At 37.4% G+C, this 92216-nt stretch carries 85 protein-coding genes, 5 pseudogenes and 2 riboswitches; of the genes and pseudogenes, 24 read left to right on the forward strand and 66 right to left on the reverse strand.

Annotated elements, in window-relative coordinates:
* A pseudogene (locus tag H131_RS25055) lies at positions 1-272 on the forward strand (hypothetical protein); the annotation flags it as partial.
* 132 nt (positions 273-404) lie between these two features.
* Here H131_RS25055 and H131_RS19505 read toward each other — a convergent pair.
* Together H131_RS19505 and H131_RS19510 are read right to left on the reverse strand one after the other, a co-directional pair.
* Positions 405-3011: a cation-translocating P-type ATPase gene (locus tag H131_RS19505; protein WP_010860846.1), complete on the reverse strand. Its 2607-nt coding sequence runs from the start codon at positions 3009-3011 to the stop codon at positions 405-407.
* Between the two features lie 590 nt (positions 3012-3601).
* Positions 3602-4099, reverse strand: a complete 498-nt coding sequence (locus H131_RS19510; protein WP_010860847.1) for an SRPBCC family protein — start codon at positions 4097-4099, stop codon at positions 3602-3604.
* 397 nt (positions 4100-4496) lie between these two features.
* Here H131_RS19510 and H131_RS19515 point away from each other — a divergent pair, with 397 nt between their 5' ends.
* Both H131_RS19515 and H131_RS19520 read left to right on the forward strand, forming a co-directional pair.
* Positions 4497-5111 (forward strand): cupin domain-containing protein, encoded by a 615-nt coding sequence (locus tag H131_RS19515; protein WP_010860848.1) that lies wholly within the window; start codon positions 4497-4499, stop codon positions 5109-5111.
* A 402-nt stretch (positions 5112-5513) separates the two neighbouring features.
* On the forward strand, positions 5514-6008 hold the full coding sequence (locus H131_RS19520; RefSeq protein ID WP_010860849.1) for a DUF3231 family protein: 495 nt from the start codon (positions 5514-5516) through the stop codon (positions 6006-6008).
* Positions 6009-6272: 264 nt separating this feature from the next.
* On the opposite strand, the gene H131_RS19525 is transcribed toward H131_RS19520, so the two are convergent.
* The 3 genes and pseudogenes from H131_RS19525 to H131_RS19530 all read right to left on the reverse strand — a co-directional run bounded on the left by H131_RS19525 (position 6273) and on the right by H131_RS19530 (position 8389).
* On the reverse strand, positions 6273-6554 hold the full coding sequence (locus H131_RS19525) for a hypothetical protein (RefSeq protein WP_010860850.1): 282 nt from the start codon (positions 6552-6554) through the stop codon (positions 6273-6275).
* 291 nt (positions 6555-6845) lie between these two features.
* Positions 6846-7002, reverse strand: a pseudogene (locus H131_RS25975) (IS5/IS1182 family transposase); the annotation flags it as partial.
* 217 nt (positions 7003-7219) lie between these two features.
* Positions 7220-8389 carry an MFS transporter gene (locus tag H131_RS19530; RefSeq protein ID WP_010860851.1) on the reverse strand — a complete coding sequence of 390 codons (1170 nt, stop codon included), beginning with the start codon at positions 8387-8389 and terminating at the stop codon, positions 7220-7222.
* A 64-nt stretch (positions 8390-8453) separates the two neighbouring features.
* Positions 8454-8553, reverse strand: a riboswitch (purine riboswitch).
* Between the two features lie 181 nt (positions 8554-8734).
* On the opposite strand from H131_RS19530, the gene H131_RS19535 reads away from it, so the two are divergent.
* Positions 8735-8941: a hypothetical protein gene (locus H131_RS19535; RefSeq protein WP_010860852.1), complete on the forward strand. Its 207-nt coding sequence runs from the start codon at positions 8735-8737 to the stop codon at positions 8939-8941.
* 140 nt (positions 8942-9081) lie between these two features.
* Here H131_RS19535 and lepB read toward each other — a convergent pair whose 3' ends face one another.
* The 6 genes from lepB to dacB form a co-directional block, all read right to left on the reverse strand.
* Complete coding sequence (gene lepB, locus H131_RS19540; protein WP_010860853.1) at positions 9082-9639, reverse strand: signal peptidase I; 558 nt, start codon at positions 9637-9639, stop codon at positions 9082-9084.
* Positions 9640-10058: 419 nt separating this feature from the next.
* Positions 10059-10169 carry a hypothetical protein gene (locus H131_RS19545; protein WP_010860854.1) on the reverse strand — a complete coding sequence of 37 codons (111 nt, stop codon included), beginning with the start codon at positions 10167-10169 and terminating at the stop codon, positions 10059-10061.
* Positions 10170-10502: 333 nt separating this feature from the next.
* Positions 10503-11432: an LCP family glycopolymer transferase gene (locus H131_RS19550; RefSeq protein ID WP_010860855.1), complete on the reverse strand. Its 930-nt coding sequence runs from the start codon at positions 11430-11432 to the stop codon at positions 10503-10505.
* Positions 11433-11681: 249 nt separating this feature from the next.
* Entirely contained in the window at positions 11682-12116 is a 435-nt protein-coding gene (locus tag H131_RS19555) for a MarR family winged helix-turn-helix transcriptional regulator (protein WP_010860856.1), read from the reverse strand.
* A gap of 28 nt (positions 12117-12144) precedes the next feature.
* Positions 12145-12867, reverse strand: a complete 723-nt coding sequence (locus H131_RS19560; protein WP_010860857.1) for an SDR family NAD(P)-dependent oxidoreductase — start codon at positions 12865-12867, stop codon at positions 12145-12147.
* Between the two features lie 91 nt (positions 12868-12958).
* The gene (gene dacB, locus H131_RS19565) at positions 12959-14392 is read right to left on the reverse strand and encodes a D-alanyl-D-alanine carboxypeptidase/D-alanyl-D-alanine endopeptidase (RefSeq protein ID WP_010860858.1); all 1434 of its coding nucleotides are present in this window, start codon (positions 14390-14392) and stop codon (positions 12959-12961) included.
* A gap of 249 nt (positions 14393-14641) precedes the next feature.
* Between dacB and H131_RS19570 the strand changes: the two genes are divergently transcribed.
* A complete protein-coding gene (locus H131_RS19570; protein WP_010860859.1) occupies positions 14642-15019 on the forward strand; it encodes a hypothetical protein in 378 nt (125 codons plus the stop codon).
* A gap of 39 nt (positions 15020-15058) precedes the next feature.
* On the opposite strand, the gene H131_RS19575 is transcribed toward H131_RS19570, so the two are convergent.
* Positions 15059-16795, reverse strand: a complete 1737-nt coding sequence (locus H131_RS19575; protein ID WP_010860860.1) for an ABC transporter ATP-binding protein — start codon at positions 16793-16795, stop codon at positions 15059-15061.
* Positions 16792-18534 carry an ABC transporter ATP-binding protein gene (locus H131_RS19580; protein ID WP_010860861.1) on the reverse strand — a complete coding sequence of 581 codons (1743 nt, stop codon included), beginning with the start codon at positions 18532-18534 and terminating at the stop codon, positions 16792-16794. Before H131_RS19580 ends, H131_RS19575 begins: the two co-directional genes overlap by 4 nt.
* Positions 18535-19077: 543 nt before the next feature.
* Here H131_RS19580 and crcB point away from each other — a divergent pair.
* The 6 genes from crcB to thiD all read left to right on the forward strand — a co-directional run bounded on the left by crcB (position 19078) and on the right by thiD (position 23283).
* Positions 19078-19440: a fluoride efflux transporter CrcB gene (gene crcB / locus H131_RS19585; protein WP_010860862.1), complete on the forward strand. Its 363-nt coding sequence runs from the start codon at positions 19078-19080 to the stop codon at positions 19438-19440.
* Positions 19437-19766, forward strand: coding sequence for a fluoride efflux transporter FluC (locus tag H131_RS19590; protein WP_010860863.1), 330 nt, complete (start codon positions 19437-19439; stop codon positions 19764-19766). Before crcB ends, H131_RS19590 begins: the two co-directional genes overlap by 4 nt.
* Positions 19767-19799: 33 nt before the next feature.
* Entirely contained in the window at positions 19800-20156 is a 357-nt protein-coding gene (locus H131_RS19595) for a hypothetical protein (protein ID WP_230491910.1), read from the forward strand.
* Between the two features lie 275 nt (positions 20157-20431).
* Positions 20432-20581 carry a hypothetical protein gene (locus tag H131_RS24675; RefSeq protein ID WP_155242503.1) on the forward strand — a complete coding sequence of 50 codons (150 nt, stop codon included), beginning with the start codon at positions 20432-20434 and terminating at the stop codon, positions 20579-20581.
* 652 nt (positions 20582-21233) lie between these two features.
* Positions 21234-22460: a putative hydroxymethylpyrimidine transporter CytX gene (gene cytX / locus H131_RS19600; RefSeq protein WP_010860865.1), complete on the forward strand. Its 1227-nt coding sequence runs from the start codon at positions 21234-21236 to the stop codon at positions 22458-22460.
* 1 nt (position 22461) lies between these two features.
* A complete protein-coding gene (gene thiD / locus H131_RS19605; protein ID WP_010860866.1) occupies positions 22462-23283 on the forward strand; it encodes a bifunctional hydroxymethylpyrimidine kinase/phosphomethylpyrimidine kinase in 822 nt (273 codons plus the stop codon).
* 64 nt (positions 23284-23347) lie between these two features.
* On the opposite strand, the gene H131_RS19610 is transcribed toward thiD, so the two are convergent.
* Positions 23348-24409 (reverse strand): suppressor of fused domain protein, encoded by a 1062-nt coding sequence (locus H131_RS19610; RefSeq protein ID WP_010860867.1) that lies wholly within the window; start codon positions 24407-24409, stop codon positions 23348-23350.
* 471 nt (positions 24410-24880) lie between these two features.
* On the opposite strand from H131_RS19610, the gene H131_RS19615 reads away from it, so the two are divergent.
* Positions 24881-25567 carry an ArsR/SmtB family transcription factor gene (locus H131_RS19615; RefSeq protein ID WP_010860868.1) on the forward strand — a complete coding sequence of 229 codons (687 nt, stop codon included), beginning with the start codon at positions 24881-24883 and terminating at the stop codon, positions 25565-25567.
* A 29-nt stretch (positions 25568-25596) separates the two neighbouring features.
* Here the strand turns inward: H131_RS19615 and H131_RS19620 are convergent, their stop codons facing one another.
* The 11 genes and pseudogenes from H131_RS19620 to H131_RS19670 all read right to left on the reverse strand — a co-directional run bounded on the left by H131_RS19620 (position 25597) and on the right by H131_RS19670 (position 36733).
* Entirely contained in the window at positions 25597-26490 is an 894-nt protein-coding gene (locus H131_RS19620) for a DMT family transporter (protein WP_010860869.1), read from the reverse strand.
* 292 nt (positions 26491-26782) lie between these two features.
* Positions 26783-28087 carry an MFS transporter gene (locus H131_RS19625; RefSeq protein ID WP_010860870.1) on the reverse strand — a complete coding sequence of 435 codons (1305 nt, stop codon included), beginning with the start codon at positions 28085-28087 and terminating at the stop codon, positions 26783-26785.
* 629 nt (positions 28088-28716) lie between these two features.
* Positions 28717-29904 carry an MFS transporter gene (locus H131_RS19630; protein WP_010860871.1) on the reverse strand — a complete coding sequence of 396 codons (1188 nt, stop codon included), beginning with the start codon at positions 29902-29904 and terminating at the stop codon, positions 28717-28719.
* A gap of 230 nt (positions 29905-30134) precedes the next feature.
* Complete coding sequence (locus tag H131_RS25060; RefSeq protein ID WP_036132071.1) at positions 30135-30314, reverse strand: hypothetical protein; 180 nt, start codon at positions 30312-30314, stop codon at positions 30135-30137.
* Positions 30315-30598: 284 nt separating this feature from the next.
* On the reverse strand, positions 30599-31468 hold the full coding sequence (locus H131_RS19640) for a metal ABC transporter permease (protein WP_010860872.1): 870 nt from the start codon (positions 31466-31468) through the stop codon (positions 30599-30601).
* Positions 31465-32337, reverse strand: a complete 873-nt coding sequence (locus H131_RS19645; RefSeq protein WP_010860873.1) for a metal ABC transporter permease — start codon at positions 32335-32337, stop codon at positions 31465-31467. The genes H131_RS19640 and H131_RS19645 overlap by 4 nt, the downstream gene beginning before the upstream one ends.
* A gap of 11 nt (positions 32338-32348) precedes the next feature.
* Complete coding sequence (locus H131_RS19650; protein WP_010860874.1) at positions 32349-33077, reverse strand: metal ABC transporter ATP-binding protein; 729 nt, start codon at positions 33075-33077, stop codon at positions 32349-32351.
* A gap of 8 nt (positions 33078-33085) precedes the next feature.
* Positions 33086-34003, reverse strand: a complete 918-nt coding sequence (locus H131_RS19655; RefSeq protein ID WP_010860875.1) for a metal ABC transporter solute-binding protein, Zn/Mn family — start codon at positions 34001-34003, stop codon at positions 33086-33088.
* Between the two features lie 701 nt (positions 34004-34704).
* Positions 34705-35553: a DUF2935 domain-containing protein gene (locus H131_RS19660; RefSeq protein ID WP_010860876.1), complete on the reverse strand. Its 849-nt coding sequence runs from the start codon at positions 35551-35553 to the stop codon at positions 34705-34707.
* A gap of 148 nt (positions 35554-35701) precedes the next feature.
* Positions 35702-36207, reverse strand: a pseudogene (locus tag H131_RS19665) (DUF3916 domain-containing protein).
* A gap of 151 nt (positions 36208-36358) precedes the next feature.
* The gene (locus H131_RS19670) at positions 36359-36733 is read right to left on the reverse strand and encodes a PH domain-containing protein (protein ID WP_010860877.1); all 375 of its coding nucleotides are present in this window, start codon (positions 36731-36733) and stop codon (positions 36359-36361) included.
* A 376-nt stretch (positions 36734-37109) separates the two neighbouring features.
* Between H131_RS19670 and H131_RS19675 the strand changes: the two genes are divergently transcribed.
* Both H131_RS19675 and H131_RS19680 read left to right on the forward strand, forming a co-directional pair.
* Positions 37110-38135, forward strand: coding sequence for an S-layer homology domain-containing protein (locus H131_RS19675; protein WP_010860878.1), 1026 nt, complete (start codon positions 37110-37112; stop codon positions 38133-38135).
* 384 nt (positions 38136-38519) lie between these two features.
* The gene (locus H131_RS19680; protein ID WP_010860879.1) at positions 38520-39572 is read left to right on the forward strand and encodes an NAD(P)/FAD-dependent oxidoreductase; all 1053 of its coding nucleotides are present in this window, start codon (positions 38520-38522) and stop codon (positions 39570-39572) included.
* Between the two features lie 79 nt (positions 39573-39651).
* Here the strand turns inward: H131_RS19680 and H131_RS19685 are convergent, their stop codons facing one another.
* Positions 39652-40539 carry a LysR family transcriptional regulator gene (locus H131_RS19685; RefSeq protein ID WP_036132117.1) on the reverse strand — a complete coding sequence of 296 codons (888 nt, stop codon included), beginning with the start codon at positions 40537-40539 and terminating at the stop codon, positions 39652-39654.
* 114 nt (positions 40540-40653) lie between these two features.
* On the opposite strand from H131_RS19685, the gene H131_RS19690 reads away from it, so the two are divergent.
* A complete protein-coding gene (locus tag H131_RS19690) occupies positions 40654-41211 on the forward strand; it encodes a flavodoxin family protein (RefSeq protein WP_010860881.1) in 558 nt (185 codons plus the stop codon).
* Between the two features lie 425 nt (positions 41212-41636).
* On the forward strand, positions 41637-42062 hold the full coding sequence (locus tag H131_RS19695; protein ID WP_036132091.1) for a HEAT repeat domain-containing protein: 426 nt from the start codon (positions 41637-41639) through the stop codon (positions 42060-42062).
* Between the two features lie 92 nt (positions 42063-42154).
* Here the strand turns inward: H131_RS19695 and H131_RS19700 are convergent, their stop codons facing one another.
* The 7 genes from H131_RS19700 to H131_RS19730 all read right to left on the reverse strand — a co-directional run bounded on the left by H131_RS19700 (position 42155) and on the right by H131_RS19730 (position 49351).
* A complete protein-coding gene (locus H131_RS19700) occupies positions 42155-43060 on the reverse strand; it encodes an LPXTG cell wall anchor domain-containing protein (RefSeq protein ID WP_036132093.1) in 906 nt (301 codons plus the stop codon).
* A gap of 80 nt (positions 43061-43140) precedes the next feature.
* Complete coding sequence (locus H131_RS19705; protein ID WP_010860884.1) at positions 43141-44823, reverse strand: methyl-accepting chemotaxis protein; 1683 nt, start codon at positions 44821-44823, stop codon at positions 43141-43143.
* Between the two features lie 595 nt (positions 44824-45418).
* Positions 45419-45856 (reverse strand): hypothetical protein, encoded by a 438-nt coding sequence (locus tag H131_RS19710; protein ID WP_010860885.1) that lies wholly within the window; start codon positions 45854-45856, stop codon positions 45419-45421.
* A 74-nt stretch (positions 45857-45930) separates the two neighbouring features.
* Positions 45931-47493: a YndJ family protein gene (locus H131_RS19715; protein WP_010860886.1), complete on the reverse strand. Its 1563-nt coding sequence runs from the start codon at positions 47491-47493 to the stop codon at positions 45931-45933.
* A complete protein-coding gene (locus H131_RS19720; RefSeq protein WP_010860887.1) occupies positions 47462-48073 on the reverse strand; it encodes a DUF4166 domain-containing protein in 612 nt (203 codons plus the stop codon). The genes H131_RS19715 and H131_RS19720 overlap by 32 nt, the downstream gene beginning before the upstream one ends.
* The gene (locus tag H131_RS25565; protein WP_010860888.1) at positions 48070-49128 is read right to left on the reverse strand and encodes a DoxX-like family protein; all 1059 of its coding nucleotides are present in this window, start codon (positions 49126-49128) and stop codon (positions 48070-48072) included. The genes H131_RS19720 and H131_RS25565 overlap by 4 nt, the downstream gene beginning before the upstream one ends.
* Before the next feature lie 22 nt (positions 49129-49150).
* The gene (locus H131_RS19730; protein ID WP_010860889.1) at positions 49151-49351 is read right to left on the reverse strand and encodes a hypothetical protein; all 201 of its coding nucleotides are present in this window, start codon (positions 49349-49351) and stop codon (positions 49151-49153) included.
* 323 nt (positions 49352-49674) lie between these two features.
* Here H131_RS19730 and H131_RS19735 point away from each other — a divergent pair, with 323 nt between their 5' ends.
* From H131_RS19735 to H131_RS19750, 4 genes are read left to right on the forward strand one after another with little or no spacing between them, the layout of a single operon-like run.
* On the forward strand, positions 49675-50211 hold the full coding sequence (locus H131_RS19735; RefSeq protein WP_010860890.1) for a sigma-70 family RNA polymerase sigma factor: 537 nt from the start codon (positions 49675-49677) through the stop codon (positions 50209-50211).
* 52 nt (positions 50212-50263) lie between these two features.
* Positions 50264-50992, forward strand: coding sequence for an ABC transporter ATP-binding protein (locus H131_RS19740; RefSeq protein WP_036132120.1), 729 nt, complete (start codon positions 50264-50266; stop codon positions 50990-50992).
* Entirely contained in the window at positions 50993-51640 is a 648-nt protein-coding gene (locus H131_RS19745; protein ID WP_036132097.1) for an ABC transporter permease, read from the forward strand. It abuts the gene before it with no gap.
* 21 nt (positions 51641-51661) lie between these two features.
* On the forward strand, positions 51662-53461 hold the full coding sequence (locus tag H131_RS19750) for an ABC transporter permease (protein ID WP_036132098.1): 1800 nt from the start codon (positions 51662-51664) through the stop codon (positions 53459-53461).
* Between the two features lie 132 nt (positions 53462-53593).
* On the opposite strand, the gene H131_RS19755 is transcribed toward H131_RS19750, so the two are convergent.
* The 6 genes from H131_RS19755 to H131_RS19780 all read right to left on the reverse strand — a co-directional run bounded on the left by H131_RS19755 (position 53594) and on the right by H131_RS19780 (position 58842).
* Positions 53594-54118, reverse strand: a complete 525-nt coding sequence (locus H131_RS19755) for a tubby C-terminal domain-like protein (protein WP_010860892.1) — start codon at positions 54116-54118, stop codon at positions 53594-53596.
* 136 nt (positions 54119-54254) lie between these two features.
* Positions 54255-55358 (reverse strand): DUF4179 domain-containing protein, encoded by a 1104-nt coding sequence (locus tag H131_RS19760; RefSeq protein WP_010860893.1) that lies wholly within the window; start codon positions 55356-55358, stop codon positions 54255-54257.
* Positions 55342-55884 carry a sigma-70 family RNA polymerase sigma factor gene (locus tag H131_RS19765; RefSeq protein ID WP_010860894.1) on the reverse strand — a complete coding sequence of 181 codons (543 nt, stop codon included), beginning with the start codon at positions 55882-55884 and terminating at the stop codon, positions 55342-55344. The genes H131_RS19760 and H131_RS19765 overlap by 17 nt, the downstream gene beginning before the upstream one ends.
* Positions 55885-56060: 176 nt before the next feature.
* On the reverse strand, positions 56061-56777 hold the full coding sequence (locus H131_RS19770; protein ID WP_010860895.1) for a toast rack family protein: 717 nt from the start codon (positions 56775-56777) through the stop codon (positions 56061-56063).
* A 362-nt stretch (positions 56778-57139) separates the two neighbouring features.
* Positions 57140-57535 (reverse strand): SRPBCC family protein, encoded by a 396-nt coding sequence (locus H131_RS19775; RefSeq protein WP_010860896.1) that lies wholly within the window; start codon positions 57533-57535, stop codon positions 57140-57142.
* A 110-nt stretch (positions 57536-57645) separates the two neighbouring features.
* Positions 57646-58842 (reverse strand): MFS transporter, encoded by a 1197-nt coding sequence (locus H131_RS19780; RefSeq protein ID WP_010860897.1) that lies wholly within the window; start codon positions 58840-58842, stop codon positions 57646-57648.
* 151 nt (positions 58843-58993) lie between these two features.
* On the opposite strand from H131_RS19780, the gene H131_RS19785 reads away from it, so the two are divergent.
* Positions 58994-59869 carry a LysR family transcriptional regulator gene (locus H131_RS19785; protein WP_010860898.1) on the forward strand — a complete coding sequence of 292 codons (876 nt, stop codon included), beginning with the start codon at positions 58994-58996 and terminating at the stop codon, positions 59867-59869.
* A gap of 139 nt (positions 59870-60008) precedes the next feature.
* Here H131_RS19785 and H131_RS19790 read toward each other — a convergent pair whose 3' ends face one another.
* The 22 genes and pseudogenes from H131_RS19790 to H131_RS25985 all read right to left on the reverse strand — a co-directional run.
* On the reverse strand, positions 60009-61004 hold the full coding sequence (locus H131_RS19790; protein ID WP_010860899.1) for a sensor histidine kinase: 996 nt from the start codon (positions 61002-61004) through the stop codon (positions 60009-60011).
* Positions 61001-61672, reverse strand: coding sequence for a response regulator transcription factor (locus H131_RS19795; protein WP_010860900.1), 672 nt, complete (start codon positions 61670-61672; stop codon positions 61001-61003). Before H131_RS19795 ends, H131_RS19790 begins: the two co-directional genes overlap by 4 nt.
* On the reverse strand, positions 61672-62670 hold the full coding sequence (locus H131_RS19800; protein ID WP_010860901.1) for an alpha/beta hydrolase: 999 nt from the start codon (positions 62668-62670) through the stop codon (positions 61672-61674). Before H131_RS19800 ends, H131_RS19795 begins: the two co-directional genes overlap by 1 nt.
* A gap of 541 nt (positions 62671-63211) precedes the next feature.
* Positions 63212-65026, reverse strand: coding sequence for an ABC transporter ATP-binding protein (locus tag H131_RS19805; RefSeq protein WP_010860902.1), 1815 nt, complete (start codon positions 65024-65026; stop codon positions 63212-63214).
* Positions 65023-66756: an ABC transporter ATP-binding protein gene (locus tag H131_RS19810; RefSeq protein ID WP_010860903.1), complete on the reverse strand. Its 1734-nt coding sequence runs from the start codon at positions 66754-66756 to the stop codon at positions 65023-65025. Before H131_RS19810 ends, H131_RS19805 begins: the two co-directional genes overlap by 4 nt.
* 264 nt (positions 66757-67020) lie before the next feature.
* Positions 67021-68061, reverse strand: a complete 1041-nt coding sequence (locus H131_RS19815; protein ID WP_010860904.1) for a ribonucleotide-diphosphate reductase subunit beta — start codon at positions 68059-68061, stop codon at positions 67021-67023.
* Positions 68062-68073: 12 nt separating this feature from the next.
* Positions 68074-70287 carry a ribonucleoside-diphosphate reductase subunit alpha gene (locus H131_RS19820; protein WP_010860905.1) on the reverse strand — a complete coding sequence of 738 codons (2214 nt, stop codon included), beginning with the start codon at positions 70285-70287 and terminating at the stop codon, positions 68074-68076.
* A gap of 162 nt (positions 70288-70449) precedes the next feature.
* Positions 70450-70637: riboswitch (cobalamin riboswitch) on the reverse strand.
* Positions 70638-70743: 106 nt separating this feature from the next.
* The gene (locus H131_RS19825) at positions 70744-71430 is read right to left on the reverse strand and encodes a hypothetical protein (protein WP_010860906.1); all 687 of its coding nucleotides are present in this window, start codon (positions 71428-71430) and stop codon (positions 70744-70746) included.
* Positions 71427-71921: an ECF transporter S component gene (locus H131_RS19830; RefSeq protein ID WP_010860907.1), complete on the reverse strand. Its 495-nt coding sequence runs from the start codon at positions 71919-71921 to the stop codon at positions 71427-71429. The genes H131_RS19825 and H131_RS19830 overlap by 4 nt, the downstream gene beginning before the upstream one ends.
* A gap of 92 nt (positions 71922-72013) precedes the next feature.
* On the reverse strand, positions 72014-72406 hold the full coding sequence (locus H131_RS19835) for a bifunctional adenosylcobinamide kinase/adenosylcobinamide-phosphate guanylyltransferase (protein ID WP_010860908.1): 393 nt from the start codon (positions 72404-72406) through the stop codon (positions 72014-72016).
* Positions 72358-72954, reverse strand: a complete 597-nt coding sequence (locus H131_RS19840) for a histidine phosphatase family protein (RefSeq protein WP_010860909.1) — start codon at positions 72952-72954, stop codon at positions 72358-72360. Before H131_RS19840 ends, H131_RS19835 begins: the two co-directional genes overlap by 49 nt.
* A complete protein-coding gene (cobS, locus tag H131_RS19845; protein ID WP_010860910.1) occupies positions 72927-73703 on the reverse strand; it encodes an adenosylcobinamide-GDP ribazoletransferase in 777 nt (258 codons plus the stop codon). The genes H131_RS19840 and cobS overlap by 28 nt, the downstream gene beginning before the upstream one ends.
* Positions 73704-73764: 61 nt before the next feature.
* Entirely contained in the window at positions 73765-74340 is a 576-nt protein-coding gene (locus H131_RS19850; RefSeq protein ID WP_036132102.1) for a bifunctional adenosylcobinamide kinase/adenosylcobinamide-phosphate guanylyltransferase, read from the reverse strand.
* Positions 74341-74353: 13 nt separating this feature from the next.
* Entirely contained in the window at positions 74354-74962 is a 609-nt protein-coding gene (locus H131_RS19855) for a histidine phosphatase family protein (RefSeq protein WP_010860912.1), read from the reverse strand.
* 5 nt (positions 74963-74967) lie between these two features.
* A complete protein-coding gene (locus H131_RS19860) occupies positions 74968-76053 on the reverse strand; it encodes a pyridoxal phosphate-dependent aminotransferase (protein ID WP_010860913.1) in 1086 nt (361 codons plus the stop codon).
* Complete coding sequence (cbiB, locus tag H131_RS19865; RefSeq protein WP_010860914.1) at positions 76040-76996, reverse strand: adenosylcobinamide-phosphate synthase CbiB; 957 nt, start codon at positions 76994-76996, stop codon at positions 76040-76042. Before cbiB ends, H131_RS19860 begins: the two co-directional genes overlap by 14 nt.
* The gene (locus H131_RS19870; protein ID WP_010860915.1) at positions 76993-77676 is read right to left on the reverse strand and encodes an adenosylcobinamide amidohydrolase; all 684 of its coding nucleotides are present in this window, start codon (positions 77674-77676) and stop codon (positions 76993-76995) included. The genes cbiB and H131_RS19870 overlap by 4 nt, the downstream gene beginning before the upstream one ends.
* 284 nt (positions 77677-77960) lie before the next feature.
* Entirely contained in the window at positions 77961-78143 is a 183-nt protein-coding gene (locus tag H131_RS19875) for a hypothetical protein (RefSeq protein WP_010860916.1), read from the reverse strand.
* Positions 78144-78244: 101 nt separating this feature from the next.
* The gene (locus tag H131_RS19880) at positions 78245-79603 is read right to left on the reverse strand and encodes an aspartate kinase (protein WP_010860917.1); all 1359 of its coding nucleotides are present in this window, start codon (positions 79601-79603) and stop codon (positions 78245-78247) included.
* 657 nt (positions 79604-80260) lie between these two features.
* A complete protein-coding gene (locus H131_RS23215; RefSeq protein WP_010860918.1) occupies positions 80261-81010 on the reverse strand; it encodes a nuclease-related domain-containing protein in 750 nt (249 codons plus the stop codon).
* A 747-nt stretch (positions 81011-81757) separates the two neighbouring features.
* On the reverse strand, positions 81758-82105 hold the full coding sequence (locus H131_RS25980; protein WP_329600457.1) for a topoisomerase C-terminal repeat-containing protein: 348 nt from the start codon (positions 82103-82105) through the stop codon (positions 81758-81760).
* Positions 82088-82438: pseudogene (locus H131_RS25985) on the reverse strand (DNA topoisomerase); the annotation flags it as partial. The pseudogene H131_RS25985 and the gene H131_RS25980, both read right to left, overlap by 18 nt.
* Positions 82439-82638: 200 nt before the next feature.
* Here H131_RS25985 and H131_RS19895 point away from each other — a divergent pair.
* The gene (locus tag H131_RS19895) at positions 82639-84813 is read left to right on the forward strand and encodes a DNA topoisomerase III (protein WP_010860920.1); all 2175 of its coding nucleotides are present in this window, start codon (positions 82639-82641) and stop codon (positions 84811-84813) included.
* Between the two features lie 366 nt (positions 84814-85179).
* Here the strand turns inward: H131_RS19895 and H131_RS19900 are convergent, their stop codons facing one another.
* From H131_RS19900 to H131_RS25570, 3 genes are all read right to left on the reverse strand, one after another.
* Positions 85180-86151, reverse strand: coding sequence for an anti sigma factor C-terminal domain-containing protein (locus H131_RS19900; RefSeq protein ID WP_010860921.1), 972 nt, complete (start codon positions 86149-86151; stop codon positions 85180-85182).
* Positions 86135-86647 (reverse strand): RNA polymerase sigma factor, encoded by a 513-nt coding sequence (locus H131_RS19905; protein ID WP_010860922.1) that lies wholly within the window; start codon positions 86645-86647, stop codon positions 86135-86137. Before H131_RS19905 ends, H131_RS19900 begins: the two co-directional genes overlap by 17 nt.
* Before the next feature lie 485 nt (positions 86648-87132).
* Positions 87133-87525, reverse strand: a complete 393-nt coding sequence (locus tag H131_RS25570; protein ID WP_010860923.1) for a hypothetical protein — start codon at positions 87523-87525, stop codon at positions 87133-87135.
* 1109 nt (positions 87526-88634) lie between these two features.
* Between H131_RS25570 and H131_RS19915 the strand changes: the two are divergent.
* Positions 88635-88976 (forward strand): annotated as a pseudogene (locus H131_RS19915) (hypothetical protein); the annotation flags it as partial.
* Between the two features lie 560 nt (positions 88977-89536).
* Here H131_RS19915 and H131_RS19920 read toward each other — a convergent pair.
* Together H131_RS19920 and H131_RS19925 are read right to left on the reverse strand one after the other, a co-directional pair.
* Positions 89537-90694, reverse strand: a complete 1158-nt coding sequence (locus H131_RS19920) for an acyltransferase family protein (protein WP_230491911.1) — start codon at positions 90692-90694, stop codon at positions 89537-89539.
* A gap of 1 nt (position 90695) precedes the next feature.
* The gene (locus H131_RS19925; RefSeq protein WP_010860926.1) at positions 90696-91364 is read right to left on the reverse strand and encodes a GDSL-type esterase/lipase family protein; all 669 of its coding nucleotides are present in this window, start codon (positions 91362-91364) and stop codon (positions 90696-90698) included.
* Positions 91365-91552: 188 nt separating this feature from the next.
* Between H131_RS19925 and H131_RS19930 the strand changes: the two genes are divergently transcribed.
* The gene (locus H131_RS19930; RefSeq protein ID WP_010860927.1) at positions 91553-92104 is read left to right on the forward strand and encodes an N-acetylmuramoyl-L-alanine amidase family protein; all 552 of its coding nucleotides are present in this window, start codon (positions 91553-91555) and stop codon (positions 92102-92104) included.
* Positions 92105-92216: the final 112 nt, after the last annotated feature.

Below are 92216 nucleotides of genomic sequence, written 5' to 3' on the forward strand. Positions count from 1 at the left end.
ACGACAAATGTGAGTGCAAACATGATGAAAAACATAAAGATCATGACTGTAAAGGTTGCGTTTGTAATCTATTAAAACGCTTTGAGCCAGGAACTTTAGTTGACGTCCTATTAGCAGGCGGCGGTAGTTTCCTTTATGTTTATTTCTTAGCCTTAGACCCGAAAAATTGTTGTGCGTACTTCCTTGAAGTAGGAGACGCTGCTGCAGCTACGCCAATTGTCATCGACTGTCAAAAAATCGCCGCTATTATCAAAAGAAATTCTGTGGCGTAACTTTTACTGGGTCTCTTCCCCTATGGAAGAGGCTTTTTAATATTAATATCCCTCAATAGTGTCCTAAACAGCAAAAAGATCACTCATAATGTAAACAATGAGTGACTTTTTATAAAATGCTTTGAAATGGCATTATTTACTTCTCACAAACAGCAGTTTAACCCACTGATTAACTAAAAATGGCATGCAGGACAAGCTATAAATTAAACCTAATTGTGCGCCACTTAATGTTGCCACCTCGAACATACCCGTAAACGATGGAACAAATAATACTAAATGTAGACTTAAAAATCCTATTAAAAATGCTAGCCACGTATATTTATTAGAAAATACACCAATTGTGAAGAGCGATTCTTTCGATCGGGAGTTAAAGCCATGTACTAATCTTGACAAACATAAGGTTGTAAAGGCCATTGTGGTTGCCGTTAGAGTATCTCCGGTTGACAAACCTATGCGAAAAGCAATAATTGTAGAGATAGCAATTAATAATCCTTCAAGCATCACTTGGGTAGTAAAAGCTTTATTCAGTAATGGTGTGTGAATATTTCTAGGCTTGTCCTTCATTGTCTTTTTATTGTGAGGCTCTAAACCGATTGCAATCGCTGGCAAACTATCAGTAAGCAAGTTAATAAATAATAGATGCACGGGTGCAAAGGGAACTGGCAAGCCTAATACCGTAGCATATAATACAACAAAAATTGCACCTGCATTGCCTGATAATAAGAATAGAATGGCGTTTTTAATGTTCGTATAAAGGCTTCTCCCATTCGAAATAGCCTTGACAATTGTTGAAAAATTATCATCCGTTAAGATCATTGAGGATGCATCTTTCGCTACCTCAGTACCGGTAATTCCCATTGCCACACCGATATCAGCTTGTTTTAAAGCAGGACCATCATTGACCCCATCTCCGGTCATAGCAACTACATTTCCTTTTTCCTGCCAAGCTTTAACGATGCGAATTTTCTGCTCCGGTGTTACTCGTGCGTAGACAGAGAGAGCTGGAACCAATTCTTGTAGTTGCCGATCCGTTAAACCTTCAATTTCATATCCTTCGATTGCTTCTGAAGGGTCTTTTAATATACCAATTTGTTTAGCAATAGCAGTTGCTGTTATTTTATGGTCACCAGTAATCATAACTGGTTTAATACCAGCTTTTATGCAACTTTCAACAGCAGCTTTTGATTCTTTCCTCGGAGGATCCATCATCGCCGTTAATCCAACGAAAATTAAATCTCTTTCATGTTCTACATTAAGCGTTTGACTTGCCTTCATCTCCTTGTAAGCAATTGCTAATACCCTTAAACCATTCATAGAAAAGTTACGATTCACTTCTTCAATTTTTTTACGCTGTTCTTCTGTAATATCAATACTTCCTTTAGCCGTTTCGATTTTTACAATTTTAGATAGTAGAACATCTAATGCTCCCTTAGTAATCATAATATTTTTCTGATCGATATGATGCACTGTACTCATTAGCTTTCTGTCTGAATCAAAAGGAAGTTCTGCCACTCTTGGATAGTGCTCTCTTAGCATTAACTCGTCAAAACCGTACTGCTTCCCTAATTTCACGAGTGCAATTTCAGTGGGGTCTCCTATTTCTTTCTGATCACTTCCCAAGGCGTTATTACATAACAATGCTTTTACAATAAGTTTTTTCTGCATCGCATTTTCTGTATGTAGTTGATCATGCGGTATGACTTTTTGATCAACATATACTTGTTGAACAATCATTTTATTTTCAGTTAAAGTTCCTGTTTTATCTGAACAAATAACAGAAACACTTCCCAGACTTTCAACAGCATAAAGCTTTCGTATGATGGCATTTTCTTTCGCCATTTTTTGTGTCCCAAAAGCCAGTACGATGGTAACAATTGAACTTAATGCTTCTGGAATTGCCGCCACTGCAAGTGAAACTGCAAACATAAATGATTCTACTAACTCCCGTCCTCGAATAAGGTCAATCGTAAAAATGACGACACAAATCATCGTAATACCTAATGCTAATTTTTCACCAAATTGATCTAGACTCACTTGTAGAGGTGTTTTTTTCTCTTTTGCCGTATCCAATAAGTTTGCAATTTTCCCTATTTCTGTTTCCATCCCAATAGCTGTGACAATTACAGTGCCACGTCCATTCGTAACAAAACAACCGGTGAAAACCATATTTTTTTTATCAGCGATGGTTATTTGATGTTCTTTAATGGGCGCTGTACTTTTCGCTACAGCTAATGACTCACCTGTCAACGAACTTTCATTTATATGCAAATTATGACTTTCTAATAATCTGCCATCAGCATTGATATAATCTCCAGCCTCTAAAAAAAGAATATCACCAACCACAATGTCCTTTGATGAAATCTCTACTATCTGATTATTTCGCATCACTTTTGCAACTGGAGAGGTCAAAGCTTTTAGATTGTCCAAAGACTGTTCTGCCTTGACATGCTGTATTGTGCCCAAGATTGCATTTAAAAAAACGACAATCATAATGACAATAGTACTTTCTACTTCACCTAATAGTAATGAGATAACAGCAGCAACAATTAAAATAATGACTAATAAATCTTTAAACTGTCCGAAGAAAACCGCGAATGTACTTATTTTTTTTCCTTCCGCCAATTTATTATACCCGTATACTTCTTGTCGCTTTTGGACGTCTTCATCACTCAATCCTTGATTTGTTACGTTCAACTGTGCCATGACTTCATCTGATAAATGTTGATGATATTGTGCCATTTGATTCCCCTTCCAGTGTGTAATTACTAGACCATCGTGCTCATTAAAAAGAAACTGCACTATTTTACCTACTTACTATAGTGTCTCTCATATCCTATAAAGACTGTCAAAACAAAAGGGAGATAGAGGAAACGGAATATTTATTTATGTTCTAGTAGTAAACATATCTTTATCCTGCATATACAATTTGATAGCTTACATTTCTTTTGTTATAGCCCTCCATGTGGTTCTCCATCTCCGTAATACTCAATATTATTCCTTGTTGTATTCCAGTATGATAATAATTGATATAGAAATTAAATTATTTGTTAGATTAGTGAGAATATAATATAGACTCGCCATAACGAAAGAATTATCAAGCTTTTTTAGAGCACTTCACGGGGACACTTTATACTAGGAATTGCGTTTATACAAAAAATATGGCTTGTCATAGTCAAAGACTACAACAAACCACCGTTTATATTCTCTTAAGGTTACTTCAATAACCATAAGAGAACTTTTGCACATTTAACTATCTCTTGTTGGGATAAAAAAAGAGCTTGCAATCAAAAAAACCGCTCTCATTTGCTTTTACCGATACTGGGAAACAGTTACCCTTTATAGCTAACTTCCCCAGTCTCGACTAATTCCTTAAGTCCCATAAACATTAAATTCCAACCATGTTCAGTTCCATCGTGATACTCTCCAAGTGCTATTTCAATATCAGCTTTAGTCCAATTTTCATCATGAGGTACGTAGATAACTTGTGAAAATGTCATTTTACAACCTTGCTGAAGTTTTGTTAGTTCCACTGTAATGGTATCTTGTGATTCACTAAACTGTGGCATTTTGAACGTAAATACTAATTTCACTGGAGGATCTATTTCTAAATACTCACCTATCGCGCGATAATCTTTACCATCTCGTCGATCAATCATTTCCCATTTGCCGCCCACTTGTGGATTATTTTGCGCGACAATATTTGTCTCTTCTAATGTAAAAAACCATTTCCTCATCATCTCAGGATGCAGCCATGCATCAAATACTCTTTCAGGTACTACATCAAAAATTCTTGTCATTGTTAAAGTAGTTGTTGAATAATTGTTCATCCTATTGCTCCCTTTCAATAGTTTTCAAGCATAACAAAATGGTTACTGCAAAATTGCTCATAAAGTGCAACTATGCGCGTTCTTCCAGCGACATCATACGAACAATATCACTTCTTATTGAATATGCCAAAGTGTAGATGATATTATTAGCATGTTTAACCTATAATTGATGCCTTACTCTTATTCAACTGAATTAGTGATATTAGTCATCTTGAACTGTTCACTCATCCATTCACACACCAATCATCCTATACGATAACGTAACCTACACAAATGAAATGGGCATTCGTTTATTGCTATAAAAGCTCTATACATATCCTGTACTAGTGATGAACATCTAAATCATTCGGAAAGGATGTAAATTATTAGTTCGAATATTGATTACACTTCACCATCGATGCAGTTCACATTTGATGTAAATAAAAGTCCTCTATTTAAAAAGGACAATCAGAATTTTATCAACATTCTAGGCGTTGAACAGTTAAATACACTTGAAAATGTATCGTTACTAGATATTTTTCTTAGTACAAATAATGTAGTTGAGCCACATTATCATCAAAATGCTGGGGAACTTGTCTATTGTGTCTCCGGGGCTGCAACTGTCTCAATACTTAATCCATTCACAAAGCAAATTCAAAACTACCCCATTCGACCAGGTCAAGTTGCGAATGTACCACAAGGCTGGTGGCACTATGAAATTGCTACAACTGATAATACACATTTACTTGCCATTTTTGACGCTCCAACACCAGAAGTAATTTTAGGTTCAGATATTTTGAAATTTACGCCAGCTAATGTAATGGCACACACTTATTGTTTAGACGAAAATCAGTGGAAGAAAACAATCGCTCCCGTTGTACCGTCAACATATATTGGCCCTGCTAATAATTGTCACCGAAATCAGAATCCGACTTCTACACCCCAAACCAACCCTTATATAAATACCTATCAACAGCAAATGAATCCTTATCACTACCCATATCCATACGGTAATCCATATGGGTCACAATAATGCTCTCCGCTGTAGCTTCTAGCTTTGCTACAGCTTTTTGAGAGCAACTACATATAAAAATGATAGTGTTTGGCTAAGTAACCGACTATATTATCAATCGAATTTAAACATTTTATACACCACAAAAAATACCGATTATTTAATGCCAACGTATGTATTAGGAGATTTACAACACAATATTGCATATTTTATTTCTTAGATATCCTTGCATTGTTACTGATAAACGTAATAAGCAAAAATAGTAGCATAACAACTTAAAAATAAAAAGAAGTTTCAATCGCGCTTCGCACTATTTCCACACCCAAAATAATCCTTTTTTAAAAAAAGTTGAATAAAATATATTTTTATAGCCCATCCTATTCTCATATAAAAAAACTATAATATGAATTAGGAAGTGTAACTATGGCTTATTTCAAAAAAAATCTAACATCTCTATCATTACGTTTTAATGAGTTATTTACAATATGGACACATCTCAGTTTAAACAATGGCTATATAGCTGCGAATCACTCGTTTTACAAGTATGCTTTGGATAAAGATTTGAGAGCGATCCTTGTGGAATTTATTGAAGTCTTGAAAGATGACAACAAGCAACTAGAACATTTATTAACAGAAAATAACATAGCTATTCCTCCTATGCCCTGTGAAAATCTTACGATGCAACTCAGGGATATTCGAGGCGGTAAAAAAGTGAATGATACAGAAATTAGTGCCGTTTTATCCATGAATATTGCTTCTGCATTAATTGCATCTACCCATGCGATGGAAACGTCTACTCAGGTTAATTTAACTAGGTTGTTTGGTCAAATTCATATGAAGAATGCCATACTGGGTGCAAAGCTAATACAACTTAGCAAAGATAAAGGTTGGTTGCCTGTTCCTTCTGCTATATCGTAATGCTAACCATCCGTCCTAACTCAAATAGATCTTAGAACTTTCAGTCGTGTCTTTTTTCGAGACGCGGCTTGTTCTGGTTAGCGTTACTTCCCGAGGTCATTTCAATTCATTGAGCAAAACTAGTACAATGCTAGCTTTATTCTTCAGTCCCGCAAGTACCAGACCGATAAATATCAGAACTTTAGCCTTTTATTCTGACAATGCTCTAAAGAAAAAAGACTACCTAAAGGCAGCCCTATTACATATATTGGTGATATTATTTTTTTATTTATCTCTGTTTGTTACTAATAAATAATCGAGCGCACTCATTCTAGTAAGCTTGTGTGTAAATTTTATGGCAGCTGCTTTTGAATCAAATGTAAAGTTTTGGAGTTCGTCTGTTGGTATATATTGATCAGCGATTTTTCGTTTCAGTTTTCGTACAGATAAAATGTGTGAGTCCTCCTCGTATAAGATAACAGCACCAACGTTTCGATAAAGCGTTTGGTCAATCGTCGCAACAATTTGCACATTTAATCCATCAAATTCAGTTAAATCTACCTGCATTTATTTACCAGCCTCCCTCTATCTTTACATTCGATTCCCATCTAAAAGAATCCTTCTTTCCAATATAAAAACGGAGGTAACTCTCATTTGTCCCTATCAATTTTTTAGAAAAGGGAATTCTAACTCTATTTGTGTTAATGGCTTTCCGCATTCATCAAAAGAACTATTGACTTGTGCTAGTATGCAATGATAAACCAATAAACTTAAACTTCTAAATTAATGAGAAGTCACAAATTAACGATAGAAGTACGTTACGAACACCCATTTTTTTTACATTTTCGGACATTACTATGTCCAACGCATACCATGCTTTTCTGTCGCATCCACAATTACGTTCAATCGTTTCTTTTCGACGTGAGTAGATTTGTTTCATGTCACTTTAATGACGTAAATGATCGGATTCTTCCACATTATGCGCCCAAATAGGACGTTCAATAATTTTCCGATGTCAGCATTTCTAATGGATTTGGTTCACTATTACTATTTCTCGTCATTTTATCCATCACCTCAATCATTTATAGATGACACTAGTTGATTGGAGCGCAGGCGGCGACTTCTGCGGGAAAAGCATGAGCGAAAAGGCCCCGCAGGCGCGTAGCGACGAGGAGACTGAAGTCATGCCCGCGAAAAGCGTCCGTCGTACCGGAAATCAACGGCATCATAAATTAATGAGAAGTCGGATTTTCTTGTGATAGTGGCGCTCTTTTCAAAGAAAAAACTGCAGTCCCTAAAGCACATAAAACTAAGACAGCACCAAATCTTGCTAATTCCATAACAGAACCAGTCATCGCAAACAGCGCTCCACCAACTGCTGAGCCGATTGATATACCGATTTGTAAAGCCGCAGTATTTAAGCTCTGTTGAATATCAGATGTTTTAGGGTCCGTTTGAATTAAATAGTTTTGTAAAGGCGGCGTAAGAGCCCAACTTAGTGCTCCCCACAAAACTGTGACGATCAGAAAGAGCGGGAAAGCCACAATTGTATAAGGAATTGAAAATAGTACAATTGCGAATGACGAAATAACAATTACAATAGCCTTACCAGAACCTAAATTGTCACTTAACCAACCACCAATAGCATTGCCACTTACTGACGCTATCCCAAATATTAGATAACAAATGCTAATCCATGATGAATCCAAATGAAATGCTTCTACTAAAAATGGCGTGAAGTAAGCATAGAGCATGTAATGACCCGCCAGCATAAATAGAGTCGTTAAATGCGCACTCGATATTTTTAAATTGGCTAATGATTTTATTTGAACTTTTAATGGCGTAACCTCTACAACCGGCATTTTTTCTAGCAGTAAAAAAATCAGTATCATTGAAACACTTGAAAGTAGTGCTATCCCTAAGAAAACAGCACGCCAGCCAAATGCTTCTGTCACAAATATCCCCATCGGAACACCTATTACAAGTGAGGAACTTACACCGATAAAAATAAGTCCTAATGCTTTTGCGCGATGTCTTGGCTCTACAATTTTTGTTGTAATTGTGAGAGATAGAACAATCACCAATGCTGTACTCATTGCTGTTACAATTCTAGCAATCATTACTGTTAAAAATGTAGCACTAAAGTAAGTCATAATATTACCTAAAGTAAATACAAATAAGGCAATCAGATACAGGCGTTTCCTTTCTACTTTTGCCGTTAATGACAAAAGTACAGGAGCAGAAATTGCATACACTAACGCAAAAATAGTAATAAGCTGTCCTGCTGTCGCTAATGATACATTTAAATCATCGGCAATATGGGGTAGTATCCCACCTACAATTAACTCCACTAATCCGACTGCAAAAGTAGTAGCAGCCAGTATAAAAACTCTCCAATTCATCAAATCAACCCTTCTATTGCTTCCATCTTGTACGGGTCAATTTATAAAAAAATCCTGACTACAAAAATGAAAGCATAATTTTTGTAGTCAGGATTTTATGGTTCCTGGTAGAGACCCTCAATCCATATTATTGAGGTTATACATATCAAATTATTTTACTTTAGCTATATTAGCATATTGTATTTTTTCTTACAACATTTTTTATAACGCAATTCTTACTTCACTTTCATCTCCCTGTTTGTTCCTGCTTTTTCATTCAAAGGTCTTTTTTTCTAATATTGCTTATAATTTTCAGCATTTGACCATAGATAGTAATATATAACGTTTTAATAGGGAGGTGGTTGTTTGCGTATAGTAGGTTTAGTATGCTATTTTTTAGGACTGTTTTACGGTGTGGAGCCAGCACTAGAGGAATTTACGGCAGATGAACCATCTAGTCAATTTTCTGATGTGGACAAACAACAAACCCCAATTAAAGAAACGGTTGAAAATGCCAAAGTTTGCGCTCATTATCCAACTTATACAGTTTGTAAAGCTTTACCTGAAAAGTAAATGAGCTAGCAAAAAGAGGCCTACTCAAGATACTATCTGAGTGGACCTCTTTATTAAAAGACGAATTATTTAGATCTATTAATTTGAATGACCATTCAAAAGTCATACGGTTACTTTTTTAGGAACTGCTGGTCCCAAAGTTATTTACCACCAATATGAAAATGTTTGAATGGGTAGACAGTTACTTTTGATTCGCCATATACTGCATCTTTAGAAATCAAACCGTAATGACGGCTATCATAACTTTTTAAGCGATTATCACCGAGCACAAAATACATACCTTCAGGCACTTTGTTCTCATCGACTAGTCCCTCTAAAGTAAAATTCTCCGTAATACGTAATTGATTAGGATCATCTGTTTGACGATTGACATAATCTTCTTTATAAGCTTTACCATTAACATATAAAACATCGTCTTTCATTTCTACTGTATCCCCAGGTAGTCCAATTACACGCTTTATGTATAATTCGTCCTCAGTTGGCGATTGGAAGACAATTTGATCAAAGCGTTCAATTTTACTTATTTTACTGACAATGATAATATCCTTATCCTCGTATGTTGGGTACATTGAAGCACCTTGTACTTTAATGGGGGCAAATAAAAATTGTTTACAACCCAATACGACAAGTGCTGTAATTACAATAATTTTAATGTAGGATAGTACTTCTTTTTTAAAACTCGTTTTTTCTTCTTGCATACTCATTCCCCGATACTGTTTTCTTCTAGTATAGCATTTTCTATAGTTTAGTGACGCTTTTCAGCCCAAAATGTTTCTTTTTCATAAAAAATAGAAGTATCTATATGAAACCGTTGCTTTCCGCTACAGCGGACGCTTTTCGCGGCATGGCTTCTGCGGGGCCTTTTCGCTCATGCTTTTCCCGCAGAAGTCGCCGCTTACGCTCCAACCAACTCGTGTACGTAAAGCTAGGCGATCAAGTATGGATCCTTTTGTTCCAGTTAAAATAACGTTTATTCAATATGTATTTGGTATTCATTCTATGCGTCAGACGATTACGTCATTTAATGAACATCACAGAAAAAATCAAAAGATTTCGGAATGCTAGTCATTCCCGAAACCTTTTGTCTTCTTATTTTTCATTTTATTATGTTAGAAAATTATGAATGGTTACTTTGCGTAGCAGAGTGATGCTGTTCATTAAACAAATCTACTGCTAATACAATACCGATAGGCAATGCGATTGCCAATAAAATGGTACCTATCATCATTACTATCACTCCCTTAACCATCTGATAATTGTATTATACACCAAATTTTCTGATATTTCAAACGAAACAAAAAAATCATTCAACTAGGCACGCATCCTACCTGAATGATTTTTTTATTACATGAAAATTTTTAGACAAAGTAGTTGTAAATTTCGCATAGCTGATTTGATTGGACTTTTTCGTACCTTGCGTTTAGGTATATAGCCTTGCATGCAGTTATTTAGAGCTGTATACCTAAGCACCTGGGTCCTCCCATTCATGAATCTCCCTCCCCCATGATCAACATTTTTACAGCTAATTTTATTTGTCAAACAACATTCTTTGTAATGAATATTATTGTAAATGTGTTTTTAATTCCGTTTGGATTTGTTGTAACTCCGTTTCATCTGGTATAAAATACCATATCTGATTAATTTTCTTGCCTGAGCCTTCTTCAAATGATAATTGGTCAATTCCACTATTCATTTTTTTATATATACCTTGCAATTGAATTAGATCCTTTACGCTAAAATTCATGCGGACATTTTCTCCAACAACATCAAGCATATCTGTCGCCTTTAAAAGCACTGACGGCGTCGACGCTTTTTTCATAACCGCTTCGATAATTTGTCGTTGACGAATTTGACGACCAAAATCACCACGCGGATCTTCATAACGTATACGTGAAAAAATAAGTGCCTCATCACCATTTAAAGTTACTTCTCCCTTAGGGTAATGATAGGAGTCATAGGTCAAATCCATATCATTTTGTATCGTTACGCCTCCAAGCGTATCAATAATTTGTAAGAAGCCCTCCATATTGATAAATACATAATAATCGAGTTGAATATCCAAAAAATCCTCAACTGTATCCATTGCCATTGGTACACCACCAAATGCATAGGCATGATTAATTTTATCTACTGAGTCATGACCAATAATCTCTGTACGTGTATCACGTGGAATACTGAGCATTTTCATCGTTTGCTTTTCGGGGTTGACTGTGATAACAATCATCGTATCGGAACGACCGCTATCATTTTCTCGTTCATCCACGCCAAGCATAAGCACAGAAAAAGGTTCCTTTTTTGTTATTGTCTTTTGTTCTTTTTCTACAGTATTTGTTTCAAGAAGTGGTGTATTAATTTTATTCATTGTTTTCTGGACAGTATAATAAGCAGTACCTATAAAAACGAAAAATATTACCAGTAAACTACCTAAAATCCATAACATAACTTTTTTCTTACTTTTCTTTTCCTTTGAACGCTTCATTTTTTTTTCCATACTTAAGTCCTCTCTTGCTTTTAACAAATTCTCTCTTCTTTTTGACGTTTTAGGTTGGAAAAAAGTTCATTTAGTCTATTTATATGCATATTGGACGAAAAAAAGACGTACACTAGTATTTACTAAATATACGTAAATATATTCATTCACACTCATATCAGCAATAATGTTTGTCATTTCCATACCTGTTTATTTTGCACAGTAAGAAACCGTCTCAAAAATGATTTGACACGGCTTCCTTGTAAATAACTATAGTTTTTTTTCTTGCAGACCTTGCACTAGCTTTTCTTGAATCAGCAAATATTGTGCAATTTCTTCCTCATTCAATACCTCAAAAAGCTGGATAAAGACTTCCTTGCCAATCGATTGAGCTTTCACTAAAGCTTTTTCACCTTCATCAGTAATCATTAATCGTATCGTCCGACGATCGGCTTGATCATATAGTCTTTCTGCTAAACCAAGTTTTACTAATTTCTCTGCAATACTGGTCATAGCGCCTTTTGTATAGCCTATTGTTTCCGCTAATTCTGCTTGCTTTTGCGGTCCCTTTGAATGCAACTCGTTTAACACTAAAATCGGCGAAATACCTAACGGATACGGAAAAGCTTTCGTAAATCGTATAATATTTGCATTATTCATCTGTTCAATCATATGAATGAGTTTAAAAATACTTGTCTGTTCCAAAAAAATCCTCCTCGAACATCCGAGAATATTAATGAAGCATAATAGAACCACCATCAACCATAAATGTTTGGCCAGTGATATATTGAGAGTCTTCTGATGCTAAAAATACGGCAACACGACCGATATCTTGTTCCACATCACCAAAGCGTCCCATTGGAATTTTATTTTTTACTGCTTCATAGTATTCCGGTTGTGCTTTTGCCCATGCTTGTACACCTGGTGAATTTGCAATTGGGCTAATTAAGTTTACATTAATACCGAAACGTCCCCATTCATTTGCCGCTACACGTGAAAGACCGCGAATGGCTTCTTTTGCAGCAGCGTATGCTCCTTGCGTTTCATGACCAGCAAGCCCAGCACCAGATGCAAAATTAATAATATTTCCTTTCGACTCTTTCAAATGAGGTAAGGCCGCTTGCATTAAATAAAATAAATCAGCCTGTGTTGTTTCTTCGATTGTTACTTGTTTCGATGCATGTGCATTATTAACTAATACATCTAGTTTACCGTATTTTGCTACAACTGTATCGATAATTTTTGGTAGATGCTCATGCTCCGTTAAATTCGCTTGTAAAAACATGGATTTTGGAGAAATTTGTTGCAGCTCTTTTTCCATTGCTTTACCTGTTTCTTCATTCAAGTCAATTATTATAACGATTGCGCCCACTTTTACCATCGCCTTGGCCATACCACTACCAATACCACCTGCACCACCAGTAATAATAACAACTTTATCTTGTAATTTACCCATAGATAAACATTTCCTTATTAGTTAATTCGCAATTAGTTTAACACCAAACTAATTACTGTTAAACTAAATTACTCACCAACTGGGATACCTATTACATTTCATTTGCTATTTGTTTAACAATTTCGTCGATCGTTGGAATCGCTGATGTTTTATTGGCTTGAGTCAAAATACTAAATATATACCATTTACCGCTTTTACCTTGCACATATCCACTTAAAGCATAGGTACCTGTTATATAGCCCGTTTTGGCTGAGACACTATAGCCCTTTAAGCGGTTTTCCAATGTTGCCCCAACAAGCTGTCCTTTTCTACCTGCGTGAGGCAATCCATCTAAATATGAAAAGTACCAAGGTTTACTGCGAACTTTATATAATAATAAGCTTTCTTGCATACTACTTACTCGGTTCTGGCTGTTTAAACCTGAGCCATCTTCAAAATACCATTGATCCATATTGAGGCCACTGTCAATGCCATATGTGCGAATCGCTTGTATCCCAGCATCCCAACTTCCCTCACTACGTATTTCTCTTCCGATTTGCTTAGTAAGCATTTCACCCATACCATTAATACTAAGTTTTAAGAAACGAAAATTAATGTCTTTTAATGGCATTGAATAGGAAACACCGACACGTTGCGCATTATCTGGCACTTGCCCAACTTCGAGCGGCATTTTTTGTATGCCCTTCGCCATTAACTTTTCCCGAAACACATCGAGTGTATACAAAGTAGGATTATAAACTGTTACATATGTACTTTTCTCCGTCCCTGCTGGTAAATTTCCTGTTACCACTATGCGGTCTGTACCGTATTCTCGTGTGATATTGACCGTATTTTTAGAGCCCTTTTTAACAATTTTTGTTTGGTTAACAATGGGAATCGTACTTGCATACGGAGCAAGCTGAACACTTGCCGCCGTCCCAACCCTTGAGCCAGCCACTTTTACTTGCACAGTTGCAATATCATATTGACTATTCGGCGAAATCGTTAAGGCGGAAATACGTGATGCATAGGACAAAGGTTCATCTTGTGGCACAATACCTTTAGATAAACGATCAGCATCAAACCATGCATCATCGGCAATTAAATTTCCTGTTATCTTCGTGACACCCATTTTTTTTAGCCCATTGGCAAAGGATTCTAGGTGGACAGGTAAAAGCGTAGGATCTCCTCCGCCCTGCAAATAAATATTCCCATGTAAAACATCGCCTTCTATGTGGCCATCTATATAGGCCTTTGTTGCAAAGCGATAGTCTGGTCCAAGTAAATCTAATGCTGCCGCACTCACTAATAATTTATGTGTAGATGCAGGTCGAATCATTTTTTCACCGTTTTTACTGTATAGAACATTTCCACTATCCATTTCTCGTACCGTAATACTGTAGTCATTCGTTTTCCAATTTTTTGCAATGACATTATCAATCTTTGTCTTCATCGTTTGCTCACTTGCCCATGCTTCTTCAAGAAACGTTATCTGGAAGCAACATAGCACAACAACAATGCTAAAAATAATTGTGCTCTTTTTCATAAACCCTCCTAAATTAAAAGTAAAGCCATTTTGTCTGTCGTATTGCTTTCATCTATTTATAACTAGATAAAGGTAAACGGCAATTCCTACTTTTCACGCTTTTATTTTACGGAAAAATTTAGCATTTTACAATGTTTCGCCAAATAGCTTATCGGTCTCTTTACGTAAGAATGGCAGGTCATGTTTTTCATTCGACAAGAATAGACTGTATCAGCTTGCTAAAATCTTTCGGTAAAGGAGTTGGTAACATTGGGTGCAAGATGGATAAAAGTTTCGGTGTTGTATTTCGCGATTGCTCTGGCTTTTGGACTGTTTATGCATTATACAATTCAACTTCAATGGAAAACGACACATGCCCATATTAGTGTCTTAGGTTGGCTATCAACGGTATCCATCGGTTTAATCTATTCCATTTATAAAGAAGCTGCTGAGACAGCACTCGCTAAAGCACAATTTTGGTTTTATAATATCGGTTTGCCCTTCCTATTGTTAGGTATGATGATGGTTTATTTAGATGTACCTCACTGGTTATTAGAATTTTGCGTATCTGGCGGTGGTATTGTTGTTGCTTTTTCCGCCGTGTTATTTATGGTGAACATCTTCAAACATGTAAAATGCACTTCTTAATGTAAAAGCCCCACATTGTCAACAATGTGGGGCCTTTCTCTATGAATTCAATGAGTTTGCTTGCATCTGATACATTTTTTCATAAATACCACCAAGTTCCAACAGTTCATCATGCGTGCCTCGTTCAACAATTTCTCCACGTTCTAGCACAAGAATGCGGTCCGCGTTTTTAATCGTTGAAAGACGATGCGCAATAATAAAAGTTGTACGTCCTTTTTTCAATACATCCATGGCATGCTGAATGATTTCTTCTGTTTCCGTATCAATATTAGAAGTAGCTTCATCTAATATTAAAATGGCCGGATCAAAGGCTAATGCACGCGCGAAGGAAATTAGCTGACGCTGCCCTGAAGATAATGTACTGCCCTTTTCAATCACCGGTTCATCATAGCCTTTTGGTAAGTTTGCTAATACGCGTTCTCCACCAACAGCATTTAAGGAAGCCTCCATTTTTTCATGTGAGATTTTTGGATTATTCAAGCTCACATTGGAAGCAATCGTTCCTGTAAATAAATAAGGATCCTGTAGCACAATGCCCATATGTTCACGCATCGTTTGACGAGGAACTGCAGTGATATCAACACCATCAATGGTAATCTTTCCTTTAGATGGATCGTAGAAGCGGAATAATAAGTTCATAATTGAACTTTTACCGGACCCTGTATGCCCGACTAAAGCGATTGTTTCCCCTTGATGTGCCTCAAATGATAAGTTTTTCAAAACATATTCATCATTTTTATAGGCAAAGGATACATCTTCAAAGACAACATTTCCTTTATATCTAGGTAAACTTTCTTCAGATACTGGCTCTCCGTTTATATCTAACACCTCGAACACACGCTTCCCTGCAACGAGTGAGCGTTCAAGCTGTGAAAATTGATTGACGATATTTGTAATCGGATTAAATAATTTTGTTAAATAATCTACAAAGGCATACAATGTACCCGCAGAAATAACTTCCATTGTCGTAATCGATTGTGTCCCAAAATAGAAAATGAATATGGTAAACATGATCAGTCTTAAAGTATTTACAAGATTAAAGGAAGTCGCCGAGTCGAGGAATAAGAGTTTGCGCCCGTAGGCATAATGCTCATTATTCATGTCGTCAAATTCCTTCGTCATTTGCTGTTCACGGCGGAATGCCTGAATAATAGTCATCCCCTGAATCGATTCATTGATCATTGCGTTAATGTCTGCAATTTTCGTACGAATAACATCATTATACTTGGAAGCAAACTTTCGATATAAAATCATCCACACATAAATAATTGGTACCATAATTAATGCGATTAATGCCATCCTCCAATTTAAAATGACAAGTGCGATATACACGCCAATTATTGATATGAAGCTTGTCACAAAATTTGAGAGCACCTGCACATATAAATTACGCACAGCTTCTGTATCATTCGTTACACGTGCTACAATTTTCCCGGCCGGCAAATTATCAAAATATTGAATTGGTAATGTTTGAATATGCTCAAATACGTCCTTACGTAATTTTTGCACGACACGGTTGGCACCTATCTGCAAATAAATATACATAAAATAACGTAAAATAGCTGCTGCTACTGCCAAGATGAAATAAAGTATTAACAGCCAAGTAATAGGCTTGATCTCAAGCTGACCGATTGTCATATAATTGTCAATTATATGTTTTGCAATAAATGGTCCAACAAGCTCAGTAAAAACGGCAATAGTTAAGAAAAATAGCCCAAGAAGTATTGGTTTTTTAAAATACATGGCATAGTTTGTTAAACGTTTACTCGTACTCATGAGGCACCTCCTTCAAGCTGCTGACGGTCGAATTGTTCTTTATACCAGCCTTGTTGTGAAAGGAGTTGATCATGTGTTCCTTGCTCTACAACTTGCCCTTCATCGAGCACAATGATAAGATCCGCGTGCTGAATTCCTGACAAACGATGTGTTGTAATAATCGTCGTTTTATTTTGTCGTTCCCGTTGAATGTTTTCAATAATTTTCGCCTCTGTTTTGGCGTCTACAGCCGAAAGCGAATCATCCAATATTAAAATTTCGGGGTCCTTAATCAATGCACGAGCGATGGACACCCGTTGCTTTTGACCACCAGAAAGCGATACACCCTTTTCACCAACTAGCGTCTCAAGACCCATCGATAAGTTGGCTAAATCCTTTTCGAAATAAGCTGCATGGATCGCTTTTTGTAATTCCGCCTTTGTTGCGTCTTCTTTACCAAACAATATATTTTCACGAATCGTTCGTGAGAATAAAACATGATCTTGCGGTACATAGCCAATCCAATCGAGTAATTGTTCCTTTGTTTGTGCCGTAATATCTACACCATCAATGGACAATTGTCCCTCTCCAATTGGATACTCTCTCAGCAATTGTCGTAGGAACGTCGTCTTCCCTGCACCAGTTTTACCAACAATGCCAAGTGTTTCGCCCTTTTTCAATGACAGCGAAATTTGCTGAAGATTTTTCACCTGACTCATTGGGTATTGGAAAGATAAATCAGCAAAGCCAATCGAATGCGGTGTCGTAACAGCTTTTGGGTTCTCAGTATTTTGAACATCCGCTTCGTAACTTAATGTTTCCTGCACTCGATCGAGAGAGGCATTCCCTTGTTGCATTACGTTAATAAGTTCGCCAATAGCAAAAATTGGCCAAACTGCTAGACCAAGATAAACATTAAACGTCACTAGCTGCCCAACTGTCATTGCCTCGGTTGCTACTAAATGCGCACCATAGCCAAGTGCGACAACATAACTAATACCGGTTCCGACCTTTGTAATTGGACCAAATAAAGCGTTTATTTTCGCTGTATGCATATTTTTTTCATAAACGATTTCACTCATCGCGCCAAAGTCCGCTTCGTCCTTTTTTTCCTGCACGTATGCACGTACTACTCGAACGCCCGCCACCGATTCCAATACACTATCGTTTAACTCGCCAAAGGCATCCTGCGCTTTCATATAACGCTCATGTACAATCTTCCCTAAATACTGAATAAGAATAGCCATAATTGGTACAGGCAACATGGCAAAAAACGTTAGTTTCCACGAAATCATATAGCCCATCGCAAAAATAATAAAGCCCATATAAATCGTCGAGTCAATTAGCGTCATAATACCAAAGCCCGCTGTAAGCGACACTGCATTTAAATCATTTGTTGCACGTGCCATTAAATCACCCGTGCGATTTTTTTCATAAAAGGTTGGTGTCATACGCAAAAAGTGTTGCATAAGATTGCGTCGCAAAATTTTCTCTAAGTTAATGGCACCTTCAAATAGTCGGAATTGCCACACAAAATTCAGCACATACCCCCCGACAATAATGCCAATGAAAATCAATATATATTTTGTTAAAATAGCTGTCGTCATTTCACCGACTGTTAAAATATCAATAATTGAGCCTAGTAAATACGGCGGAATAACTTCTAATCCACTGGCAACCATCAATAGCACAACCGCTACAGTGTATTGTTTCCAGTATTGTTTAAAAAACCAACTTAATTTACTTAAAACATCGAACATACGTTACAACCTTCTTTCTTCCGTTACTGTTGAGTTTTACTACCCACTATCTAGCAATTCCTTATTAAAAATCATCTTACATGTCGTGCTTCTCATACTACATACACTCCTTTTTTATTTTCACTACAACCTTTTTTGCAATAAAAAAGACACATACCCCTAAAAAGAGCATGCGTCTCTAGTAAAAGGTAAGGTGTGACCCATACCTTTCATTGCAATATAAATTTACAATGTTAGACATGGACAATGTATGCAGCTGTGCTTTGGTATAATGCTGGTAAAATCATCATTGTCATGCCCTCCTTTGTTCGTTTTGTTATAGTGTTCTTGAAGATTATCATACAATTGAAATAATTGTCAACAATCTGACTGTTATTATTTGTGTTTTCCAGGAAATAATTAACGCTTTAAAGTAATAAATCACTAAATTCAAAAGTGTAATTTGTCTCTTCAAATCACGAAAAAAATAACCGGCTAGCACAATGTTCATAAATTTCTTCCCATGATACACTCTAGTATATATCTTGTAAGGAGACTTTGACTTTGAAATCAATTTTAGCAGTTGGCATTGGCGGCTTTTGCGGAGCTATTTGTCGTTATACTATCGGTCTTTTCATACCGCATACTGGCAGCTTTCCATTGGCAACACTCAGTATAAATCTAGTTGGTTGTTTATGTTTAGCTTGGCTTTTTACAACCTTTGCAAATCGCACGCCACTTATATTGGGCATAGGTACAGGCTTTTTAGGGGCATTCACTACCTTCTCAACATTTTCTGTGGAAACACTTGTACTCTTAGAAAATAATGAGTGGATGACAGCCGTTAGCTATAGTTTATTGAGTGTTATCGGTGGCTTATTGTGTGCCATGATTGGGGCCCGGCTAGCAAGGAGGCGTATAAAATGATTCTTGTAGGGATAGGCGGCTTTTTCGGTGCACTTACAAGATTTTACTTAGGAAAATGGATTGGCAGTTCCTATCCATGGGCAACTTTTTTTATTAATGTAACTGGCGCTTTTGCACTCGGTCTGTTATTTGCACTACATCCCAGTGCTTGGCTTTGGCAACTTTGTGGTATTGGCTTTTTAGGTGCCTACACTACATTTTCAACATTTGGATTTGAGGCCTTACAGCTCATTGAGAGGAAAAAAAGTTGGCAAGCGCTCGGCTACATTTGTAGTACAGTATTATTTGGATTGCTCTTTGCAGCACTTGGTCTGTTAGTTGCGTAAAAGCCTTCCAACTATACATCATTTAATTTTGAGGTGATTTTTTTGACACAACCAACGATAGAGCAATTACAAGCACTAGAAACTGACATTGAACATACCTTAAACACATTAATTGAACTTGAATTGGAAGAAGCTTATCCTGAAATGACTACACGCTTTGCGCAACTCCTAGCACAAGTTCAAGCCGCTCATTTGATTGATTTTAAGCTTGATGTTCTTGTTAATCCTGTATCATTTGCTACAGAAACTCGTATTCTCCTTGAAAGTTTAATGGAGGCAAAAGCCAGACCACATAAAAGGCACCGACTATTAACGCATCGCATGATATTGAAAATTTGGTTGCGTAAAAATCAGCGTTTTATGAATGAATTTTTACCACAAATGTTTTAGGCGCCTTGCGTACTATTTACAGCAATAGTTTAAATTCTACAGGAATAGCTTTTTTTCAATTGTGACTGGTTGTTTTGAATTAGTAATGTCAGTAATTTTAGCATAAAGGCGAGTACCAAATTCCGTGCTTTACTAAATACTTCCCTCATATTATTTAGTAACTTTAACTTTTTTCATAAATACTAATTTTTCAGCAACAAAACCTGTACATTTACCTCTCAATCCCACACCTCTTTCCATTGGCTGAATAAAATATGAGGAAGGGAGGTGTTTTTATGCAACATTGTAGTTCCTGTTGTCCAACAGGAAGAATTAAGTGTACAAGATTTGGACCTTTTGTTGCTATTCCTATCGCATGTATTAGACAAAACGGCGGTGGTGGTGGTGGCGGCAATAACGGCGGCGGCGGTGGCGGTAATAATTAGGTATGCTTTGTTTTTATAACCGCTACAACCAAGGCTTGTAAGGAGTGAATAATTGCTAACGCCTTTTTCCTGAATACATGCCATTATTCTCAAGGTTTTGCTTAATATATTTGATTAATCCGAACCTTCACTCCTTATAGCAATAGGGAATAATTTAAAATTTTATCCATATTTCCTATAACACACACTAACAGGAAGCTTCCACCACTTTCGGCGTTCCGACTTATACTTTTAGACTAAAGCTACTAAATAATAATTTTTACAAATCGATTTAATTCATCCAATTATTCACCATCTAATTGGATAATAATTTTATATCGTTCAATTGTTTTTGTTTCTATAGCATGGAATAATTTGCGAACATTTTTATGTACTATTATGAGATGCTTACTACCTTAAACTTATTTCTTTTCTCCTCCTTTCATGGCCCCATCATATCTTGTGTACGCCACAATTTGAACTTCAATTAAATATAAAAAGAGCAGCTATGACTACCTCACCTCCAACAATATGAAACACAAAAGAAAGCTTTTCTTGTGTTTCCCCTTTTATTGCCGAACTGACCTTATAAAAACATCACATTCTGACTATTTCAAAACAACCAGAAATATTATTACAATAAAAATTATTCAACTTAATCAGGGGGTATATTTTGCAATCTACATATAATACTTCAACAGTTAGCCAGTTTTTCCTGTGGTTTGGTGCTTCCATTTCTTTAGCGGAAATCGTAACTGGTTCGCTGATCGCGCCACTTGGCATGACTAAGGGCTTACAGGCCATTTTGATTGGGCATGTCATTGGTGCTATAATTTTATTACTTGCTGCCTGGATTAGTGCCAATAGTCGATTAACAGCACTTGAGGCAACAAGGATTTCCTTTGGCACCTATGGCTCTTATGTTTTAACCATTTTAAATATGCTACAGCTTGTCGGTTGGGCATCTGTGATGATCGCCACTGGCTCCCTTGCCTTAAATGGTATGTCAAAAATCTTATTTGGTTTTGATTTGTTACCTATTTGGGCGCTGGCAATCGGTGGGATTTTATTGCTTTGGATTTTTTTCGGACTCAAAAATGTCTCTAAGCTTAATATTGTCGCAGTATCGGTTTTATTTTTATTTACTTTATTATTAGCTTATGTGATTTTTGGTAGAAGTGGACAGGGCATCGGCTCAGTCGATACTTTACAAGCAATTTCTTTTAGCTCAGCCGTTGAATTAAGTGCTGTTATGTCATTGTCGTGGTTACCACTTATTGGTGATTATACACGCCATGTAAAAAATAAGCGTTCGGGTACAGTCATGAGTATTGTCGGCTACGCGATTGGGAGTACATTTATGTTTATTATTGGACTCGGTGGAAGTCTGTATGTTGGTTCATCAGACATTAGTGAAATTATGATGGCAAGCGGGCTAGGCATTATCGCACTAGGTCTTGTATTGCTATCAACTGTTGTCACAACGTATTTAGATTCTTACTCGGTAGGTGTAAATTTTAAAAACATCGTGCCTTCCATTAATGAACGTTATGTATCTATACTTTTTACTGTTGTTGCTGTCATCATTGCGATTCTAGCAAGCGTCGCAGCCTATGAGTCCTTTTTATACTTTATAGGCTCTGTCTTTGCACCACTATATGGAATTTTGTTTGCAGACTATTATTTATTAAAACGCCGAAACATCGAGGCAAATAACAAGTGGAGCACAGGTGCGATGGGACTTTGGCTAACAGGAGTTATCGTTTACCATGTTTCACTCTCGTTTACGGTGCCACTCGGCCATACATTATGGGTGTTAGTCGGTTCGTTTATCATTCGTTATGTAGCGGTGATCACTTGCCGTGCGTTGACAGCTCAAAAAGAAGGGAAGTACATTTAACATGAAGAAAGCATGTACTATTGCTGGTTCTGCTGCTCGTGGTGGCGCTGGTATTCAAGCAGATTTAAAAACATTTCAGGAGCTGAGTGTTTACGGTACATCTACTATTACTGCATTTGTGGCGACACATCCTGAAACAAAACAAGGTGTTTTTACACAACCCTTGGAAATTATTGAAGCACAACTACATACAATCCACTCTCAAATTGGCATTGATGCCTTAAAAACTGGGATGCTATTCACAAAAGACATCATAGAACTGGTGGCAGATTGGCTACCAACAGCTAATGTCAAAAATATCGTTATTGATCCAGTGATGTTTGGTAAGGTAGGAACGGCACTCATGGAGAAAGGTGCAATGTCTTCATTAAAAGACTACCTGTTACCACAAGCGACAATCATTACACCCAATATGCCTGAGGCAGAATATTTACTTGGCGGTAGCCAGCTGACTACTGTGGCTGATTTACAGGATGCTGCACGTGACTTATACCAACTCGGTTCTCAGCATGTATTGGTTAAAGGTGGACGTTTAGATGGTCCCGCAATAGATGTACTGTACGATGGTACGCAGATGCTTACACTTGAAGTACCAAGAGTGGATACTATTCATACAAACGGTGCTGGATGCTCGTACTCCGCTGCAATTACAGCTGGCTTAGCTCAAGAACTATCTATTGAAGATGCTGTGATCCAAGCAAAAAAATTCGTCACTGCAGGCATTCGCCGCGCTATTCCATTCGAAGCAGTTGCTGGCGCGATTGACCACCGTGCGTTTAAAGAAGTGGGTGAAAATGGCATCATCATTGAAAGAGTGGAATGATAAGAAAAGAACAGCCGTGTTATACGGCTGTTCTTTTCTCAACTATTTAATTTATACATCACGGTTAACCGATAACCTTAACAACATTTCCTTCGTTATCCGTAATATTGGTCTTAATAATTTGAATGGTAATCCCTTTTAAAGTAGAGATTTCAAAAACATCTTCCTTAGGTAGTAACCTAGTGCTGAACTCTGAAGCTGTCACATTATCTAGAACAAAACGAATTTCATCATCTCCAGGAATACATGCTGGTTTATCTCCCGGTTCAAATACAACTCGGACATCAGATCCTACAAGGCTAAGTGTTTTACCTTTCATGATACGACCACGGAGCATTTTTCCAATAATTTCTGCTTGCTTTGCCCCCAACTGGAGTGTGGCTGGTTTCTTATTCAGCCAACTTTTTTTACTAGGAGCCCAGGCTAACTGACTAACAAATAAAAAACCAGTGTTTGAACCTTCTTGTGCCATTCCCTGGTGCACCTCTTCGGAAACTACTGGAATCCGCAGAAATGAATCGCGCTCTATATCTGTAATGTAAGACGGCATATACTGTAAACATGTGGTAAGAACCCCTATAGTATTCCATGTCTGCATAGCTTCAAGTTCATCACCAGTGATTCCAACCATTTGTAAAAATTGTACCCGCCCATTCGTTGTATTTATTGGAGCCGCATCAGCATCATTGACAAAGGCAAGTGCGGTCAACTCGGTATCGGATTCAAGACAAATAGGGCCGTTTGCATCCAAATAATCGCCCTCTCTAAAAACATTGCCACTGTTAAAAACATATCTAGCCATATTTTGCAACAAATTTAGTGCCCAGGCTGGTGGTTCTTCCTCTCCTATGTTTCGGACCAAGCGAAACGTCAATTCAAATCCATATCCACTGTCCTCAGCATTATCAGATTCCTTATCATAGAGCTCCGAAAAGCCATACGTTACAAAATGCCAATGCGGATTTGGTGTATCGACCTTATAGGCACTAATCCCATCTAATGGATCTTGCCCACCAAGTGCATAAGAAATGAGCGTTCCATAATGCTTCGGCTCCTGCTCCCCGTAAATTGTCTCCATTACCTTATCAATAGCATCCCAGCCAGTTGTATTATCTATTTCGTTCAACAACAATTTCCTCCCTCTTGTCCCGCATTAACGGTCAGTAAGACGTCCACCTCAAATGGTCAACTAACATTCCGTGGGATGAAGAAATTCCCACAGATTGAAGTATCACTTTATCCTCATAACGTCACTTTTTGGCTTTTTCCAATCGTCCATCGTTAAATAAACAGACGTTGCGGTTTACCAAAATATGTTTATTAAAAAGAATAAAGCTTTCTGGTACAATTTTCAATTATGATTGTGCGTCAGTCCTTTAAAAACTTCTTTCTACCTTATATATTAGTTTATTTGTCCTAAACTTCTCTAGCGTTATACAGTTCAAATGATAGCTTATTAAGCAAACATAGTATTCTCTTAGTAAGACTTAGTCGTCAAATAAGAGTATCCTTCATTAATTACCCATTCTCTGATTATTGTAAACAATAAATACTTTCACTATAATCGAAATATGGCATGCAGAAAGGGCTGGTACACATGAGTATTAATCCAAATATGGCAGAAGTCGCTTCCCTGATTGGTGAAGCTTCAAGAGCAACCATTTTAACTAGTTTAATGGATGGGCGTTTTCATACAGCGAGCGAACTGGCCTTTATGGCTGGCATTAAGCCACAAACAGCTAGTTTTCATCTCGCTAAATTAGTAGAAGGTAATCTCGTTAAAGTTGAAAAACAAGGTCGTCATCGCTATTTTCAGCTCGCCAATGAAGAGATTGCGCAGTTTTTAGAAACCTTTCTAACGATTTCCCCTCCCCCTGAAGTACGATCTTTAAAACAATCGAGTCAAGTAAAGTTACTACAAGATGCTAGAACTTGCTACGATCATTTAGCAGGAAAATTAGGCGTACAGTTGACTGAATCAATGATCCACTTAGGTTATTTAGAAAAAAACGAAAAAGAATTTGTCGTAACTTCCGAAGGAGAACAATTCTTTACGGATTTTGGTATTGATTTAAAAGAGCTAACAAGAAAACGTCGCTCATTTTCTCATGTATGTCTAGATTGGAGTGAACGTCGTCATCATTTAGCTGGAGCACTTGGCTATGGACTACTTACACGTTTTTTAGAATTGGAATGGATTACGCGTGTACCGTCAATTCGAGCGATTAAAGTGACTGAAAAAGGAAAAATGGGCTTTAAACACATTTTTCAAATAGAGTTATAAATGAATAGCCTCGAATAGAGTCCAAGTAACTATTTGAGGTTATTCTTTAGTTTTTTATAATAATTTTGGGTTGTAAAATTACGATTGACGAGATATATCCCAACAACTATAAACAGACCGCCAACTAGTAATGACGAATTTAATGGTTCATCTAATATTAACCAGCCTGTTAATACGCCAAAAAATGGCGCTAAAAACAAATAAGCACTTGTTTTCCCCGGATCACTTTTTTGTAAAAGATAGTACCAACCAGCAAATTGAACGATTGATGACAGGATGCTCAACCATAATAAAATCGTTATAGAATAACTATTGACTATAAAAAATGGCTCTTCCAGTAGAAAACTGCCCAGTAAAAGCAGTAACCCACCAAAAAGCATTTGATAGGCTGATAACACCCATGTATCAAACAACACGCCCCATTTTTTAGCTAATAACGTGGCGATTGCCCAAAAAACAGCAGAAAGAATACCGAAAATAATGCCAATTTTAAAGTCAATTTGAGCACCCATGGTAATAATTACACCTACTAAACCTACTACTACACCTCCCCATTGATAGAAGCGATAGCGAGCTTGTGCAAACACTGTTGCCAATACAACTACAAGCAATGGATTCGTGAACGTCAATATAGATGATTCACTTGCAGTAATTGTTCGTAAACTCAAGAAAATACAGCCCATAACCCCAGTAGTTTGAAATGCACCAATTATCAGAATTTTAAGCCAATTACCTGTCGTTGTTGGATGTGGTCTTTTTAACAAAATAACGATGGTAGACATGATAACCCCAGCCAGTACGAAACGTATGGCAGCTAATAACAACGGGGACGAATAAGGTAAACCCAGTTTTACTATGGCAAAAGAAGAACCCATTAAAAATGTTGTTAACAGTAATAACGCTATAAACTTAAAAGTATTCATATTTTATTCCCCTATCAAGATATTTACAAACTATGTCAATTATAAATAACGAATATTACAGCTACTATCGAAGTATGGAATACACCCAGGGTACAATTTGAATTGGTATGAAAAAGCTCTTTGTTAGAATTTCAAACGAACCCCTATTAAGGATTTGCGTCAATGTAAAAAAAGCTATCTCCATATACAGATTTAACTCTGTATATATGGAAATAGCTTCTTCATGCAATAATAGATTTCCTAATCCCCCTAAGTGACTTCTACCATTTAAAGCCACTATCATTCAATAACACTAGGATTGAATAGATTGTAAGCCTTGATTTTTCGCTTTAAATCGCGCCCACATGACTAATGGCACGAAAAGTAATGCTAAATACGTGCCAATTGAGCCTAAAAAGGCATAACTAGAGTAAGCCACAATGACACCTGATAATAAGCTGCCCGCAGATCCTCCTAGCGCAACCCATACGTCTATTGAGCCTTGAATTTTTGCACGGTTGTGAATAGTCGTCGAGTCGATAATAATGGCAGTTCCACTAATCAAACCGAAATTCCAGCCTAATCCCAATAGTACAAGCGCTACCGTTAGCCATAATAAGGAATCCCCTGGAGCAAAAGCCGCTACTAAACCAGCTGTAGCTAATATAATACCTGAGCCAATCACTACAAATGTTCGGCCAATCTTATCTACTAATAAGCCTGTACCTAAAGATGGCAAATACATCGCTGCAACATGTAAGCCGATAACCATGCCAATAGCACTTAAATTACTACCATGTCCTTGCATATGGATGGGCGTCATGGTCATAATAGCCACCATTATTACATGTGACAGTACCAATACAAGGGTTCCAACAAAAATACCGATGCGATTAATTTTATTATTCACCGCTATAGTCGTTTCAGTTAATTTATGTTGCTGCTTTTGCTGTTCGAAAGCAATGGCCTTCGCTACTAATAATGGGTCAGGCCGCAAAAATATGAATAATGTGAGACCTGCTAAAATATAAGCTACCGCAGCCAGGATGAAAGGTCCAGCCAATGCTGGCATATTCAATGCTATTGCAACCTTGCCCATAGGCGTCACTAAATTTGGTCCAGCCACTGCACCGAATGTTGTGGCTACCATCGCAATACTTGTTGCTGTAGCTCGCTGTTTGTCATTTGCTAAATCTGTTCCTGCATAACGTGCCTGTAAATTTGTCGAAGTACCTGCACCATACACAAAAAGCGCTAAAAAAAGCAACACAATACTATTTAAATTGGCAGCGATTATTACACCAATAGCACCGATACCCCCTGTGATAAAACCAAAAGACAAACCGTAACGTCTGCCATAACGTTGTGAAAGCTGACCTACAATAAATGCTGCAAGTGCTGAACCAAGGGTAAACAATGCAGAAGGTAAACCAGCAACGCTTGCCGAGCCTAACATGTCTTTTGCAAGTAGCGCACCAACAGTAATACCTGCTGCAAGTCCAGCGCCGCCAAATATTTGAGACATTAACACAATGAATAATGTGCGCTTATATAACTTTTGCTGTGCTTGTGTTGAATGAATGTACTGCTCACTGGCTAATGCATTGTTATTTTTCATAAAAACCTCCTCTGTATCCTGGTCCAACAGGTGCCTTCAAACACTTTGACAAAGAGAAAAGTATTAGAGGCCGTTCTAGCACATGTCAGTACCGTTTATTTCAAGTAAAAACCGGTGGAGGATAAAGAATACCACCACCAGTTAAAATACTTTCCATACCTAACTAGGTATAGAATAATTACACTCGTTGTTGATTTACTCTCCACATCTATACCGCTTGTTTGAAATTGACCGGTGAAAAATACGTGCAGCCCACTTATTGTTCGTTAACATATAGTAACGTAATTGTTCTTCTGTACGACTTCAACGATCCTGTAGGTCAAAGCGTAGATACGCGCTAACATTCCCGGTATAATTGCAAGAATTGTTGCACCCAATAAAATAACTAATGCTACTATTAATGTTCCGTTTATACTAGTGACAATTATGTATAGAATGATTGACAATAGCATGATACAACTAAGTAACAGCCACACAAAATGCTGTAGCGGCTGTTACCGTCTAGGTTGATGATTGGCTAATTGAATTTCCACCCCACTTATACCCATACATGCATACAAAATGGACGGTGAAGAAGCGGTTTGCAATCTAAGTGGTAGCTACCCTGCTCTGACTCATAAAAATACCACTTACTGTACTTGCATTATGACATTCTTTTTCTTTGAAAATAGTAAAAAAGAAAATGTTAAACTTAAACTAATAATCCCGAAAACAAGGCCCATTCCACTTAAACCAATTAAATCAAGCATCATACCCGTAGATAATAGAACTACTTGAAAGACCACTGAATCGATCATATTGCGGAATGAAAAGAAACGTCCATGATACTCTTTGGGTACCTGATTTTGAAAAATCACCATTGTTGTTGGGAAAAAACAGCCTACAGAAAAACCAAATACGGCAAATGTCAATAAGGCTAGGAAGGCTACATCTGCAAATAAAAACATTAGCTCCATTGCCCCAATAACAAATGCAAGCGCAAATAATAATGTCCCAATTTTCACCCGATCTGAAATAAATCTTAGTCCTGCTGCGCCTAACATAAAGCCGATGCCTTCAACCGTATATAATAACCCAGAAATAGTCGTTGACCCATGAATTTCTGATATTTTCATAATGACTAAATTAAAGGAGCCTAAAAATAGTGTTGGTATTAACATTAATACAAGTGTCATTAACACAACAGGGTGCTCTTTTAGCATCGGCAATACTTCCTTAAAGCCACCTTGTTCCTTATCCTTGATAGACTGATTTACTGTTTCATCTAATTGTAAGCAATTTGTAATGAAAAACATGATGATATACACAATCAGCGAAATAATGTAGAGCCATTTCAATTCAAAATAACTTAACATTAATCCTGCTGCCGCCGTTCCGACAATTCTAGAAACTGTCCGAGCATTCATTTGCCATGCATTCAATGTGAGTAAATCTTTGTTGTTAACAACCATTGGAATAATCGATTGTAAAGCAGGCATATAAAACGCTGCTGCTATTTGCAATGTAATGAGAAAAATAATCATCCAAATGACCGAATTTGTATAAAGTGCTGCAAACATAAAAAGTACACTTGCGATGCGTCCTATACTCGCCCACTGTATAACTGTTTTTTTCTTTGTTTGGTCAATAATACGTCCTGCAAGTGGACCTACTATAAAGCCTGCTAAAACACCGATAGAAATAATTATTGACTTATAAAAATCAGAATGCACAACCTCCTGCATAAAAGCGAGATTTCCTATAATCCCAGCCCACAAGCCAAGACCTACTACAAATTCACCTAATAAAATTATCCATACATTTCGATTACGCCACATGCTGTTTCTCCTTGTTGTTTACAGTCAAATTTAATAACACTCATCGTATCAAAATTCTAATTAATCGTACATAGCAAACTTACAATACTTGTCTATTTTTCTGCTAGAATAAAATACAAAGTAGAAAACATTAGCGATTTCAAGATGTCTTTCAATTTAACTATGTATCGTTTATAGAAAAAAACTACTATTAATATGAGCAAAATATAATATATTTCTTACTGGCCTTATTAGCTCTTTGGAATTGCATCAAAATCAGCCAAGTAAATCGTTGCATGTGGATGATTTGGCAATACGAGTTGTTGTTTTGGTGTAGGCAAATGCTGAGATTGTAACCACCCTTTCATATGCTGAAAATCTTCGTCATCAATTTTATAAGCTCTGTGGCGAATGGAGGATGATGTAGTCACTTTCCCATAGACCTAGCCAATTTTCTCCTTTTACTATCCCCAAAAAGCTCAATCCTTTTATAACACTCAGTCGACTTCTACCGGTTAATGTGCTGCGTTTAAACCTTTTATCAGAGTACTAACTACTATTTTTAAAATATACTGTTCATTGCGGAATAAAAAATCATGCAAAAGTTTGAATATGAAGAAAAATTTTACCTACTTTTGCTTTTTAATTGTTTATGATAGTCACTCAACAAAAAGACATCGTTTGATCAAATAATCAAACGATGTCTTGTCGTGTTTTACATACCTTCTAATTTACTTACGAGGGTCTTCCTTCTACGTTCGATGATTTTTTGACTCAATAAAGTGCAAACAAATAATAGACCGACTGTCGCCGCCATCATACCCGCAATGGATGTATCCCAATACTTCGCTAAATAATAACCAACAATGGCGGCCGCAGCACCAAATAGCATACTAAAAATGAACATTTGTTTAATCGTTTTACTAAATAAATAGGCGGTTGCAGCAGGTCCTATTAACATTGCGACAACTAATATCGCACCAACGCTATCAAATGCCGCCACGGTAGTAAATGAAATTGAGGTCATAAAACCATAATGTAGGAACACAACTGGAATCCCTATAGAAGCAGCATATACCGGATCAAAAGTGGAGAGCTTCATTTCTTTAAAGAATAATAGTAAGAATCCGATATTAATGATTAACACAAGCAACAACATCCACACGGCTTTCGGCATTGAGATAGAAAACAAGGTCCATCGATCCCAAGGAACAAATGCAATTTCGCCCATTAACACATGCTCCACATCTAAGTGAACATTTCCTGCAAACAAGGTAATGAGTAGTACACCAGCAGCAAACAATGACGTGAAAACCACGCCAATCGCTGCGTCTTCCTGAATACCAGATGAATGCAGTAATTGAACTAAATACGCTGTTAATATCCCTGCTATTGCAGCGCCAATCAGCATCCAAAAGCCATTTAATGTCTGTGTAATAATATAGGCCATCACAATACCGAATAATACGGTATGACTAATCGCATCCGCTATCATCGACATTTTTCGTAATATCAGAAAAACGCCAGCTATGCCGCATGTAATACCTACTAAAAGTCCTGTTAACACTACCCAAAATTCAATCACCCTAAATCACCTTGCTTTCGGAACTGCATTTTCCTACGATATTTATTGATTTGCCCAGATGGACTAATTAAATAAGACAGAAAGAAAATGGTCGCTGCTACTAATACAATAATCGGACCCGTTGATAAACCTGTCCGTATGGAACTGATAAAAGTTCCCGTAATACCTGAAATACCACCAATAGCTGCGCTGAGCATAAGCATTGAACTCAACTTATTGGTCCAAAGCTTAGCGCTAGCAGCTGGAATGATTAATAACGCTGACATTAAAATAACACCTACAGCCTGAATCCCAGTTACAATCGTCATAACAATGAGCACGGTTAATATTGCTTTTAGCGCTTCAATCGGTAGCCCTATTCCCTTTGCATAGACAGGATCAAAGATTAGGAGCTTCCATTCCTTATAGAGCAGTAGGCTAACCAGTATGATAATCGTGGCACTTAGAAACAACCACAGTAAATCAGATTTTGTCATTGTCGCTGCTTTACCGAAAATAAAATTATTAAGTCCACTTTGATTTCCTATTGGGCTACGATTGACGATTGTTAAAAATACGACACCTACGCCGAAAAATACAGTTAATACTAAACCAATGGCTGCATCTGCTTTCATTTTGGAAAATGACACAATCCACTGTATACAATAAACAGATAATGCAGATGTAATTGCGGCACCGATCATCAAAATCGGTAGCTCTTTTTGTCCTGTTAGTAAAAACGCAAGAGCTATACCTGGCAATGCAGCATGTGCTGCTGCATCGCCAACTAAACTTTGTTTTTGAAGGAAGGAGAAGGTGCCAGTAATCCCAGCTGCAATTCCCAGTAACATTGTCCCTACTAGTACCCAAAGCAAGTTACCACTTAACATATTCTCCCCCCTCACATGTCTTGCATCATGAATAATCTTCCACCATACGTTTTTTGTAGTTGTTGTGGTGTGAAAACTTCTTCTGTTGCACCTGATGCTAATATCGTTTTATTTAGTAGAATTGTAAAATCAAAATACTCTTTCACAGTTTGTAAATCGTGATGTACAACAAAAATACTTTTGCCCTGTGCTTTTAAATTTTTCAAAATATCTATAATCGTTTTCTCTGTTGCCGCATCTACCCCCGCGAAAGGCTCATCTAAAAAATACACATCTGCATTTTGAGCAAGTGCTCTTGCTAAGAAGACCCGCTGTTGTTGCCCTCCCGACAATTGACCGATGGAACGCTCAGCAAAATCTTGCATTCCTACACTGGCAAGTGCTTGCTGTGCCAATAACTTATCTTGTTTAGAAGGTCTTTTGAATAAACCCGTATGTCCATACCGTCCCATTAACACAATGTCTAATGCATTCGTTGGAAAATCCCAATCGACTGCATTACGTTGAGGAACGTACCCCACAACTAAACTTTTCGGCTCAAATAGTTGCCCAAGAATTTCAACTTTACCAACCTTATTTGGTAATTGATTTAATATGGCCTTTAAAAAGGTTGATTTCCCCGCACCATTTGGGCCAATGATGGCAGAAAGGCGACCTGTTGGTACTGTAACATTTGCGTTATCTAATACTGTTTTCTTATCATAAGCGACCGATAAATTTTCAACTGTTAATGCGTTCATTTTTCCACCTACTTCAGTGCATCGACAATTGTGTCGATGTTATGTTGATACATCCCAATGTATGTGCCTTCTTTAGTGCCTTCAGCACCCATCGCATCAGAGAATAACTCTCCGCCAATCACAATGTCGTGACCTTGCTGTTTTGCACCTTCAATAACAGCATTCATTGCTTTGTCAGATACACTTGATTCTACAAAAATAGCCTTAATATTGTTGTCTACTAAGAAGTTCACCATTTCCTGCACATCTTTCACACCATATTCAGAATCTGTACTAAGCCCTTGCAAGCCTCGCACGTCAAATCCTTGACTAGCTCCGAAATAATTGAATGCATCGTGGGCCGTTACTAAAATACGTTGATCTTCTGGAATATCACTTACACGATCTTTGGCATATGTTTGTAATTCCTCTAATTCTTTTAAGTAGGCCGCTTCGTTTGTTTCGAAGTCAGCTTTGTATTGCGGATACTCTTCTACAAGAGTATCGCCTATCGCCACAACAACCTGTTTCCACAGCTCAATGTTAAACCATATATGTGGATCATGTAGCATAGCGTCATTATCACTTGCCAGTAGATGCTTCTCATCCAATTTCTCACCAACGGCAAGCACCGTTTTGTCTTTTGCCATTTGCTCAAAAATATCGAGCATTTGTCCCTCTAAGTGTAGGCCGTTATAAAAAATGACCTCTGCCTTATCTAATTTTGTTAAATCACTTTGCGTTGCCTTGTATAGATGTGGATCTACTCCCGGCCCCATCAAAGCTGAAACGGATAAATGGTCGCCACTTATTTCTTTAATGGCATCAGCAATTTGCCCTGTTGTGGCAACAACAACTCCTTCTTTTTCCTCTTCAGTAGCATTACTTTGTGCGCTGCATCCGAAAAGTAATAATGATAAACCTAGTACACTTAAAAAACGTTTCATGCTTTTACCTCTTCCTATCTCTATTTATTTAATAATGTATTTCTTCAGAAGCTGGCGCCAGCTCATCCAAAAGACCATTATAGAAATCCCAGCCCCGACTGAATGAGTCGTTTTCCACAATATCGTTAAAATCACTAGTATCCCTAGTGGAAGGAACGTTGATTTGACATCATCTAATTCTTTCATTCACTCACTCTTCTTTCTCAAACGATATTTTGTTTCCTTTAGGAAAAATATATGCTTAATCGAAAGAATAATCAACCTTTTTCTAAAAATATTTTTTTATTTTTATAGTGATGTACATACAAACCGCATTATATTGGCGTATATTTCATTAGCTAATACACATTTTTATTCACTTGATGTACGACGACTACGAACACAAAAATAAGGGCTTGTACTCAGTTATAGGTCGTACTATTTAGAAAAGATGTGAGTTGGAAAATTGTGCTTGGAAGTAAGGAGGATAACATTTCACACTATATTGTGGCATTTAAATTTCAAGGGTAATCACAGAAATTACTGAATTAAAAAAAGCCTAATTTCTCGTAAATTAATCGAGAATTTAGGCTTTGGCGTTTATTTCAAAGCGTACATAAGTTAGAAAAAATAAAGCATAAATATACACGTATATCATGACTTACGTTTCTATAAAAACTTCACTCGTTCTTCCATATTATCATTATTAATTGTTACATACTTTAACTTGGAAAGGCCGTTTTTCCAGTAAGATGTGCTTCAAACAAGTCGATAATTTCAAGAAAATGTTCCGCTTCACGGAAAACATGGTCTGCTAATAACGGATGAATAATGCTTTTTATCTTGCATTCTTCGATTAGATCGCGCGCAGTTTTCTTAAAATCACGGAGAGACACTACAGAAACACGATTTTGATCAAGGAATTGGTCTAATAGTGGCACTGTCTGTGATTGCGGTTTCATGCTTTCTAAATCTCTCGCTTGAAAAAGTAATTCATCAAAATCATTGCTAAACTCTCTTGCCATATCAACAAGTTTTCTTTCAGAAGGATCAAGAAGGTGCCCTATAAATTTTGCATGATCGGCCATGATTCTTAGATAAAAAACATTCTCTTTGATGATTTCATCAGCAAGGGGCTTCAGCTTTCCTTCGTTTAATTCAATTAATCGTTTTCTAAAATAATTGGCCTCACGACTAGTATGATCAACTAATAAGGGAAAATTATTCGCTCCTGGCAGCTGACAAGTGAGTATTAACCCTAACACTTTCCGTTTAAAAGCAAATATATTTGTCGCGGCTATTTGAACTTCTGTGTTAAATCTTCGCATTTGTTCTGGATCGGTTTGGTTGGTCAATTGATGAGATTGTTGTTCAATCTTTTCGAACAAATAATAATATTGATTTGCTTCATTTATTAATTGTGTATCTTCGCATCTAAACCCTAATCGAAGGAATAGCGAATGTTCTTTCATAATCCTTGACCAAAACCGAATTTCTTCTAAAGAACGAGCAACAAACATGGATGGTGTAGAACGATTATTAGCATCTGGTACCTCTTCATTCCATTGCATCAGTTAGACTCCCCCTAAAATAAGCTCTTACTCCAACATATTCTCAGTGAAGTTGTCTTTATGTCTTAACAATAGGCACTGTTAAACAATAAAGGGTATTTTTTTGATTAGAAAAAGGACATACAACGATTGTGATATTCCCTATCGTTTATTTTAATTCCCCTATAAACCAAATTTCCCCTTCATAGTGGCATCCATCTTCATCAGAAATCACTTCTTTAAATCTTGATGTTTGCAATTCATTAGTAACATGTAATCCCCATTCTCTTTGAATATTTCTATCATCTGATAATCGAAACCACTTTTGATCGTCGTCATTCCTGTAAAAGAAATTTTTAAAATGGGCATCCCCTTTAAATACAATAATTTGCGAACCCCACAAATCTGGTAAATTAACTGCAACCACTACTTGATATTTTTCTTTGTCATCTGGTTTCATTTCAATTAACTGTTTCTATTCACTAGTGTTTGAATGCATAGTCGTTTAATTTTTTCAGGTGTTTTGTTAGAGTTTATAAAGTCTTGAGCAACTGGTAGGTGCAGATGCCAATAACCATTGTAAAATTCTGTTGGAAACACCAAAGTATGTTCTTCAATTCCATTAATCATGTTATTAGATTTACGTTTAATGCCACGAACTTTTTTATCCCTCATACTATTTCTCCTTTATATTTAGTGTTACGTAAATGTTCTTAGCTCTTCCTATGTAACAGCAAGATTCATAGATTTAGTCTAACAATGTTTGCTGCATCTCGAAGAACTTGACAAAAATACCCACTTCCTAAAAGAAGTGGGCACAAGTTTTTTATTTTAGTACATATTCAGCTAAAACGCTTTGGACTTTATAAATATTGAGCGTTTTATTAAACTTTTTTTGCACTAAGCCACCCGCTGAAAGCCAAATTTTCAGCTTTGCATCTAGATCAAAATTCCCTGCTGTCTCAATTGAGAAATGTACAATATTTTTATATGGTATCGAATGGTATTCCACTTTCTTACCTGTCACGCCCTGTTTATCAATTAAAATCAGCCGTTTATTGGTGAAAACAAATAAGTCACGAATTAACTTATATGCATGTTCCACTTGTTCAGAATTCGTTAATAATTCTTTAATCTCACTTTCAACCTCAGCGACATTTGTTTCAGAAGCATTCCCCATCAAGCCATTTAAAAAGCCCATTATCCCACCGCCATCCTTTTTCATACAATTATACCATTTATTCAGCAGAGTAAAAGTATGGAGCGGTATGCTATTCACAGTAAAAAAGTTAAGAACCATTAAGTCAAATTTCACCGATGCAACGTTTAGATCGAGCCGAAGAAGTGGCAAAAACCGCGTTATCCATGGCTAGTGACAACTCAACTTCCATGACTGGTGTATTTTATATTTACTTCATCTCACAATTGTACATACCAATCGTTAAGGAGATATCTTGTAACATCTATTGTTGAGCTGTACAATGCTGTGAAACTCTAAATATTCTCTATAAAAATTTGCAGTTTCCACCCACATCCTGCAAACTAAGTATAATACTAGTTAGAGAGGAAGAATGATAATGAAACAATTAGTATGCCTGATATTACTGTCAGTACTTGTTGTCGGGGGCGGCTATACAGTAGACGCAGCTAGTTTTAAAGATGTGCCGGAAGAGCATTTTGCTTATGAAGCAATTATGTGGGCGGAGGAATATGCCATTATCGATGGCTACGCAGATGGGACATTCAAGCCAAATTTAACGATTACCGAGCAACAATTTGCAAAACTACTTGCAAATTACTATGAGCTTGAAACACCCTACGATGAGTTAAATAAACAGACGCCTTCTGCAAACTGGTCAGATGAATATTACGATCGTCTTGCCAGCTATGGTGTGCCACTCAACGGTTATTTTGATAATACTATTCGAGCAGCCGCTGTGAAGCGTGGCGTAGTGGCACAAGCAATTACTCATATAGCGAACGGTAAACATGGGTTAGACGCATCCATTCAATTTTTACTCGATTCTTACATTTCCACTGGGCAAAATCCTCAATATGAAAATCGTAACTTGCAAAAGTTTTTTGGCGTGTCCAACAATATGACACGTGCCCAAGTCGTTACATTGCTACACCGTATGGATTCGAGAAATTTATATGAAATCTCTGAGGATGCGCAAGAAATTCATCTAAATGCAAGCAATGCTTCTTTAAATACACTTGCAAAAATTGGACAAAATCAGCTTGATAAAACAATGCAACAAACGACACCTGCCAAAAGTGCATGGGAAGGCATTTATACCTATTACTATAAATGGGGCAAAGGAGCGACTGATTACAACCGCCGTGATGCCATCATTTCAAACGCCACAAGTAAGAGCTTCTACATCTCACTGACAGCCAATGATGGACAAGAATCTGGTCGTGTAGATGGGACAGCGACCATTACCTCTAGTTCAAAAGCTGTTATGAACAAATCCACAAATGGCAACCGTTGCGTGCTAGAATTTGAGCGACTCAATAATGCTCTTAAAATAACAGAAGTAGACTGTATAGCTGAGCATGATGAAGGTACAAACTTTTCAGGGACATTGAAAAAACAATGACACGTGACTTTGTCCCAGCTCGATGCTAAAGAGAACATCATGACGCCTATTTAAAAAACAACGGTTGCGTCACTGTATTGGTAGTAAATTTATCGTCATGCAAGTCTAAAAGTGCGAAATGGATTAAATTATCCATTCGCACTTTTTTTTGAAAACGACTATCAAATGCTCCGTGTAAAGCTATCGCATTACTTCTCTTAAAATTTCACATTTCAATTTACATGAAATACGTCAATAAACATACAATTTCCCCCTATTTCATGATCAATTTAATTTATATTTACTTTAACACTTGTAATGTTGTCCAAATTACTATATTTTAGTATTAATCATTACTAATTGAAAATGATAATCAATGAGAATAAACTAATTAGGAGATATGCTATGAATAACATTTATGATGTAACAATAATTGGTGGCGGCCCTAGTGGACTATATAGTGCTTTTTATGCAGGACTTCGTGATTTAAAAACAAAAATAATCGAATACAAATCCGTACTTGGCGGAAAAATTCACGTCTATCCTGAAAAGTTAATTTGGGATATTGGCGCTTTACCAGCAACACCTGCTCAAAAGGTTATTGATAATTTAGTAGAACAAGGTCTGACATTTGACCCTACTGTTTGTTTAAATACAAAAGTTGATATCGTTTCGAAGGAAGATGATATTTTCATCATTACAACGAGTACAGGTGAAAAACATTATTCAAAAAATGTCATTGTTGCTGTTGGTGGAGGAATTATTAGTCCTATTAAGCTCGACTTAGAAGGTGCAGAAAAATTCGAAGTTTCCAATCTTCATTACACAATTCGTGGCATCGAACGCTTCAAGGATAAATCTTTATTAATTTCTGGTGGTGGTAACTCTGCTATCGACTGGGCATGTGACTTACTAGATATTGCAAAAGACATTACGATTATTTATCGCGGAGAAGAAATCTCTGCTCATGAAGCACAAGTGAAAAAGTTACAAGCGTATGGCATACCTATCATTACACAAACGTCTATTAAAACATTGGTAGCGAACGAAGAAAAAACAAAAATCAAAAGAGTCATTATCGAAAACAAGGGTACAAATGAAACAGCAACGCTTGTTATAGATGAAGTATTGATTAATCATGGCTATGACCGAGATCAATCCTTCTCCTTCGATCACGCTATTCAGCCTGAACGCGATGGAATTCGCAATTACTTTTTACAAACAAATACTGGCTGTCAAACAACGATTGAAGGATTATATGCAGTTGGAGATATTGCACAATACGATGGAAAAATCCATTTAATTGCTGGCGCATTTCAAGATGCCGTTAACGCAGTAAATAGCATTAAACTAACGATTGAGCCTGAAGCCAATAAAATGGCGACCGTTTCTTCACACAATGATGTATTTGCATCGAGAAACCGCGCGATTATTAATGATACATTACTAAAAGTTTAACTATCCAACTAAAAAAGGCAGCTTGAGATATAACGAAAGCTGCCTTTTTGCTTGCGTTCATTTAAAACCAGACAACTCTTTAAAGTTCCTTATACCTGTCAATAGCAATCTCTATAAAATCAGCAAGATACGGGGATATATGTTTATCTTTATGCCAAGCAATATCGGTAAAAATCGCCGCTAAATTCAGCGTTGTGGGCAATTCCTTTAAGCGTTTGTTCTCTAACTCCTTCTCCACCACCATTTTTGGTAAGAATGTGATGCCTAAGCCTGCCATTACGCATTGCTTGATGGCTTCAATACTAGCAAATTCAATCAATTGCGCTGGATAGACCCCTTCTTGTTGCAAGTGAGATTCCAATTGATTTCGGTAAGAACAGCCATTTTCAGTTAACAACATCGTTGCATCTGAAAAGTGTTGGGCAGATAATGCACTTTTTTGCAGGACAGTAGATGGTGCACTTATAAACACTAGTTGCTCTTGAATGAGTCGTTCACGATGTAGCATAGGTGTGTCCTTGTACGTATCGGTAATGAAAGCGACATCTAAGTTTCCCGACTGTAATAAGTCTTTTGCAATTTCAGTCGTATGCACAGGTTTAAAAATAATTTTCACTTGCGGATGGCGTTGTTGAAATAATTGCAAAATGCTTGGCAGGCGATACACACATTGACTTTCCTGAGCACCTATTGTTAATACTGCATGTGTATGCTCGCTGGATAATGCTCTTTTCATTTCAGTACCTAGTTCCAGCATTTTCTGGGCATACTGTTGTAGTCTGCTCCCCTCTTCCGTGAGTGTAATTCGCTTACCAAGACGCTCAAATAACACTGTTCCTAGCTCTTCTTCTAATGATTTAATCTGAGCGGTGATACTGGACTGCGCGTAACCTAATTGCTGAGCAGTTTGTGTAAAGCTTAAAGTTTTCGAAGCGGTTAGGAATGTTTGTAACTGTTTAATATCCATCGCCTTCACCTCTAAATCGTTTTTTTCGATACATTCCATCGAAACATTCAGCTTTCTCGATAGTAAAAGAAAGTATACACTATTTATAATGTGAAAAATAGAGGAGGAAATCATATGAATATCACTGCTTTTATCGGCAGCTCAAGACCATACAGCAATAGTGAAAAACTTACCGACTATGTATTAGAGGGCGTTGCGCATCAAAAGTTATTTATAAAGGATTTAAACATTCAGCCAATCGATGATTTACGCCATTCTGCACAAGGCTTTCAATTTGTGGATGATGATTACGACCAGATTATCCATGCACTTATGACAAGTGACATCGTGCTCTTTGCGACGCCAATATATTGGTACAGCATGTCCGGCATCATGAAAAATATGGTAGACCGACTGAGTCACGCTATCCGAGATGAACGCTTTCCACAGTTAAAAGAGAAATTGCTGACAACACAAGCAATAGTCCTTGCTGTTGGTGGCGATGATCCGAAAATAAAGGGATTGCCAATGATTCAACAATTCCACTATATCTTTAACTTTTTAAATATGCCCTTCTCGTCTTATATTCTTGGAGAAGCAAACAAACCTGGTGAGATTGCCAATGACGAACAGGCTGTTGCACAAGCAGCACTTTTAAACAAGCAGCTAAAAACAATGACAAGTAGAATTTGAATATAGCTAGTCACTAAGACATTTCTACAGAAAATAATACACCACAATGTCTGTACGATTTTATCACCGTATCATTGAATGATTGCTTTCTGGGTCAGTTCCTATATAATTATTCTATGTGAGTAAATTTGATATAGATTTTTCCATATTAATTATAAGAATGATATTTTATCATCAATCATCGTATAGGATAGATTATTTCCGCCGGTAGCAGTGGGATTGCACTACTGACGTGCTTTTTCGCCAATTGCACCGTCAAGAACCGATGGAATCTACAGTTGCGCCGATAGAATACCGATTCTCGCTTATATTTCTTTAATATTGGTTCTATTTTGAAGGCAATTAGCTCATTATAAATAAAGAACACGAAATAAAGGCGCATTCTGTTACAAGGAATTATGTCCGTTACAACAAAGGAGCACATTATGAAAATGCAAACTGAGTTACCAGAAAACTACCAAGATTTAAAAAAGGCTGCCAACTACACTTCAAGCTGGCGTGAGCGCTTGGCTGCTGTGCAAACACTAAGTAGCTATAAACATGAACAAGTTATTGACTTACTACACAATCGTGTGAAGGCAGATACTGTGTTTGCTGTACAGCAAGCGGCATATGAAGCATTAACGAAATTTGGTGAGGATGTCAAACAGCCTACCCGCCGTAAATTCGAGCTTATCAAAGGTGCGGAAAAAGTATTTGTGCGCGTAAAGAAAAGTTTACCCGCAGATCATACATTGTCAGACTTCGCGGATAAGCTAAAGCGTACACGTCTAGATGTCTACGATGCCTACGAAGGTGATCAAGGTGAAAACTTCCTACCATGGCTAGAAGCGAAATGGCAAACTATCTAAGTAAGGAAATATAGCTACACATTTTGTATGAAAAAACCAGCAATTAGTACGATTTCCTCGTAAATTGCTGGTTTTTTATATGCCTATGTTGATTATTTTTTTCGTTTCCACAACACAATGCCTATAATAACGGCCAGTAAAGCAACAATGGCAACAATCCATATAGTGTTGGAGCTTGAGGATGCTGTGTCAGCCGCTTCGCTCGATTGCTGTTGTTCTCTTGGCGTAGCGTTTGGAACTTGTTCTTTTGTTTCTTCTGTCGCTGCCTGTGTAGTCGTTCCAAGTTGAATGTATTGTAACGTTGGCGTAGACGTATTCGTTGTCTGTGCATCATGACCATGATGATGACCGCCGCTTGTCGTCAAAATGGACTTTTCTAATTTTTGACCAACCCAGCTTTTTGCCTCAGTGGAATCTGCAAAAATTCGTGGATGACCTGAAAGCATATATGTTTCACCATCAATTACTAGACCTGTTTCATCCCCTGTTACAACATCTTCCACTGTACCAGTAGGGCCATATGAAAATCCACCCATCTGTAGCAACGTGTGACCACCCATATCGACATCTAGGTTTTCTGTTAAAAAGGCAATATACGCTTCTTTTGTTAACGTTGCTTCCGGTTTTTCTAATTCTAGTTTATTATGATATAATGCAATATTGATTTCTTTATACGTTATATCTCCATCTAGTGAAGATACATACTCCTCGTTTTTTGCTGCTTGTGCCAGTTCATCAACTGTTGAACCTTCAAGACCGAAGAAAGCGCCTACCCAGCCAGCAAAATCCTTACGTGATAAATTTTCTGTTGGATTTAATGCCATATCTGCACCATTATAGCCAAGGAGCCCAGTACTATGGAGTACCATGATTTCCTGTAAATCTGGCGTTGTAGCAGGAACATCCGTATAAAGCATACTCTTATCCATTGTATGCGCATAAGCCACTGGAGAAAGGAGCAGTGTACTCATCAGTATCATTAGTATATATTTCCTCAAAATTATCCCACCTTCCAATCCAATAGTATACATCCTAAATGTGTTGGAAGTATGAAATTCGCTAGGTTAAATTCATACGGTTATAATTTAAATTTACTAATTTGTCCGTTTAAATTTTCTGCCATTTCCGCTAAATGAACTGAACTATTTTTTATCTCATCCATCGAGCTTGCTGCTTGTTCAATTGTAGCAGATGTTTCTTGAATGCCGGCAGCAGATTGTTCAGAAACAGCTGCGATTTCGTCGACAGACTTATGGATGTTGAGGGTATTTTGTACGACTTGCTCTAATTTTGAAGACATCGTTACGATGCTTGTTGACATCGAGTAAACTGCATCAGCAATATGGTTAAATGTTTCATTTGTAGAAGCGATTTGCGTTGTTCCTTTTTCAACTTCTCCGTATCCACTTTCGAGTGATGTTGTAACAATTACCGAGTCGTATTGGATCTTTTCAACGATGCTTGTTATATCATCCACAGATACAGATACTTGTTCCGCAAGCTTACGCACCTCATCAGCTACAACCGCAAACCCTTTGCCTTGCTCACCCGCACGTGCTGCTTCAATAGCCGCATTGAGTGCCAATAAGTTCGTTTGAGCTGCAATATCATGAATGACAGCTACAAGTTTAGAGATTTCCTGTGTTTGTTTACTTAAATTATCCACTTTATTGACTGCATCTTTAACAATGTGATCAATCGTTGTCATTTGTTGTGTGGAGGCATCCATTAACTCCTTACCTTCTTTAGTTAAGTGCATCACTTCTTGTGAATATTGATTGACTTCCTTACTGCTCCTATTGACGTCTGTCACCTGTGTAGTAAATTCTGTCATGGTTGTCGCAACATCGGAAGCATTACTTGCCTGAATCTCAGTACCGCTTGCAATTTCTGTTACGGTGTCTACAATTTGCTCCGTTCCACCCTTAACCTCTGTAGCGGATTGCATCAATTCCTCACTATGAGCTGCAACATCATTTGACACAGTTTGTATATGTTTCAATAGACGGTTCAATATTTCGGACATCGTATTTGTTGCTGTCGTCAGCTGCCCTACCTCATCTCTTGTTGTTACATCGAGCTTCGGTTCACTCAAATCTCCTTCAGTTATTCGTTGCATACGTTTTGTCAAGATGATGATTGGTTTTGAAATCCTTCTCGCACTAAGTAATGCCGTAAAGATTGCAATTACAACAATAGCTATACCAACGATCACACTTGTTAATTGCTTTCTCTCGCCTGCTGTAATCATATCTGTGCCAACAGTATTAATAGATTGTTTACGTTGTTCTGCCAAGCCTTCATAGCCTTCACGAATTTCAGTAGCTGTAGCATCCATCGCAGCTAAATTTTTCGTTGCCAACTCGACATTGCCCTGATCGTATGTATCAAAAACATCTTTTTGAACATAGCTACTCCATTCTTTCGCCAGTTCCGAAAACTTCTGAAATTCATTTGATTGAGAAATCGCTAAACGTTTCTTCTCATTGTCAAGTGCCCGTTCCACGTTATGCGTGTAAATATCTTTATATTTTTCTTCTCCAGATAATACATACCCCCTAGCAGCTGCAATTCTTACTGCAATTGTTGAGGCTAGTTCGTAATCTGTAATTAATAATTGTAATTCTTCATCAACAATTTGTTCTGTTGCTGTGTTATTTTGAGAAATAGCGGATACATTGTAAGCAATATATACAACAATGACTGCTACTACAATACTAAATGCAAAAATGATTCTCGTGCTAATGGACTTAAAATTCATTTGTCAATTCCCCTTATTTTTCCGGATAATTTTCGAATTACTCCTTATAAATCTACCTAAACATTGTGTCAGACAAATCATCCCTATCATGAAAAAACATTATTTAACGATATCATTCGACTCTCTTAATACTAAATAAAGCGTAATTAATAAAAATTTTAACTATATTGTACAATATTAGTAATTTACCATTTATAAATCTATTTAGGATGATTTAAAAATTTAATCTATATTTAGATTAATAATTAAGTGATTTTGGTGTGTTTATAAGCTTTTTTTTGATTTTAAGTGCAATAGATTTATGGAACATCGTGCAAAGGATATGTCACAGGCTTCAAAAAAGATCTAACAAAGGAAAAGAGGCAAGGTAATGCCAAATAAAGCTTTAGTGCTACACGTTATGAAATTAAAATCTTATAAAAGGCTAAGTATTATTTACAAGAATACTATTCTGAAAGAAAAAACAGATGACAAACCTTCCATGTTTACACCATAAAAAAATCTCCAATTTCGTCTAAATAACGGAACTGAAGATTTTTAGCTATAAGAATGGAAAGCGAATAGAATTGTTGAATAGCGCAACTGCTATGTGAATTTAATCCCAATAATTAAACATAACATCCCCTAATGTCTCACTTTTAAAATAGGCTGCGTAGTTCCATTCCACATCAGATAAGCTATGAAGCTCCTTATCTTGTGTAAGCAAACTGTTTAACACTTCAGCCTCTAGGCATTTGCGCATTGGAAAGTATTTGTGTAAGTTGAGTTTTGTTAAAAATCGAAAAGTCAGTTCTTTATCACTCATAGCAAACGCCACATACGGCATGAGTCGATGATGAAGAATTGTCAATTGCTCATTGTCTAGCTGAATGTCAGCCTGCATATAAACAACATGAGGATCATCCATAAATTGCATAACTTTCGAACGTTGTTCACTCGTTACAAGATGATAGACCATAGCTTGAAATGACCGCATCTCCTGTTCAATCAAATGCTCTGCATCAAAGCCTGAAATCCCTTTTGTTAAACGCACCTAACCACCCCTTTTATATCTTTCTATCTATGTCTTTCGCTGTCATGCTGGCATAGTCCTGCAATTTCTAACAGTCAGCTATTAATTGTTCGTTCAATTTGATAGTCTATTCGTAAAAATGGCAGCCCCAAAATACGCATCGTATGAATTGCTGTTAAATTTCTATCATTTGTTGCCGTAATGATGAAATACTCATGCAATGGTAGCTTAAACAAATAATGGCTGATTGCTAGATAGATTCCTGCATCTCCTTCATGAGCACTCGTGATATGCAATTGGCCATCTTTTTCATACAAATATAAAACGCCTATCATGGTTGAAAAAGGTAGCGGTAGCGCAATATTCATATACGTAGTTTGTGCTGTCGTATGCTTGGAATAAATCGCCACAAATGTCGTTTGCTGTTCAATTTTACGAATCCATGCTCTTGGTGCAGAACGCCCATCTTGTTCAGCATCTACTTTGACAATTTCCCCTGTCATCTCCATTTGTTTACGAGTGAAGGGCAAATTCAATTGTTGCATCCAACGACTTATCCCCTGATAGAGTAGCGCAAATGGTTTAAACCAAGTACTCCATTGGACAGATGCCGTCAAACGGTAGGCATTTGTTTGTTCATAAAAGTGTGGAAGGGCTGCTGGTAGTTTTGTTGTATCAATAAAATCGCTCAGTGCATCGACCAAGCCTGGATGCGCATCGCCAGATACACGTAACTTCCCTCGAATTTGACTAACTGGAAATGTGAAATTGTGATGTGTAGTTTTCGGAACTTCTATTGCCCAAGCTACAACGCCAATACCACCAAAAAAGAGACAATTCATCAAACCATGAAAATGTAACATATCAGGTATACCCACAAAGGAAACTCCAGCGAAATTACCAAAAGCGTAAAGTAAAGACCATAAAATCGTTATACAGAGTGCGCCATATGAAATACGTAATAACAACCCTTGCGCGCGTGGAAAGCCTGTTTTAATGGCAAGAATAAATAAGCAATAAATTGCAAAAATATAAAGTCCAACTGACACAATTTCTATACTCGTTGAAAAAGTAATACCTAATGCTACGAGTATTGGTCCTGCTAATAAAATAACTACCACCGCACTATACGATGTGCTTTTGTGTAGTCTGCCAAACAGCCCAATAGAAATGGCCAATAAACAGGCAGAGTAATGGAAATGAATTGCTGTTAACCACGTTATCAATGGGGAGAATCCTGTATCTAAATCAGCAATAAAAGCGAAAAACCAAAGCCCGCCGACAAATAAGTAGATGAGCCCCATATCAATAGCAATTTCAGCAATATTTGTAAAGCCACGCTGTAAAAATCTTCTTACACCATGGAGGGCAATAAAAGCCGTATAAATCACATAAACGAACGCAAGTACAATAGCCAAGCCTCCATCTGGCCACCAGTGAAGAAGTGTGATGGCTAGCATCATACTAGCCATCATGCCATTCCCTATCTTCTTGAACGGCAGTACCATCTTCAGCGTTGCAGGTACAAAAAACAATTGTGCAATTGTCAGTAGCAATAAATAATCAGGCTGTTTGCTAAACAAATAACAGATAAGCGACAGCACAAACCCGAACAGCAAAACAGGGCTACATAGATTGCTGCGTAAATTCACCAGCATACATCATCAACCTCCCAAACAACGGATTATGGATTGAGACATGGATGGTAAAAACGTTTCTCTTCTCATCAAATCCTTCTTCTACGATTACTCGTCCTTCCAAAGTCTTTGGAATTGGACATTCTATGTTAGAAAGGACAAATCGTTGTACACCTGAACGAATTACTAATTGCCCCTCTTTTGTTACGGCAAAATGCAAATCAGAATAAAATAAAGCTGGTGAACCTAAGTAATCCCTTACTATTTTTCGAACCGGGTCAATCGTCATCCTTGCATCGAAGTACCTCGTCTTCGTCGCAAAATAAAAACTGCGTTCCCATAACACTTCCAACTCGCCACTAGGCAGTACTCGACTAGTATTACGAATGGAGAAAGGTATATCTTCACCTGATTCTGGAAATAAAAATCTTGTTCGTGTAGCGAGCGTATAAAATGGACGCATCCATTTTGCACCCGATTCAATTTTGTGCATGACACCCGTTGCAAAAAAAGGTCTATCTATCGGTAATGCATAGCGCTGTTGCAACATCGGATGCAGACGCTTAAAATCTTCACCTAATAAGGTCTGATAAATTGTCATGTGTTTTGCCCTCGCTTTCGTTTACAGCTTTTTGCACTCGGAAGATCTTTACTGAGAATGTAGCCCACGATTGAAAGTACCCATAATGCTACATTAAAAGTCACCGGATTAAACGGCGCACCTGCCAGATTTTTGTCAGCGACAACAGCACTGATTGTCAACAGTGGAAATAGGATAATTTGGGCACCAAAAAGAAAACGTTTCCCTCGTGGAAATAGCCAGCACAGTGCAAAAAGCATTTCAGCTATACCTATCCAAAATACGATTGTAGTTGCGGTACTCATTTGATGGTCAGCATTACTCAGGTGTGGCGCCTTTCCACTCGCGGGAGCCGCATTTTCGCTCTGGTAAGTCCGCTCTTCGCTCGGGTACACCGCATCTCCGCTCGAGTCAACTGCTTTCCAGCTCAGGTCAACCACATCTTCGCTCGGGTAAGCTAACATTTTCTCTACCATCATGACTTCATCGGGGTGTTGCACCATCACTTTTGGAACTAGTCCGTGATATAACCACACAAAGCAAAACAGCAGGCTGATGAGCATTGTTAAAAAGAAGCGTCGATATTGGGAAAGTGGGTTTTCCCCTTTCTCAAGCCATCTTTTTAGGACATCAAAGCTAAGCGCTGTAGCCCAGCCCATCAATGGACGAAATACGAAGTCAAACAGTACGCCTAATTTACCATATCGCACATCATAGTCATATTGCGTTAAAAATGTCAGCCCCTTATCATAGGGAATATACTGCCAGTATCCCTTCCCTTCCGCTATAGGCGAAATTTTTTGAGGTGTGCCAAAATGTAAGGAGGAGGTCTTCGTGCCGTCTTCTTTATGATGTTCTCCTTTACTTTCTCCCCAACCACTAACCGTCAAGCCAGGCATAACCTTTGTTTCATATGTAAATTGTTGCGGTGCATTCGGTGATTTCTTTTCCATATAAGTAATAGAGGTAAAGCGTAAATCCCACTGCTCATGCAGCTTCGGATTTTGCGTATAGGCCCAAGCATCATCCATAGGTGCTTGCATGTCAATTTCCACATAAATGGGCTTTTTCTTCATATTTATTACCTCCTTGTAGGTATCACTCCGTCTGATGTTCTTTCACAAGCTTGTTAGTTGCTTCAAAAAGCCACTGATCTTTTACAATGAACGAACCACTCCTGCTTCTTTTTCTTTCATTTGTATTGAAATATAATAACTTCCCGCCGTTATCAACAGACAAATGTAACGTAGTTCCACGTTTATTGCTTCTCAGCAGCACCTCATATGATTGATAAGCCACATTTGTACCATCTTCCTCTACGTCATTTTTATTAAACGTCGTTTCTGATAATATCCTAAGATAGTCGTTAATTTTATGTTGCTCTGTGAATCTAACTGTTCTTACTTCCTTGTCATCTATTGTGGTGATAAACCATTTTATCGATCACGTTAACAATATCCTCCATTCTTTACATAATAAATTATACTGTTATTGTCAGTATAGCAGAAAGGGATTCATCCAATTTTATTAAATAAATGAAAAAACTTGAATCGAAATGATGAGTTGCGAAGTCTAATAGTCGGAAGGAGGCGTTTTTCATTACAACACAACAAATATCACTTGTGGAGCTTGCCAAAAATGGTGATGAACAAGCGTTTTACCAGCTCATTGAACAAGAGCAGCATAAATTGTACCGCATGGCTTATGTCTATGTACAAAATGAAAATGAGGCTGTCGAGGTTTTTCAACAAACCATAATCCGTGCTTATGAGGGGTTGCCACAGTTAAAAGAACCCCACTATTTCTCTACATGGCTCACGCGCATTATTATCAATTGCTGTAAAACATATATTGCCAAAAAAAATGCTGTCCATCTTGTGGAGCCACATACATTGGAAGATATCAATAGCACATCACCTACATATATCGAAGAAGAGCTTGATTTATGGCAATCGCTGTGCAAGTTAGAGGAAAAGTATAAAACGGTGCTGTTATTACGTTTTTATCAAGACTACTCTGTAAAGGAAATTGCTTCGATTTTACAATGTCCTGAGGGCACTGTAAAAACGCATATTCGTAGAGGCTTGCAGGCTTTACGCCAACAATTAAAGGGGGCATACATAGATGAATGGGTACAATCCATTGAAAGAAGTCATTGACACGATTCCAATTCCGGAAAGACGACTAACGGAAGTTTTGCGGGTCGAAGGCATGTCAAAAATATTCCAGCAAAAGCATCATACCGTGAATGCGTTAAAAAATATTCATTGTACGATTTATCAAGGCGAAATGGTAGCTATTATGGGGACAAGTGGATCTGGAAAAAGTACACTGCTCAATATGATTAGTGCCATTGATGAACCAACCGAAGGAGCATTGTTTTTATTTGGTAAAGAAGCACATAACATTTATCAAGAACCTAATGCCTCAAAGTTCCGAAAAGAAAACATCGGTTTTATCTTTCAATCTTTCCACTTGTTAAAAGATTTAACGGTAGAAGACAATATTGCATTACCACTTATTCTAAATGATGTAGCAAGTAAAGATATCAAAATACGTGTCCAACAAATAATGGAAAAGTTAAATATTGCTGCTTGGGCTAAGCATCGACCAACGGAACTGTCAGGTGGCCAACAACAGCGTGTTGCCATCGCTCGTGCCATTATTGCGAATCCCCCTATTTTATTAGCGGATGAGCCAACTGGTGCATTAGATGTCAACACAACCGACGAAATTTTACAACTGCTTGTCGAGCTCCAAAAAAATATGGCTCAGACCATTTTACTCGTAACGCATGATCCTTACGTGGCAACGTATGCGAATCGTGTATTATTCTTCCATGATGGGGCCATTGTCGATTCTTATCACAACAATCATTGCGCTGAGGATTTAGACTGTATTTTATCGAAATTCAAGTTAATTACTCGAGGTGATGTGTAAATGTTTACGATGCGTACCATTGCACTCAAGCTTTTTCGCGCAGCTTGGACAAATGTACTAACGAGTATTAGTATCATCACCATTGCGATTTGCCTAGTGATGACCATGAGCGTCTATATCTGGAATGCCAATAACCAAATGAAGGAAAACATTCAAGCGTTATTCGGTGAAATGGATTTGATGGTCGGTTACAACCCAGAGCAGCATAAATTACTAACCAATGAACTGATTGCGAGTTTTAAGTCATTACCAGGAGTCAAGGAGGTTTCAAGCGTATCTTTAGCTCATACAACGGTAGAAAATGAAAAAAAAGCGCCTATTTACACGGTAGGCGTTGAAAATGACGATTTAGTAAAAAGCCGTTATCATTTCTCTGTTAATTTAACATCAAAGGATGTTATTATTTCTGAAAATGTCGCGCAAATTTTCAATAAACAAGTCGGAGATACGATTCATATCGAAACAAGCGATTTTACTATTCAAGAAATTTTACAGCCCATTAAAGGGACCGATAGCGTAAATATCATCCTCTTGCCAAACGATATTTTGAAAACATGGTTGGGCGATAGTAATGAACAAACAGCAGCTATGTTTTCACTGATTAAAACAGATGCCAATGTTGCCACTGCCATTGGCATGGAAATATAACAGCTAGATGAAACATTACGTGTGGATGTAGCGAGTGACTATGATTTTTATAAAGAAAATTTACAAGCATTAATGATTTTTATGATTGTGCTTTCTGTATTCATTTTACTCATTTCAAGTGTCTTGCTACTGTCTACGTTCCAGCTATTATTTTACAAAATCAAAGAACAACTTATGGTATTACGGGCTCTTGGGGCAACGAGCCATCAAGTAAAACGAATTGTCCAATTGCAATTGTCACTTATTATAAGTTTTGGCGTATTGGTCGGTATGTCTGTCAGTATACTAGTCATCAAATTATGGCTGCCACAACTCATCAGCTTCATGAAATTACCAAGTGCAAAAACGGAACTTCCTCTTGTACTCATCATCGTTATCGCAGTTGCCAGCTATTTATTGCTTCAATTTGTAACAAAATGGCAAGTGCAAAAAAGCGCGAGTCTATTGCCTTTGCAAATCGCAACAGATAACGAAGACCAGGGCTTACAATGGAAAAGATGGAAAACGATTGTCGTAAGTGGCACTGGAATTATAGCCTTATTTTTATTTGTCAATACACAGGTAGTTGATAAGAGCGGACCAAGTGCACTGATGATTTTGATTGGAACTTTACTAGTGTGTGGCATTTTACTTTACATGATGCCGTATTTATTTACTGCTCTATTAAAAATTTCATTGAAACCAATTCGTTCAGCACTCGGTAAAGAAGCTTATTTAGCTTGTCAGCAACTGATGCCTCAAGTACGCAAAAATATGCCAATAGTGCTTAGCATCATAGGTTTAATGGTGATCTTAATATTCGGTAGCTCCCTGTTTAAAACACTTCAACACAACGAACTGGCCTTTATTAATTCTCAATATGAGACATCGTTGAAAATTAAAAATGAATTAAATGATCCAACCATTACACAGGATTTGATCGATGAAATTGAATCGCTGCCGAGCGTATCCTATGCATATATGGAAAGTAACAATGCTTATATAGCCCTTCAAATAGGAGATGATTGGCTATCAGATAACTATACAACGATTGATGTCAAGAAATTTGTTCAATTAGGGAAATTAAATGCAATTGAAGATGATTTAAAAAATGGTTTAATCATAACGGAAAGTTTTGCAAAAAAACATCAACTATCGCTTGGTGACAACTTGACGGTGGGTACTTATGATAATGCTACGCAGCAGGATATGCCAGTCGGTCAATTAGAAATTGTAGGCATTACCTCCGCTCCTATCAATACTTCAGATTTAATGGTGGATTGGTCATCTTTCCTGACATCCATTGATAAAACAATCATTACCGACATTATGGTGGAAGCAAGTGAAACGGAGCAGGCATTCACTGAGCTTGCTTATTTAGAAGAGCGATGGCCAGCACTTCAATTTAGCGATAAAGAGACAATGATTGAACAGTCTAATTACATGTTCTACCAGCGTTGGAATCTATTTGTTGGTGTTTTTGTTATCCTAATAGCCGCTAGTTGTTTAGGGGTATTACAAACTCTGCTTCACTCTGTCTATGCAAAACGAGGAGATTATGCGATTCAGCGATTAATCGGTCTTTCACCAAATGGATTAATGAAGTTGATTTTAACGCAAGTACTGTCCTTTGTGCTTTATGGTCTGACTGTTGGTATATTCCTCGGTCTGCTCTTAACAAGGATGATTGCCTTTATTGACGTTGACGCACCAATGGTTTATGATTTCTTCACATTAGGGATTACTAGTGTGGTCTTTTTACTAGCGACCTTCGTAGTCTTTACATTACAAGGTTACTGGATCAGTCGACAAAAATTAGCAAACGAAATTGTAGATATGTAAGTAGAAAGATTCATTTAGGCCCTCAAAGACGAGGGCTTTTTTTAGTTATCGAACATGTTTTTGAATTTATCGCTACAATTTCGAAATTTATCACCCAACTTCAATAATTTATCGCCCAAAATCTACAATTTATCATGCACCTACAAATAACACAGCCTGTCCAATGGCAATAAAAAAGGCTTCTTGCTGGATTGGGCTAGTTTCTTCAATTTGAAGGGTAATATCAAAATACGTATCCCGAAAAACTGCTTGCCAGCGAGCAATTGGCTGTTCATTCAGTAAAAATACTGACCAGTCCTCCATCTCTTTATTAAGTGTTATTTTTTGCTCGCCGTCTGTAATGATTAAATCTGGAATCATTATTTGCCAGCCATCATAGGCAATCATATAGTCCTTTCCCGTCACAAAGTCCTTTCCTCGAAAATGTACACGACCACGACGCGACATTTTTTTACATGTGAAAAGTGGCTGTCCGTCAACATCGCTTGCATCAAAACGTACGAAATATCGGTAATCCATTGTACGATCAAAAGCTTTTTTTAGTCCATTTGTGTAAATCCGTTGAACAGTAGATGATACTTCCCCCGCTCCATTTAAAACATGAATAACCTCTGTTGATTCAATTGCCACAGGTTGTGTGTATGTAAAAGTTTTCAATACTTTCGCTCCTTCAAAAACACTCGCTTCTAGTGTAAAGTTACCTCTTTTAAACTAACACAAAATAAACGCCAAATACAATTCGCCCCTACTAAAGATTATCGGGATGTTGTATTTGACGTTATATTATTCCGATTTAATGATGAACCTGGGATGGTACTTCGACTGTAAATGGTTGGAATTTAACCTCTTTCAGAGATGATTTATCAAATAGGATTTTCGTTTCTTGCCCATTCGGTTGAACTTGCATACCAGACCCACCTGTAGGGAGCATTAAATAAGGTGTAATAATTAATTTTGAAACATCTTCTGAAATTGGATCAAAGGTTCTATTACCACTGAAGACCCAAACACCGTCATTAAATTGCCCTGTTGTGCCTCCTGAATGTGAGGGTATTTCCTTACCAGATTGATCCGTTATGCGGAATTCAATATAAGAAGCCCCTAGTTGAGAATTATCAATATTTCCAGTTTCAGATGCCTCAAATGAAAGGCCTACACCAGAAGGACTAAATGATACTCTTGAAACATCAAGCTGAATACCCTCCGCTTGCTGCTGATGATTCACTGGTAGATGTGTGATATCGACAATCTTTTTAATAGGTGTTGAAAATTCCCATTTCTCGCCCTCTTTGCCTTCTAAAATCAAGCCCAATTCGAAAGAACTTGGCATATTGTCTGTGACATTATAAGTGGTAATACCTGTACGAACCGTCGGGCTTATATTCTCTTCACCATAGCTTCCCGATCCGCTAAGAAATTTCCCATTCATCATTAGATCCATGCCTGCACCGAAGTACTCGTTGCTTAATTCTTTGTCCGATTCAATTTTAAAACCAACAGTAATATTTGTGTCATCATAAAGTACTTCATCGACAGTTACAGAAATACCATTGATTGTTTGCTTTTCGCCAACCGTTTTTGTTAAACCTTTTTCGCTAGCCTGTTTTAGCCCAAGTAAGCCAGAGTCACCAAACACGGACCCCACTATCGGCAGTTGTGCCAAAGTACTAGCAAATGTTGGCGATACATATGCTGAGCCGATCATAATCCCAAACGCTGCTGCCGCACTAGCCACATATACCAATGGTTTTCTTTTACTTTTTCGTTTTTTTTGTAATGGTGCATTGTTCATATTTGCTTGCTCCTCTGCTCGTTGAATACCTTTTGTAATCGCTGTTCGTACCTCGTCTCTCGGGAATTCTGGAAGGCTACTATTGTGATTAAATGACTTTTTCATTGTACGTTGCACTCCTTTCTAATTCTCGCTTTAAGTGTTTCTTTCCACGATGTAAATACGTTTTGATTGTGCTCGAAGGCTTATCCATCAATTGTGAAATTTGTTTAATCGGTAAATCATGATAATAATATAAAATAAGTGCCATTTGATGGTCGTGGCTCAACTGCTGTAAGGCTTCCGATAGATCGATGGGGTTCTCGACTTCATTGGACTGATGATTTAACCGCTTTAATAGTTCACTTTCTTCAAAAGGAACGACTCTTTGCCCTTTTTTTAGCAAACGATAACACTCATGTATTAATATACGAAACAGCCATGTAGAAAAAAATTCTGGATGCTTTAGCTGTTTAACAGTTAAATAAGCCTTACATGCTGTTTCTTGAATAGCATCGAGTGCATCCTCTTTTTGCCCTACATAAGAAAGTGCTGTATAGTATAACTTTTCTTCCTCTAAACGAAGGAGCTGTTCAAAAGCTTCCTTGTTTCCTGCAATCGCTTGATGCACAATAGATAAATCATGTTCCATGCTAGTTTCCCCCTCCTTTCAATACTTAGAGTCTTTAACACAAGCAAAAGGTTTCACTTTAACATTTTTTCTTTTTGTCCTATAGTTGTGAAACGGAAAAATAGACTACTGCTTTAACAGTAGTCTACTAAACTTCACTTTATCTCGCTTTAACGGTCAGTAAGTGGAGTTTCACTTTATTTATCTAATTTAAAGGTAACATCGCCAATGCCTATTTCTGAATGTACCTCCAGCACGATATCAGCATTTTCATATGCTTCATTTACATAAATACCTTTACCTTTTGAAATAAACCCTTCCACACTCGAAGACCCTATTCCTTTTTCAGTTGTAAGCTTTACGCCGACTTTCGATGGTAAAGTGACCGTTGTTTGGCCAACACCAGTTTCAATGCTCGTTTCAAAGCTTTTTTTCCAATCTCCGCCTAAATTGATATAAAGATCGCCTACACCCGTTTCAATATCTAATTTTCCGAGCTGCAAGCCTTGTAAATCAAGGTTTGTCATGGATGCACCTGTATCAACTGAAAGATTCATTGGAATGTCGTCATTTAGCTCTATATTCCATTCATTTTTTATGTTCGACATACCAAGTTTAGTGGAGCCTTTATGTTCTATAACCACTTCCCCTGTTTGCCCATGTAGATCATAGCTAACTTTGGGTGCCAATTTTTTTATGTTATATTGGGCACTCCCCTCTACCCAGTCCTTCGCTCCTTTTGTAACCGTCATTTCCCCTACTCCCAGATTTAATTCCACATCTAACTTCTCAGCCTTATCCTTTTCAACGAAGATTGCTTCTTCTTTGTTTTTACCTGGAATGAATGAATTACACCCTGATAGAACAAGCAATGAAGCACTCATAACTAAACCAATACCAATAAATTTCTTCAAATTAATTCCCTCCATATATATAATATTCCAATAAATCCATTTTATCGAAATCTTAAATTTATAAAAACGACCCTCCGCTTTAACTTCATCTAAGACCTAAGACGTAGAAAGTAATCATTAAACGATTTTCTCCCTATGCATCACTTCATTGATATGCAATCTAACAAAAAAATTGAACCTCAAATCAGATCACTTTTGAAGTGTTCACGATTTGGGGTTCAGTGAAAGTAGCTGTTTTCATCTGTCTGGATAGGCAAAGATTTCTAATGGTTTATAAAGAATGGAGTGATTAACAGCTTTAATGGTCATTTCCGAAGAATCATTGTTGTAGTGAGGCCGATGAACAATGAATCGATTTTCCATTACACAAAAGGGATTTCATTTCCCTCCAACAAAGCCTTTAAATTTGCGAGTGATGCCTCATAACCGCTCGTGTTGAATGTTACAGTTGTTTTTCCCATGTCATCTGCCAATGAGATGGCTATTAACGTTTCAGGAATGTCTAAGTAAAATGAAAATTGCTGATGAATACTTACATTTTCTATCGTTAAGGTCATCGGTAACTTTTCAGTCAACTGATTATGACTATTCGGCATTAACGTAAAAATAATCTGTTCACCTGCTTCTAAACGAGGGATTTCCCATGTTGAACCTGGCGCATACCACTTCGTTAGCAGCTCCGCATCCGTAATGGCATGCCAGACCTTCTCAAGACTTACATCAATCGAAATTGAACTTTTATTTTCTTTGTACTCCATCATAGATTCCTCCGTTAGCAGCATTATGCTTTTTCAGATTAATGGTCATTTTAACACATTTTAAGCATTTTGTTCCAAAACCTCAAGATTATCCTAGATGGCATCCATAACTAAGCTTTTTTATTTGTACTTTTTGTCGTTCTATATAAATTCACTGCACCTAATGCTACGGCGATAGCTACAATATTCAACGCTACCTGATAGCTATGCAATACATTTACCATGAAACCGTAAAAAGTTGGCGCAATAACGATAAAAATTTGATTTAAAGTTAAAGCAGCACTCACTGTTAAACCTACATAACCTGGATTGGATTGCTCTGTAACACAAGCTATAAACAATGAATACCAGCCGATTGCTACGAAGCCTAAGAGGAAACAAAATAAGAGCATTATAATTTCCTTTTGCATAACCAATGGCATCATTATGGTAAAAGCAACTGTACAAACCATCACTATGAACAAAAGCTTTTCTCTATTGTGCTCAAAGAATTGATCACTCACCCATGCAATGACTACTCTTCCTATCATACCGCCTATTAATATTAAGCTTAAATACATCCCTGCATCGCTTAATGAATATCTGCCTTCTTGATGCAAATAACTCATAAAATGAGCAATGAGTATCATCTGTAATGACATCATCGTGATGCCTACGATATATATGGGGTAAAGCACTTTATTATTTTTAATAGTTATCATTTTTTCTTTAAAAGATACGGATTTAGATACTGACACTACGGTTTCTTTTGGTTCTTGATACGCTAATAAGAAAAGAATACCTCCAGCTATAGCTACGAAGCCTTGCACAATATGTACGGCTGACAACTCAAAATGATTATACGTATAAGTGAGGATGACCGATGCCAAGGCCCCTCCGATTGGAATTCCAGTTTGTCGGATACCCATAGCTAGCCCTCGATGTTTGTCGGGAAACCATTTGACGATGGCCGTACTGCCCCCAGTTTGAGCACTTCCGTACCAGATTCCTACCACTAATAATAACAATAACAAAACCGAATAATGATTTACCATCACAAGTGTTAATGCAGAGAGCCCTAATAAAATAGACCCCCAGCCAATTATTTGTTTTTCTCCTTTTTTATCCATTAAATGACCAAATACTAGCATGGAAAACATCGGTCCAATATTCACAGCTGAAACGATGAATCCTGTTTGTAGTGAAGATAAATTCCATTCGATTTGATAAAATGTAGCGATTGGTCCCATCCCATATGTCACAAAAGTTGCTGCTGTTTGAGAAAGTGTAGCCACCAATACGATGAACCATCTATAATAGGTATTCATTCAAGCTCCTCCAATATCTCTGCACTATACCGATTTATTTGTTCAGTATAATTTTAAGTTATCTAGAGTTTACGCTGGATACGACAACGCGTAAAATGGAGGAAAATGATAGAACCCATCAAAAATTTTAATAGGGTGTGTGACATACGATATGAACATCGAAGAAATTGCATTAAAAATTGAACTATTACAACGTCAAAATTTAAGTAAATCTGCTGAAATCACTAACTATACGCAATCTGCCCTTACATCTAAAGTGAAAAAAATGGAGGCAGAAATCGGCCAAGCCATTTTCAAACGTACACCTCAGGGCTTAAAAATTTCTGAGGTCGGTATTCAATATAGGAACTTTCTCCAGCTTATTACACAGGAATATGAGGAATTTTTACAAGCCATTAGTTCACAAGAAATGAAAACGAAGGTGAGCTGTGGCGCATCCCATACAACAATCAAGATTTACGGTGCATCTATCGCCAATATCTTGCATACAAAGAACATTGCACTAGATGTTGATTTCACCGTAGAATCTAGTAATTCCTTGAATGAAAAAGTACACAACGCTGAAATGAATTGTGCACTAACTAGTAAACCGATTAAAATCTATCCGGACCTTAACTATGACATCATAGCTACTGAAACATTCGAGGTGATTTCTAACAATCGACATATTATTCATTTTAATGAACGTCCCACACTTACGCTGTTAGTATTGAGTAAAGGTTGTATGTATACACGTGCAGTCGTTGAATGGTTAAAAAACAAACAAATTCCATTTAATATGAAAGAAATAAAATCCGTTAGTAGTATTCTAGATTTTCTGCAAATGGATAATACCATTGCTGTGTTAAATACAAAGCTGATTGACCTTTATCATTATTCAGAAATACATTATTACAAATTACAACAGTTAGAAAATATGATCAAAACCGTGTTCATTTACAAAAAGAACGAAAGTAATGACCCTAAAATTATGCAACTGAAAAACGTCATTGAATCTATTCTGGAGCCAGCTAACGAAGGTTTATGATTTGTATGATGCCCATTTGATCAACGTTACATCAAATGGGCTTTTAACAGTGCCTGTGAACTTTTTGACAAAATTATCGCTCTACTACCGAAATTTATCGGACAATTTTTGAAGTTTATCACCAAACTTTTTAATTTTATCAGACAATTTCCCAGCTAAAGCAAGATGTTGTGCCTCCTTCATTCGACTGTAAAGTATATTTGATATGAAGCGTACTTGAAATATCCTCAATTATTTTTAACCCTAATCCTGTATTTATTCTATTACGATCAAAGCCAATGCCATTATCTTTCATACAGACCATGCCATTTTCAATGCTTATCTCAAGTTTTGTAGCATGTGAATGTTTCAAGGTGTTTTGAAAAACATTGTCAAATAACCTTTGTATCCACAAATCATTACTCATCCATACTAAATCTGTATCGAGTGGCTGATAGACTAATTCAATGTCATGAATACTATATAAGTAACTCCATTTTTTCAACATGGTCCCCAATAAATGATGGAGATTCACTTCATCATTGACAATATAAGAATTCTCTAACGTATCCATAGATTGCACATTAAATTCATTAGTTAAATCAGCAATATATTGAATTTGTTTGTACAATGATTGTGTTAATTCAGGCTGATCCTTGTAGGTATCTTCAAGATAATATAATTGTAATCTGATCGCTGTTAAAGGTGTATTGATATCATGTCTTAGCTTATTTAACAATTCCTTTTGCAACTCTTGCTGTTGTTTAAGCTCCAACTCTCGATACGTTGTGCGTTCAATCAAAATATTGACTGACTTTATGAGTTGTCCTATTTCATCTTCGCTTCGAACAGCCAACGTATTTGGAATGTTTTCATTACTTGCTAGATTACGGATAGTTTTATTTAATATATTTATTTTAGTAAGTAACGAGTTAATCGATTTCGAAAATAAAAAGGCTAACATCAGGAGCGATAAGAAAAATACGATTAGCATTGACGGATAGGCAAATGACTCATGAAAAGGAATGCCCTGATTCTTTGTCTTAAACGCCAAATCATAAATGATTGACATCACTATGCTGATCACTAATAAGACTAATGGCACACTAATGATCGCTGAAAATAATAATAACTGGTATTTTGTTGTTAATTTCATTTTTTTATATAAGTATTTAATCTATACCCTTCTCCATAAATATTTTGAAGAATTTCACCTGATGTATCATTAATTTTAGTGCGTATTTTCTTTATGTGGACGTTGACGATATTTTGATTTCTATCTTCAAGTGGCCATAAATAGTCAAAGAAATGATCTTTCGTTAACACTCTATCCTTGTTTTCAAATAAATAAAAGAAAATTTTACGTTCAATTGCCGTGAAAGCAATTTCGTTATGGAGATTACTATTAAATACTTTTCTACCGTCTGCATCAATATGAAGATGTTTAATTTGCGAAAACGTCCCATACTGTTGTTCTAACATTTTTTGCATTCTTAGTAGTAGCTCTCTTGGATCAAATGGCTTCGTCATATAGTCCTCTCCAACAGTTAACCCTTGAAGTTTGCTATCCATATCATTGCGTGCAGATAGAAAAATGATAGGAATATTTAATCCTAGTTTTTTGATTTTCTTTGTTAGTTGATAGCCATCCTCACCTGGTAGCATCACATCCATGATGACTAAATCCATCTGTGGAATGATTGTCAGTACCTCTTGTCCATCCGTTTTCCAACATACATGATAGTCTTCACGCTGCAAAATTTTTTGCAACAAATCGCCAATCATTAAGTCATCTTCAATAATTAAAATATTATAACCCTTCATCACATCAGCCCTTCATTTTTTTCAATTTTTGTCTTGATAAATGCTTTGCTAAGATCATATATCTCATCAGGCTTATACAAATAAATACTATGTGTGCCACTAATTTCTTTGACTTCAGCCATGTCTAATTGTTCGGCAAAATCTTGATAATCTTTGCTTTTTTGTTTAGTGTATTTCGAATTTTTATATTGTTCAGCAATGGCATCAATAAATAAAATCGGTGTTTCTTTAGGCATTGGAAGATTTATTGATTTCTGACCATTTTCGTAAGCATGCAATAACTCTTCCTTCATGTCATTATTAAGAAATTGTTTAAAAGACAGCGCTTTATATATATCTTTTTCCTCTTCCGTTAAAAAAGATTGCTTCATCACTTCAGGATTATACGTGGTTGAAGGAACGAGTCGATGCAAACCAACTTTTGTTAACATATTGATTGTTCTCACAGTCAATGAATCAACTAGACTCATTTTATGCGTTACGTACTGCTCTGGTAAACCAATATCTATAGCAATAATTCCCTTTATTTCTTGTGGATATTTTTGCGCCCAGTAAATTGCTTCCATACCTGATAGCGAATGTGGCATTAAAATGTACGGAGGTTTATTTCCACTTTGTATAAGCGCTTCCCTTGTTTGCTCTAAAATTGTATCGATATCCCTGTCGTCGTTAAACACATCACTGTAGCCATACCCAGCTCTTTCCATGACGGCAATCTTATTTTCCTTTGAAAACTTGCTATACAGCCCTTTCATTTCATATACAGGGGCTGCAATACCGGAGCCAGCCATAAATACATAAGTGTCTTCGCCATCACCCTCGTTATAGACATTCAGATTGTTGTCATGCATCTTAACAATTGACCCCTTACCTTTAATTAGTGCAGATTCCTTAGCTAATTGATAGTGATGATAACTAAATATGGATACTATCCCGAGCAGGATAACCGCTAAAAACCACATTGTCATTTTCTTTACTACTTTGAATATTTTTTTCATAGAATTCTCCTTTCAACTTATAACGAAAGGATAAACAAGAAAAATAAATTTCTAATTAATTTTTATGTATTTGCTGAAATCGTCGTTCACAACAATTCTTATTTTACATGAAACAGAAAAAGCTAACATCGAAATCGTGTCAGCTTCCTTGATGTTCCTGAATCATTGGGTTCACCAGGCATTATATTACTTAGGTGCTAGATACGCTCCTATAAACTTAAGAATTCTAATTTGTTTTATATAGAATCGTCTAAGTGATCATAGGTTTCCACATATAAACTTTTTCTCCGCCACACACTTAGTGCGAGTCCTATAGTAAACGCACCTTAATTCATCCACGTATGCTCCTCCTTTTCAACCATTAGACGAGTTCCAAATGTAAGAAGTTTGCAAATAAAAACAACCACTCATCAAATTTTGATAAATGATTGTTCTTTTGCACTTATGCGCGTTCTATAAACGGTTTTTCTATATATGATCTTTCAGTGAACAATCAAATGCATAGTAAAAGTTCAGCTTAAATTCAGGACTATTTTGCAACTCATAATTCTACACTCTCTAGCAGTAATTTTTGTTGTAAGTTACTGTATATCCCTTGTTTTTGCATCAGCTGTTGATGGTTTCCCTGTTCGACAATTTCGCCCTGTTGAATGACAAGAATTTGGTCCGCATTTTCAATGGTTTTCAAACGGTGTGCGATGACAAAGCTTGTGCGCCCTTGCATTAAATGTTGAAGTCCTTTTTGAATATCTACTTCTGTTTGTGTATCAACACTAGATGTCGCCTCATCTAAAATAAGAATATCGGCATTTTCTAAAATTGCACGTGCAATGGCCAGTAACTGACGTTGCCCCTGACTCAAATTTGCTCCCCCTGCTTGGACAGGCGAATCGTATTGAGCTGGTAAATACTTAATAAAGTTATGGGCATTGGCAATTTTCGCCGCTTCCTCAACCTCTGCATCTGTAGCGTCCAGCTTGCCAAAACGAATATTTTCCCGAATTGTACCAGAAAATAAATACGTATCCTGTAACACGACACCCACTCTTTGACGAATTGTCGCCAATTTGTAATCCTCGATATTATGGCCATCAATTACGATTTCACCTGAATCAACATCATAAAAACGAGTGAGCAAATTAATCATCGTCGTTTTCCCTGATCCCGTCGGACCAACAAGTGCAATTGTCTCTCCAGCCTTGGCATCGAAGCTAATGTTTTTCAAAACTGGTTTTTCCGGCATGTAGCTAAACGATACTTGCCTGAATGTTACATCGCCCGTTAACCGCTCACATTCAAGTGCATTCTTTTTGTCAGCCACTTCTGACGGTTCATCTAAAATTTCAAAAACACGTTCTGCACCTGCAATGGCTGACTGAAGTGTATTCAGTAAATTCGATAGCTGATTGAGCGGACGGAAAAATTGACGTGTGTACGTCACAAATGCTGCGATAATTCCGACTGAAACAAGTCCTTTCACCGCCAAAAATGCTCCTGTTCCTATGACGACAGCCAACCCTAAGTTATTCATAAAGTTATTGATTGGACCAAGCAACCCTGATGTAATTTCCGCACGCTGAGCTGAATTGCGTAGTTGCTCGTTTTGTTGTTGGAATGATTCAATTGTCTGCTGCTCTTTGCCGAAAAGTGTTACAACTTCGGCTCCTGTAATCATTTCCTCGATATACCCGTTGAGATTCCCTAAATCACGCTGACGTGCCGCATAATTTTTCCCACTGCGTTTAACAATTTGTTTCGTTGTAAAAACGATAAGCGGAATAATAATAAGGGTTACAATCGCTAGCTGCCAGCTAAGTGAGAACATGGCAATGCTAACGCCAATTACGGTTAAAATTGATGAGACGATTTGCGTTACACTTTGTGCCAGCGCTGTGTTTAAATTATCGATATCATTGGTCACACGGCTCATTAAATCACCGAGGGCACGTTGATCGAAAAATTTTAGTGTTAAAGATTGAAGCTTTTTAAAGAGCTCAAGACGTAATGTACGAATGGTTTTCATGGCCACATGAATCATGACATACGTTTGTAACCATGTAAAAATAGACGCTACAGTAAAAATAACTGCGAGCACAATACCAAGGCGAATCGTACCCTTAATGTCCATTTTCATAATATATTCATCTACGATATGACCGATAAGATATGGCCCAGCTAAGCTTAATATCGTTGAGGCAATGACGAAAAATATTGAGAAAAACAGCCCGATTTTTTGCTGTTTAAGATATTGCCATACACGTAATATTGTTGTTTTTTGATTGGCTGCTTTTTCAGCTGGGCCACCTATACGTGGCCCACGTCCAAAATTCATTTGCTTTGGTTGACTTTGAGTCATTGGTGTTCACCAGCCTTTTGTTGCGAAGCGTAAATCGCTTGATAGGGTTCGTTTTCCTGTAACAATTGCTGATGTGTGCCTTGACCGACAATTTCGCCATCCTCCAACACTAAAATTACATCCGCTTGTTGAATGGAGGCAATCTTAGACGCCACTATAAATGTTGTTGTGTCTCGAAAATTGTCGTTAATCGCCTGTTGTACATGTTTTTCAGAGGCACTATCGAGGGCAGATGTTGTATCATCTAGTACTAAAATGGACGGCTGTCGCACGAACGCACGCGTCAACGCTAGTCGTTGTTTTTGCCCGCCGGATAGGTTCGTCGCTCCTTGGGAAAGTTCGTGTCCCATACCTTTTTCAAGTTTGTCCACAAACTCGGACGCACAAGCAGCATGGAGTGCGAACTGCAACTCATCTGGAGTCGCTTCCTCTTTGCCTAGACGTATATTTTTTTCAATTGCCCCTGAAAAGAGCAATGCTTTTTGTGAGGTAAAACCAATCTGTTCACGTAAAGTTGACAAAGCATAATTTTTTAACGGATGACCATCTACTAGTATTTGCCCACTTGTCGGGTCAAAAAGACGCGGTAGTAACTTCACTAATGTTGATTTACCACTACCCGTTTTACCGATAATGCCAACTGTTTGCCCAGCCTTCACAGAAAACGTGATGTGTTTCAGTACATCCTCTGCTGTCTCATAATAACGGTAGCTAACATTTTTGAAATCGATAGTCCCTTGAAAGTGTATATTGCGTGCATCTTCTGCTTCCTTCACAGCTACATCCATGTTCAGTACTTCCACAATGCGCTCGCCAGATGGAAGTGCCCGTGCAATTTGCATAAGCACCATACTAGATGACATAAGTCCATTTAAAATGATTGTCAAATAGTTGATAAATGCAAGGATGACTCCTACTTGCAACGTGCCTGCTTCGACTTTTATAGCCCCAAGCCATAGTGCCGCTATAATTCCCAGGTTGACAATGAACATCGTAAACGGCACAAGTACACCAACAATTTGCTCTGCTGTAATAAAGCGCTTTGTAAGCGTATCATTCAGCACGCCGAACTGCTCAACTTGCTGTTGCTCACGACGAAAAGCCTTGACCACACGAATTCCCGCTAAATTCTCTTGAAGCTTTGTGTTAACGCCATCAATGGCCTCTTGCACTTTGCGATATAACACGCCTGAATATCTTGTGAAAAAATACATGGCAACGATTAAAATTGGCACAATGACAAGTAAAATTGAAAAAAGCTCGCGAGCTGTCACAAAAACAATCACAACCGCACCAATAAACAATAGTGGTCCGCGCACAAAAATACGTAACGTCATCATAAATGCACGCTGCACGCTTTCCACATCACTCGTTAAAATTGTAATCAGTTTACCAGTCGTGAACTCATCCCGTTCTTTAGCTGAATAGGTAATCATCGTTTCATACAGCTTTTCTCGTACATCCGATGCAAAGTTGATCGCCGCCTTTGAGCTATAGTAGGAACAACCTATCCCCCCTACAAGCCCTAATATTGCACTTAAAATCATCCATACGAACATCTTTAGCACATACGGATTGTCGCCATTGGCAATACCAGTATCAATCATATGTTGCATGATCGTCGGCTGAATTAAATCCATTGTCACCTCAAGCACCATTAATAGCGGTGCAATCAGCGTAAAAAATTTATAGGGCGCCAAAAACTGCCCTAATTGTTTAACTACTTGCATTCTTTCGGCTCCGTTCCTTATATCCATTCGTTGTTAATTATAACTGAAAATCATTCCCAATTGCGAAAGTTTTTTCGTGACACTATAAGCATTCCTAATAAATTTTTGAGGCAGAGCGCGGTAAGTTATTTGCTTGTGCGATGCTGAGCTGAGTAGTTCTTGGGTTAACCCGAGCGCTTCCACAGCTGACCCGAGCTTTTCTTTCCTCTCCCTGCACTGAAGTCATGAAAAAACCACGCGAGCTTTCGCCCACGTGGTGCTTTGTTACAAATCATCGAAGCCGTTATCTTCTACATTTACCTTCACATATTGGCGTGAACGTTGTTCAAAGAAATCTGTTTTACCTAAGTCAACATCCTCGTAAGCCTTTATCCATTTCAATGGATTTTTGCGATAACCTTCGAATGGGCGATCCACGCCTAGCTGATTGCAGCGTACATTGGCATAGAAATGTACGTAGTCATGGACATCTTCAACATCAAGACCCTCGATTTTATCACCAATTACATCATTCGCCCAGTCGATTTCAAGTTGCACCGCCTCGCGGAAGATATCTTGCACACGTGCTGCTCTTTCTGGCGTATCGTATTCAGGATATTCCTCTAATAATTCTTGATAGATTTTCACGAAAAGATCGACGTGGAGCTGCTCATCGCGATTAATATAATTAATCATCGTTGATGAAGCGACCATTTTTTGATTGCGTGCTAAATGATAGAAGAATGCAAAGCCTGAATAGAAAAAGAGGCCTTCTAAAATCACATCATAGACAATCGCTTCTAGCATATTTTCAACGGTTGGTTCTTCAGAGAAGGCTTGATAACCTTTGATGACAAAATCATTTCGGCGCTCTAGTACTGGCTCTGTGCGCCAAAAGTCAAATGTACGGTCCTGTTCATCTTTATTCACAATACTTGAAAGAACATAAGAATAGGAATGATTATGAATAACTTCTTGCTGCGCTAAAATAATCATAAGGGCATTGAGACTAGAGTCTGTTAGATAATCTGCTACTTTACCAGCAAAATCCGTTTGGACGCTGTCTAATAGAGCAAGTAAACCGATAATTTTCAGGAATGATTCCTGCTCATCCGCTGACAACCCAGGAAATTGTTTGACATCATTGCTCATATTAATTTCGAATGGTGTCCAAAAGTTACCTAGCATTTTTTTATATTTTGGGTACGCCCAATTAAAGCGCACATCATCCCAGTTTAAAATGTTAGAAGAACGCCCGTTAACAATCGCTGTCGAACGGTTGGGTGCTTCTTTATCCATAATTTGTCGTTTCGTAATTGTCGTCATTTGTTATTCCTCCTAGCTTGCACAAGACTCACATTCTAGCAACTCTACTGATGTCGAGCGCACATAATAGGTTGTTTTCACACCACTTGCCCAAGCATTTAAATGCAATGCAAGTAGATCCTTCGCTTTAATTGTATTTTGAACATATAAATTAAGTGAAATCCCTTGGTCAATATGACGCGCACGCGCTGCATTTTGCTTAATGGTCCAATTTTGGTCAATAAAATAGGCAGATTTGTAATACCAAGTCGTCACTGGCGATAAATCAGGTACTGTTACCGGGATTTTGTAGTCCTTTTTCTCCTCAGAGTAACTCTTTTGGAAAATAGGATCAATCGTTGCGGTACTACCAGCTAAAATAGATGTCGATGAATTTGGTGCAACCGCCATCACATAGCCATTACGCATACCCGTTGTTGCAACATCTGCACGTAACGCATGCCACTTGTCACTGCTATAGCCACGTTTCTCAAAGTACGCTCCCGTTTGCCAGTCCGATCCTTCAAACAATGGATAGGCTCCTTTTTCACGTGCCAAGTCGTTTGATGCGCGAATCGTTAAATAGGCAATTTCCTCATAAAGCTTGTCCGCATAATCTACTGCCTCATCTGATTCCCATTGAATTTCCTTTAAAGCAAGTAAATGATGCCAGCCAAATGTACCGAGCCCAATGCCACGGTAACGTGCATTCGTACGCTCTGCCTGTTTAACTGGAATTGTATTTAAAGCGATTACATTATCGAGCATACGTACTTGAATTGGAATCAAGCGTTCTAACACATTAGCTGGTACAGCTTTCCCTAAATTCACCGAAGATAAATTACATACCACGAAATCTCCTGGCTTACGGCGAGTGACGATGACATCATCCTCTAAAGTAATCGACTCAAATTCAGTGGCCGACATATTTTGGAAAATTTCTGTACACAGATTTGAACTATAAATCATACCCTCATGCTTATTTGGATTCATACGATTTACTTCATCGCGGTAAAACATGAAAGGCACACCTGTTTCCAGCTGAGAACGCATAATGCGCTTCATGATATCAATTGCCTGTACAACTTCTCGACTTAGTAGCGGATTGGCCATACATGCCGCATATTTCTCTCGGAACGAGCCTTCGCCTTTCTTCTCATCATAGAAATCTTCTAAAGAGAAGCCCATTACTTCACGTACTTCATGTGGATCAAATAAATGCCAATCCTCTCGTGCCTCCACTGCCTCCATAAATAAATCAGGTAAGCAAAGCCCTGTGAAAATATCATGGGCACGCAGTCGCTCATCTCCGTTATTCAAGCGCAAATCTAAAAACGTAAAGACATCCTTATGCCAAATATCTAAATACACCGCAATGGCGCCTTGTCGTTGTCCTAACTGATCTACTGACACAGCTGTATTATTGAGCTGTTTAATCCATGGCAACACGCCACTTGAAGCCCCTTTAAATCCTTTAATGGATGAGCCACGACTACGGATTTTGCCCATATAAACACCAATACCACCACCATATTTCGATAATGTTGCGACATCTGTATTCGTATCATAAATACTTTGCAAGCTATCATCTACCGTATCGATAAAGCAGCTAGAAAGTTGTCCATGTGTTTTCCCCGCATTAGATAAAGTCGGTGTGGCAACCGTCATATATAAATTACTCATTGCCCAGTAGGATTCACGTACCTTTTCTAAGCGATTTTCAGTTTCATCTTGCATAAGCGTCATCGCAATGACCATCCATCGCTCCTGTGGTAACTCCACTGGCGTCTTCGTATAATCACGTACCACATAACGATCCATTAATGTTTTTAACCCAATGTACGTAAACAGCTCATCTCGGCTTTGTTCTAAATAGGACGCTAGTTCAATTAGCTCTTGCTCACTATACTTTGTTGTTAAACATTGATGATAGAGTCCAGCCTCCGTATATCTTGCAAGTTGTGCTGGAAATACCTTGTAAACATCTTTCACAGCAACTCCGCGACGCATGGCGAATTGATCGTATAACTTCTCTAAATAAATTTGCGCAGCAACAAATGTCCAGAAGGGCTCTTCTTCGTCAATCAGACTTAGCGTTTGTAAAATCATCGCATCCGCCCATGCTTCAAACGTGGCATTTTCGTTTTTTCGTAGCCATCGATCCGATAACCTTACAAAACTATCTAGTTCATCCTCCGTGTAACTTTTTTGTAACTTAGCAATTTGCTGTTCGATTTGAATTGTCATTTACATATTCTCTCCCTTTCTACCCTCAGACAACACAAAAAGCGATCACACAACATGTATCTGTTGCGGGATCGCTGTAAATCGGAAATGGAAATGAAGGACATGTACACATCAAAGTGGACAAATCTCTCGCCTCCACTTCTCAATCCCCGAAGAATGTGTTGCTGTCTTGAACAAATCGGCAGGTCTCCTGGCTCGTGCTTCCTCCAAACAATGGCCTTCCCGTTTTTCACAGTGGCATTTTAATCGTTTGTCAGCACTTACAGTTGCGGGGACAGCTTCGGCTTAAGATTGCTCTTGTTCCGAATTCCCTTTTAAACCAAAATGGTACCGCTCGTCCAAATACTATATATTGTGTTTTAACTCCTAAACAAATCTAACATATTGTGTTTCTTGTTGCAATAGGCGTTTTGAACTTTGCCTATTATAAATCTAAATTATTGCTGGAAGCAAGCCCTATAACCATGCAGTTCTACGTAGTTTCTCAAAATTTCTTGTGAAAATTTTTTGTGCGAGATGCTCTTTTTCGGGATGTACACCTAGTAAAATGACGGCACATGGTCCTGCTGTTTTCTCAACATCCAAAGAACTTGTTACACGCTGATCAACAAATAGTCGGGTGAATTCTACTTGCAGACCTTTTGACCCTACCGGCCAAACCTGCTGCACAATGTCATCGCGCCAAGCATTAAAAATAGGCCGAAGTTGCGCTACATCGTCAGGCTGAGCAAGCACTTCATTTCCAACAAGCGGAAGGCCGTATGTGTACCAAATAAGCTTGTCATGCTCAAACTTCGTACGACTTTGCTGTACACCAAGCATTGTTAAGGATAAAGCTGATTGTAAAGTTGGCATATTGGATTCTGAGCTACCCCCAATTTGTGGGCAAGCAAGACCAATTTCGTCAAACACTTGCTCAATTCCCGTGACATAGCGAGACCAAGCAGCATCCCCCGAAAAATTAGCAAGTATAATATGCACAGGTAGCGCATTCGCCGCAAGCTGTTCTAAAAAAGTGACACGTGCTGTAAAGTATGCCGTTAGATTATCTGATGCTGACACAACATCTTGTGGTTTCTCACCAATTGCCGCGGCATTATCAGTTGTGACAATCAGCTCCCCAATTTTCACTGCATTTCTCACTGAGCTCGCCCTTCTTTACGTATGAACACTTTTGAAAGTATCGGCATTACCACAGCGACGATTACTAAGTTAATAACTGTTGCCATGAAAATACTTGCTAATGCGCTCCAGTAAAACGCTGGGCTAATAATGAAGTAAAATGGTATTGGTGAGACGATACCATTTAATAAAAGTGCTACTGGCCATTTCCAAAAATGGAGGCCCTTTTTATGCATAACGCCGAACACCCATACTACAATAAACATTTCGACTGCTATAATAATATGCAGAGGGCCGAGCGGAAAGCCAGACGTTAAAGCTGTAATAAAATGCCCTACTAAACCCGCTACACCTGCTAGGACAGGCGATAGAAACACAACACTTAAAAATGCAGGTGCTGCGTCCAGTGCCGCCGTTGATACAAACGACGGGATTTTAATGACTGCCCCAACTGCACAGATAGCCGCAACCATCGCAGTTAACGACAGGCTCATTAATTTTTGTCGATCCATTCCATTTCCTCTTTTCTGTTATCTTTTGAGATGCTTCCAGGTAATTCTCCAAATGCTTTATTATAAATAGCAAGTGACAAATACTCCCGAAATCATTTGATATGTTCTCCGATGCCGTACCAAATACGAACAACTCGCTCAGCTTCAGTAAACAACGCCTGGTACAAACGTCCACATGTATCACGTAGTAATCGTGCCTGCTTTTCCATCGGCACAACGCCGCGCCCCATATCGGTCACAATTATATACAGAGTGCAATTTTCTTCAAGAATTTTTAGTCGTGTCAACAGGTGAGCGACAACGATGTCATCCTCTTCTATATTTTGTGTCACAAGCCATGTTTCTAAATTTTTTAAAACGAGTACATCACAACTAGGAGCAAATTCTGGTAATTCCCCATCCATGACTGCAACCTTCTGACCTTCAAGCTTTCGCATCACATAGTTGGTTTTGCCGTTATAGGCTCCTCCGATAAAGACATACATCGCGCTCCCTCCTTCCAAGCAGCACGCGAAAACCTTAAAGTATACATTCGGTCATGTGGTACATTGTACGACCAAAAAGGCTTTTCTATGGGGGCAAAGGCCACAAGCAGCGCACGAATTACTCCTCCGTGCACAACAAGTACAGTATCCACCGCCTCTTTTGGCAACGCTTTGAAGCCTTCAATGACACGTGCACAAAATACATCAAAGCCTTCCCCGTTGGGCGGAATCGTTTTAATAGGATCATCTAACCATGCACAATAACAACTATCTGACTTTAATTCGTCATAGGTTTTTCCTTCAAAGTCTCCAAAATTAGACTCACGAAAGCGTGCATCCGAAATATAGCTGGCTTGAGGAAAATAACGTGCGGCTGTTTCTCTACAACGTAGCAAATCACTGCCATATACTTTGTGTAAAGCTGTATCTACACTAGGAATTACCGAAGGATCTGCCAAAGGCGAATCTGTCCAGCCAATATAGCGTTTCTCCAAATTTTCCTTTGTGGGCGCATGTCGCATTAAGCGCACAGTAACAACGTCACCCATAGCACGACCTCCATTCCTTCAATTGATGCACCTAGTAAATCACCCGATACACCACCAAAATTTCGTAATGTAAACTGCCGAAACAACACAAATGCAACAGCCAATACGATTATAAGTATAAGTGGGACAATTGACAAACCTGTCACATAGAAAACCCCACTAAGCGCAATGACTAGTGTTATAAACATTACAACTGTTAGTACACCTTGCTCCATTTGCTTTTTGAAGAAATAGGCAAGGCCTTTTTCTTTAGAACAGTTCAGAGACATGAAGTAAAAGCTCATACCCACTCGTGTCAATAATGGTATAAAAACGAGCATCCACAGCGTTAGCTTTTCCTGCGCAAATAGTTCATAGAGCACAACCATTTTTCCAAGAATTAAAAATAGCACTGACAGTACTCCAAACGCCCCAACGCGTGGATCATCTAGAATTTCAAGCCGCTTGTCACGGTCTCGATACGAAAAATAAGCATCCCCCATATCAATAAAACCGTCTAAATGTAGTCCACCAGTGAATAACGCGAATAATCCGACAACGACGAAGGCGAGTAGCACATCACTACTAGCCGTCCACTGCGTTAAACTATAAATAGTTGCCGCCACCACTGTTCCCATGAGGGCCCCTACCCATGGCAAAAAGGCAAACATCCCTGTAATCGTCCCTTTAGATAACGGAATTTCTTTATGTACAGGCAAAACTGTAAAAAATTGAAATGCGAGCAGTATGCTATGCCATATATTTTTCATCGCCTTGCCTTCTTTCTTTTTTATTCAAATAACCCCTATTTACAAGTAAAAAGCTACTTCATCATTTCCATTTTTTTACGATACCATAGTTTATTTCGTATGCCTCATTTGCGACAGAAACAAACCATTGATGTAATTCCCCTAGCATTTTTCGATACAATTCGACCTCATCACTTGTGTACGGAGGTTCATCAAATAGTTCATTTGAAACAACAAAAAGCGTTACCTGCTGCTCAAGTAACGTCAGCACTGCTTCCTTCAAGGATTGCAGCTTTTTTTCTAAGCAGCCAGGCTTTTCCACACACGATGTGCCTATGTCAAAACCCTCATAAAATGCATTTGTTAGCCATGTTGTTACACAGTCCCAAAGCACGACATCTCCATCACATAGCTCATTGAAAGCGAGCTCAATGTGATAAGGTGCTTCCAGAGTGTGCCATACAATAGCTTGCGCCTGTCGATCTGCCTGATGCCGCAAAATACGTTTGTCCATTTCGCTATCCAACGCTAGCCCAGAAGCTATATAAATGAGCCGTTTGGCGATCAACGACTCATTTTGATAGTGACGAATAGCAGCTTTTTCAGCAAAATGTGATTTACCACTACGTACTCCACCTGTTATAAACGTAAGTGACAATGGAATCGCCTCCCTATTGAAAATGTTTGGTATTGCCAATATCTTTTACCACCCATTGTTCATCAAGTCGTTCAATAATGGTCACACTTGTCCCCTCAATAATAGGTGTTGCCCAAAGCTGATGTATACTGCGCTCTAAAATTGCATTGATGATGCATTTTATGGTCACACCATGTGACACAATTAACACATTTTCGTATGGATACTTTTCCGCAATATTTTTAAGCGTATACATTGCTCGTTCCGTTACCGCGCCAAAACTTTCGGTATGGGTTGCGATGAATTGTGCAGGATAGTCAGTATACAGCTCATAGTCGAAACGATAAGTGACTAGGATATCCTCTATCGTCTTTCCTTGCCAGTTGCCTAAAAAAATCTCACGTAAATCATCCTCAAAGTAACAAGGGAGCGCTCGATCTGCTATTAAATAACTCAATGTTTCTTTAGCACGACCGCTAGAACTACTATAGGCGGCAACAAATTGAATATCTTTTAATTGTTCCCCAAGCTTTTTAGCATGTAAAATGCCCTTTTCCGACAAGGGGGAATCAAGCCATCCCTGTAATCGATGTTCTTGATTCCATTCTGTTTCACCGTGTCTAACTAGAAAAAAAGTCGTCACTTTTCTCACCCCTTATACGTTTTAAACCACGCTTGTAAACAGTTTTGCAAATAACTCATGGCCGTAATATCCTTTATCCCTATACGGAACCACTCGCCATTTAATCCCATAAAATTTTTCGTATGGCGTAGTACAACACCCTTTGTTAGACAATAGGCGAAAAATGCATCAGCTTGTTTTTTTTGTGGTAATGCAAAGCAAACATAATTCGTCACGCTCCTTGTCACCTGACAACTATTTTCTTGTAAGAAGCGCTGGAGCCACTCCCGCTGTGTTTGTGCATAAGCTATTGCCTGTTGACAGTATTCCTGTTCATCTAAACAGCCTGCACCTATCACAAGTGCAAAAGCATTGAGATTCCAATGAGAAAGCATCGCCTTTAGTTCCGAGACGACGGTGTTACTTGCTACTAAATACCCTAGTCTCAACCCTGGAATAGCGTACATTTTCGTCATGGAGCGGACAACAATGACATGGGGGTTAGTGATTACATAGTCAATCAAAGAGTGATCTTCACTTACCCAGTCTATAAATGCTTCATCTAGTACAAGCTCACAGTTCACTTGCGCCCCGTAGGTCATTAATTGCACAAGCTCCTCTTTCTTCGGTAACACGCCTGTTGGATTATTGGGCGTACAAATATAGAGAGCATCAGCGTCAATCATTTCTCGTTGCAGACGTTCCATTGGCAAAATGTAGTGAATAATATCTTCCACTAGAATTGGTACAATGACCGCGCCTGCTGCTTGCAGCGTCCGTTCGTATTCAGAAAATGTTGGATGCACGATAATCACACGCTTATTTGTATAGCGTCTTGCCAGGACACTAAATAACTCAGACGCTCCATTTCCAAGAAGCAATGAATTCTTGTCAACATCGTGGAACTTGGCTACCTTTGATAAAAAAGGCTCTCCATCCGGATTAGGATAGCGTTGAATTAACGGATAAAACGTCCGCCAGCGCGCCTCTACAAACATAGGCGGTCCAGCAGCATTGACGTTTTCACTAAAATCATATACTTCTGTGGGCATAGTCAGCCCCAATTGATGATAGACATTTTGCGGATTGGCTCCGTGATTAGGCAATTGCAAAAATCAACACCTCCATTGCTAACATGACAAGTGTAAAGAGCAATGTGGCAATACGCATATGAGTAACCGACGTTGCAATATGTTCCTTCGCTAAAGGGACTAACTTCTCACCCATCGTCGCTCGATAGGAAATAACACCTTGATATGCATTTTTCCCACCTAGCTGTACACCCAACTGAACGGCTGTAGCCGCTTCCAAATAGCCACTATTCGGACTTGGATGTTTTTTAGCATCCTGCGTCCAACGTTTTAAACGCTTTCCAAGTGATACATTTGTTTCATTTTTCGTGCCGAGCACCATCAGTAATCCTGTTAAGCGGCTTGGCACAAAATTCGCGACATCATCAAGTTTTGCTGCAAACATGCCAAAGTCTTTATACTTATCGTTTTTATAGCCAATCATGGAATCGAGCGTATTAACCGCCTTATAGCCCCATAAACCGACAGCTCCAAATAAAAAGGCATAAAATAACGGTGCCGTTACCCCATCGCTTGTATTTTCAGACACTGTTTCTACGACTCCACGTACAATTTCATCTTCGTCTAGCTGTTCTGTATCACGTCCGACAATCCATGATAGTTTAACACGTGCCTCTGCAAAATCCCCTTTCACAAGCGGTTCATAGACGGCCATCGCTGCTTCTTTCAAGCTTCGTTGTGCAAGTCCAATACCAATCAATAGACCTTCTACGATTATGCCAAACATTAAACTAACCTGATAGCTAAGGAGTAAGATTGCAGTGACAACAAACATGGTCGTGCCCACTACAGCAAGTGCCATCACCGTGCCACGCGTTTTGCGCATGTTGCCTTTATTCCATAATTCTGTTTGAGATTGAATAAGCTTGCCAATCCAGCGCACAGGATGTGGCATTTTAGGAGGATCCCCTACAGCTAAATCAAATACGAGCCCGATGATACAGGCAATGATTAAGACAATCATAGCGGATTCTCCTCTTTATCTTTTTTATATTTTTGAATGGCCTCTCGCATCGTTTCATAAACGCCATGTCCGATAACCTTACCAAGCATTGTAATTGGCCCCGCATATTGATGGTAGTCTCCCTCTTCTGTCGAAGCAATTAGCAAACTATCCGTTGAAGTACCTGTTGCCTGTGTGCCCGTTGTAGGGTCTGCAATATTTTCATCAATGAGTGCCTTCACCTTTGCTTCTGTAGTAGAAATCATTGCCTGAAACAATGCCTCGTCCGACAATTTGCCATTGATCAGCACCCATGTATTTATCGTGCCAGCGTGATACTGCTCCTGACGATGAAAAGCGCGCGTTATATCGACAGCATTGCCTAATCCTGCTGTTATCATAATAACAAGATGAATACCTTCATATAGATACTCACGTATTGTTGCATAACGTGCATATACAGCCGTCATCATAGCAACCGTGTTGTCAATAGGAAAACCTTCTGACTGTAAAAAACGCTGTAATTCCTGATGTGGTTTTCGTTCGTCATAAGTATAAGGTACTGAGCGATTCATTACATGTGTATAATAGCCGAAACCAGGATTATGCATAGCTGAAGATACAACCTTCATAGGTGATGCTGTCTGGATGGCAACATATTGATCAAATATCTGTATATCTTCCTTGTGTAGCACCGCCATCATCTTGCCTCCTATAATTTGAAACTAACTATAGATTGAAAATTCTATTTTTTGGTCAGTCTAAGTGTTTATCTAGTAGTCTCGAAGTACATAAAAAAACAAATTCTTACAAAGAAGAATTTGTACTGTTCATTCTATAATTATGAATACACTGCAAATTTGAACCTTCTGTATGTTTTCTATAGTACAGAGCAACAACTTCATAATACTCTAATAATTTCTTTTCTTTGAAATTGTATCATAATTCCGCGATTTATAACACGTCAATTTCAAGGAGTATTTCTTTATTGTTTCTGCTTTAGATTTTTAAAGCGAATGATAGAACCTGCAATAATAAACACCCAACCGATGCCAATATAGATAAATTTTGACGTTTTTGTTGATGACGGTAAAATATCCATAATTGTTAAGCATACAAATAATATCCCTATAACTGAAAATAACATGCCGATCGATAAATTTTTCAAGATAATATCCTCCTAACTATGTACGCCCTCGATTTTACCGCATTCTAGCTAAAAAGAAAACACTAATTCAAGCAGCAATCGCTTGAATTAGTGTAAGTAATTTACGCTTGCACATGGGCAAAGAATTCTCCATAGAGGGCTTGTAAAATTTGGTTTTCAAATTCTTGTAAAACGCCGAATACTAGACTTACCTCAGAGGAACCTTGGTTAATCATTTCAATGTTAGCACCTGTTTTTGAAATCGCAGTTGCTGCACGAGCCGCAAGACCTGTGTTATTACGCATCCCTTCCCCTACAATAACAATCATCGAGAAACCATGGCGCATTTGCACATCATCTGCATACAATTCGTTTTTCACACGGGCTAGAATACGCGCTTCATTTTCTACTGATAGTTGATTTGAACGCATGATAACCGAAATATCATCTAATCCAGATGGTGTGTGTTCATATGAAATATTTTCATCTTCTAGAATCTGTAGAAGTTTTCGACCAAAGCCTACTTCACGATTCATTAAATATTTAGAGACATATAAAGTTGAAAAGCCACTGTCTGCCGAGATACCTGTTACCGGACGACCTGTTGCAGGACGATTCGGTACAATACGGGTACCTGGGGCTGATGGATTATTTGTATTTTTTATGTTAACGGGCACCCCAATCTTATAAACAGGCATTAACGCTTCATCGTGGAACACTGAAAAGCCTGCATAGGATAATTCGCGCATTTCGCGATACGTAATTTCTTTAATTTCAACAGGATCATTCACGACTTTCGGATTCGCGGAGAACACACAATCCACATCCGTAAAGTTTTCATAAAGCTCGGCTTCAACAGCTGCTGCTAAAATAGAGCCTGTAATATCAGAGCCACCGCGGTCAAAAGTACGCAGTATGCCCGCTTTAGTGTAACCGAAGAAACCAGGGAACACAATAATTTCTTTAGTGTCTTTTAATGGAGCTAAATTGGCATATGCTTCCGGTAAAGCAAATGTACGTTCCGGTAAATCATTTACCACCAAACCCTCTTTTGGACTTACATAACGTGCTGGCATATCGATTGAGTTGAAATAAGCTGCGATTAACTTTGCATTATTGTCCTCTCCAGATGCTTTTAAGTTATCGATAAATAATTCTTCGTTCAACTTATCGCCCTGTACACGTTCACGCAAGTCTTCAACAATCACATCACAAATCGCATGATCTAGCTTTAAACCATCTGCAATCGTTTTATATCGATTCACGACTGTTTGTAATTTTTGTTCTATGTCATCATTATTTAATGCCGCATTCGCTAAATCGATTAGTAAATCAGTTACTTTTATATCATCATTAGAGCGTTTCCCTGGTGCTGATACGGCTACGATTTTACGTGCCGGATTAGATTTTACAATGTTTGCTACTTTTTGAATTTGTTCTGCGCTTGCTACAGATGTTCCACCAAATTTACATACGATCATATCTATCAAATCCTAACTTTTAAAATTAATTGTATTCCTCCACAAAACAATTGAATGTACACAGTGTACAAATTATCGTTCCTTACGTCAATACAATTTAAAAAATTCACGCAATTTACCAATGAAAAATGGACAATTTTCGTACTGTTTGATTTATTATACGGATTTCGTAGCAAATAGTTAAGGTTTTTGCAAAATTTTTCGTCTAGCTCACATTTTCGGGTAAAACTTTGCCTGAACTAGCTTTAACAAATCTCGATAGGTTCGATAAAATTTATACTTCACACACAAAAAAAACGAGCCTGCTAAGCCCGCTTGCTGCGCTAAATGGCCTAGCATCAACCATTTAATTGTTCCTTGCTTTCATGGTGAAATCACTTGATCTTCAATTCCTTCACTTTCAATAAAGTAAACGTTTACTTTCATTCATTATAATATGCGGAAAAAGTCGGTGTGTTTGTACTATCGGATGAATTAATTCTGTCAAATCATTCATAAGGACAAGGAGTGATACAGACAGATATCATGATTTAACACAAAGCAAAAAAACTAGGCTCACATCTGGTGGAAACCTAGCCTTGCCATTTCTCGCTATTTTAAAGACTATCTTACCGAAATCAATCTAGCCATTCACAAGCATCCTTCTTATTAAAAGCGTCATTTGCTCGCTTGTTGTTTTAATAGATGTTTTATCAACTTTTCAACTGATCTTTGCTCACTACTTGATAGTACCCGACCAGGTTTTTCTTCTATATAATAAAGCAAACGCTTACTTCCGTTGTCTTTTGCCGAAAAAATGGGCGTCGAAGTATGGTTAGCGACTTCAATTCTCGCTGTATCATTCGCAAAATAGACCGTTCCTTGTATCCATAAATCCAAACCATGTTGACACAAATAACGATGCAAGCGATATGTATGTGTGGCAACCTGCTTCACTGGGTTATACATAGTTTTTTTGTGCCCGTCACGCTTGAATTGCAGTAGTTCTCGCTCACTCGTATTCCCCTCAATTATGCCAGAATGATTTTTCACCTCTACCACAAAAATACCAGTCGGCCCAACAATAATTGTGTCTAATTGGCTTGTCCGTCCATCAACTACAAGCTGAATATCTGGAAAAACCGAAAAAGTTGCAGGAAGATTTCCCATAATTTGTAACGCTTTATCTTCTCCAGCGAGACCAGCCGTCACCTTACCAAGCTGCTTGCTTAAAGAAAATTGCCTAGCCTTAAATAGTCCCGCAATTACCATAGCAACAAGTATTAGCAACACCTGTTGCCACTGCCAAACGATAAAAAAGACCACACATATACCGACTATACATAACAGACGGTTGAAAATTTGTTTGTGCTTTAAATGCCGTATATCTCTTTCTAGTTGTCGCTCATGATGATAAATTTTAGCCATTTTTGCCCTTTCCACTCGAAACCGTCTGAACAAAGACAAACGTTAACTTACCGCTTTCTAATTTTAATTTTGTTACACTTCTTCCAGCTTTTTCAGGTAAAACGAATGTCACGCGTTTCTGTGCCTTTTAGTAATTTTTTTGCATCTGTTGCGATGAGTCTCATATAAAGAAGTGAATCCTTACTCTATGACCGCATTGCCACTTGCCTTTAATCATTCACCGTTTGAGGATAACAACACCACTGTTTTATCTAATACATAAGGCGGCATAAAAATTGCTAGAAGCCTCTTCGCAATTAAATGATAAATTTTCTGTTCAACAGGCGTAAGGTTTCAAGTTTAGGAATCATATGCGTCACCGTAATCGCATGGTGTTCCATCAATTTTTTATCATCGACGTAGTGCTTTGAGTGCATTACTTTTTGAATATGCCACGTTCTAGGCTTTCTACAAGTTGTGTATAGTTTGGAATTGATGAAAGTGCCTGCAAATGCTGATGTATACCTGCTGCAAAATTTGTCGGCAAGTGCTTTGACTCTGTCCGCGTATAGGTAATTAGCTTTTTTTCAAACTTTGTGCTATTTTTAATGTTTCAGATGATGTTAAACCGTAAAATTTATTTGCCTCTTTTTGTAGCTCTAGCAGCGAATGTAAAGGAGGCGCAAAGATTGTCTTACGTTCCGTCTCAATTGCAGAATGAATTCAATTTATAATTTTTGCGGGAAGGAATTACATTCTTTTCCGATTTTATTTATTATTGAAATCAAATTCAATTTTGCCATCAACTAAATGTAAGGCTGCTCTGAACTGTTTCCCACTCTTAGCTTTAAATCCTTTAATATCTGTAGTTTTACCGCTACTACATAAGTCTTTATTATTCTTTTCAGAGAGCTTCTTACCTAATAACCTTTCAGGGAATGTTTGTTTACAACCATTTTTATAATCTGAACAACCATAAAAATTCTTACGTAAGCTTATTTTACCTACTTTACATGCTGGGCAAGTAACAATATCTTTATTTGCTGGTTTTGTAAACTGCTCTGCTTCGATATTTAATGGACTTAACTTACAAAAGAGCTCTTTCCAGCCTTTCACAAACCCCGTTTTACCGACCGATTTAAACTCTAATTTTTTTACGTTTGTCAAAATCGTTTTTTCATCGTATTCAAAATCTTGATGAAACATCGCAAGTGTCGTATTTAAAATTTCAAAATATATATTACGTTCATCCGCAGGCATTGATTGCAACGCTTTTTCTGTCGGGACCTTTTTCGTCGGAATAATGGTATAGTGCTCTCCTACATTAGATCCGTCTACATAGCGTTTATTTTGTCCTCTTAGAACTGGTTCAAATGACTGTCCAATTAGTTGTTGATATTTTTTTAACAAATCGTTTAAATAGGTAAACTCATTATGAGTGATCAATTGACAATCGGTACGTTATCTACATAAAAATGGACTTAATTATTTTGGACCTAATTAATATGTATGAAAGCCTAGATTATTAGTCAACATAACTAGATTTTCTATTAAAAGATGGACACAATATTAATATAACCGTAATACTGAAAATTCATTTATAATTATAATACAAGAAGTTGTAATTATTATTAATAGGAGAAGAGTATATGAAAATAGTAATTGCAGAAAAACCAGACCAAGCTGCAAAATTAGCTGCCCCCTTTTCTTTTACAAAAAAATCTGGTTATTTTGAAGTTAAGCCAAACACATACTTTCCAGGTGGAGCACTTATCACATGGGCGATTGGACATCTATGTGAACTGAAAGCCCCTGAAGAATATAATCCTACATGGAAAAAATGGTCATTAGAAACATTGCCTATTATTCCAGATCGATTTGAATATAAAGTGACTAAGTCAAAGTATAAACAATTTAATGTGATTAAAAGTTTAGTAAAAAAACCAGACATTCAAGAAATCATTATTGGTGGTGATGCTGGGCGTGAAGGTGAATTGATTATCCGCACCATTATAAGAGTATGCGGTGTTAATAAACCGATGAAACGTCTATGGATATCATCTTTAACAGAAAACGCTGTAAAAAATGGGTTTGCAAATTTACTACCAGAAGAGAAAACACGCGATATTTATTTTGAAGCACTAAGTCGTTCCTGTGCAGACTGGCTAATTGGCATCAACACATCCAGATTATACACGGTACTCCTCAAACGAAATGGCGTGAAAGATGTATTTTCAATTGGTCGTGTACAAACACCTACACTTGCACTAATAGTAAAGAGAGAACATGAAATTGCGAATTTTAAATCAGAACTATTTTGGGAAGTGGAAACGGAGTTTAATTTTGATGGAAAAATGTTAAAAGCAAAATGGTATAAAGATAACATTTCAAGAGTTCAAGAGGAACGACAAGCAATTGCTATTGCTAATTTCTGTCTCAATAAAAATGTAGAAATTAATAGGATTAAAAGAGAAACAAAGGAATACTCTCCTCCATTGTTATTTAACTTATCTGCATTACAAGCTACAGCAAACAAGGCCTATAATTTCTCACCACAAAATACACTGGATATTTTGCAAAAGCTTTATTTAAAGGGCGTAGTTTCCTATCCAAGATCTGATTCACAATTTTTAACGAATGAAGAAGCAAAAACACTACCAAAGATACTAGAGCATTTAAGTAAAATTGATAAATATAAAGGACTTCTTCCGCCACCGACAAGTTCAATTATGAATAATAAAAGATATGTGAATGAAAAAAAAGTAACCGATCACCATGCAATTATTATTACAGAGCAAATACCAGGCGTAGCGACGCTAAGTACAGAAGAAGAAAAGATTTATGATTTAGTTGCAAGACAAGTCATTGCAGCACATTACAACAATGCCATATTTTCTTACACAACGATTCATTCACTTGTTGATAAACGTGCAGAATTTATCTCTAAGGGCAAAGTGCTAATGGAAGAAGGTTGGCGTAAGGTTATTTATCATTCTAAAGATAACTCACCTACAGACAAAGATGAACTGCTCCCCCCATTACATGAAAATGAGCAAGGTATCGTTGCGAAAGCTAACGTAAAAAAAGGTGAAACCCAACCACCAAATCGTTATTCTGAAGGTAATTTGATTACCGTAATGAAAACAGCTGGTAAACATTTAGAAGATGCAGAATTAGAAAAGGTCTTATCGAAAACGGAAGGATTAGGTACTGAAGCTACACGCGCTGGAATTATTGGTACATTAAAAGATCGAAACTACATCGAAGTTAAGAAAAACCAAGTCTTTGCAACGGCTAAAGGTATGTTACTAATTGAGGCACTAGGTGAAAGTATCTTAACTTCCCCTTCTATGACAGCCAAATGGGAGCAACGACTTTCTGAAATAGGTGAAGGCAACGCTTCTCCTAAAGTATTTATGGAACAAGTAAAAAAGCTTGCTGACAAATTGATTTCAGATGCTAACAAGCGTGAAAAGGAATGGGCATTTAATCAAAATGCAGTCGATAAAATCACTGCAAATAATCCGTACAATAAAAGATATAATAAAGAAAAAACAGTTGTTGGGAATTGTATCCTTTGCGAGGGGTCAATCATAGATCATGGCACTTTTTACGGATGTTCAAATTATAAAACAGCTAATTGTAAATTCTCGGTTTCAAAGAAACTTTTAAGAAAAACTATTTCACAATCGAATATGAAAAAACTTTTGGCAACTGGTGAAACAGACTTGATAAAAGGATTTAAAAAAGGAGAGAAAACTTTTAATGCCCACCTTATTTGGGATAAAAAAGAACGTAAAATTAATTTTAAATTTCCACAATAACTTACAATTCTACTTTCAACATATCGATGAAAGTCTGTAGCTTATATTAAGAATTTAATAATAGCCTTGATAAACAAGCAAAAAGAAAGAGCGTGTTTTTAAAAAATTTAATCAAAACTTGCTCTTTATATATTTTATTGAATCATTCTTCTATAAAAAAGATTGATCATTTCTATGATATTTCCTCCATTAAAGTGCCCTTTAATGGAGAAACATTCCAGAAATTATATTAAGCATGCTCTTTTAATATAGCTGTTTTCTTCCACAATCGCGCCCGATTGTGGAAGAAACATATTTTCAAGTTATTTATGATGCGGTTCACCGTCCCCCTACTCATAAGTCAGTTTCATTGGTATCCACTCTAATTTAATATTGGTCTGTTGATGCTCCTAATGTAGCACCGCGAATCATAGATTCATCACTAAACTTTATTAAATCACTTGGTTTTCCTGTAACCACTACACCAATAATTTTAAGGTTCTGAGGTTCTAGTTTCATTTTGCCCTGATTAGTTATGTTATTAATAATTTTCTCTGCATCGTCTTGATAATTACCACCATCCTCCTTTACCTTCTCTAAGATTGATATAAAGTTAGAGGCAGAATAGGCTTCTGCACTTCGGTTATACGGAAAGCCATATACTTCAAATCCATCGATCGTATCGTCAGGGAAATTCTTATCTTTGTTAAATTTATTATCATTTTCTATATCATCTTTACTAAACGTATCTACCCAATACCATGCTAATTGTTCTTTAAATACCTCATTTACTTCCTCAATGGAGTATCCATCATCAAATGAAAAAGCCATTTCTACAACTGTGTTATCATCAATCGCATTAAGTAACGTTCTATCATCAAATATTTGCTTATAATTTACTTGTGGATGAAAAAATTCAACGACTCTTTCTCCTTCATAATACAAAGGAATTCGCTCATCATCTGAGTAGCCTAAGCCAGAAGGACCATTATTTGAAATAAGTCGAGATGCTCCCAAAATAGTAAAAACTTTTTCCTGTTCCCCCCACGGAATTGGTACGCCTCCAACGACTTTTACTAATGTCATTTTTGCTGTTGCAGAAGTTAGAAAATAATTAAATATGGTACCTCGCTCTTCAATGTTGGCGCCCATAATATCGTTCCAAGTCGAATCCAAGTCTGTTTCCTTTTCCATTTTTATTTTCATCATTGTATTCCCAATAAAATAGAGTCCAAATAAAACGATGAGACTAATAACAAATGAAATGAGCACCATTTTTACAATTGAACGTTTCCTTGCTTTTTTTACTAATTTCTCAAACTCAAAATCTTTTGGAAAAAACTCATTTTCCTTGTTCATTTTCATACCTCCTATATTGTTCGATAAACTCTTTTCTTGCCCTATGGAGAGTAGTCTTAACAGATCCTTCTTTCATGCTATACAGCTCTGCTATCTCATTTATTTTTAATCCTGTACTATATTTCAGAAGAAGCAATTGCCTGTATTTCGGATTTAATTTAGTTAAGATTTCCTGTACATCTCTTTCTAGTTCACTTTGCATGACGACTTTTTCAGGTGTTTCTTCCTCAAATATTTCCTGTACGTTGAATTTCAATAATATATCTCTTCGTCTAGATTTCTTACGGGACAAATCATAATATTGATTTACTGCTACTCTAAATAGCCAACTTTGTATATTATCAATCTGGACTGAGTCTATGTATTGTAAAAACTTATACGCAGTATCTTGGATAATATCTTCTGCATCCTCCTTTGAAGCACCCATTTTTATTAGGCAAGAGTAAACAAATTTTAGTATCTCATTTAATTTTTTCCCCATCATGGAATCATTCATTTCAAACCTCCCACCTTTAAAACGTTTCAATACTAAAAAGGTTAACAAAAAAATATAAATTTAAGTTACTTATTTCTCTTTAACGTATATTTCTTTAGTTGAGAAATAAAAAAAGAACTTGGCAAGAAAGTTTTCGCTTCTCGCCAAATTCATTTAAAAATATAAATTAGAAAATATATTGATTACATTTAATCAATCTTCGACAGCCAATGGCTATTTATAGTAGATCAACCTGTTGCTTTGAAATAAAGTTTGATCAAAAAAATCTCACAAACCAGCATTTTACAATAAATATAAAGTATCCAGTTTTAAAAAAGATTGATCAAAATGGATTCTTTATCAGCAGATATTAGTTTCGTTTTTAAAAAAGTTTGATTATTTCGTAATGGTGTTGCTCACCAATCGCTCCCGATTGTTGAAGATCCTTTATGATGTCTAATTGAAGAAAAACACCCATTAAACATGATTACAATACTTCATAAACTTTATTTGTAGGGGTGGAAATCCACGAATTTTGCTTGATACATTCTGTCACGATATTCATAAATAATAATAACTTCACCAATAGAGTATGATGGAGAAACTTGTGCAGCTAACCTTGCGATTAAGTTATTGTTTTCTACTTCATACTCAATAATGCCTCCAAAAAATATATCCTTAAATACATTCTCTGGCTTGATACCTAATGTTCTTAAATCCACAATATAATGCTTGTCTCCAATACTTAATTTCACTTCAGTTGGTGTTAAACTAGTTTTCGCATTTTTCAATACTACTGCAAGGGGATTATCAACAATCACCTCGCCAAATCGATTATCACCAATTTCAAAAACATAAATTTCTTCTAATAAAACACCAGTATCATATCCTTGGTTCAAAATTATGATTAATTCTTTCCATCTCTGTTTATGTCCTCATATATAATTTTAGGGGCATAAGTAGGGTTATTAGCAACGTTTAACCAAAAAGGTCTTGAGGCAATCCTTCCCTTAAAGTCAATTTTGAAGTCATAATAAATCATCGATTTTCTTGGCATATAAAGTTATATCATCCTTACTTGACGTTGCAACTTTATCATATCCTTTAATTGTGGCCCATGCTTTATTAGGGGCAATTACAAGAAATAATGCCAGTATAAATATAACGTATCTTTTCATTAGTTCAACACCTCATTGATAGTGTTCCCTAGATGTTTTCTTATTCAACAATCTGGCTCGATTCTTGAATTGCAATAGTTAACAATTAATATTCGATGATTAATTTTATTATAGGGGGATAGTGCCAGTATGATCACCATTACGCAGAGATTCCCTAAGCTATCGCGAAAAACTAAAATGCATGAAATTAACCAAACAACCACTTAATCAATATATAGTTCTGCAATAGTAAACAAACACAATATATAGATAAAATTAGAAATATCTATTTTGAATATATGCATCAAAACAGGTACTTTGTTTTTTAATAACTTAAATATAATTTATTCGAAAACTACATTATTGCTTCATCATAAAAGCAATTATAATAGCAAAATGTTTTTTAAACAATTTAAAAAACATAACCAAAGCTTCTCATCAATTTTTTATATTGTTTCCTTTTAAATTCCATTTTATATAGTAACACCTTCTTGCACTAAACTGCCTCCTTTAGCTGCATAACAAAAAAGAAGCATTTCAGCATCTTTTAATTGAAACACCGATTAGTGGAAGAATAAAGTTTGATTTCAACTTTATATCATCTTCACTTCATCTTTACATGCTGCTTTTATATTAGTACTTGTAACACCCAATAAAACAATGAAAAGAGGTTTTAAATGTTAAATCCTAAGACAAAATTATTCACTGCACTTGGAATTTCAACAGCATTATTAGTAGGAGCTGGCAGTGCCTATGCTACTCAAAAAAAAGAAATAAATGAGTCGGTAGAAACTGTAAATTCTATTAAAGCACCAACCCCTGAAGAAATTCAAACAGTATTAGAAGGTAAACCTACACCTTCAAATATTAAAGTCGAAGGTTTATTTTCTTTAAATGGTAAACCTGATTATACTGCAGACTTTTATTTGAACGATGAAATTTTATTGTCTTTATTAAAAATAAACGCACAAGAATTAAAACAAGAATTGGCAACAGGAAAATCTGTAGTGGAGATTGCAGCTTCTAAAAACGTTACTAAACAACAAGTAATTAATGTCATTACAAAAACACAGACTGATGTACAACTTCAGGGTGAAAATAATGGCGATAGTAAACTATACGCGCAAATGTTAAAAAATATTGAACCAATAGTAATACAAGTCATCGAGCATAAAACTGAAACTCTATGGTAGAAATAAATTAACCAATCAGTAATAAAACGATGGTTCTTTCCTTTTCCTCTTATAATTTTATGATTTCTTATTGAACTAACCTGCGCGGTTCGTATTATAAGGTCAGCCAGATATTTCTGGTTGACCATTTTTTATATGGTTTTATTATAACTGAACGGTTTAGTCGACAGGGTCAAGCCCCACGAGCAGGTACGTTCTACCCTGAGCCTTCTTTCTATTTTTTCTATAGTTTATGGGTACTATAATGCTATTTTTTTCTATCCCCTCCTTTTCAAAGCTTCTTTGTACTGTTTAAAGATTAATAGAGGTAAATAAAGATTTGGTGAAGATAATATCAATAACATTTAAAGAATAATAAAATGAGGCTATCCCTTTGAAATGTGTGTATATTCTATAACCTGACATAAAAAATCCGTTAGTCCCATACCCGCGGTATCACGGCTATTAGACTAACGGATTTCAACAATAATTAGGAATTCTTTTAGCGATTAATTGATCAAAAATAAATCTGGGTGTCCATTGACATGGTTCATTTTGGACAGATGACTAGCACGTGTGTTTTATTTTTTAACAGTAGAGCATGCTGTACTTTTAGGACGGTAGATCTTCCTCCACATACTTCCTTCCGTTCCGTAACGGATTGGTTGCTCTATAAATCGCCAAGAAATCGAAGCGAGTAGAAGAATCATTACAATTTGTATGATATTATGAACTATGGCATTTCCCCCTCCTGATACAGGGAAGAACAAAACTAAGATTGGGTAATGCCATAGATAAATTCCATATGAACGAACACCAAACCAGCGCAACAGCTTGCATCCCAAAAAGCGACTGATCCAAGTGGATGGATGAACCGCTGCGGCTATTACTGAAACCGCAGCAATACACTGAAGTACCATTCCACCACGGTAAAGAAAAGCCTCATACTGATTAGTCTGCCAAACCATCCATGACAGAATGGCAAGACCAGCTGCCCCAAGTATATCCAAAAAAATACGCAATGCTCTATTATCAACAATCTTCCCCGTAAACATTTGGCTAGGTAAGCATAACGCAAGTGCCGCTCCAATTAACAGGGCAAACGCACGAGTATCTGTTCCGAAATAAACCCTGCTTGTGTCCATTAACCCTGTTTGATAAAGCAGTGCCATTCCTAGAGCGGAAGCAAATGCACCGATAAGGATGAACAAAATAAGAAGCTTACGTTTGTGAACGAAACGGAGTCCCAGTAAGACTATAAGTGGCCAAACTAGATAAAACTGCTCCTCGACAGCGAGAGACCAGTAATGTAATAGAGGGGAAGGTTGTCCAAAATTGGAAAAATAGCCGACATCGTTAAAAATGAACCACCAATTCGTCACATAAAAAAGCGAAGCTAGAAAATCGCCCCAGAGGTCGGCTAATCGTGTAAAGTTAAACAGCAATATAAATACTGCCACTACAATCAATACAAGGATCTGCCCTGGTAAAAGGCGTTTAACACGTCTGACCCAAAAATGACGCAAATTAATCTGTCCCGTATTTGTCCATTCCATAATCAATAGATCTGTAATGAGATACCCAGATAAGACAAAAAATACGCCTACACCTAAAAAACCTCCTGAAGCCCCTTCTAAATTGAGATGGTAGGCGATTACTACAAATACAGCGAGCGCTCTTATCCCATCTAATCCCGGGATATAACGATTTTTCTTCCTTTCTGGAGTCGATACTTCCATTTTATTCACCATCAGGCACCCCTTCATTGTTTTTAGAAGAGTGGATATGCTGCTTTATATGGTTCAGAAAAATAGGATAAAAATCATTCTTAAAATGGATCCCATCCTCACTATACAGATTGTCATTTTTTTCAAATATAGAGGACAAATCGATGTATTCGATATTCTTTGTTGCTGCCATCTTTTCAAGTTCCTTATTATAATCCGGGATATTTTTATAACGTGGTTCTACCTCCATTGCTTCTTTTGTCACTGGTGGAACCGATAAGACATGTATCTTCACATTTGGCAGTTTTCCATTTATTTTTTCAATTAATTTAGTGTAGTTCATTATTGATTCTCCCACAGGATTTTCTACTGGAAACAACAAGTCATCTGAACCTAGCATGATATATAAATGTTCAGGTTTTTCACTCTGAATTTTATCAACTTCTTCAAGGGCAAATAGAGCAGTGGCACCCGCATTACTAATTACATTAGAGTCCTCTAACACATCAGGTAATCCTAATAAAAGTGAATCACCCAAAAAAACACTTTTATTATAAAACAACTTATATTGATCCTTCGAATCGACAGTAGCTGTTTGTTTTTCATTCTGCTTGTTTCCACAGGCTGTCGCGAATATTACAAGGATTCCAATTAGCGCACTCAGAAATATTTTTTTTGTCATTTTAATTTACCTCCTGTTTTCTCTTACTATAGAAAGAATAATAGAGAGAGATAAAGATTAGGTGAAGATGACATCGATATCAAGTAAAGAATTTTAAATGGTGTTGTGACTAGAATGATTATGTCTATGAAAAAGCCATCCGTTCAAAACCGTAAAGGCCTATTGAATGGACAGAAGGAAAAAACATTGTGTTTGATCCTGGCCATGGCGGCGTTGATATTGGCACAACTGGCTTAACCTTTGGAACAAGAGAAAAAGAGGCGAATCTTACAGTAGCACAAAATATTAAGCAGGAACTTGAAAAAAGAACAGCCTCAACAGTCATCCTAACACATGATAAAGACATAGATTTAGGGCGTAATCAAAGAGAAGCTTTACAAAAAAGAATTCAAATTGCCGATGATGCTTCAGCTGATTTGTATATTAGTATTCATCACGACGCTTTTACCGATCCTAGTGTTAACGGAATAACTGTTCATTACAGTTCACATCAAAATAAGGTTGAAAATTTAGCTAAAATCCTGCTAGCATCTATCTTTAAGCAAAGTATTGATGCCAAAAATCGTGGTGTAAAAGACAGTGATTTTTATGTTTTAAAGAACAATTCTGCTCCTGCAGTATTACTAGAACTGGGCTTTACGTCAAATAAAGAAGATGAAATCCGAATGGTTTCTAAAGATTTTCAAAGCAAAACTGCTATATCTATCGTAGATGGGATTATTGAATTCTTTGCAAAATAAAATCATTATGAAATTATGTAGTTCCACAAAAAACAGCTCATACGAATGGTTTATAAAACCGTTTGTATGAGCTGTTTTTCACTCTTTTATTGGTAAATAAAAATAAAACTGT

Origin of the sequence: Lysinibacillus sphaericus OT4b.31 (assembly GCF_000392615.1) — a bacterium.
Taxonomy (GTDB): domain Bacteria; phylum Bacillota; class Bacilli; order Bacillales_A; family Planococcaceae; genus Lysinibacillus; species Lysinibacillus sphaericus_B.

What these genes read in the sequence shown, in the direction of transcription:
- H131_RS19505 (WP_010860846.1), bottom strand. Translation starts at nt 3,011, where the DNA reads ATGGCACAATATCATCAACATTTATCAGATGAAGTCATGGCACAGTTG.
- H131_RS19510 (WP_010860847.1), bottom strand. Translation starts at nt 4,099, where the DNA reads ATGAACAATTATTCAACAACTACTTTAACAATGACAAGAATTTTTGAT.
- H131_RS19515 (WP_010860848.1), top strand. Translation starts at nt 4,497, where the DNA reads ATGCAGTTCACATTTGATGTAAATAAAAGTCCTCTATTTAAAAAGGAC.
- H131_RS19520 (WP_010860849.1), top strand. Translation starts at nt 5,514, where the DNA reads ATGGCTTATTTCAAAAAAAATCTAACATCTCTATCATTACGTTTTAAT.
- H131_RS19525 (WP_010860850.1), bottom strand. Translation starts at nt 6,554, where the DNA reads ATGCAGGTAGATTTAACTGAATTTGATGGATTAAATGTGCAAATTGTT.
- H131_RS19530 (WP_010860851.1), bottom strand. Translation starts at nt 8,389, where the DNA reads ATGAATTGGAGAGTTTTTATACTGGCTGCTACTACTTTTGCAGTCGGA.
- lepB (WP_010860853.1), bottom strand. Translation starts at nt 9,639, where the DNA reads ATGCAAGAAGAAAAAACGAGTTTTAAAAAAGAAGTACTATCCTACATT.
- H131_RS19545 (WP_010860854.1), bottom strand. Translation starts at nt 10,169, where the DNA reads ATGATGATAGGTACCATTTTATTGGCAATCGCATTGCCTATCGGTATT.
- H131_RS19550 (WP_010860855.1), bottom strand. Translation starts at nt 11,432, where the DNA reads ATGGAAAAAAAAATGAAGCGTTCAAAGGAAAAGAAAAGTAAGAAAAAA.
- H131_RS19560 (WP_010860857.1), bottom strand. Translation starts at nt 12,867, where the DNA reads ATGGGTAAATTACAAGATAAAGTTGTTATTATTACTGGTGGTGCAGGT.
- dacB (WP_010860858.1), bottom strand. Translation starts at nt 14,392, where the DNA reads ATGAAAAAGAGCACAATTATTTTTAGCATTGTTGTTGTGCTATGTTGC.
- H131_RS19575 (WP_010860860.1), bottom strand. Translation starts at nt 16,795, where the DNA reads ATGAGTACGAGTAAACGTTTAACAAACTATGCCATGTATTTTAAAAAA.
- H131_RS19580 (WP_010860861.1), bottom strand. Translation starts at nt 18,534, where the DNA reads ATGTTCGATGTTTTAAGTAAATTAAGTTGGTTTTTTAAACAATACTGG.
- H131_RS19590 (WP_010860863.1), top strand. Translation starts at nt 19,437, where the DNA reads ATGATTCTTGTAGGGATAGGCGGCTTTTTCGGTGCACTTACAAGATTT.
- H131_RS24675 (WP_155242503.1), top strand. Translation starts at nt 20,432, where the DNA reads ATGCAACATTGTAGTTCCTGTTGTCCAACAGGAAGAATTAAGTGTACA.
- thiD (WP_010860866.1), top strand. Translation starts at nt 22,462, where the DNA reads ATGAAGAAAGCATGTACTATTGCTGGTTCTGCTGCTCGTGGTGGCGCT.
- H131_RS19615 (WP_010860868.1), top strand. Translation starts at nt 24,881, where the DNA reads ATGAGTATTAATCCAAATATGGCAGAAGTCGCTTCCCTGATTGGTGAA.
- H131_RS19620 (WP_010860869.1), bottom strand. Translation starts at nt 26,490, where the DNA reads ATGAATACTTTTAAGTTTATAGCGTTATTACTGTTAACAACATTTTTA.
- H131_RS19625 (WP_010860870.1), bottom strand. Translation starts at nt 28,087, where the DNA reads ATGAAAAATAACAATGCATTAGCCAGTGAGCAGTACATTCATTCAACA.
- H131_RS19630 (WP_010860871.1), bottom strand. Translation starts at nt 29,904, where the DNA reads ATGTGGCGTAATCGAAATGTATGGATAATTTTATTAGGTGAATTTGTA.
- H131_RS19645 (WP_010860873.1), bottom strand. Translation starts at nt 32,337, where the DNA reads ATGTTAAGTGGTAACTTGCTTTGGGTACTAGTAGGGACAATGTTACTG.
- H131_RS19650 (WP_010860874.1), bottom strand. Translation starts at nt 33,077, where the DNA reads ATGAACGCATTAACAGTTGAAAATTTATCGGTCGCTTATGATAAGAAA.
- H131_RS19655 (WP_010860875.1), bottom strand. Translation starts at nt 34,003, where the DNA reads ATGAAACGTTTTTTAAGTGTACTAGGTTTATCATTATTACTTTTCGGA.
- H131_RS19660 (WP_010860876.1), bottom strand. Translation starts at nt 35,553, where the DNA reads ATGCAATGGAATGAAGAGGTACCAGATGCTAATAATCGTTCTACACCA.
- H131_RS19670 (WP_010860877.1), bottom strand. Translation starts at nt 36,733, where the DNA reads ATGGGCTTTTTAAATGGCTTGATGGGGAATGCTTCTGAAACAAATGTC.
- H131_RS19675 (WP_010860878.1), top strand. Translation starts at nt 37,110, where the DNA reads ATGAAACAATTAGTATGCCTGATATTACTGTCAGTACTTGTTGTCGGG.
- H131_RS19680 (WP_010860879.1), top strand. Translation starts at nt 38,520, where the DNA reads ATGAATAACATTTATGATGTAACAATAATTGGTGGCGGCCCTAGTGGA.
- H131_RS19685 (WP_036132117.1), bottom strand. Translation starts at nt 40,539, where the DNA reads ATGGATATTAAACAGTTACAAACATTCCTAACCGCTTCGAAAACTTTA.
- H131_RS19690 (WP_010860881.1), top strand. Translation starts at nt 40,654, where the DNA reads ATGAATATCACTGCTTTTATCGGCAGCTCAAGACCATACAGCAATAGT.
- H131_RS19695 (WP_036132091.1), top strand. Translation starts at nt 41,637, where the DNA reads ATGAAAATGCAAACTGAGTTACCAGAAAACTACCAAGATTTAAAAAAG.
- H131_RS19705 (WP_010860884.1), bottom strand. Translation starts at nt 44,823, where the DNA reads ATGAATTTTAAGTCCATTAGCACGAGAATCATTTTTGCATTTAGTATT.
- H131_RS19715 (WP_010860886.1), bottom strand. Translation starts at nt 47,493, where the DNA reads ATGCTGGTGAATTTACGCAGCAATCTATGTAGCCCTGTTTTGCTGTTC.
- H131_RS19720 (WP_010860887.1), bottom strand. Translation starts at nt 48,073, where the DNA reads ATGACAATTTATCAGACCTTATTAGGTGAAGATTTTAAGCGTCTGCAT.
- H131_RS25565 (WP_010860888.1), bottom strand. Translation starts at nt 49,128, where the DNA reads ATGAAGAAAAAGCCCATTTATGTGGAAATTGACATGCAAGCACCTATG.
- H131_RS19740 (WP_036132120.1), top strand. Translation starts at nt 50,264, where the DNA reads ATGTCAAAAATATTCCAGCAAAAGCATCATACCGTGAATGCGTTAAAA.
- H131_RS19745 (WP_036132097.1), top strand. Translation starts at nt 50,993, where the DNA reads ATGTTTACGATGCGTACCATTGCACTCAAGCTTTTTCGCGCAGCTTGG.
- H131_RS19760 (WP_010860893.1), bottom strand. Translation starts at nt 55,358, where the DNA reads ATGAAAAAGTCATTTAATCACAATAGTAGCCTTCCAGAATTCCCGAGA.
- H131_RS19765 (WP_010860894.1), bottom strand. Translation starts at nt 55,884, where the DNA reads ATGGAACATGATTTATCTATTGTGCATCAAGCGATTGCAGGAAACAAG.
- H131_RS19775 (WP_010860896.1), bottom strand. Translation starts at nt 57,535, where the DNA reads ATGGAGTACAAAGAAAATAAAAGTTCAATTTCGATTGATGTAAGTCTT.
- H131_RS19780 (WP_010860897.1), bottom strand. Translation starts at nt 58,842, where the DNA reads ATGAATACCTATTATAGATGGTTCATCGTATTGGTGGCTACACTTTCT.
- H131_RS19785 (WP_010860898.1), top strand. Translation starts at nt 58,994, where the DNA reads ATGAACATCGAAGAAATTGCATTAAAAATTGAACTATTACAACGTCAA.
- H131_RS19790 (WP_010860899.1), bottom strand. Translation starts at nt 61,004, where the DNA reads ATGAAATTAACAACAAAATACCAGTTATTATTATTTTCAGCGATCATT.
- H131_RS19795 (WP_010860900.1), bottom strand. Translation starts at nt 61,672, where the DNA reads ATGAAGGGTTATAATATTTTAATTATTGAAGATGACTTAATGATTGGC.
- H131_RS19800 (WP_010860901.1), bottom strand. Translation starts at nt 62,670, where the DNA reads ATGAAAAAAATATTCAAAGTAGTAAAGAAAATGACAATGTGGTTTTTA.
- H131_RS19805 (WP_010860902.1), bottom strand. Translation starts at nt 65,026, where the DNA reads ATGACTCAAAGTCAACCAAAGCAAATGAATTTTGGACGTGGGCCACGT.
- H131_RS19810 (WP_010860903.1), bottom strand. Translation starts at nt 66,756, where the DNA reads ATGCAAGTAGTTAAACAATTAGGGCAGTTTTTGGCGCCCTATAAATTT.
- H131_RS19815 (WP_010860904.1), bottom strand. Translation starts at nt 68,061, where the DNA reads ATGACGACAATTACGAAACGACAAATTATGGATAAAGAAGCACCCAAC.
- H131_RS19820 (WP_010860905.1), bottom strand. Translation starts at nt 70,287, where the DNA reads ATGACAATTCAAATCGAACAGCAAATTGCTAAGTTACAAAAAAGTTAC.
- H131_RS19830 (WP_010860907.1), bottom strand. Translation starts at nt 71,921, where the DNA reads ATGGATCGACAAAAATTAATGAGCCTGTCGTTAACTGCGATGGTTGCG.
- H131_RS19835 (WP_010860908.1), bottom strand. Translation starts at nt 72,406, where the DNA reads ATGTATGTCTTTATCGGAGGAGCCTATAACGGCAAAACCAACTATGTG.
- H131_RS19840 (WP_010860909.1), bottom strand. Translation starts at nt 72,954, where the DNA reads ATGGGTGACGTTGTTACTGTGCGCTTAATGCGACATGCGCCCACAAAG.
- cobS (WP_010860910.1), bottom strand. Translation starts at nt 73,703, where the DNA reads ATGAAAAATATATGGCATAGCATACTGCTCGCATTTCAATTTTTTACA.
- cbiB (WP_010860914.1), bottom strand. Translation starts at nt 76,996, where the DNA reads ATGATTGTCTTAATCATTGCCTGTATCATCGGGCTCGTATTTGATTTA.
- H131_RS19870 (WP_010860915.1), bottom strand. Translation starts at nt 77,676, where the DNA reads ATGGCGGTGCTACACAAGGAAGATATACAGATATTTGATCAATATGTT.
- H131_RS19880 (WP_010860917.1), bottom strand. Translation starts at nt 79,603, where the DNA reads ATGATCGTATGTAAATTTGGTGGAACATCTGTAGCAAGCGCAGAACAA.
- H131_RS23215 (WP_010860918.1), bottom strand. Translation starts at nt 81,010, where the DNA reads ATGGCTAAAATTTATCATCATGAGCGACAACTAGAAAGAGATATACGG.
- H131_RS19895 (WP_010860920.1), top strand. Translation starts at nt 82,639, where the DNA reads ATGAAAATAGTAATTGCAGAAAAACCAGACCAAGCTGCAAAATTAGCT.
- H131_RS19900 (WP_010860921.1), bottom strand. Translation starts at nt 86,151, where the DNA reads ATGAACAAGGAAAATGAGTTTTTTCCAAAAGATTTTGAGTTTGAGAAA.
- H131_RS19905 (WP_010860922.1), bottom strand. Translation starts at nt 86,647, where the DNA reads ATGAATGATTCCATGATGGGGAAAAAATTAAATGAGATACTAAAATTT.
- H131_RS19920 (WP_230491911.1), bottom strand. Translation starts at nt 90,694, where the DNA reads ATGGAAGTATCGACTCCAGAAAGGAAGAAAAATCGTTATATCCCGGGA.
- H131_RS19925 (WP_010860926.1), bottom strand. Translation starts at nt 91,364, where the DNA reads ATGACAAAAAAAATATTTCTGAGTGCGCTAATTGGAATCCTTGTAATA.